Genomic DNA, 113,297 nt, shown 5'->3' with positions numbered 1-113,297 from the left:
GGACATGTTTACTGCCGGAGCGTTCGGCCTGCTGGCGGCGACAGCCCTTCCAGGCATCTATCTGCGGTTGACCGGCCATCTTGCATCTTCCTACGCCTTGTCGAGCCTGATGCTGGCTCTGCTGGTCGGCTGGCTGTGCCTGTGGACGGGCGGTGTCGATTCACCGGCCATTTTCTGGCTGGCGATTGTGCCGCTGGAAGCAGCACTTTCCGCCAGCCGTCGCACTGCCGTTCTGGCGGCGAGCATCAGCACCACGGTGTTTGCGGGTCTGCTAGCGCTGTCCGTCGCGGCCAGCCTGCCGCCTGCACATCTGCCAAGTCTCGATCCGTTTCTCGTGCGTATGATCGCTATCGTCGCAGCCATCTTCTATGCAGGCGCACTCGCCATGCGCACCCAGCTTGCCTATCAGCTTGCAGAAGACGCCGCCGACAGCGAAGAAGCCCGCTATCGCATGGTAGCCGACAATGCCAGCGACCTGATTACCCGCCACGCCATTGATGGCACCATCATATTTGCGACGCCTGCCAGCCGCCGCCTGCTTGACATCACGCCGGACAAGTTGCTGGGAACCCGCTTCAGCGACATGGCAAACGCCGACGAAGCGCACACCATGGCGGATGCATTTTCCTCAGCCTTGCGCCAGGGCGGCGAAGCAGGCTTCGAGTTTTCCGTTACCGCGCCCGATGGCAGCATACGTCACCTGGAAACCCGCGTGCGTGCCACCGGCACAGATGTGGACATCAGCGTTGTGGCTGTCACCCGCGAAATTACCGAACGCAAGCAGGCGCAGGCCGTCATGAGCGAGGCCCGCGACATGGCTGAATCAGCCAGCCGCACCAAGTCCGCGTTCTTACGCTCCATGAGCCATGAACTGCGCACACCGCTCAACAGCATCATCGGCTTTGCACAGGTCATCCGCGACCAGTCGTTTGGTCCCATAGGCAATGGCCGCTACAGCGATTATGCCGACATGATTGGCGACAGCGGCAAGACATTGCTGCGCATTGTCACCGACGTACTACGCATGTCCGAAATCGAAGCCGGTGCCGTCGAAATAGACGCCGAAGAAACCGCCATGTGGCCGGTGGCCGACGCTGCCATCCGCACACTGGCACCCCAGGCCAGGCGCGACCGTATCGTCGTGCAAAACCATGTGCCCGATGATCTGCCGCTGGCGATGGCCGATGCCCGCGCCGCCGGTCAGGCGCTGCAGAGCATTCTGGCCAACGCCATCCAGTATTCGCCCCTTGGCCAGAGCGTGGACGTGAGCGCTGGCGCAGACGACATCAGCGTGTGGCTGGATGTGACCGACAATGGTCCTGGTATTCCACCAAACGAAGTTGACCGGCTGATGCGCCCGTTTGAGCGCACCGGCGGCAGCCTTGAAGGCCGTCCGTCCGGTGCAGGCGTGGGCCTTGCCATTGCAAAGGCGCTGACCGAGTTGCAGCGCGGCGGCTTTTCCATCAAATCCGAACCGGGCCACGGCACACGCGTCCGTCTGGTATTTCCGCGCGCCCAGTCAATCGTCCGACGCACCGCCTGAAACGAGATGATGGCGTAGCGTTGGGCTCAGTCCTGCTGTGTCTTGCTCTGTGTAGCCAGCAAGTGCCAGTCTGCCGCCATGCACCCACGTCTGAGATCAGATCTGCGCGTCCAGGCCATGCTGCGCACTGCGACAGCGTCAGGCGTGTTCGCCACCGTTGTACAGCGCGGGCATGAAGTAGCCGGAGCCATTTTCGTCAAGGCCACATCAGGCTCCCAAGCAGTTCGCATTTATGCAGCAGCTCCGGGGCCGGGGATGGATGACGAGGGCCGCCCGCGCTGGACACATGCAACCAGCCAAAGCACCCAATCCGAAGCGGACGCCGACGCGTATCTGGCGCGCCGATCCGCCGCAGATCCGGACATCTGGATTATTGAAATGGAAACTGCTGACGCCACCCCTTACCTTGACGGCAGCGTGGCGACGGATGAACCACCACGCAGCAACCCGGAAATCGACAAGGCGTTCCGTCGCTAGGGCCGCATGAACGCAATGCCGTCACCGGCATCCATGTTCTCTGCCGCCGCCATCAACTCGCTGGCAATATCGTCCGGCTCGCGGTCCTGCCGGTAGAGTTTGATGACCTCATCAAACAGCACCCGCGCCACAGAATCGCGGGGAAACTTTGCAGCCTCTGCTTCGCTCAGGGCTGCCTGCACATGCTTTTCAACAATTTCACGCACGGTTGTCATGACGGTATCGCCTCCTGACGGTGGACATCCAAATATCGTTTCGGGGGCAGTTGTAGGCGGCACGACTGTGCAAGGCGATGATCGAGGTCAAATCCCACCGCCTACCCGGTATCAGGTGCTGATAGGGCGTCAGGCTTGGCAACCTTGTGACGCTGCTGCTTTCCGGGCTATCAGACGGAGCCATTTGCGGCACAGCAAACGTCCCAAAGACCCGCCAGAAACTTACCAATTGGTCAAATGACAACTATTCAGCAGCTTGCCATCGATTTCTGGATTCTCATGTCCAACGTGTGGACCGAGGGATTTCTGGGCATTGATTTTGGCCGCATCCTTATCGCGGCACTTATCTTCATCGGCTTTTACATTCTGCGTGGTCTGTTTGCGAAGATCGTCGTCGTGGCCCTGCACCGCTGGGCCCAACGCAGCGAGACGCAGTTCGATGACATGTTGATCAATGCCATTGCGCCGTCGCTCAAATTGCTGGTCGTCACGATGGGTGTTTTCGTGGCCGGTCAGTATCTGGCGCTTGAAGGTGTGGGTGCCACCATTCTGCTCAATGTCGAGCGCTCGATGGTTGTCATTGCCATTTTCTGGGCGCTCTACAACATCACCCAACCGTTAACGCTGGTGTTCAAACGCCTTGAGGCAGTGCTGACGCGCGAAATGGTGGACTGGTTGATTACCGCCACGCGTATCGGTGTTGTTCTGCTGGGTGTTGCGACGGTGTTGCAGGTCTGGGGTATCCAGGTTGCGCCGCTCATCGCGGGCCTTGGCCTGTTGGGCGTAGCGGTTGCGTTGGGCGCGCAGGATTTGTTCAAAAACCTGCTGGCAGGTCTTTCAATTCTGGTGGAAAAACGCTTCGGCGTCGGCGACTGGGTGAAAGTCAACGATGTGGTCGAGGGCACCGTTGAGCATATTGGCTTTCGGTCCACCCGCATCCGCCGCTTTGACAAGGCGCCGGTTTTTGTTCCCAACACGGAGTTTGCCGACGGAGCGGTCACCAATTTCTCGGCCATGAGCCACCGCCGCATTTACTGGAAAATCGGCGTTGAATACCGCACCACGAAAGCCCAGCTTCAAGAAATCCGCAACTGCATAGAAGGCTATCTGGTAAACACGGACGCCTTTGCCAAGCCCCCCGAAGTGCCGATGTTCGTGCGTATTGATGCGTTCAACGACAGCTCAATCGACATCATGATCTATTGTTTCACCCGTACAATCGTATGGGGCGAATGGTTGGAAGCCAAAGAGCAACTGGCCTACGCAATCAAGGATATTGTGGAAGATGCGGGCACGGGCTTCGCGTTCCCTTCAACGTCGCTCTATCTGGAAAGCCTGCCCGTTGGCACGCCTGAAATATTTACACCGCCTACGGATAAACTCACCGGATAGCGACTGGTGGCTAGCCCGTCTTGCGGTCTGCATGTGTGGTGTCTGTGAGGTCAGGCGCAGCGCCGCCAAAAACTGTTTTCCAGACACCAAGCAGCCGTTGTGCCTCGGTCTGGTCAATGCTCTCAAACCCGTTCAATAACGCAAAGGTTTGCTGCGTACCGCGTTCGCCTCTCGTGTCGGCGAGGTGGGCAAGCGATGCAAAACTGGACCGTGCAAACCCCGTTGCCTTGCACAGAACCGCAAGGGCATATCCGGTTGGTTCGTTCAAAATCATTTTGGCGGTTGCATGATCAACATCGGTCATGAGGTCAAGACACGCCAAAAACGCATCTTTTTCCCCATCGCGCATCAACCGCAGCAGTAAAGGTTCCGACAGTTCGTTGCGCGCTTCCTTTGTCCTGGCAAAAGCCAGGGCCTGCTCCGTCAAAGGTTCGTCACTGCCCACATCTCCTGGTGTTACAGCCGCCGGATCAGCTTCAAAGGCACAGCGCAATGCCTGCCATGCGAGCTTTGGCGGTACGGACCACAAGAGGCGTACGGCGACAGACGCTGGAAGCGGCTCGCGTTCCAGAATTGCACTGGCATGTGCAGCCGTTCTGCGGGCGAGGATGTCCAGCAACATGGCTTCATCCAGATGCGGGAAATGCGCAAGCAACGGTGCTGCAACAACGGCTTCGTCTTCAAGCAGTGTCTTGATGAGCAGGGGAGGCGCGTTTTCCATGCGGCAAAGCCGGGCTGAAAGGGCAGCCCTCGCATGAGCATCAACCCGCCCCGCCAGATCGGCCAGCAATGCACCAAACGCATCACGTTCGTGAGTGCTGCATGTATCAGCACCGGATGCATATAAGTCAGTCACACAGGTGAGCAGCGCCGCGCGGCCCTGCGGGGTTTTATCCCTCAGCAGGGAAGCAAGCTGACCCAGTCTGGTGGCGATTTCAGTCATTTAGTCTGCCGGATGCTCCATCAATCCAGGCGTGAGTGGCGCGGGTGTCACTCAGCCGTCTAAAGTCTGCTGCAAGTATTGCGCCTGAGCGTTAACGAATCGGTGTGCGGTGTTTCGTACCGCCTGCAAAACGGGCCATGGCGACAGATGGGTAATGTCTTTTTTGTTTTCTTGCGGCTTGGCCTCACAGCGTTTGGCGGCCCCGTTGCGCATATTGGCTTCTTCCGCGACGAGTTTGTGGCGCGCCGCAAATGGCTGAGCGATACGGCCTACGCTGACCTTGTGGCGCTGTGCCAGTTTCTGCCCGGCCCGGCCTCCAGCCAGGTTGGCCTTGCCATCGGGTTGATGCGCGCAGGCCCCGGTGGTGCGCTTGCCGCATGGCTTGGGTTTACGTTGCCCGCAGCCCTTTTGATGACCGCAGCCGCGCTGGCTCTGGTTCAGTTCAGCGCTGCATTGCCGCCGGGTTTGCTCGACGGCATCAAGGCTGTCGTTGTGGCGGTGGTTGCCCATGCGTTGCTCGGTATGGCGCGCTCGCTGACGCCTGATGTTCTGCGTGCCGCTCTGGCTGCTTCTGCTGTCGCGGTTGTCATTCTGGTTGGCGGGGTCTCAGGTCAGTTGCTGGCAATCGCGGGTGGTGCTGTTGCGGGCCTTTTGGTGCTGTCAAACGCAGCAACCACGCAAGACAACACAAGCGACTTTGCGCAACCTTTGTCCCGCTGGACGGGTGCCGTGTTGATCGGCATCAGTCTGGTGTTGCTGGTGCTGCTGCCGGTTCTGGCCGCGCAAAGCCCGTCATTGCCCCTGCAGATTGCCGATGGCTTCTATCGCTCCGGCGCGCTGGTGTTTGGCGGCGGTCATGTGGTGCTGCCGTTGCTGCAGGCTGAAACGGTTGCGCCCGGTCTTGTCAGCGCAACTGATTTTACCGCCGGATATGGCTTTGCGCAGGCTGTGCCGGGACCACTGTTTTCGTTCTCAGCTTTTCTTGGGGCTACCGCATCCATCGATCAGGGCACGGTGCCCGCGCTATCAATGGCAGCCCTTGCCCTGGTGATGATTTTCCTGCCCGGCGCATTGCTGGTGGCAGGAACCCTGCCGTTCTGGGCACATCTGCGCGTCAACGCAACAGCACGCGCCGCGCTGACAGGCATCAACGCGGCTGTCGTCGGCATTCTGGCCGCAGCGCTGTATGATCCCGTTGCCACAACAGCCATAAACGACGCGAGTGACATCGCGATTGCCGTGGCGGCCTTTGGCGCGCTCACATGGCTGCGCACTCCGGCATGGGCTGTGGTGCCGCTGGGCGCGCTGGCAGGTGTTGCCTGGGCGCTGACGACCTAGAACCAGCGTTAACCTTTGGTTCACCATAACGAGCGCAGGCTTTGCTTACGGTAAATTGAGCAGGAGCATGGTTATGGCATATGAGCCAGACGAAACCGGCCTGACTGACCCGGCGGCAACACCGGATGAGCCGAACACCAATGTCATAGAGTTCACGCCGTCAGGCGAACCAACGCCTGATCTGGCACAGGGGCACACAGCAACAATCCTGCATCTATCGCCGGACGCAGAACACGCTGACACGCCCAACGCCGGGGTGGTCGCCGCACCGCATCCCTAGGCTGAATGAGAGGGACGTCAGGCCGCCGCCTGTCTCAGTGTCGCGGCGTTAATGGCAAGCAGCAGCCTGTCAGCCATCATCTCAAGCTCGTCATCGCTCACGGTGAAGGCCGGCCCAAGACAGATCACATCTCGCACCTCGCCCGTGCCACCGGGGTAGAAGAACGCACCCTCCCGCAGGCCTGCCCCAACAACGGCATTGGTGATGCCCGCGTCCGGTGAAAACCTCTCCAGCGTGTCGCGGTCAGCCACAAGTTCAATGCCCCACAGCAACCCGCGCCCGCGTATTTCTGCTACGTGGGGGTGATTGGCAAGCCGGTCATCCAGCAATGCCTTCAGCTTGTCACCTTGTTCAGCGGCGCGCGCCACAAGATGATCGCGCTCAATGATTTCCAGCACTTTGTCGGCTGCGGCACACGCGCCGGGATGGCCACCATAGGTATAAAACATCAGGCTCTCGCCGCGCGCTGCCAGCGGCTCCACAACATTGTCCGTTGTGTAGATGCCAGCCAGCGGTGCGTAGCCACCTGTCAGGCCTTTACCGGCAAACATGATGTCCGGCTCAATCTCAAAGTGCTCGATGCCAAACCTGCGTCCGGTGCGGCCAAACCCGGTCATCACTTCGTCTATTATAAGCAGCACGCCGTATTGGCGGCAGATGCGTTGAACCTCAGGCCAATAGCGCGGGCCGGGCTGTAATGCGCCGCCCGACGATCCGGTGATGCTCTCAGCCATGAACGCTGCGACGGTATCGGGCCCTTCACTCACAATTGTATTTTCCAAAGCCTGTGCACACCGCAGGTCTTCATCCCGATGGTGTCGCCCCAACGGGCTGCGCAAACCATAAGGCGCGGGCACTTTGGGAAACTGCCCCGCATATTGCTCAAAGCCTTTTTGCCTCGCACGGTGCCCGCCGACGGCAAGCGTCAACGCCGTCGCGCCGTGATAAGAAGGTTCACGCCCGATGATTTTCCAGCGGCTGTCATTTCCCGTCGCAATATGATGCATACGCGCCAGCCGGATGGCAGCGTCTGCTGCTTCCGAGCCGCCGCTTGAAAGATGCACGCGGGTAAGGTTTTTTGGCAGCCAGCTTTGCCTTAGCCGCTCAATCAGGCGTTCGCGTTGAGGGGTGAGAAACGTCGGCACGATGTAGCCCGTTTCCGCCATGGCTGCAGCAGTTGCCTCTGCAACCTCTTTGCGTCCATGGCCAATGCTGGCGGCAATCGCGCCGCCTGCTGCATCAAGAATCCGTGTGCCGTCGGCAAGCTCAAGCCACACGCCATGCGCCCGCACCACGTCAATGATCCGGCTTGATGGCACGAACGGCCACAAATGAGATTTTGGATGGTCGGCCATATGGACAGTCTCTCTGCAAGGGGCCATATCACGGTAGCAGGCGGGTACGCCTGCGCATATGAAGGGTAAACGGACACTGCCACCATGAGAATAGCCGTTCTGGGAGCAGGCGTTGTCGGCGTCACTACGGCCTGGTATCTCGCCGAGCGTGGTCATGATGTGACCGTCATCGACCGCGCGACTGGCGTGGCGCTGGAAACCAGCTTTGCCAATGGCGGGCAGATTTCAGCAACCGGCAGTGCCCCGTGGGCTGCTCCCGGCGTGCCGTGGCAGGCGCTCAAGTGGCTGTTTCGGGCTGATGCGCCACTCAAATGGTCGCCGCGCGCCGACCTTGCCCAATGGAAATGGCTGATGGCGTTCGTCGGCCGCTGTACCGCGCGCGCACACAACGAAGGCGTTGCCCGCAACCTGGCGCTGGGCCGCCTGAGCCTTGCTGAACTGCAAAGCCTGCGTGCCCGGCTGGGTCTTGAATATCAGCAGCAGACCAAAGGCATTTTGAAGGTCGCGAAGTCGCGGGCTGACCTTGAAGAATTACGCGTCAAAGCTGAACAACTGCACGCCATGGGGGCCGATGCGCGGTTTGTCACAGCATCACAGTGCATTGAGATTGACCCGGCTCTTGAGCCAGCCGTTTCCGCAGGCGAGATCATCGGCGGCATCCATTTCGCCGCAGATGAAAGCGGCGATGCCCATGCGTTTACCCAGGCGCTGGCCGCCAAGGCACGCGAGACCGGCGTTACGTTTGCATTCGACACGACGGTCACCGGCATACAGACAGACGGCGCGCGTGCAACCGCTGTCAAGACATCTGGCCGCAGCATCCCATGTGACCATGTGGTGGTCTGTCTGGGCGTCGGCAGCGTTGCCATCATGCGGGCACTCGGCGTCAGCCTGCCGATCTACCCGATAAAAGGATACTCGGTGACGGTACCCGTGGCGGGCAGCAACCTGGCCCCGACCATCAGCCTGACCGACGAAGAACGCCGCGTGGTGATAACGCGGCTTGGGGACAGTGTGCGCGTTGCCGGCATGGCGGAACTCGCAGGCGATGATCTGCGCATCAACCCCAGGCGTGCCGCCGCCGTCCGCAAGGCACTGAACGATCTGTTCCCCACACTCGCCGATGCGCCCGATGCACAGGTCTGGACCGGGCTGCGGCCAATGACACCAGACGGTGGGCCGATCATCGGCAGGGCGGGCAAGTGGCAGAACATCAGCATAAACTCCGGACACGGAACATACGGCTGGACCATGGCATGTGGCAGTGCACGCGTTTTGGCGGATGAGATCGACCAAAAACCGGGAAAAATCGATTCCAGGGCATTTTCGCTGGGTCGCTTTGGCAGCTAACACCCTAAAGAACAAGAAAAAAACCCCGGATTCCCGGCACTTTTCAAGTTATATTGCAGCGCACAAAAAAAGTGCTTGCAAAGGCGAGGAGCCTTCTCATATATGTTGCATCGCACAAGACGAGTGGCGTCGCGGAGTTGATCCGCCTGACCCTCGTTGATGGATCCCCTGCGTATTGGGGGCGTGAAAAAATTGAAACCGGGGACAAGCAAGCGGCGCCCCTCCAACTGCCGCAACCCAAGGAGACTTGATATGGCTGCTGCCAAGAAGACTGCAAAGAAGACCACAACCCGTCGTCGCCCCGCTGCCAAGAAGGCCGCTGCAAAGAGCCCGATCCGGGTTGCTGCGCACACGGTCATCGACACTGTTGAAGCAAACGTCGTTGACGGTTTCAAAGCCTTCCGCGCAACGGTTGACGCCAAGGACCTTCAGTCTGCTGTAACCGCTCAGCGCAAGTATGCTGAAGCTGCTCTCAAGCGCACCCGTCAGGGCGCCGGCAAGGTTGGCGACATCGCCACGAAGGCCGTGAAGGAAGTCAGCCAGCCGATCGTCAAGCGCGTGCAGGAAGTTCGCGCCCGCGTTGAAACCAACGTCAACGAAGCTTTGGGCCGCGCTGCCTAACGCGCGCCTAAAACGCCTGATCAGGCTGAACGCCCGGCTGCTCCTCCCTGCAGCCGGGCGTTTTTTTATGTTCTGGGGATGGGGAGCGCGCATGTCGCAGGAATGACCCGGAACAACAACCCCGGAAAATGAGCAGTGCGGCGGCAGGGCAGGCTAACCCGCGTGGCGCTTCTGGAGCACGCTTTTGCGGCCATCACCCGTTGACTGGTACACCTCTGAGAAGCGGCTGTTGGCTTCGGCCCATGCTGCTTCGGTGATGCGCGCGTCACCATCCACCGCGTCATAGCCGCAGCGGGCAAGGTAGAACAGTTGGTCCACCAGCACGGCACCCCTGGCGCGCAGTTCGCCGGTGTAGCCGCCCCGGTCGCGGATCAGGCGACCGTATGAAAATCCGCGTCCGTCCTTGAACAGCGGAAAATCCACCTCGATCAGGCCGAAGCGGTCCAGGTCATCCATGATGGCGTCCGGGTTGTCGCTGCTTTCCAGCGCCACGCCGATGGGCTTGTTGCGCGTCAGCAGCGTGTCGCGCTCGGCCAGCCAGCGGCTCATGCTGATGAGGGCGTGGCAGTCTTCGGGCAGGTCCGCGTCATCGTCCACGCGCACCCACTGGTCATCACTGACTTCGACACCGTCTTTAAGCAGCGGCATAGAGTGTCTCCTTGAAGGGGTCGATGCCGATGCGGCGGTAAGTGTCGATGAACTTTTCACCATCCTTGCGGTGGCTGACATATGTCTCGACGATGGTCTCAATCGCCCAGACGATTTTGTCCTCGGTGAACGCCGGGCCGACAATATCGCCCACGGCAGCGTGTTCATCAGCCGCGCCGCCCAGCGACACCTGATAATTTTCCACGCCTTTCTTGTCCACACCCAGAATGCCGATATGGCCCACATGATGATGCCCGCAGGCATTGATGCAGCCTGAAATCTTGATCTTCAGTTCGCCAATGTCGTGTTCACGATCCAGATCGGCAAAACTTTCCGAAATCATCTGCCCGATGGAGATCGACCGCGCATTGGCCAGGTCGCAATAGTCCAGGCCGGGGCACACGATCATGTCGGAGATCAGGCCAATGTTCGGCGTCGCGCAGTCGATGGCGTCCAGCGCTTTCCACACCGCATACAGGTCAGACTTTTTGACGTCCGGCAGCACCAGATTTTGTTCGTGGGTCACGCGCACTTCGTCAAAGCTGTATTTTTCAGCGATGTCGGCAATCGTTTCCATCTGCACATCGCTCGCGTCGCCCGCTATGCCGCCAATCGGCTTGAGCGAAATATTGACGATGGCGTAGCCCGGCACCTTGTGGTCAGCCAGGTTGGTGCGCGCCCACTGGGCAAACGCCTTGTCCTCGGCGAGGGCTTTTTCGTAGGCCGCGTCGCTGTCATCCAGCGTGTCGTAGGCGGGCGGGGCGAAATAGGCACGGATGCGCTCAATTTCGCCGTCGGGCAGTTTCAGGTCGTCGCCCGCGCCGCCCCTCGCAAACTCCTCATGCACCTGGCGCGCAAACTCCTCCGCACCCAGAGCATGAACCAGTATCTTGATGCGGGCCTTGTACATGTTGTCGCGCCGCCCGTGCATGTTGTACACGCGCATGATCGCGTCCACGAAGTGCAGCAGGTCACGGGCGGGAATCTTTTTGCCCACGAGGCTCGCAATCATCGGCGTGCGGCCCTGTCCGCCGCCCGCATAAATATCAAACGCCGGCTGCCCGTCGTCACCCTCAACAATGATGATGCCGACGTCATGCACCTTGATGGCCGCCCTGTCATTGGCGTGCCCGGTGACGGCAATTTTGAACTTTCGCGGCAAAAATGTGTATTCGGGATGAAACGTTGACCACTGACGCAAAATCTCGGACCAGATGCGCGGGTCGTCAATTTCGCCTGCGGCCACGCCCGCATACTGGTCAGACGTGACATTGCGGATGCAGTTGCCCGATGTCTGGATGGCGTGCATCTCGACGCTGGCAAGGTCCGCCAAAATGTCCGGCACGTCTTTGAGCTTTGGCCAGTTGTATTGAATGTTCTGGCGCGTGGTGAAGTGCCCATAGCCCTTGTCATATTTGCGCGCGATGTGCCCCAGCATCCGCATCTGCGTGCCTGACAGCGTGCCGTAGGGAATGGCGACGCGCAGCATGTAGGCGTGCAGTTGCAGGTAAAGACCGTTCATCAGCCGCAGCGGCTTGAACTCATCCTCTGTCAGCTCGCCCGCAAGGCGCCGTTTCACCTGGCCCGTGAACTCGGTCACGCGCTCCTTAACAATGGTGTGGTCAAACTCGTCGTAGCGATACATGGCGTGTCTCTAACTCATTGCCCGCGTTTGGCGGGCGGGAACTTAGTGCCCGCGTTCGGCGGGCGTGTGTTTCAGGAAGCCTGCTTGCCCAGATCAAGCCGGACGGTTGGTCCCGCAGCGCGGATTTGCTCGCGCACGCTTATCGGGCTTGGCTTGCCGTCCTCTACGTCAATATCAAACAGATAGGGGTTCACAATAACCCGCCCCTCAACGGATTTGGCCGCGATGTCCATCAACGCAGCCCCCTGGTCCTTGCCGTCCGCGATCGCAGCGTCGGTCAGTGCCTCCGACCAGTCATCGGCAGCCGTCAGATATACCGGTTCGCCGTCCAGCAGCCGGTTGGCTGTAAGCGAGTGAAACCGGGCTTTTTTGTTGATGTGCTGGGCCATGTCTGTCCGGGTTGGGTTGATGTGGTCTGGTCAGGCAAACGTCTAAAGGGAACATGGGCAACGTGCAAATTGTCGTCAATCCCACTGTGAAAATATATGAACCACACAATTTGTGTGTATTAGAGTGCCGTACGGTCCTTTTGGGCACTGTCATGCCAGTTGCGCAGCAGCAGGTTTTCAAGCGCCGACAGCGCAAAAAACAGCGTAATGCCCAGCCCTGACAGCAAAACCAGAGCGGCAAACATCCGGTCGATCTGTAGCCGGTTGCCCGCCTCCAGAATGCGCCAGGCCAGTCCCGTGGAAGTGCCAGACCCCGCCACAAACTCGGCCACAACAGTGCCGATCAGCGCCAGCCCGGCCGAAATCTTCATCGCCGACAGCAAATAGGGCAGGGCGCTTGGCAGCCGCACGCCCCAGATGATCTGCCAGCGGCTGGCGCCATACAGCCGGAACAGATCCAGCAGATTGCGGTCAGCGGCCCGCAGCCCTGCGGTCATGTTGGCAAGCACCGGGAAAAATGCCGCGATAACCGCCAGAATGGTGACGGCCACTTCCGCATTATCAAGCCCGACCCAAATGAGAATAAGCGGCGCGATGGCGACAATCGGCGTGACCTGCAAAGCCACCGCGTAAGGGTAAAGCGCGCGGGCCACCAACCGGCTTTCGGTAAACGCAACGGCAAAGCCTGTGCCCACCACCAGCGCAATGACAAACGCAATCAGCGTGATGCGCAGCGTCACCCACAGCGAACCCATCAGCGAGCCAAACCCATCCACCAGCGCCGCCCCAATGGCGAACGGGCCCGGCAACACGAACTTGGGCACTTCCAGAAACGCGACCAGCATTTCCCATGCACATAAGAACGCCACCCCAAAGGCAAGCGGCACCGCCCAGCGCAACACCGGCCCATCCGCAGTCATGGCGTTGCTCCTTGTGGCTGGCCACTTGCGGCGCGCAGCTGCCGCGTTGTATCCGCAGCAATAGCTGCAAAGCGCGCGTCCGCCCGCCATGTGTCGCCGCGCTTCGGCGCAGCCTCAATGTGGGTATCTGCAACAAATGGCCCGGCCTTGCCCGGCATCACCAAAACGCGGGTCGAAAGATACGTCGCTTCATACACGCTGTGCGTCACATAAATGACCGTCCATTTATGTTCCGCCCACAGACGATTGAGATCATCGTTCAATCGCTCGCGGGTAATTTCGTCCAGCGCGGCAAACGGCTCGTCCATCAACAGCACACGCGGACGCAGCGACAGTGCCCGCGCAATGGAAACACGCATCCGCATACCGCCCGACAGCGCGCGGGGAAACGCGCCCGCCCGGTCAGCCAGCCCCACCAGCGCCAGCGCCTGCTCAACGTCCGGGGCGGCATCTTCCCGCGAGACACCCCGCAGTTTGTGCGGCAGCCACACATTGTCAAACACAGTGGCCCACGGCATCAGCGTGGCATCCTGAAATACATAGCCAAACAGATCAGGCTGCCCATCCGTCCATGTGATGGCCCCGCCGTCGGGTCTATCAAGCCCCGCGATCAGCCGCAGCAGCGTGCTCTTGCCGCAGCCCGACGGGCCGACAAGCGACACAAAGCTGCCCTCGGTAATATGTGCGTTGATGTTGGCAAGCGCCTGCGTGCCGTCAGCAAAGCGGCGTTCAACACTGTCGAGGGTAAGAAACGGAGCAGCCACGGGGTGTGTCAGTTCCCCATCGGACGCGATGTGCCGGGAACAGACATCGGCCCGCGATTGACGAACTCGCTGGTGAACGCTGCCCGCCAGTCCAGATCCGCCGGGTAAATGCCGTTGGCCGACATCACCTCAAAAAACTCCCGCCAGCGGTCTTCGGTCATCGCCCCAATGCCCAGCGTCTTGGCGTCGCCCCCTGCCGCAAGTTGGTAGCTCAACATCTTGTCGCGTGCCTGCGCCAACACGTCGGCAGTCATCTCCGGGTTGTCCGCCAGAATGAGCGCATTCGCCGGGGCCGGGTCGCCATACAAATAGTCGTACCAGCCCTCGATAGTGCCATCCACAAACGCCTGAATAACCTCCGGGCTTTCCTCTATCCACGCATTGGGTGCCATCACCATGGTGGCGTAACCGGGGTACCCATTGTCAGCCAGCAGATAAACCTGCGGTGCAACGCCAAGTTCCTTTTCGATCAGATACGGCTCTGACGTCACATAGCCCTGCTGAATGGCCTGCGGGTCCACCAGAAACGGTGCCAGATTATATGTGTATTTGCGGATCTGCCGGTCGCTGAAGTCGTACTTTGCCTTCAGCCACACCCAGAATGCGGTAATCGTGGCATCCGCAATCATGATCGGCTTGTCTTTCATGTCGGCAAGTGACGACACATCATCGCGCGGATGCGTAATCAGCACCTGCGGGTCTTTTTGAAAAACAGCCATCACCGCGCGCGCTGGCACGCCTGCTTCCACCATACGCAGCGGAATGAAACTGTTGGAGCCCATGCCAAAATCCACAGCACCGCCAGCCATGAGTTGCGGTACGTTCACACCGGGGCCGCCGGGAAGAATGGCCACTTCAAGGCCGCGCTTGGTATAAAACCCGTTGGCCAACGCCTGATAGAAGCCCCCGTGCTCCGCCTGCGCCTTCCAGTCTGTGGCAAAGGTGATGCGCTGCATCCCGTCGTCGGACACAGTCTCCTGCGGGCTCGCAAGCCAGATCCCTGCGGCAAGCAGGGCTATGGCAACAAGCCCTGTGCCGATCAGTCCAATCCGTCCCATGCGGTATTCCTCATGTGCAGCAATGTATCCGGCCAGACGTGTTCCCGGCCTGCAAAGCGAATGGTCTGCAGTGAAATCTAGCATGGTGAAGGCGTGCTGCCACCCGGCGATGTCGGGTTAGCTGTCGCGCTTAGCCGTCCAGCTCAAGTGTCTCGCAGGTGGCAGTACGACGGATCGGGTCCAGTGCCAGATAGCTGTCGCGGTCCGTCACCAGCATCCGTATCAGCACAATACCCCTGTTGCTGGGCGCAAACGACACCGGCACGCCACTATGGCTACTCACCTCGTCGTCTTCGCGGCGGATAAGCAGCTCAAATGTATCGCCGGGCACCTGCTGGTCGTTGACCACAAAAAAATTGTCGGTGTTGTGCGCAAACGCCGACACAGACCAATAGGTTTCGGGCACCTGTGCGCGCACCAGCAATGGCCCTTCGCTCATGTCGAACAGGCAGATGGAATAGGCAAGATCAGGGCTTGGGCGCACGACCGTGCGGGCCGATGCGTCCGGCGGCGGTGTATGCAGGACGCGGGTTTGCGCACCTGCATCCGCCATGCGCATCATTGCAAGCGACATGATGGTGGGCGGAACCATCAGTACCGTGACGATATGCACAATGATGGCACAGATAAACGCTGCGGCAAGCCAAAGCGGCCAGGTTCTCATGGCGCGGCCCCGTTTTGTGTGTCTTTTGCGTCAACGTCAGTCGCGGCATCGGTCGGGGCGGGGGCAACAGCGTCCGGCCCCGTATCCGGTTCTGCTTTCGGTTCTTGCCCCGGTTCTTGTTGTGACCCTGCATCCGGAGGAGCCGGAGACTCCGTGCCCTGCATGATGGTCGCTGCATCCGCTTTGCACGCAACACGTCTGATCTCCGGCAGGCTCACCCCCGCAGGGTCAGTCACAATCTGCGGTGACGGATTATACAGCCGCAGGGTCAGCGAAAAGAAGTCATCGCGCGTCACCGGCAACCAGTTGCGCTCCTGCTCCGTGGCCGACACGTTGATGCGCCATTTCGAGATCGGCGCGAAACGAATGCCTAAAGACGCCACGTTGTAGGAATATTTTTCCGCCGCGTTGCGCATCAGGAAACTGTCGCTGCCATAGGCGGTAATGCTCCACCAGCGCGCGGCGAAGTTGCGCCCCGTCACCTCGTAGTCACAGGCACCGGACAGAGCACGGCCCTCGTCGTCTTCGGAGGCGTTGAAATAAATGGCCTCGGACTTGTTAAGGGCAAGCAGCCCCGTCAGCGCAATTTGCGCGCGCATATAGGGGCCCGACGCCTCTGAGCCGATGGCGGTGGAGGTGTACCAGGCTCCGTTCCTGATGCCGGTCGTCTCCATTACGCCCAGAATGCTCCACCATGCCGAGCCCGCACCCACGACGACTGCGAACACGAGGACGCCAAGAAGCTTCAGCACTGTGGGAACGCGAAACATGGTGGTGTGACCCTGCGAGCGTAAGGCATGGACGGCGGATGACCAGATTTATGCATGCCAGGCGCGCTACTGGCCAGCGCTGCATTGTGCCACGGTTAACTCAGTCATTGCGGCTTCTGAACACGCTGCGATCCATGCCGCGCGACCGGCTGGTTGTTGCAACCTCTGCCGCCGTCGGTGCCAGGGGCGCCGCAGATGACAGCGCCGATGCAAGCCGGTTGAGATAGATCCGCAACGCCGCACCGGCTGGCCCTGCTTCGACAACAGGCACCTCGGCTTCCTCGGATTCATTCTCCTGTTGCGATGGGTGCGGCATGACCCAATAGCGCTTGTAGATGCTGCGCAACGGCTTGTCCTCATGCGCGTTGGTCATGAAGGAGGCCCAAATCTGAGCAGGCAGCGTACCGCCATAGACGCGACCCATCTCGGCATTGTTGTCGTTGCCCAGCCACACGCCCGCTACCAGATCAGCCGTGTATCCCACAAACAAGGCATCACGATTGTCGTTGGTGGTGCCGGTCTTGCCGGCCGCCTCACGCGCACCCAGCGTTGCCTTTCTGCCGGTACCGATAGTAATCACCCGCTTCAGCATTGCCGTCATGGTGCGTGCGTCTGCTGTGGTTGTCAGCTTCTCATACAGCGGCACGGGCTTGGCCGCGTCACCCTCTGCCACACGCTCGCGCCCGTTGTTGTCTTCACGGTAGGGCGGCGGCATGGCACCAATGACTTTGCGCGCGCGTTCATAAAGTATTTTTCCGTCCACCGTGCGGATGCGCGCAATGCCGAACGCCTGCGCTGCATAGCCGCCGTTTGCATAGGGCACATACGCACCCGTCAGTTCAAACAGCTTCGTGCCCATGGCTCCCAGCGCCAGTGAAGGGTGCGCAGGCATGGGCGTTGTGATGCCGGATGCACGGGCAAAATCCGCCACGGTCTCGAACCCCACCTTGTCGGCGACCCGCACCGCGATGGTGTTCACCGACCACGCCACTGCATTGCGCATCTGCATCCAGCCGCTGTATTGAAGGTTGGCGTTGAGTGGCCGCCAGCCATCAATCGTGATCGGCCGGTCCACCACACCGGAATAGGGCGTGTAGCCATTCTGCAGGGCTGCCATATACACCAGTGGCTTGAACGCGGATCCGGGCTGGCGCACGGCCTGGGTTGCCCGATTGAACTGGCTCTCCAGATAGTCACGCCCGCCGACCATGGCCTTGACGGCACCGGTATGATCAAGCGCCACCAGCGCGCCCTGATCTATCTGCGCCCCGCGCGGCAAGTCATCGAGCGTTGTGTTCAACGCCTCCTCACCCATGCGCTGCAGGTCAGGATCGATGGTCGTTTCCACCACAAGCTCGCGCGGCGGACCTTCAATCCACATGGGCAACCGCGAGAACACCCAATCGACAAAATATGCCGCCCGCATGTCCTGTGCGCGCTCCTGGCGGGCAATCACGGCGGGTGTGGCACGGGCCAGTTCTATGTCGGCCAGCGGCAACACACCCGTATCCTCCAGCTTGTCGAGCACAAGTGCCGCCCGTTCCAGTGCCAGATCAAGGTCGTTCACCGGCGAAAGTTGCGCAGGGGCTTTGGGCAGTCCGGCAATCAGCGCTGCCTCGGACAACGTCAGATCACGCACACTTTTTGAAAAATAAACCCGCGACGCCGCCTCAACGCCATACGCCCCCGCGCCCAGATAAATCCGGTTGAGATACAGCTCCAGTATCTGGTCCTTGCTCAGGCGCTGCTCCAGCCAGAACGCAAGTGCCGCCTCCTGCGCCTTGCGGCCAAAGTCGCGCGACGGATCAAGATAAAGGTTGCGGGCCAGTTGCTGGGTTATCGTGCTGCCGCCTTCCACAATGCGGTTGGCCGCAAAGTTGGCGCGTGCGGCACGCAAGATGCCCAGCACATCCACGCCCCAGTGCCGGTAGAACCGGCGGTCTTCCATCGCCAGAACCGCCTCCACCAGATAGGACGGCATCTCCGCCAGCGGCACGGTCTCTTCCTGCCGGTAGCCGCGATGCGCCAGATGCGCACCATTGCTGTCCAGAAACGTGACATTCACATCCCCGTTGGCAATGCTGGAGATCGACCACGGGTCAAACTTGGCCGGCAGCCCCATGGCCAGCGGCAACATCATGATGACCAGCAGCGTGGCGACAGACGAAATGACCATGGTGCGAAACCCGCCACCCAGCCGACCGCTGCGCCTGGCATCCGCCGCCAGTGCATCCGCCGTGCGCGTCGGGTCCGGGCGCACGGCAGCCGTGCTCAGTCGCCCGCCCGCGTCCCGCGCAGCGCTGTTTCCTGGCGGCCGGTCATTAGGCGGCCATTCGCCCATGTCCTGATTGCCCGTGTCTTGGTCGTTGATCCCCATCGCCCCCAAAAGCCCTTGCGCCCGTTCCCGGATCGGGCAACACCCCTGCCTGCAGCATCGCCAGTAGCGTAGAATGAATCCCCGCACCGGCAAAGAACATCGCCCAGTTGAGGTAAACCCATGAACGCCCGTTCATCCACGCCGCACCGCCCGTTCTGGGAGCACAAGGCCCTGTCCGAAATGACCACGGACGAATGGGAAAGCCTGTGCGACGGCTGCGCCCGCTGCTGCCTCATCAAACTGGAAGACGAAGACACCGGCGAGATCGAAACCACCAACGTTGTCTGCCAGCTGCTGGACCAGCAGCTGTGCCAATGCACAGATTACGCAAATCGTACAAAACGTGTCCCAACCTGCATCAAGCTCACACCCGGCAATGTCGCCGCCATCAAGTGGATGCCCACCTCCTGCGCCTATCGCCGTCTGGCCGAGGGCAGGGGGCTGGCAAGCTGGCACCCTTTGGTTTCAGGCGATCCGCAAAGCGTTCACGCTGCTGGAATCTCCGTTCAGGGAAAAGTCGTCAGCGAAAAAGGCATCCCCGAAGACGAGCTGGAAGACTACCTGGCCATATGGGAAGACGGCGACGAATAGAAAATGTTCGTAATACGTAAAATAGTTCTGGACACCGAACCGCTCTTTAGGTAGGATACATCCACGCTCAAGAATTGGGTCAGGGCAGCACGCCCCACCCACTACCGAGACCTTCAACTCATCATGACAACGGCCCAAAGGCCGGGCCCGGACTGGCCCGGCATTGAACATGCCTATCGGGACAGTGATCTCAGCGTGGCTGAGCTCACGGCCCTGTTCGGCATCACCCAAAACCGTCTTTACACGCGCGCGCGCCAGCAAGGCTGGCCACCGCGCAGGCCCCGATTGCCGGTGCGCCATGAAGTGTATGAGGCGGGGGCCAAGTCGGATGATTTGTCGGTTGCCATGCTGTCGCGCCTCAGTGGCGCACTCGCCAAGCACATCAACGAACTTGAACGCGCCGTCCAAAGCCCGGACCGCACTGACGATGACCGCGAGCGCGAAGCCAAGGTGCTGGGCGCGCTGGCGCAGGTGCTCGACAAGCTGATGGCGCTCGCCACGCGGCTGGACGACCGCAACCCCGCCAAAAAGGAAACCGCTGCTGACCATGACCGCATCGTTGCAGCGATCGCTGAGCGGGTGGCTCGCCTCGGCAACGACCGAACAGCAGACGCACTTCTTTCAAAGCCTCACGCCCAGGGAGGCTGAGGCGCTCTATTATGCCTGGAATGTCTGGGCGCGCGACGACCAGTTGCCCCCGCCGACTGCTAAAAGCACTACTGAAACCGATTGGACAACCTGGCTGGTGCTGGGCGGACGCGGTGCTGGCAAAACCCGCGCCGGCGCAGAATGGGTGCGGGCGCAGGCGCGCCAGCCCATCCGCATTGCACTGATCGGCGAAACCCTGGCAGACGTGCGCGATGTGATGGTGGAAGGCCCCTCCGGCCTCATCGCCGTGGCGCCGCCTGCCGACAGACCAAAATGGATTGCCTCCAAACGCCGGGTCGAGTGGCCGTCTGGCGCACAGGCGCTGGCGTTTTCGTCTGAAGACCCCGAAGCCCTGCGAGGCCATCAGGCCCACGCGGCGTGGGGCGACGAGTTCGCCAAATGGCGCCACATGGAAGAGACCTGGGACATGCTGCAGTTTGGGTTGCGGCTGGGCGAGATGCCGCGTCAGGTGGTCACCACGACGCCGCGACCGGTGCGCGCGCTTAAACGAATGCTCAACGATCCCGCAACCCGCGTCAGCCGGGCGGCGACACGCGCCAATGCGGCCAACCTCGCACCGGGCTTTTTATCCGCCATCGTGCGCCGCTATGAAGGCACCCGCCTTGGCCGCCAGGAACTGGACGCAGAACTGCTTGAAGACAACCCGCGCGCCTTGTGGCAGCGCGACCAAATTGAGAAGGCCCGCGTCACGACACCACCGTCCCTGCGCCGCGTCGTTGTAGCTGTGGACCCGCCGGCCACATCCAGTCCGCATGCGGATGAATGCGGCATCGTGGTTGCTGCGCGTGGTGATGATGGCGCGGCCTACATTTTGGCAGACCGCTCCATGGGAGCCCTCAGCCCCGCACGCTGGGCGCGCCGCGTTGCCGACGCTTACAACACGTTTGAAGCAGACCGCATTGTTGCCGAAGCCAATCAGGGTGGTGAAATGGTAGAGGCCGTGATCCGCCAGGTGGACCACAGCCTGCCCGTTCGCCTCGTCCGCGCCACCCGCGGCAAAGCTGTGCGCGCTGAACCCGTAGCGGCGCTCTACGAACAAGGCCGTGTGCATCACGTGGGAATGCTCGCCCGCCTCGAAGACCAGTTATGTGAGTTTGACCCATCGACACCGGCTCAATCCGGGTCGCCCGACAGGCTCGATGCTCTCGTCTGGGCACTGACTGACCTCATGCTTGGCCCGCAAGGTGCGGAGCCAAGCATCCGCCGCCTCTAAAAAAGTGCCGCTGTCACTCTGGCTTGACCAGAGGGTCTAAGCCCCTCCCGACCAGAAAGCCCCTATGCCCCTTTTTCCCTGGCCCACTCGCCGGGCGCACACCCGCGCGCCTGAAACAAAAGCCTCACGCGCAGGCTCTGTTGTTGCCCTGCATCTGCAGGGCCGCCCGCGCTGGACACCGCGCGATTATGCAGCGCTTGCCCGCGAGGGGCTGGAGAAAAACCCCATCGTCTATCGCGCGGTGCGCCGGATCGCTGAAAGCGCGGCCTCCGTGCCGTTGCTGATGTATCAGGGCACCGCCGAGCTGGAGAGCCACCCGCTGCTCGACCTGCTGGCGCGACCGAACCCCATGGAAGAAGGAAGCGACGTGCGCTGCGCTTTCTTTGCGCATTTGCAGTCTGCCGGTAACGCCTACATGGAGGTGGTGGACGTTGAAGGGACGCCGCGAGAGCTGTATGCCCTGCGCCCCGACCGCATGAAAGTCGTGCCCGGTCCGCAAGGCTGGCCGGAAGCCTATGAGTATGCATCAGGTGGTGAGACCGTGACTTTCGCGTTGCCCGACGCAGGCCCTATGGCCGGCCCCGTCCTGCACCTCAAGCTGTTTCACCCAACGGATGACCACTACGGTATGAGCCCGCTTGAGGCGGCTGCTTTCGCCATCGACATTCACAATTCAGCCGGTGCCTGGAACAAGGCACTGCTTGATAACGCCGCCCGCCCCTCCGGCGCGCTCGTGTATGCAGGCACCGAAGGTGCGGAGCACCTGACCGACGAACAGTTCACCCGTCTCAAGGATGAGTTGGAGCAGAACTATCAGGGAACGGACAATGCAGGTCGCCCGCTGCTGTTGGAAGGTGGGCTGGATTGGAAAGCAATGTCACTCAGCCCCAAGGACATGGATTTCATCGAGGCCAAAAACGTCGCCGCGCGCGAAATAGCCCTGGCCTTCGGCATCCCGCCCATGTTGCTGGGCATTCCCGGTGACAACACCTATGCCAACTACGCCGAAGCCAACCGCGCGTTCTGGCGCGAAACCGTGCTGCCACTGGTCGCCCGCTACTGCCACGCCATGACCACCTGGCTGGCGCCGCGCTACGGCAACAACCTGCGCGTCTGGTACGACCCCGACGCCCTTGATGCTTTGAGCGCTGACCGTGACGCGCTGTGGAGCCGGGTAAGTGCGGCTGATTTTCTGAGTGATGACGAAAAACGTGTCGCAGTGGGGTATGGCGATGCAGCCAGCAGGTAACACGGTAGACAACGGCCATTGGCATCTCGACAAGCGCGTACCGATTGCGCTCATAGCGGCCATGACGATTCAAACCGCCGGCGCACTCATCTGGGCCGGTGCCGCCATGCAGCGCATAGATTATATGGAGCGTGAGCTTATTGCGATCTCTGGCGTTGGCGAGCGCACCGCACGCCTGGAAGAGCAAATGCGTTATCTGCGTCAGTCAGTAGACCGCATCGAGACGAAGCTTGATCGTTTGAGCGACAATTAAACGTACCTGTTCCTTATACAGAGCAATATATGACCCGACCGCTTTTCACCAAGCGTGCCGTTGCGCCTTTGCGCGCGGGCGTATCCTCGTCTGCGTATTCCGCCAACACCCCTGACGGCCGTTTCGCAGGCTACGCATCGCTGTTCAGCGAGGCAGATGATCAGGGCGACATTGTATCTCCCGGCGCGTTTTCAGCAGCGCTTGCCCGCCGGGCCACGTCGCGCATTGCACTGTTGTATCAGCACGATATGGCCCGCCCGGTCGGCACCTGGATGTCACTGCGCGAAGATGAGCGCGGGCTTTGGGCAGAGGGTCAGCTCGCCATGCAAAGCGCTGCAGGCCACGAGGCCCACGCGTTGCTCAAGGCTGGTGCCCTTACCGGGCTCTCCATCGGCTTTCATGCCGTGCGCGCCACACGTCGTCCGGGGGGAGGGAGGGTGTTGCACGAAATTGACCTGTGGGAAATCTCACTTGTGACATTTCCCATGCTTGAGGCCGCCCGCGTGAGTCACGTCAAGGCTGCACCCCAAACAGCATTCTCGCAAATGCAATCAACTGCACTGGCCCGCGCCATGCGCCGCGCCAGTGCAGCCCTCGCGTCCCCCGATTTAACCGGCAAAGGAGCCACAGACGCATGACGCTTGAAACCAAGGCGGCCCACACCGCCTCCCCCCATACCCTTGAACACAAGGCCGACACCACGCCGCCCGGATCATCTGCCTGGGATCCGCAGTCGTCTGAATTGCGTGATGCGTTCGGCGAGTTTCTGTCTGCCTTCGAGCAGTTCAAGGATGCCAACGACGAGCGCCTCGGCCAGATTGAAAAGCGCATGTCGTCGGATGTTGTGACCGCCGACAAAGTCGAGCGCATCAACACCGCCATGGACGAGCAAAAGCGCCGTATGGATGACATGACGCTTAAGGCCCGCCGCCCAGGCCGCAATGGCATTGCAGCAGGTGCGTTGACCCACACAGCCCTTGAGCACAAGCGCGCCTGGGACGGTTATATGCGCAACGGCGATGCGTTTGATCTGCGTGCCCTTGAAGTGAAGGCCCTGTCGCGCCAGTCAGACCCTGACGGCGGCTATCTTGTGCCGACGGAAACCGAAAACGAGATCGGCCGCGTGCTGTCTGAAGCCTCGCCCATTCGTGCCATTGCGGATGTTCGTCAGGTGTCAGGCTCGTCATTGAAAAAGCCCATTGCCACCACCGGCGCCATTGCCGGCTGGGTTGGTGAGCAGGAAACCCGCCCGGAGACGGCAGCCCCCGTGTTGTCTGAAATGGAGTTCCCCACCATGGAACTCTACGCCATGCCCGCCGCCACCCAGTCATTGCTGGATGACAGCGCTGTCAACATCGAAGACTGGCTGGCCTCCGAAGTGCAGATCGCGTTTGCGGAGCAGGAAGGCACAGCCTTTGTCACCGGCGATGGCGTGCGCAAGCCGCGCGGTTTCCTCGCCTATGACAGTGTGGCCGATGAAACCTGGAGCTGGGGCAAACTTGGTTACATGCCGACAGGTGCCAACGGTGCCTTTGCAACGTCCAACCCCAACGATGCACTGGTTGATCTGGTCTATGCGCTCAAGTCCGGCTACCGCGCTAATGCGCACTGGGTGATGAACCGCAATACCCAGGGTGAAATCCGCAAGTTCAAGGATGGCGACGGCAACTATCTGTGGCAGCCGGGCCTGGCTGCCGGTCAGCCTGCAACGCTGCTTAACTTTGCCATCACCGAAGCCGAAGACATGCCGGACATTGCGTCCGACGCCAACGCCATTGCCTTTGGCGACTTCCGCCGCGGCTACCTGGTGGTGGACCGGCTGGGCGTGCGCACCCTGCGCGACCCCTACACCCGCAAGCCCTACGTGATGTTCTACACCACCAAACGTGTCGGCGGCGGCGTGCAGAACTTCGAGGCCATCAAGCTGCTGAAGTTTGCAGCCTCCTGATTTCATTTTCCTCACTGACAAACAGGACACCAACACACATGCGCGACCTGCATAATCAGGTGGCGGTGCGGCACACGCTTGTGCCCGCTACCGTCACCGGCGACACAACCGGAACAACGGTGGATCGACGTGGCTTTGAAAGCGTGGAACACGCCGTCATTGCCGGACAGTCCGCCGACACGTTGTCGGCCTCTGTCAAAATCGACATCAAACTTGAACACTCTCACGACACATCAACGTGGGAGAGTGTTGAAACGTCAGACGTCATCGGTGCCGAAATCGCCACTGGCGGTATCTTCGCCACCATTGACGACGCCACTGAAGACGAACGCGTCTATCGCGTCGGCTATATCGGTGGGCGACGGTACTCCCGCGTTGTGGCTGACCTGACGGGCATCCACGCCAACGGCACGCCGCTGGCCGCCATTGCCCTGCTGTCCCACGCACACGCCAGGCCTGCTTAGCGTCCACACCCTTTCAAAAAGGAGGCGGCGCAATGGCGCTCCTGTTTACCAACCGCACGACAAACGGCACCAGCGCCGCCACCCACTGGCATGGCGGCGAGGGTACATTCTTTGCTCATGGTACGTTTGACGGCGGCACTGTCGTTCTTGAAGCTAGCTTTGACAACGGCACCAACTGGATAATTGTTGGGCCGGACGCAACGTTTACTGCGCCCGGCGCCGGCAATTTTCGCATTGGGCTGTGCAAACTGCGCGTGTCGCTGTCGGGTGCAACATCACCTGACGTGACCGCCGGCATTTAGGGTCGGCAGCAGTGACCGCTCACCCAACCACGCACGCACCCGCCCGGCACGCCACCAGTCCTGTCAGTCAGCCGCTTGCGGCGCGGCGTCGTGCCTGGTGGCCAACAGATGCGGTTCTGGCGTTTGATTTCAGCGCTGGCCTCTACATGGCGGGCGGCACAGCATATGCGGGGTTTACATCTGTACCCGGCATAACGGTTGACCGCGCAACACCTGCCTGGGCTCTGACACCGTTTGACATTCCGGTGGCGGCAGGGCCTCACCAGCCGTTGATCGTGCCATTGCGTGGCCTCATCCATGAGCCCGCGCGCACACGGCTTAACCCCCAGGCCATTGCCGCCTCGACGTTCGGCATTGGCGCCAATTCAACGGTCGCACCGGTCACGACCACGCTGCCGGACGGCTCAACCGGTACGGCCTACCGCATTCAGTTTCCCGCGATAGGCAACACCTTTGCCAACCTCACGACGGCGCTTTCGTCTGGGACGCACAGCCACCAGATATGGGTGCGCGACAATAGCGCAGGTATCTCACAGCAGTTTGCATTGGGCGCGGGAACCTGGCCGCAGGTGTATATCGCCACGCAGCAGTGGAAACGGTTTGCCGTTACCCAGCAGGCAACCGGCATCTCGGCCACCATCAGCAACGGCTTCGACACATTCGCAACCGATGTTCTGGTCGTGTGGCCGGACGTGCAGGCGGGTGCGATTGGGTCTCCCATCCTTGCACCCGGCGCAACAGCCACACGCGACGCGGCCGTTATTGAATTGACGTCGGTGAGCTCTCTGCCGGGTCTCACATTGGATCATTCATTCACCGCAACATTTGAAGATGGCTCAACAACCACGCTCACAGCATCCGGCGCGACGTTGACAATACCCGTCGCCGCCCAGCCCTATCGCTCGATCATCGGATAATCATGACCCTGCAGATCATCACGCAGCCCCTTGTCGAGCCGGTAACGCTTGCAGAGGCCAAGACACTCCTGCGCGTTGAAACCAGCGACGAAGATGCGCTGCTCACAACGCTTATCACAACCGCGCGCATGACCGTTGAGGCCAATACCGGGCGATCACTGGTAACGCGTACCCATGAAGAGACACGCGACAGGTGGCCGGCGTCACGCAGCCTTGTGCTGCCTGCACCGCCATTGCAAGCCGTGCAGTCTGTGATGCTGCTTGATTCCGAAGGCGGCGAGAAACTGTGGTCAGCCAATAACTACACTGTTGAAACAGTCGGGCCTGCACCACGCATTGTGCTGAAACCCGGCGTCACATGGCCCGCAGTAACCCGCCCCGCAGGCGGTATCCGCATTCGCTTTACGGCGGGCTACGGCGATGCAGCAACGGATGTGCCGCCGCCGCTCGGCCATGCGGTGTTGTTGCTCGTTGCCCATTGGTATGAAAACCGCCTGCCTGTCGTCATCAACGCGGCTGCGGCACAGGTGCCCGGCACGGTCAATGCGCTGGTGGCCAATTACCGCCTGGCTAGGCTCTAGCCGATGACGTCCGCAAGACCCTCTCACCCCGGCCATCTGCGTCACCGGCTGGTGCTTGAACACCCGGTTTTTGCCGCTGATGGCGGCGGCGGCAGCCAACGTAGCTGGCAGGTGGTCACAAGTTTCTGGGGCGCGCTCGCCCCTTTGTCACCTCGCCATGACGTTGACGCGGAACAGCCCGGCAGCGCGGTGCACTTTCGTGTGACCTGTCGGTATCGCACCGATATCAGACCCGGCCAGCGCCTGCGGTCAGGGTCTGATGTGCTGACAATCGACGCGGCAATTGATCCTGACGGCCAAAGACGCTGGCTGGAAATCCTGTGCCGGGAACATCAAACATGATCCGTGCCCGCGTCACCATAAAAGGCGAGACCGAGCTGCGCCGCCAGCTTGTGCGGCGTGCCCGCAAAACAGCAAGCGCCCTTAAGACAGAGGTTGCCGCTACCGCACAGGCTGTGCGCAGCACGGCGCAAGCGCACCTTGATAATGCGGCGGTGCGACCCGTTTCGCAGTCAGGCCGGCTGGCACGGTCGCTGACAGTTGTGCTGTTGGCCAATGGTCTTGTCGTCCGTGTCGGAAGTTTTCTGTCGTATGGCGCGCACCTGGAGTTTGGCACGCGCCATATGCGCGCGATGCCGTGGCTTGCGCCAGCACTTGATGCCCATCGGCACGGTTTCAAACAAAAAGTGAGGGCCATCGTGGCGAAAGTCATGGGAGCACGACAATCATGAGCGGCACACAAAGCTGGGCGCTGCAAAAGGCGGTGTTCTCAGCACTGACGGGTGACGCGCTGCTGCTCGCATTGCTGGGCGGCGCACATATACACGACCGCGTGCCCGCGGATGCCACATTGCCCTACGTCACGCTTGGCGACGGCGTGTGGCGCGACTGGAGCACAAGCACCGAAACAGGTGCAATGCATGACATGCGCCTGCACATCTGGGTGCGCGACGGCGGGCGTCGGCGTGTGCGCGATATTTCCGATGCACTGCATGCATGCCTGCATGACCAAAGCCTGTCGCTTGAAAGCGGCGTGCTCATCAATCTGCGATTTACCCAGGCGCAGATCCTGACAGACCCCGACGGCGAAACCTGGCACGGCATTGTCAGCTTCCGAGCCGTCACCGACGCCACCTAGTTGTCCTTACACAACACCGGAGAAAACACATGAGTGCCCAAAAGGGGAAAGACCTGCTGTTGAAACTCGACAGCGACGGCGCGGGAACATTTGTGACAGTTGCAGGCCTGCGATCGCGCGCCCTGTCGTTCAATGCTCAGACAGTGGATATTACCAACACCGATTCATCCGGTGCCTGGCGTGAACTGCTGGGCGAAGCAGGCATCAAGGCGGCTGCATTGAGCGGAGCCGGCGTGTTCAAGGATGCGGCATCAGACGCCACTGTGCGCGAATTGTTTTTCGCCGGCACCATACGTGATTGGCAGGTGGTTGTTCCTGACTTTGGCACCGTCGAAGGCGCCTTCCAGATTACCGGACTGGATTATGCGGGCGAACACGACGGCGAGATGACCTATGAGCTGACGCTTGCATCCGCCGGTGCGCTTGCCTTCTCGGTTGCGAGCTAGGGCATGGCAAACCGACATCGCGGAGAAATCAGCGCCGTTCTCAACGGCGAGCTCCATACACTTGTGTTGACGCTGGGCGCTCTGGCGGAACTGGAAGATGCATTCGGCGGTGAAGATATTTTGTCCGTCGCTGAAAAACTTCGCTCCGGTCGGCTGAGTGCGCGCCAGTGCGTTGCCATCATCGGGGCCGGGTTGCGTGGGGCAGGGCAGCAGATTGCCGACGACGACGTGGCGCGCATGACCACCGACGGTGGGGTGACGGGTTTTGTCCGCATCATTTCAGAACTTCTGACAGCCACCTTCAAGCCACCAGTGCAACAGCCCGCTCCAACCGGTCCGGTAGCAGGGCCGGGAAAGTAATCAGCGCTGTCAGCTTTCCCTGGCAGCGCGTGATGCAGACAGGCTTGGGCCTGGTCGCCCTTCCGCCCACACAGTTTTGGGCCATGACGCCGAGTGAACTCGTGCGCGCACTTGATGGCGCGACGGCACCCGTCACGGCCCGGCCCGCCGCGCCCTCCCCCCTGGCGCGGCGGGATCTTTTACAGCTCATGGAGGCCTGTCCCGACCAATGAATGAGATCGACGGTATTACTGTTAAGATCGCCGCGGACACCTCAGATCTGGTGTCTGGCCTGAACGAGATAAGCGGCATCGCGCAGGATGTTGGCGATACGCTTGGCAGCTCGCTAACCTCAGCTCTTGAGCAGGCAATTGTCAGCGGTGAATCCCTGTCTGATGTCTTGCGCAATATCGCTTTGGAGTTGTCGCGGTCAGCGCTTTCCGCCGCCATGAACCCGCTGCAGGACGCGGCATCGTCAGCACTGGGCAACGTGTTTGGTGGTCTGTTTGGCGCGGCCAACGGGGCGGTCGTGGCAGGCGGCCGACCAACTGCTTTTGCGCGTGGCGGTGTGGTTTCAGGCCCCACGGCTTTTCCCATGCGCAACGGCACCGGCCTGATGGGTGAAGCAGGCCCCGAAGCCATCATGCCTCTGACACGCGGCGCAGACGGCAAACTTGGCGTTGCCTCACAAGGCGGCGCGCACCCCATATCCGTGACCGTGAACATCACAACGCCGGACGCGCAGTCATTCCGCAAATCAGAAGCACAGATTGCCGGCGTGATGAGCCGTGCCCTGTCACGCGCCAACCGCAACGCCTGAGGACAGAACATGGCCTTTCACGAAGTCCGGTTTCCCACAGCCATTGCGTTTGGGTCGTCCGGTGGCCCTGAACGCCGCACGGAAATTGTCGAGCTCGCCAGCGGCCACGAGGAACGCAACACACCCTGGTCGCAATCACGCCGTCGGTTCAACGCAGGCTTCGGTGTGCGGTCCCGCGATGATCTGCACGAGGCGATTGCGTTCTTTGAAGCCCGCAAGGGCCGCCTGCATGGCTTCCGCTTCAAGGATCACAGCGACTTCAAGTCCTGCGCGCCGCAACAGCAGACAAGCGCCACGGATCAGAGGCTGGGGCAGGGAGACGGCGTCACCGATACGTTCCAGCTATCAAAAACCTATCTCAGCGGCGGCGAGACTTACGTGCGCACGATTCTTAAACCTGTCGTCACATCTGTGCATGTCGCAGTGGAGGGGAACGAAAAAACGCAGGGCTCTGAGTTCACGGTCGATGCTGCAACCGGCCAGATCACATTTGCATTCCTGAGCATTCCTGCCGAGGGCGAAACAGTGACGGCCGGTTTTGAATTTGACGTTCCCGTTCGCTTCGACACGGACTATCTGGATATTCGCATCAGTGACTTTGTGGCGGGTGACATTCCTTCCATTCCAATCGTCGAGGTGCGGCTGTGAAATCTCTGTCACCTGAGTTTCAGGCCCACCTTGATGGGGGCACCACAACCCTGTGCCATTGCTGGAAGCTGACCCGCAACGACGACACAGCCTTTGGCTTCACGGACCACGATGCAGACATCATGTTTGGCGGTGTGGTGTTCGAAGCCGTAGCGGGCATGAGCGCCAGCGCCATAGAAAGCTCGTCCGGGCTGGCCGTTGATAATCTTGATGTGGTCGGCGCATTGTCGTCAGACAGATTGTCGGAAGCCGATTTGGCAGCCGGCTTGTTTGACGATGCCGATGTCGAGATCTGGCGCGTGAACTGGGCTGACCCTCAACAGCGCGTGTTGATGCGTAAGGGAAATCTGGGGGAGGTATCGCGCGGACGTTCAGCGTTCCGTGCTGAAATACGCGGCCTGGCACATAAGCTGAACCAGCCCACGGGCCGTATCTATCAGTTCACCTGTGATGCGGTGTTGGGGGACGCCCGCTGCGGCGTCGATCTCTCCGGCTCATCCTTTCGCGGTACCGGCACAGTTGCCGCTGTCATCGATGGTCGCACGGTTGATGTAACCGGCCTTGACGCGTTCACCAGCGACTGGTTCGCCCGCGGCCTGCTGATCTTTTCTTCCGGCAGTAATACAGACATTCCCCTTGAGGTGCGTGGCCACATTCGCAGTGCAACAAATGCCACAATCGAGCTTTGGCAGAGTCCGCCCCAGAGCATGAACGTAGGCGATGCGTTTGTGGTGACGGCGGGCTGCGACAAGACCTTCACAACTTGTCGCGCACGTTTTGCCAATGGCGTCAATTTTCGCGGCTCCCCGCTGATGCCTGGCAACGACTTCGTCACAAGTTATCCACGCCGCGGCGACGGCCACACCGGCGGTTCGCTGCAGTAAGGACATACGCCCATGACACCACCCAACGCCGCCCGGGTGCTGGCGATTGCCACCTCATGGCTCGGCACGCCCTATCATCATCAGGCCAGCCGCAAAGGGGCAGGCACGGATTGCCTTGGTCTCATCCGTGGCATCTATCGCGAACTGTATGGCAGTGAACCCGAAGTCCCGCCCGCCTATACAGCGGATTGGGCGGAGGCAACACGAACCGAAACCCTGCACGATGCCGCCGCGCGTCATCTGCAGCCGGTCCCGCTTGGTGATGCTGCGCCGGGCGACGTGCTGCTGTTTCGCATGACACCAACAGCCCCTGCCAAGCACGCGGGCATTCTGGCCGCCGGCGACACAATGATTCACGCGTATGCCGGCCGTGAAGTCTGCCGGACGAGCCTTGGCCGCTGGTGGCACGCACGCCTTGCATTCGCCTTTCGCTGGCCACCTCACACTCACATTTCATAGCGGGCCGTCATGGCATCTCTTCTGCTTTCAACTGCCGGGGCTGCGGCGGGCAGTGCGCTGCTGCCATCAGGCATCTCGTTTCTGGGCGCGTCACTTTCAGGTGCTGCGATCGGCGGAGCCATTGGCTCAGGTCTTGGCTCGCTCATTGACCAGCAGCTTTTTGCGCCCGCCGGTCAACACACGCTGCTCCAATCAAGCCGCGAAGGCCCGCGCATGTCAGACCTTCAGGTCATGGCATCAAGCGAAGGCGCAGCTATTCCCCGCGCCTATGGCCGGGTGCGACTGTCCGGTCAACTCATCTGGGCAACCGACTTTGAAGAACAGGTTGTGGAAACCGTTCACGAGGCAACAGCCACAGCGTCCGGCGGCGGAGGCGGCAAGGGCGGTGGTGGGGGAGGGGCGGAACCAGCACAACCACCACCCGCACAACCACAATTGAATATCGCTACTTTGCCAATTTCGCGCTTGGCCTCTGCGAAGGCCCGATTACCCGCATCGGCCGTATCTGGGCCGACGGCAAGCTGCTTAACCTGAGCGGTATCACCTACCGGGTGCATACCGGAAGCGAAACACAGGTCGCCGACCCGCTGCTGGAAGCGGTGGAGGGCGCAGGCCGTGTACCTGGCTTTCGCGGGCTTGCGTATGTTGTGTTCGAACGCATGGCCCTGGCCCCGTTCGGCAACCGCCTGCCGCAGCTTCAGGTGGAGGTGTTTCGCGCGCTTAACGATGTTGAGGCAAAGATCAAGGCCGTTACCATCATTCCCGGTGCTACCGAGTTTGGCTATGACCCCGGCCCCATCACCAAGACATTTCCCGGCGGTGGCTCACAACCCGTTAACACCAACAATGCATTGGGCGGCACGGATTGGCAGGTCGCAATCGACCAGCTTCAGGACACCTGCCCCAACCTTGCGCGTGCTGGTCTGGTAGTAACGTGGTTCGGGGATGATCTGCAGGCAGGCTCATGCACTGTACGTCCCAAAACCGAGCGTGCCGACACACTCACCACACCGTCATCATGGGCCGTCGCTGGGTTAACCCGCGCAACCGCATTGCCCGTCAGCACGGTTGAGAATCGCCCGGCCTTTGGCGGCACGCCGTCCGATGCAAGCGTTGTGTCAGCCCTCACAGACCTTGCCGCGCGTGGTATCGCCGTCACGTTTTTTCCGTTCATCATGATGGACATCGTGCCGGGCAACACGCTGGTTGATCCGTACACGGGCATTCAGGGCCAGTCCGCCTATCCGTGGCGCGGCCGCATCACTGTGTCGCCGGCACCCGGTGTCAGCGGTTCGCCGGATAAAACGTCTGCCGCGACAACTCAGATTGATGCTTTTTTCGGAACCGCGACCGTAGCAGACTTTCAGGTGTCCGGAACAACCGTGACCTACACCGGCCCTGAGGAATGGTCCTACCGGCGACAGGTGCTGCACTACGCACATTTGTGCAAGGCGGCAGGCGGTGTTTCAGCTTTTCTCATCGGTACGGAGTTGCGTGGTCTTACATGGTCGCGGGATAATCTTGGATACCCCGCAGTCTCCGCCCTTGTGCAGCTTGCCGCAGACGTACGCACCGTTCTGGGCAGCACCACGGACATTACCTACGCCGCCGATTGGTCAGAGTATTTTGGCCACCACCCGCAGGACGGATCCGGTGACGTGACGTTTCATCTGGACCCTTTGTGGGCCTCACCCAACATAGATGCCGTTGGCATTGACAACTACATGCCCCTGTCAGACTGGCGCAATGGCCAGTCCCATGCGGATGCGTTGGCAGGCGCTCCTGCAATTCATGACCTTGAGTACCTCAAAGGCAACATCGCGGGCGCTGAGGGATATGACTGGTTTTACGCAAGCGACGCGGACCGGCACACACAAACCCGCTCTCCGATCACCGATGGTGCTGCAGGCAAGCCATGGGTGTTTCGCTACAAGGATCTGGTCAACTGGTGGTCAAATGCGCACGTCAACCGTGTTGCGGGTGTTGAGAGCAGCAGTGCCACGGCATGGCAGCCAGCCTCAAAACCCATCTGGTTTACTGAAATCGGTTGCCCCGCTGTGGACCGTGGCACCAACCAGCCAAATGTTTTTTTCGACCCGAAGTCAGCAGAAAGCAAGCTGCCGCATTTCTCACGAGGGCAGCGCGATGATGTCATTCAGCGGCAATATCTGCTGGCCCACCATGCGCATTGGACGCCAGGTACGGAAGGGTTTGCGGACGCGAACAATCCCGTCTCTCCTGTATATGCCGGGCGCATGGTTGATCCCGACGCCATGCATGTATGGACCTGGGACGCACGGCCTTATCCCGCTTTTCCTCAAAACGCCCGCCTGTGGTCAGACGGCGCGAACTGGCGGCTTGGTCATTGGCTGACTGGTCGCCTGGGCGCTGTGCCGCTGGGCCGTCTGGTCGCACAACTGATGATCGAACAGGGATTTACAGCTTTATGATGTCAGCGGCTTGTCCGGCATTGTCGAAGGCTTTGTGATTGACCGCGCCATGGATGTGCGGGCAGCTCTTGGCCCTCTCATGCAGGCCTATTTTTTTGAGGCTGTCGAGAGTGAGGGCGTTATTCGGTTTGCCCATCGCGGCGCGCAGGTAAGCGCCCTTGTCGATGACAGCCACATGGCAGTGCCACAGGGCAGCGCTGCTTCGTCCGTGGAAATTACGCGGGCGCAGGAAACTGATCTGCCAACCACAAGCAAGCTGACCTACATAGAAGCAAATGCCGACTACAGGCAGGCGGCCATTGATGCGCGCCGTCATGTATCGCGGTCGGATCGCGTGACGGGAACAGCCCTGCCACTGGTGCTGCGTCACGAAGACGCCGTGCGTATTGCCGAAACCGGTCTGCAGGATGCCTGGGTTGCCCGTGAGCAGGCACGCTTTTCTTTGCCGCCATCCCAGCTTGCGCTTGATCCCGGCGATGTCATTCGCATTGATGCCAACGGGCGGGCCTATACCGTGCGCCTGCTTCGTCTCGCCGATGGTCTGTCGCGTGACGCTGACGCGGTTGCGACGGAGCCGGGCATATTCGGTGCATTGGCAGCACCTTCCCGCGACACCCTGCCTGTTACTCCTCCGGTATTCGGAGCGATTGATCTTGTGTTTCTTGATCTGCCTTTGCTGTGTGGTGACGAAGCACCCCATGCCCCGCAAATGGCAGCGCTCGCGTCTCCCTGGCCCGGCAGCGTCTCTGTCTATCGGTCTGCTGGTGATGATGGGTTTGTGCTGGATAGCGCCGTGTCTGCGCCCGCGGTCATGGGTGAAACTGAATGGGATCTGTATCCTGGCCCCTCCAACAGGTGGGATCGGGGTAATAAGGTCCGGGTACGGATGTTTAACGGTGAACTTGAAAGCGCCAGTGCGCTTGCTGTGCTTGGCGGCGCCAATGTCGCCGCCGTCGGCACACAGGCGCAGGGCTTTGAGGTCATTCAGTTCCAGACGGCAGAACTGGTCGCACCAGATACATATGACGTCTCATTGATGCTGCGCGGGCAGGCGGGCACTGAAATGCAAATCGCCAACCCACTTTCTGCGGGCAGCCGTTTTGTATTGCTGACAGGTGCCTTGCGCCAGGTAGGGCTATCGGCTGGCGAGCGTGGTTTTCCTTTCAACTGGCGCTACGGACCTTCCCCTCTCGACATGTCCTCGCCTTCATATACCACGCAGCAATCTTCGTTTGCAGGTGTCGGCCTGCGCCCCCTCAGCCCCGCCCATGTGCGCGCGACCCGCAGCGCAAATGGCGATGTGCAGGTTACGTGGAAGCGGCGCACGCGCATCAACGGTGACGCATGGGAGCAGCTTGATGTGCCGCTGGGCGAAGATGAAGAGCGCTATGAACTCGATGTGATCAACGGCGGGCTCGCCGTGCGCACATTGTCGTCGGTAACGCCAACCGCAGTTTATCCGCAGGCGGACCAGATAGCAGACTTCGGGGCAATGCCCGCTTCTCTCACCATCGACGTCTTCCAGATCAGCGCGAGCTTTGGCCGCGGCACACCACGAAGGATCACCCTTTATGTCTGAGACCACCAATCTGCAATTGCCCATGCTTGAGGCAGCTCAGGCGCAAAAACACGTCACGCTGAATGAATCCCTGCAGGCGTTAGACCTGCTGGTGCAGCTATCAGTAGCCGACCGCATGTCAGCCGCACCGCCCGCATCTCCTGCTGATGGCACGCGATATATTGTGCCCCAAGGCGCAACAGGGGCATGGGCCGGGCAAGACAACAAACTTGCAGCCTTTCAGGATGGCGTGTGGGTTTTCCACACCCCGCGCGATGGATGGCGCGCTTTTGTGGCAGCCGAAGGTCGAACGCTCACTTACGCGAATAGCCAATGGCGCGAACCTGAGATTATGGATGCCTTTGGCGCGGGCATGGTTGCCAGGGTCATTTCTGAAGAACACACGCTTGCCACAGCATCAGCCTCGGATACTGCGCTCGTTATTCCACAACAGTCCATTCTCATGGGCGTCACGTGCCTGGTGTCGCAGGAAATAACCGGTGCGACCGCATTTGATGTGGGTATTGCAGGCGATGTGCAACGCTTTGGAACCGGCATCGGGCCAGCACTCAATGCACAGCTTAACGCGGCCATGACGCCCACGCCCTATGCGGCCGACACGACAATCCGTTTTACGGCAACAGGCGGTCCGTTCACTGCCGGGGCCGTGCGCGTAGCGGCGCACGTCATTGAGTTGCGTATTCCCGACTTTATCTAGGAGCATTGAAATATGCTGTCTGCACTTCTGTCGTTTCTCGGTGGCCCTGTCGCCAGCATCATCGACAAAGCGGTTCCCGACAAAGAGATGGCCGCAAAGCTCAAGCATGAGCTTCAGATGGCGGCGCTCTCAAACGATACCGAGCTGACGCGCGCTGCCGGCGCCATCATCAAGGCTGAGGCACAAAGCGAGCATCCGCTGACGGCCCAGTGGCGACCGATACTGATGTTGTCGATCACCGCTATTTTGGTGAACAACTATTTGCTGGCTCCTTATGCCCAGCTTTTGTTTGGCGTTTCCGTGACGCTCGACCTGCCAGCGCCGATGTGGAACCTGCTGACTGTCGGCGTCGGCGGATATGTGATGGGACGCTCCGCCGAAAAGACCATGCAGCATTGGCGCGGCAGCAGCGGCGGGCCGCACTGAGGTATTGCCGTGCGAATACCGTCCGACCGGGCAGCTGACCGCCCCATACAAAACCGCCCAGCAATCTCACAGTGCATTTTTCATGCTGTTGAAATCAGATTGGTGTTGATGCGGCAGCAAAGGTTCATATAGGATTAAAATCCTAGAACGGATGGGCGGTCACTGCCACTACCGGGTTCGAGCAACAAAAAGGAAGCGGTTTTAGTGGTGTCGTCTGCCCCCTCCCATCTTGAAGCACCGACGATGTGTGAAATCCTTGCTGCGAGTTCTCTTGCGGTTCAAATGGCAGGCTGTGGCCCCGCGCTTGCTTTTGTTGCCATTGCACAGATGCTCCACAACCGTCGAAAAGCAGCCCTTGCTCACAAGCATACACTTGGGTCCGAACATCCAAGCTACGGCGACGGCAGTCTGGCTGGTGCGTGTGGCAGCACGCGCAAAAATCTGTCAGCGCACAGCAAGACTCTGTCCCGCGCGCACCTGCGTGCCATTGCAAGTGTGTGCCGCGTCGCAGCGGGGGAGGAGGCTGACCCCACATGCGGTGCTACCCTGTGCCACCGCCACGATGAGGCACCACCCTGGTCACAGCAGGCCATTGCAACAGCGCTTATTGGTGACCTCATTTTTTATGTGTCGGCCGAACAAGTCCAACGCTAGAAATTGCATTGTGTTTCGACACTTGGCTTTGCGTTTTCTTAAGGCACCATCTGCATACTGCAGATACTTCAATATTCTTTGTCATGGGTTCCTGTGTCGGGAGTGAAGTGTCTGAAGTAAAGGCCCGCATGTTTCGGGTCTGAGTGTGGAATGTGCCCAATGTCCAAGCGAATGATGTTTTTCCCGCCCAAGCGTCGCGGTCCCAGTGCGTCCACTGTGATGGCCGGGTTGATGCTGGCATCCATTACCGGTGTGGCCTTTGCCGCCGGGCTGCATGTCGGTGTGACATACAGCGTGCCCCACGATACGCCGCGGGCCATTGTGTCCGCAGCATCACTTGCGGGCAGCGACTAACCCCCCTTTTTTGATATTCCTAAAACGTGTTGATGGCCTGTTGACCGCAGCCCCGGCACCCCCCACCATCCGCCCGAAAATAAATCGGGAGGAAACGCGGATGAACCGCTGTGATGGAAAAATAGCGTTGGTAACCGGCGCTGCACGGGGGCTGGGTGCTGAAACGGCAAAGCGGCTGGCGCAGGCTGGCGCGACAGTTTTGCTAACGGACATCCTCGACGATCAGGGCCGTGCCACCGCAGACGCAATCGTGGATGCAGGCGGCACCGCCCATTACATGCACCACGATGTTACCTCCCCCGACGAGTGGCAGGCCGTGGTGGCAGAAGCCCAAAGCCGCTTTGGCGGCCTTGATGTGCTCGTCAATAATGCCGGCATCTATTTTAACCGACCCATCGCCGACATCAGTCTGGAAGACTGGCGCATGATGATGGCGATCAATGTTGATGGCGTTTTCCTTGGCTGTCAGGCTGCGCTGCCGCTGTTGCGCGAGCGGGCCGGCAAGTGGCGCGGTGGTGGCTCAATCATCAACCTGTCATCTGTTGCCGGGCTCATTGGAGCCGCCGGCGGTACGGCTTATCACGCCTCCAAGGGAGCGGTGCGCCTGTTAACCAAATCAGTGGCCCTCGAAGGTGCTGAGGGCGAAACCAAAGTGCGTGCAAACTCGGTGCACCCGGCGGTTATCGACACGAATATGGGCCGCGATCTTGTTAGCCAGTTTTCAACAAACCTTGGCGTATCCGACAATGAAGCAACCGAGATGGTGACAATGCTTCACCCACTTGGCAGGCTTGGCGTGCCTTCAGACGTTGCAAATGCCGTTGTGTTTCTCGCCAGCGAAGATGCAGCCTTCATGACCGGCGCCGAAGTCGTTGTTGATGGTGGCCTTACCGCGCGATGAACCTCGGCATAGCTGGCAAAACAGCCTTCGTCTCCGGCGCCCATCGTGGCACCGGAGCCATCATAGCGCATCACCTGGCACGTGAAGGCGCGCGGGTGTTTGTGCATGGCCCCGATGTGGGCGACGCCGACGAAACCGTGGCAACACTCAGGGCCGATGGACACGAGGCGATTGCTGCAGCCGGTGACCTGACAACAGACGCCGGGGCGCAGGCTGCGCTTGGCAAAGAGTGCGCTGTCGATATTCTGGTCAACAACTGGGGCGGTGTCGCGCCAGGCCGTTGGAGCAGCACCAAAACAGCAGACTGGCATTCAGACTACGAGCGCAACGTGCTGTCGATGGTCAGGCTATCGACCAGTGCTGCCGACAGCATGAAAAAATCCGGCTGGGGCAGAGTGGTCAATCTGGGCACATTGGGCACCGTCCAGCCACCCGCCCGCACCCCGCATTATTATGCCGCCAAGGCCGCTCTTTCCGCTGCGTCAGCCAGTCTTGCGCGCGAGTTGGGGCCGTATGGCATTACTGTCAATCTGGTGAGTCCCGGTCTTATTCGAACCGCCGAAGTAGAGGCGCATTTTCGTGCGCGGGCGCACCGAAAGGGGTGGGGCGACGACTGGGCCGAGATCGAGAAACGCGCCATGGATGAAATGGGCGGTGGCAACCCCTCAGGCCGCATGTCCACCCGTGAGGAAGTTGCAGCGGCGGTTGTTTTTCTGGCAAGCGATCCTGCTGGCCACATATCGGGCATCAATTTGCGTGTGGATGGTGGCGCCTCCGGCCTTGCGCTCTAACTTGCATCCCGGGATGTGGTTGGGCCAATGTCCCGCGGTCCTTCGTTTCGCTCATCTTATACGGCTTACCCATGCAGACATTTCGCTTTGACCCTTGTGATCTGCCCGACACCGCGCTGGCGTTGCGAAGCGACGTGCGCGCTTTTCTCGCGTCTGAACTTGACGGCTTCCCCGCGCGCAAACGCGCTGAGACGTGGATGGGGTGGGACGCAGATTTCAGCCGCAAACTTGGCGAGCGCGGCTGGATAGGCATGACATGGCCCAAGCAGTATGGCGGCCATGAAAGATCAGCTCTTGATCGTTACGTGGTGCTGGAAGAAATGTTGTCAGCGGGCGCGCCGGTTGCCGCTCACTGGATTGGTGACCGCCAGTCCGGTCCGTTGCTGTTGAACTATGGCACCGAGCAGCAACGCCAAAAATATCTTCCCAGTATCGCGCGAGGTGAAAGTTTTTTTTGCATCGGCATGAGTGAACCGGACTCAGGCTCAGACCTGGCCTCGGTGCGGACACGGGCTGAAAGCACTGGGGATGGCTGGGTCATCAACGGCACCAAGCTGTGGACTTCGGGTGCTCATCGCGCCCACGTGATGATTGCGCTGTTCAGAACAGCAACCGAAGAGGGCAATCGCCATGGCGGCCTGACCCAGTTTCTGGTTGATCTCGACACGCCGGGCATCACCATTCGCCCGATCAGGGATTTGTCCGGCAACGCACATTTTAATGAGGTGGTTTTTGAGGATGTGCTGGTGCCTGACACCCAGCGTGTCGGCGAAACACACGGCGCATGGAAACAGGTTACGGCAGAACTGGCCTACGAGCGCTCCGGCCCGGAACGCTATCTGTCCTGTTATCCGTTGATGGCCGAACTCGTGCAGGAAATGCACGGCAAAAGCGAGCATTCCTCGCGCGATGAAATAGAGATTGGCCGCGCTGTCGCAGAGCTTGCCACCCTGCGTCAGATGTCAGTCTCTGTTGCCGGTATGCTGGATGCGGGCCAGAATCCTGCGCTCGAAGCGTCCGTGGTAAAAGACCTGGGGGCTGTGCTTGAGCAGCGCATTCCCGGCCTTGCAACAGATCTGCTGGGACGCCCGTTTCATTTGGGCGCGGGCGGCATTGATGAAGCTGCGGCCTACCTTGTGCAAAACGCCCCCTCTTTTTCCTTGCGCGGCGGCACGCGGGAAATCCTCCGCGGCATCATCGCCCGCGGCCTTGGGTTGAGGTAGCGCCACGATGAACGAACTCCAAACCATGCTATCTGACACGGCAAACCGTCTGTTCACGGACCATTTGCAAAAGCCTGTCCGCGAAGCTGCTGAAGAAGGTCAATGGCCGCAACTGCTGTGGCAGGCGGTTGAGGAAAACGGTTTTGGCCACGTGCTGGTGAGCGAAGCGCGCGGTGGTGCGGGAGCAGGCTGGTCCGATGCCATGGTGTTGCTCAGGGCATGCGGAACCCACGCCGTGCCATTGCCACTTGCCGAAACAATCGTTGCCGCCTGGCTGTTGGACCAGGCAGGGCTTGATGTGCCCGAAGGCCCTTTGACATTTGCGCAGTCTGATTTGCAGCCCGACGGTGACAGTGTTGTGTGCACAGTCCCGTTGCAGGCTGTGCCTTTTGCAGCGCAGTGCAAACATGTTGTTGCCGTCAGCCCGCACAAGGATGGTGTACGTATCGCGCTTTTTGTTGATGGCAAATCGTCGAACGAAGTAACGACAATCGCCCGCGATCCTGTCGCCGATCTTACGTATAATGCGCCTGCCGTTTCGCACGGTATTGCGCAGTTGCCCGCTGATACCGTCCTGCAATTTGGTGCCGTGGTGCGCGCCGCGGGGATAGCCGGCGCTTTGCAGGCGGTTTTGCTGCAGGCTGTTCAATATGCCGGCGACCGCGTGCAGTTTGGTCGTCCAATTTCACAGTTCCAGGCCGTCCAGCATCAGCTTGCAGAACTAGCGTCACACGCGGCTTCCGTTGGTGTTGCAGTTGATGCCGCCGCCCGCGCAATCGAGGCAAACCCAAGGACAGCCGGTTTTGACATCGCAGTGGCAAAGGTGCGCGCAGCAGATGCTGCACAGATTGGCGCCTCTATTGCTCATCAGACCCACGGTGCCATTGGCTTTACCTATGAGCATGGTCTGCATTTTTGGACCCGCAGGCTATGGTCATGGGCACCGGAGTTTGGCGGCGCTGCCCATTGGGCGCAACGTCTTGGAAAGGAAGCCATAAAGGGCGGCGGAAAAGAGCTTTGGACAACAATCGCAGCGCGCTAGAACGTTGGCGATATTTATTCCGATATAAGCCAGCAAGGACGTCCCGATGAAAGTTTCCGAAGCACTCGATACCCGCCTGACATGCCGCGCCTTCAAAGACACGCCGGTGCCGCGCGAAACGATTGAGCGCCTTCTTGAGACAGCGAAACGGGCACCTTCAGGTGGCAACCTCCAGCCCTGGCATGTTTATGTTGTGGGCGGTCAAGAGCTTGCAGACTTCAAGAAAATCATCGCTGAGAAACTGCCGGACAATCCCTTTGGCGAGGGTACCGAGTATCAAATCTATCCCCCCTCCCTCAAAGAGCCCTACAAGGCCCGCCGCTTCAAGTGCGGTGAGGACATGTATGCGTCAATCGGTGTAACCCGGGAGGACAAAGCGGGCCGCCTGACCCAGTTTGCCAAGAACTTCGACTTTTTCGGCGCGCCCGTGGCGATGTTTTTCTCAATTGACCGCACCATGCAGGAAGGCCAGTGGTCGGATCTGGGCATGTTCATCCAGTCAATCATGTTGCTGGCCCGTGAATATGGCCTTGATACCTGCCCGCAGGAAGCGTGGGCGATCTGGTACAAGACCGTTGGCGAGTTCGTTGGGATTCCTGACGAGCAAATGCTTTTTTGTGGCCTTGGCCTTGGCTACCGCGACGAAGACGCGCCCATCAATTCGCTGCGGACAGACCGGGCACCACTGGAAGAATACGCCAGTTTCAAAGGGATTTAGCGCTCCCATGCACCTGCCGCTGCTGTTTGTGGAGGCCGTGCCATGCAGCTCTGCCCCTAGTCTGACAGCTACCAGTGGTCCATGTTCATGCCGGGTTCACGGATCAGACCTTAGAAATCTCCCCATGTGGACGAACAGTACATATCTCAGCACCGCAGCAGCGCGCAGCCTGGCCTTTGGCGTGGCCCTGCTCGTTGCGGTGGTCATCTTGGTGCACACGGCAGTGCCGGCCGCCGCCCAGGGGTCAGGCTTTTTGCCGCGTGACGAGTTCCGCGCGTCTGAGGGTTTTGAGTCCGGTACGTGGCGCAACGTTCAAAATGGTGACGTGTTGCCGCTCGAAACCGTACTGGGCATTGCCCGGCGCGAAATCGGCGGAGGAACACTTCTTGATGTGGACCTCAACAACCGCAGCGGCGTTTACCGCCTTGAGATGCTGCGCCCGGATGATTCGGTTGTGTATGTGTTCGTTGATGGCAGAAGCGGCCGCGTGATCCGCGTGCGCGGCTGAACAGGAGACGAGGAAAACCCATGCGTGTTTTGGTAGTTGAAGATGATGTTGATATTTCCCGCCAGCTTGTCGGCGTATTGACCGACGCGGGCTACGCGGTCGATGCCGCTGCCGACGGTGAGGAAGGTCACTTTCTGGGCGAAACCGAGCCCTATGACGCCATTCTTCTTGATCTGGGCCTGCCGGCCCTCGACGGTGTTACCGTGTTGGAGCGCTGGCGGCGGGCGGGCATAAAGACGCCCGTTCTTATTCTCACGGCGCGTGACCGTTGGAGCGATAAAGTGGCCGGCTTTGATGCTGGTGCCGACGACTACGTTGCCAAACCGTTTTACGTGGAAGAAGTGCTGGCCCGACTGCGCGCGCTCGTGCGCCGTGCTGCAGGCCACGCCACGTCAGATCTTGAATGTGGCCCGTTGCGGCTGGACACGCGGGCAGCGCGTGTCTCTATTGATGGCAACCCGATCAAACTGACAGCGCTTGAATACCGCCTGCTCGCCTACCTGATGATGCACAAGGGCCGGGTTGTGTCGCGCACCGAGCTGGTGGAGCATCTCTACGATCAGGATTTTGATCGTGATTCCAATACAATCGAGGTCTTTGTAGGCCGGGTCCGAAAGAAACTTGGTGTCAACATCATCCAAACCGTCAGGGGCCTCGGCTATTGCCTCGCTCAACCGGAAGATGCGGCCTGAGTCACTTGCCTTCAGGCTTGTGGCGGGCGCTGCAATCTGGAGCCTTGTTATCCTTGTCGGCGGCGGGCTGCTTCTGGCGGCGGCGTTCCGCGACAGTGTGGAACGCAGCTTTGACGCCCGCATGGATGTGCTGCTTGGCGGACTGATAGCAGACGCAGAAATATCTGACGATGGCCGCCTTGTCCTGCGCCGACGCTTCACACAGACACGTTTTGAGCGCCCTTTTTCCGGTCTTTACTGGCAGATCTCCGAAGCACAGTCCGGTGAAGTGTTGCTGCGGTCGCGGAGTATCTGGGACCAGCAGATTGCTGTTCCTGAAAGGGACGATAGACCCGGTGTTCGGCGGATCGAAACGCAGGGTCCTGAAAACCAGACACTTCGCGTGGTTGCCCGTGACGTCACGTTACCCGGCGGCAGCCGTGAGTTCACGTTTATGGTGGCGGGTGCTATCGATGAGATTGAGCGCGAAACGGAAACATTCAACGGAACAATCGCCGTTGCCGTTGGCGTATTGGTGATTGGGCTCATTGGCGCGATGTTAATTCAGGTGCGCTTTGGCCTCAGACCGTTGCGCAGCGTTGAAACCGGCCTCGCTGAAATACGCTCCGGCAGAGCAGAACGCCTGACCGGCGATTTTCCAACCGAGATTGCTCCGCTTGCAGGAGAAGTAAATAAGCTTCTCGATCACAACGCACAGATTGTCGAGCGCGCCCGCACCCACGTAGGCAATCTTGCCCATGCGCTTAAGACACCGCTGAGCATTCTCAACAACGAAGCGTCGGCCCGCGAGGTGCCCGGAGCACCACCTTTGGCGGAAACAGTGCGTCGTCAGACGGACCTCATGCGCCGCCAGGTTGACCACTATCTCATTCGCGCGCGTGCGGCAGCGGCAGGTAGTGTGCTGGGTGCGCGTGCGCCTGTGGCCGCAGTGGCGGACGACTTGGTTCGCACCCTCAAACGCATTCACCGTGACCGCACATACGATGTAACGGTGGTGTGTCCCGAGGGCATGGATTTTCGCGGTGAACGGCAGGATCTCGAAGAGCTTCTCGGAAATCTGCTCGACAATGCTTTTAAGTGGGCGGATCGGCGCATTTCGATCAAGGCCTCGTCGCGCGACAACCAGTTAGTGGTCATAGTCGAGGATGACGGGCCGGGTCTGACCGTTCAGGAGCGCGAACAGGTTTTGAAACGCGGTGCGCGACTGGACGAGACCGTCCCCGGCTCCGGTCTGGGCCTGTCGATTGTTGAAGATATTGCTGCTCTTTATGACGGGTCTTTTGTTTTGCACGCCTCGCAAATGGGCGGCGTAAAGGCCGAACTCATCCTGCCTTTGGCAGCATAAGCCCAAAACCTGATCCTTTTCCTGAATGCCAAATGAATATGTGGTTCAGGCCCGCCTCAACTCAATTTGATTAATTTGTGTTTATCGGACGGCGCGGGTTACCTCCTCTTGCCCCTCATGCCCCCAGTTTTTGGGGTCCGCGCCGCCCGTCACGCATTTGGCCTTGCAAAGAACAAGGTCCACATTGATGGGAAGGCTTACACGATGCGCATGTTGAAAATTGCTGCTGTGATAGCAGGCGCCCTTACACTGGGCGCGTGCCAGACGGCAGGCGGATATGGCTATGGGCCAAAGACCGTTGGTGGCGGCGTTGTCGGCGCTGTTGCCGGTGGCCTGCTTGGGTCGCAGTTCGGCTCCGGCTCCGGCCAGTTGATTGCTACAGGTGTTGGCACACTGCTTGGTGCAGCCGTGGGTGGCAGCGCGGGTCAATCGCTTGACCGCGCTGACGCACTGTATGCCGAACGCGCCTACTCGGACTCGTTCTACAGCCAGGGCCCTGTCCACTGGCGCAACCCGCAGACCGGCCACCACGGCCAGTTCAATTCCGGACCTGCAAATTATCAGGGCGGCCGTGAATGCCGCCGGGTTGAAAGCACGTTCTATGGCCCCCAGGGCCCCTACCGCGACTTTGCTACGGCCTGCCGAATGCCGGATGGAACCTGGCGCACCATTTAGGGCACCCACGCGCGCGTCAGGAACCGCGTACCAGCATTGGCAAGTCAAACGGGGAAGGGGGCAACCTCTTCCCCGTTTACGTTTTGCCGCCAGGTGAAGAAACCGAAACGGTGGAAACAGCGCGCTGTTCAGCAAGAGAATGAAGCGTCATTCCGGCGAGAGTCTGTGCACGCGCTTCAGTAAGCCGATCGAATAGCGGCGCGACGGCTCCGGCATCCTCGACAACCTGATCGGCATATGTTGAGGCAAGGTCAGCCTTTCCTTCAGCCCCCTGCCGCACAACATTCAACCACTCATGCAGGCTGATCTTGTCCAGCGGCTTGCCGGGCATCAGGCCCGGCAGTTCAGCGCCGGTTTCAACCAGCATTCCTTCCTGCAGCAAAAAATCCACCACACGCTCGACCGGCGGTAACGGCAGGCGCATGGCGCGCGCAAGGCGTTGGGCTGTCCATGGTGCATCGCCGCGTTCAAACGCTGTGGCAACGAGCATGCCGATCTCAAGACCCAGACGCTCGCGTGCATCGATGGAAAGCCGGTAGATTGCGCTGCGTGTGAGATAGGCAGGGTTTTGCTGATAGAATGCGATGCCTGCCCCGGCCAGCAAAATCAGCCAGCCCACATACATCCAGAACATGAAGACAACGAGCGACGCGAACGCTGAATAAATCACGGCGTAGCGCGCCGAGGTTACAACAAAAGAAGCAAATGCCCAGCCAGCAAGGTTCCATGCAATGCCCGCCACTACGGCGCCGGTAAGGGCTGCTGTCAGCCGCACGCGAGTATTGGGGATCATCATGTAGATGATGGTGAATGCTATAATCACTGCTGCGTAAGGCACCAGCCGTGACATCTCTGAAATGACTGTGCGCAATGCACCGCTGCCCACGCCATCAATTGCAGCAGCGCCGGCCACGCTTGCCATCAGCCCCATGGCAACCACGAGCAAAATTGGCCCGACCAGCAATACGCTCACAAAGTCTGAAAAACGCCGCGCCAATGGCCGCAGGCGGCGCACCTGCCAGATCTCATTGAACGCGGCTTCAACTTTTTGCAGCAGCGACACGCCGGTATAAATCAGCACTGCAAAACCGACAGACCCCAGCACGCCGATATTTACCTGCGCCACAAACTCCAGAACTGTCGTGCGGATCTCGACGCCCTGGTCGCCAAGAGGTGCAAGAAACTCCGTCAGAAAAACTTCCAGCTCCCGGTCAACGCCAAAGCCCTTGAGAACTGAAAACACAATCGCGAGTGCCGGGATAAGGGCAAGCAGGGTTGTGTAAACCAGGCTCATTGCGTGCAGGTTGAGCGTGCCGACCGAAAAATCGCGGATCAGAACACCGGCCACACGCAACACATGCTGCGCGACGCGCTGCCAGACTGGCGCACCATCCAGCCGCGCGTCCCATACAAAGACGCGCGTTGCATTGATCGGATCACTGAACTTCATCGGTCAATCATACCTTGCCTGCGTTGAATATCGCTGGGTGCCGCGTGAACAAACTCACATGTGCACTTCGTTAAGCAAACCCTAACACGCGCTTTCGGAAAGCCATTGTTAAGCATGCCTATGTATCAATTCTGGATATATGCCGCCAGAACAAGCGCTAACACCAGAAAAGGGCCTCGTGAGGGCCAGATAAAGGATCAGTTCGGCGTGGCCGAAAGCCGTACCATCAGGCAACTGAAAGAGGTGTTCACGCAGCTCTCCAGTGCCCAGACAAAGAAGCTGATTGACGCCATCGAGATGGACAGACTCGCGGGCGGTAAGCTTCCCCACGACCTCATTCTTGAGGCGTTGCGTCCGCGTATGCGCGAAGCAGAAGACCCGAAGTCAAAACGCGGCGGGGCACCTACGCCCGTGCGGCACTTATGTTGGCCTTTTGAGGAACTGCTGGTTACCAAGCGCCCCGGCCCCAAACATCGTGGCCGTGTTGCACGCACATCCATCATGCCCGTCTGGCAGTGGCTGGCCCAGGACCGCATCCCCGATACGCTGGAAGAAGTGTCCCAGCGGATAGTAGATCACACACTCGCCAAGGATTCCGCCGGCCTCAACGCCGCTATCGCAGTGCTTCACGCAAGCTGTGCACAAGCAATTCGCGAAGGCCTGGACGAGGCAAAGCCAGGGAGCAAAACCAAGCGCCTGTTGATAGAGCGTCTGGGTGGCGAGGAAGTGCTCGACGATGCACGCGAAATGGGGCTGCTGCTCGAAGTGGCACCTCGCCTGAGCGACTTCAAGCGCGGAATGCCCAAGAACGTTTCAGAACTTACCCCTGCTCTGGCCCGCGAGGTGCGCGAGCTTTTTGATGAACTGGCCGAAGCCCAGCCCGATGCTGCCCCCTACGCGGCCGTGATTGCCATGCGCCATATCGAGCAGCCATGGCAGATGTTCCGGATCGTCAAGGGCGTCGCGCACACAAACACAGACGTTCTTATCAGCCGCACGGACATTTCGATCGTCGGAGAGTTGTTGCTCCTCGACATGGAAGATGCTGTTGATTGCCTGGAAAATGTCGATCCTGCCGAGGCGCCTGACGAGGTGGCCGAACAGTTGAAACTCTTTACCCAGATTTCACGCGGCATTACCGAAGAGATTGGTGTTCGCCGTGATGGCGCGTGGGCAACCCGCCTCATGAGTGCGCGCGGTGCGGTCTCTGAAATAATCCGGGAACGGATGGATAGAGCACATACTAAAGTAGTCAAGGCCCTGCCAATGCGGTCAACGGGCCGTTTTGGGCGCGGGGGGCCAAGCCGCCCTGACTTGTCGCGCGAAATTGACCCGCAGGCTGTCGAGCGTGCAGTCAATACAATCCGCTTCCTTGAAAGCGCACGCCGGTACGCACAGGCGGGGTCATTTGTCGGCGCACTCAACGCGGCCGTCGCTGAAATCGACAAGTATCTTGACGACTTCGAACGCGGCATCGTTGACGAGTTGCGCAGTGACGATGCTGCCATCCGCGAACGCGGAGAGACCTATCTTGATGCTGTTGCGAGCCTGGTCGAGATTTTCCGCAACCCCGAAGAAGCAGCCTTGCTTCGCAAGCGCGGTATGCTTGCTAAAGACTCAGCAATCGCCTGAGTAACCGCGCACCTGGTTGCCCTTTAAGTCCGTGAATATCCAGCTACACTCCCGCTGACCTTGCATCATCGGGAAAGCAGCGCACATGGCCATCGCCTATGAAGGATACTCACAGCTCACATTCGATCGCCCGCATGAGCGGGTGCTGCGCGTTACCATAGATAACGAGGAGCGCCTGAACGCGCTCAACGCGGACGGGCACCGTGAACTGACCTATGTGTGGAACGAGATTGATCGCGACGACAGTGTGAATGCTGTCATTCTGCGCGGACGAGGGCGGGCGTTCTCAGCCGGCGGCGATTTCCAGATGATAGAGGATGTACTGGACGATTTCACGGCCCTTACAGGTCTATGGAAAGAAGCGCGTGACCTCGTTTACAACATCGCCAACTGCAACAAGCCCATTGTCTCCGCCATTACCGGCCCGTGCGTGGGTGCAGGCCTTGCCGCCGCGTTGCTTGCAGACATCTCAATTGCCACACCCAGTGCAAAGATCGTTGACGGGCACACGCGCCTTGGAGTGGCTGCCGGTGATCATTCCGTCCTGATCTGGCCACTGCTCTGCGGCATGGCCAAGGCCAAATACTATCTGATGCTGTGTGAGCCGATTGACGGTACCGAAGCAGAGCGTATCGGCCTTGTGTCAAAGCTGGTCGCTGAAGAAGACCTTGAGGCCACGTCAATAGACATTGCCACGAAGCTTGCCGAAGGCAGCCCCAGTGCCATGCGATTCACTAAATATGCGCTCAACAACGTGCTGCGCATGTTCGGTCCCGCCTTCGATGCTTCAACGGCGCTGGAGATGCTGGGTTTCACCGGCCCCGACCCACGCGAGTCTCTCAATGCACGCAAGGAGAAACGCCCCGCAAAGTTCAATCCGCACAGCCCGCTATAGGCTGCTGCTACTCGGCGTACTGGTCTGTAAATGCATCCACATAGGCAAACAGCCCCGGCGATCCGCCTGTTGCAATGAACACAACGGTTTCGTTACGGGTAAATGCACCTGACTGAATAAGTCCCAGCAAGCCTGCCATCGCCTTGCCGCTGTAAACGGGGTCAAGCAACAGACCTTCCGTGCGCGCCACCAGCCTTACGGCTGCCGCCATCTCCGGTGTGGTCTGGCCATAACCTTCACCCAGAAAACCGTTGTGCAGTGTGATCTGGTCTGTGGAGACGTGCGCCTGTGCAGCATCCGTTGCCAGTCTCATTGTGTCGGTTGCAAGCGCACTTACAGTTTCGCGTACTTTGTCGGCATCCGGGTTGAGCACACCAATGCCGTGCACGGACGTATCCGACAAAAAAAGCTGCGTACCTGCCACCAGTCCTGCATGGGTGCCCGCCGAGCCATTGGCGACAACCATATGGTCAATGCGCGTGCCCGCGTCAGATGCCTGTTGCTGCATCTCCCGCGCCGCGCGCACATAGCCAAGACATCCAAGCGCATTGGAACCACCAACCGGAACCACATAAGGCGTGCGTCCGGCTTGCGTAAGCTCGGTAAGAATACTGTCGAGCACCTCCCGGCCGTTAGCGGTGGCGGGGAAGACGCGCAGGTCGGCACCGAACAAGCCATCCAGCAGGATATTGCCGGATCGCATGTAGGCGGGCGTCTGGTTTGGCACCGTTTCAAACAACACGCCGACGCACCCCATCCCCAGCTTCGCAGCGCTGCCCGCCGTTTGCCGCACATGATTTGATTGCAGCGCGCCAGCCGTAACAACTGTATCAGCGCCCTTCGCCTGCGCATCGGCAAGCAGGTACTCAAGCTTCCTGATTTTGTTGCCGCCGCCCGCCGTCGCCCCAAGGTCTTCTCGTTTGACCAGAAGGTGAGGGCAGGGCGCACGTGTCGTTTCCAGCGCCGCCCGCAAACGCGGCATTTCCTGCAGGGGCGTTGGCGACCCGACAAGATCCACACGCGCAATACTGTCAAAATGGTCAGTCATGTGGGTAGCGCTCCTGAACGCTTGCTAAATGACACCTTCAGTACGCAGGTCTGCAATTTGCGCCGCGCTGTATCCAAGCCCGCCAAGCACTTCGTCGGTGTGTTCACCCAACAGGGGCGGACGTGTGCGAATGCCCACAGTGCTGTGTGACATGCGAACCGGAAACCCTGCTACCGGCGCATCTGCCGGCATACCCGGAAAAGCAACATCTTCCAGATAGCCGACAGCGGCAATGTGGTCGTCTTCCAGCACTTCCTGCGGTTTCATTACACGCCCCGCAGGAATGCGGGCGGCCGCGAGATCCGCCAGTGCCTGCTGCGTTGTTCGGTCGGCAGCCCATTGCGCGGTGCGCTCGCTCAGCAACCGGCCATTGTCGCCGCGCGCCAGATCATCCGCAAAGCGTGGGTCCGTAAGCCAGTGATCTTCTCCCATGAGTCTGGCCCACCGTTTGAACAACGGGTCACCGATGACCTGAACAAAAATCCAGCCATCTTTGGTGCGCACAGAGTCGGCCGGTCCGGCGTACTGACTACGATTGCCGCTCGCCACGCGGTTGGTGCCGCGTAGCTTTTGCTCGATGAGATGAAAGTTGAAATAGGTCAGTGCGGTTCCAAGGAGGGCACCTTCCACCATTTGTCCTTGTCCGGTTTTACCCCGGTCCATAAGCGCTGCCATGGTGCCAAGAGCAGCAAAGGACGCAGTGCCAAAATCGACCCACGCCGCATAGCTCTTGACCGGCTCCTCGCCGTTGCCCGACAGGTAAGCAGCGCCGCACATCGCCTGAAATACACCGTCAAACCCCGTCTTCTCGCTGTCAGGCCCGCCGCGCCCGAAGCCTGAAACAGTCGTGAGGATAATGTCGTCGCGGTGCTGACGAAGTGACGCGAGATCGAGGCCCATTCGGGTGAGCGTTGCCGGTGGAAGATTGGCCACAACAACGTCAGTGCTTGCCACGAGTTTGGCCACAACCTCGCGCCCGCGCGGATGCATCGGGTCCAGCGTGATGCATTTCTTGTTGCGGTTCATCTGCAAGAACATTGACCCTTCGCCGCCTTCGCCCGGTGCCGCGCCGGGCACGATTGGCTGCACATAGCGATCCTCACTGCCATCCCGGCGCTCAACCCGAATAACATCAGCACCCATGTCGCCCAGCAACGTGGCGCAAAACGGCCCGGCGATATACCGCCCGAAGTCCAGCACACGAACACCTGCAAGCGGACCGGAGTTAGAAGTTGTCATGGTATTTTTCTCGTCAGTTGTGTGGCTGTCTAACCGTCACGGCCGGGTCGGTAGACCCGTGTTGTCTGCTGATCCAGCGCGGCGCGGTCAAGCGGCATGATCTTGAACTTCTGTTCGGCAAACAACGGCGCCTGATCCGCGTAGTGGGGACTTGTTTCGTCGAGTGTTGCCGATCCGAACTGGTGAATACTCTCGCTCACAAGGGTGCCGTCCGGTGCCCAGTCCACGATGTAAATCATTGTGTCACCACCCTGCGCGACCAGGCGTCCATCCTCTTGGGGCAACCGTGCATAAACGGCCCGCAACAGGTCCGGCCCGCCACCAAGCGGCATATCAACGTTCCCGCGTCGCAGTCGATTGACCTCGCCCCACGGCACATCCAGCCGACCCCAGTGTTCTTTGAGGTGCGCAACAGCATCGCGCAGTGTCTGCATCGGGTCAGGTACCTCTTCGCCCTGTATCTGCGCCCATACGACCGGCTCACCGGCCAGAATGGCCACGGCCGCTTGCGTGTCGTCTGTGTCAGCTTCCATATCAAAGCGCGCAAGCATCTGCTGCACCGCCTGCATGTATGCGTCGCCTGAAAAATCAGCGGCCAGCCAAAGCTCAATCAAACGCGCAAGTTCACTGTCCTTGGAATAGGTCTTGTCAAACTTGTAAGTCTTGAACTCGTCTGCCGAAATAGCCTCATCGGGACGCAACAACTCCAACGCGCGATAGGCGCGATTGGTCATTTGCGTTTCGATGCCCATGCTGGCGGGAAAGTCTTCAGGCTTCAGGTCGTCGCTCTTGGCGGTGGCCTCAAAGGGCGTGTTATTGGCATCAATCACAAAGCCGCTCGGTGGGTTGATGACCTGCGGCAGGTCGTCAAAGGCGTGATACCCGGTCCAGATCAGATCCGACCTGTCGCCAGGCAGGTATTTCTGCCAGTCCCAGCCTTCAATGCGTTTAGGCATCTGCGCATTGTAGATATAGGCAATGTTACCTTGCCTGTCGGCATATATGTAGTTGATGCTGGGCAGAGCCATCAGCCGCATGGCATCCATCCATGCGTCAAAGTTCTGTGCCTTGTTCAAAGCATGATACTGCTGAAGCTGCCGGGTTTCGCCCATGCCCGCATAGCGCACGGCATATGTTCCATGTTCTGTCTCCAGAACTGGTCCGTGTTCGGAGTGTTTGACTTCGCGCTGCGCGTGCCACTGCAACGGCCCCAGAAGTTTTACTTTGATGGTGGCAGTCGAAACGTCCATGTCCCGCCATTCACCATCCAGCCGATACTGGTTTTTGTTCTCCGGGTTGATGTCCAGCACATAGACATCTGCAAGGTCCGGCTTATTCACCGTATTGGCCCATCCAAGATTGCGGTTGTGTCCATGCAGAATAACCGGCGCCCCGGGGAATACGCCGCCCGTCATATCCAGCCCCTCATTGCTCTTGAGGCGTGCCTCATACCAGGCGACCGGCCCGGCGAACGGCTGATGCGAATTTATCAGCAGCCGCGTATGCCCATCGGTCGAGCGTGACGGCGCGACAGCGAATGCGTTTGAGCCGGTGGGGTGTGTTGGTTCAGGCGTCCACAAAAAAGCGTTGTCAGGCCCAAGCGAAATGTCCTTTCCGCGTGTTTCGGCAAACAGCTCCTTGAAGACATTATCAAGGCCATAGAAGAACGGCGTCTTGAAAACAAAGCCTGCCACTATGTCTTCGCCGGTGACCGGCAGCACGCCGCCCCAAACTTCCTGCGGGTTTTCAGCCGCCCAAAGATTGGTGCCATGGGCATAGGCTTCGGCAATGGCCCGAATGTTGGCAGGCAGGTTTGGATAGCCCTCGCGGGTGGTTGGCCATACCCGCAGCAGATGCACCAGATAATCCGTTACCGCAGCGTCCATACCCCGATGGACTGCAAGGTCGCCGCGCGCTGCAACCAGCACTTCCTGCATGGTTGCCCAGTCGTCTTCCGATTGCGCATAGGCCAGCCCGAAGGCCACGTCAGCATCCGTCTCGCCAAATATATGCGGCACGCCATAGGCATCCCGCCTGATTTCCACATCGTAATTGTCCGCTTGCGCCTTGTAGGCATCAAGATTACCGGGTGATGACCCAAAATCGACGCGCAGACCCAAAATGACAAGCACGACGAGGGCAACGACAAACAGTGATGCGGCAATAAGGCTGCCGAGGCGAAGTCTGGACATGAGCGGTCACTTGTTTTTGGAGGAAACACAAAAGGCCGAACGGCCTGTGCGACCATAGCACCCGTGGCAGCAAAGGGGCATGGGTGCTAAATCCTAGGTTATTGTCCTGGTCGCCTGATAAACTGTGAAGCTCCCAATGCCTCCATCTCTTCTGTTCTGGATTGCCGCAGCACTCGTCGTCGCCGTTACCGCCTATCTGGTACTTGTGCCGCTGTGGCGCAGTGTTGCCCTGCGCAGCCGCGCCGACAGCGACGTGGCAGTCTATCGTGATCAGCTTGACGAACTTGAGCGTGATCTTGAGCGTGGCATGTTGCAGGAAGCCGAGGCAAATGCTGCCCGTACCGAGATTTCCCGTCGGCTGTTGGCGGCAGATGCTGCGCGGTCGTCAGAAACCAGTGCCACCCCTAAAGCAGCCGCGCAGTTCGCCGTCATTATGGTGGTCGCCCTGCCGCTGCTGGCAGTGCCGCTTTATCTTGTTTCCGGCACACCCGGTATGCCGTCGCAGCCTTTTGCCGAGCGCATCAACAAGGCGCCGGAAGACCAGACACTCGAAGAACTGGTGGCGCGGGTTGAAGAGCACCTGCGCACCAACCCCCGCGATGCTGAAGGCTGGCGTGTGGTCGCACCCATTTACGCCCGCATGGGCCGATTTGAAGACGCCGCCAGCGCGTTTGGTCGCCTGATTGATCTCGACGGCGCCACCGCTCAGCGCCTTGCAGACCTCGGCGAGGCAATGGTCTTTGCCGATGAAGGGCTGGTAGGGGACCGTGCCGCCATCGTTTTCAACGAGGCCCTGCGGATGGATGATCAAAACCCCCAGGCACGCTACTTCATGGGCCTTGCTTCCTTGCAGGAAGGTGACCGCGATGCCGCCCGTACCATCTGGCAAGGGCTGGCCGCGGATGCTGACCCGAACGCACCCTGGGCGCGTATGGTGGCCCAAAGCCTTGCAGCGCTTGATGCAGAACCAGCGCCCCAAACAGCACAGGACGCCATTGCCAATCTACCCGACGCTGAGCGCGCTGAGGCCATTGATGGAATGGTCGCCCGCCTTGATGCGCGTCTGGCGGAAGAGGGGGGGTCGGAGGCTGATTGGCTGCGTCTTATCCGTGCCCGTTTGGTGCTGGGCCAGCCGGAAGCGGCTGTAAAGGTGCTTGAGCGGGGCCTCGCTAACCTTGCAGACGATGAAAATGCGTCCGCCCGCCTTGCATTCGGCGCTCAGGAACTCGGCGTGACGGTGCCTGCCGGCAATAAATAGAAGTCGGCCAAGTCATGGGCGGGAAGTTATCCACGCCCACGATTGCGGTGTTAGATTCGGGAAACGGCGCATTTCGGCGTCTGCAATAGAGGTCATTCCCCCATGCCCGTGACACTGCTTCAAAAACATGCTGCTCAGGCCATCATCAACATTTTTGAAACCGGCACACCGCGCGGCGACTACGCGATGGTAACGCTGTTGCCCGGTGACAGCGGTCACCTCACCTATGGCCGTGCGCAAACCACCCTTGGCTCCGGCAATCTGCACCTGCTGGTCAAAGCCTATTGCGCCGCGCAAGATGCCGCATTCGCTGATGCACTGGAGCCCTTCCTGGGCCGACTGGAAGCAATTGATACATCGCTGGACAACGACCAATTGCTGCGCCCATTGCTGGCGCGCGCAGGCCACGACCCGGTGATGCAGGATACCCAGGATGCGTTCTTCGACCGGCTCTATTGGGTGCCCTCCACAATGGCGGCTCAACGGTTGGGGCTGGGTGATCCACTGGCGATGGCAGTCGTCTATGACAGCAAAGTACATGGCTCCTGGCCGCGGATTCGCGACCGGGTGATTGATGCCCATGGCCGGCCAGCGCAGATCGGTCTGCGCCGCTGGGTTGAATTGTATGTAGCCGCAAGGCGAGCCTGGCTTGGCGGGCATTCAAACCAGCTGCTGCGCCGCACGGTATATCGAATGGATGCGCTTGCTGGCCTCATGGATGCGGGCAACTGGTCACTGGCATTGCCATTTACTGTGCGCGGGCAGGTTGTTTCGGCGGACATTCTTGGCGGGCGCGATCTGCGCGTTACAGCCGAGGACCCCGCCCAGCGCGCCTTGAGGCTCACCACACCCCCTATGTTCGGGCCGGACGTCGAGGCGCTGCAGCGTGCTTTGGCCGAACGTGGGTGGGCCATCAATATTGACGGCGTTTTTGATGACGGCACCCGCCGCTGCGTCATTCAGTTTCAGGATGAAAATGGCCTTGTGGCAGACGGAATTGCAGGCCCTGTCACCTTCTCGGCCCTTGATCTGTCATAATCGCCGGAAACCCGTTCATTTCCCCACATATCCTGTGCGATCTTTTGGCAGTTGGGCGCAGGCGGCAGGGCGGGTATATCTTTGAGTGATATGACCGAAAATCCAAAGCCAGCACCCCACACGCGTACCCGCAGGCGCACCCGCACCAAAAAGTCGCATCGAGCAGCCTTCGTTGGTACTGCCGTTGTGGTTCTGGGCGCTGCCGTCATCCTTGCGCTGTTTGCCCTTGAAGACCGGGTAATGTTTTTCTACAGCCCCACAGACGTTGCCGAACGTGGCACCCCTGTTGGTGAGGACGCCCGCGTGGGCGGACTGGTGGTGGAGGGGAGTGTGCTCAAGGAAGGGTCAGCAACCGTCTTCGCCGTCACTGACCTCCAGCACAGCATCACCATTGCCTATGGCGGCATCCTCCCGGACCTGTTCCGCGAAGGGCAGGGCATAGTGGCTGAGGGCACATTTGCGCCCACCGGACGGTTTGAAGCCTCCCGTGTGCTCGCCAAGCACGACGAGAATTACATGCCGCCGGAAGTAGCTGATGCGCTCAAGGCATCTGGCCAATGGAAGAACGGACCTGCAGACCCATCATATGGAGATGCATCCTACGGAAATGAGGGTGGGTCATGATACCTGAGCTTGGTCACTTCGCGTTGGTGCTTGCGCTCGCCGTTGCCTGCGCTCAAACCGGGCTTGGACTATATGGTCCCGCGCTTGGCGATGTGCGCCTGATGCACATGACAACGCGCGCGGCACACATCCAGCTCGCGTTGCTGGCAGTGTCGTTCGGGGCTCTGACATATGCTTTTGTGACGTCTGACTTTTCCGTCATCAACGTTTATGAAAACAGCCATTCTGCCAAGCCGATGCTCTACAAGGTCACCGGCGTATGGGGGAACCATGAAGGTTCGATGCTGCTGTGGATTCTGATCCTCGCCATCTTCGGGGCCAGCGTTGCGGGCTTTGGTGCAAATCTTCCCGATAGTCTGAAAGCCCGCGTGCTGGGTGTGCAGGGCCTCATCGGGGCGGTGTTTGCGCTGTTCGTTGTGCTTGCGTCCAACCCGTTCGTTCGCCTGACCCCGGTGCCGATCAACGGCACAGACCTCAATCCGCTGTTGCAGGATCCCGGCCTCGCATTCCATCCGCCGTTCTTGTATGGCGGCTATGTGGGCCTGTCGGTGGCATTTTCTTTCGCCGCTGCGGCCCTCATTGAAGGGCGCGTTGATGCCGCCTGGGCGCGCTGGGTGCGCCCGTGGGCGCTGGCCGCATGGGCATCGCTCACGGTCGGCATCGCCCTTGGAAGCTGGTGGGCCTATTACGAACTGGGCTGGGGCGGCTACTGGTTCTGGGACCCGGTAGAGAACGCCTCCCTCATGCCGTGGCTGGCCGCGACTGCTTTGCTTCACTCTGCAATCGTCGTGGAGCGGCGCGGTGCGCTCAAGTCATGGACCGTGCTGCTGGCTATTCTGGCATTCTCGTTGTCGCTGCTTGGCACGTTCCTCGTGCGCTCCGGCGTACTCACGTCGGTCCATGCCTTTGCTGTGGACCCTGAGCGCGGCGTTTTCATTCTGGGTATTCTGATCTTCTTCATCGGTGGGGCGCTGGCGCTGTATGCGTGGCGCGCACCCAGCCTGAAACTTGGCGGACTGTTTGCGCCAATCAGCCGGGAGTCGGCACTGGTGGTCAACAATCTGTTGTTTACCGCAGCCACTGCAGCCGTGCTGATCGGTACGCTTTACCCGCTTGTGCTTGAAGGCATCACCGGGGCCAAAATCTCTGTCGGCCCACCTTTCTTCAACGCCACATTCATTCCCATTATCCTGCCCCTGCTACTGCTGGTGCCGTTCGGGCCGATGCTCGCCTGGAAACGGGCAGACGCTGTGGCAACTGCTCAGCGTTTGTATGCGGCCGCTATTGCAGCCCTCGTGGTTGGCCTGATCGCACTGTTTGTTGTGGAGGGTGCGCCCGTTCTGGCTGCCGTCGGCATGGCCATCGGCACATGGCTGATCGGCGGTGCGATTGTGGAACTCGCCGAGCGCATCAGGCTTGGTCGCATTCCCTTTGCGCAAAGTATGAACCGCCTTAAAGGCCTGCCACGTGCAGCATGGGGCACAGCGCTGGCTCACGCAGGCGTGGGCGTTCTGGTGTTTGGTGTCATCGGTGTTACCGCAGGCGCGCAGGAGCGCGTGGTGCTGATGACCGCAGGCGAAAAACTTGAGATCGGCCCCTATGAACTGACCTTTGAAGGCGTCACACCCGCGCCGGGCCCCAACTACGAAGCCGACCGGGGTCTTTTCACCGTGGCCCGCGGTGGTCGCGTTGTCGGCCAACTCACACCGGAGAAACGCTTCTACCCCGTGGCGCGTATGCCAACGACTGAAGCAGCCATCCGCACAACCATTCTGGATGACGTCTATGTAGTGCTCGGCGATCCGCAGCCTGGTATGACGCCGGCTGGCACGGAATGGATTGTGCGCGCCTACCACAACCCACTCCAGCCACTGGTTTGGGTTGGCTGCATTGTCATGGTTCTGGGTGGATGTTTGTCCTTGTCAGACAGACGCCTGCGCGTTGGCGCGCCGTCCAAACGCAACGATAAACAGCCGTCACCCGTAAAGACCGGGGCAACGGCATGATGCGTTCGTTTCTTGTAGCGTTCGTAACGCTTGCGCTGGTATTTCCTGCGCTGGCGTATGAACCCGGCGAGGTGCTGGAAGATCCAGCCCTTGAAGAGCGGGCCCGCGCGCTGAGCGCCGAACTGCGCTGCATGGTGTGTCAAAACCAGTCTATTGATGAATCGAATGCTCCACTCGCCAAGGACCTGCGTATTCTGGTGCGCGACCGGTTGGTTGCCGGAGACACCGACACCCAGGTGATTGACTATGTTGTGGCGCGCTACGGCGAGTATGTGCTGTTGCGCCCCCGCGTTGCACCACACACCTATGTCTTGTGGTTCGGGCCGTTCATCATCTTGTTATTGGCCGGTGCCCTTTCGCTTCGCTACGTTGTGCGCAAGCGGTCTGCCGAGGCAGGCGGCGAAGACACATCGCTGAGTACCGACGAACAGACACGCATCAATCAGCTGATGAATGAGGGCAGGCAAAACTAACGCTGCACTCCGCCGTGTCCAAAGCAATGCAGGAGGGGCGGATGTCTCAGAGAATTGAACGCGTTGAGTTTGAAGGCGGCCTTGGCGCAAAGTTGGCTGGACGTCTGGAATTGCCTTCAGGCAAACCACGTGCATTTGCGCTGTTTGCCCACTGCTTTACCTGCTCAAAGGATGTATTTGCTGCCTCTCGCATCGCCTCGCGCCTGTGTGCGCAGGGCATTGCCGTCCTGCGGTTTGATTTCACCGGGCTTGGCCAGTCTGACGGTGATTTCGCCAACACGGATTTTTCCTCCAACGTAGGCGATCTGGTGCGCGCGGCCAATTTTCTGCGCGACAAGTATGAGGCCCCCAAAATACTGATCGGCCACAGCCTTGGCGGCGCGGCCGTTCTGGCTGCTGCAGGCGATGTGCCTGAAGCAACAGCAGTTGCGACCATCGGCGCACCGGCGGATGCCGCCCACGTGGCGGATAACTTCGGTGCGCACGTTGAGACTATTGAAGCCGACGGTGAAGCAGAGGTTGAACTCGCAGGCCGCACCTTTCGCATCCGCAAATCATTTCTGGATGACATTCGCAGTCAGGAAATCACGCCGCGTATTGCGCAGCTCAAAAAGGCGCTGATTGTTTTTCATGCGCCGCGCGATGCAACCGTTGGCATTGAAAACGCCGAAAAAATATTTGTCTCCGCCCGCCACCCCAAAAGCTTTGTGTCGCTGGATGACGCCGACCACCTGCTGACCCAACGAACGGACGCAGCCTATGTTGCGGATGTGTTGTCAGCCTGGGCAACGCGCTACCTCGGCGAAGCGCCTGAAGACAACAAGCCCATCGTGCGTGCCGACCCTGACCGCGTGACAGTTGTTGAGACCCGCAACGGCAAGTTCCAGAACCAGGTGCTGGCGGGGCGACACATGCTCACGGCAGATGAGCCGGAAAACGTGGGCGGAATGGACACCGGCCCCACACCATATCAATTTCTCAATGCAGCTCTGGGCACCTGTACGGCCATGACCATGCGGCTTTATGCGGAGCGCAAGGCAATCCCCATGGAACGCGTTATCGTGCGCGTCGGCCACGACCGCATTCACATAGATGATTGCGAAGAATGCGCCGCGACCGACGGCGACACAAAGGGTCAGGTGGATGTGTTGCAGCGCGAAATTGAGATCCGTGGCGATCTGGATGATGCGCAGCGCAAAAAGCTGATGGAGATAGCCGACAAGTGCCCGGTCCACCGGACTCTTGAAAACAAGATGGTGATTCGCACGTCGCAAAAGACCTGAGCTGCTGGCAGGCCAGGTTCATTACCAAAATGTCATGCGCCCGCAAGAGATGCGTAAGGCTGGCAGGACGACACTCTAAGGTAATCCGGGATGTGGTGCCGAGTTAAAGTGATTCGGTTCCCGCTAAAAGGAGGCGACCCCCAAAGCATTTCATCACACCGGGTCGCTAAATCGCCGCGCCGGCGTTGTTTGTTTTTCGTGTTCCCCCACGAGTGACGCCGGTGCGGCCTTTTTCCCCTCTCATTTAAGCGTCACGTCATTCAGCCCCGCTTCATGGAGGCCTTGTTATCCCGGTGAGACCTGAGCCCCTGCGCCTCAACTCGTAATAGTTGGCGCGCAATGGAGCTGGGCATACACTGGAGATGAAAATGCAACAGCACTTGACGTCTGCCCCCGCGAACTGTGCCGGCACTGCTTTTCAGACAAATGGAGATGATGTGCGCGTTCTGGTGGTCGAAGATGATGTGGAAGCCGCAGCCTATATTGTGAAAGGCCTGCGCGAGAGCGGCCATGTGGTGGACCACGCAGCGGACGGCGATGACGGCCTGACGCTTGCCATGTCCGGCAAGTTTGATGTGCTGGTAATAGACCGCATGTTGCCTAAGCAGGACGGCCTGTCAGTCGTCGCGTCTCTGCGCGAAGAAGGTCAGACAACGCCGGTTCTTTTTCTCAGTGCACTGGGCGAAGTCGAAGATCGCGTCAGCGGCCTGCGGGCTGGCGGGGACGACTATCTCACCAAGCCGTTTGCTTTTGCTGAGTTACTGGCGCGCATCGAAGTTCTGGTGCGGCGCTCAAGCCCCGGCGAAGTGCAGACCCGCATGAAGGTCGGCGGGCTGGAAATGGAACTGCTGTCGCGCAAGGTGACCCGCGATGGCGAGGTCATTGATTTGCAGCCCCGCGAGTTCCGGCTGCTGGAATACCTGATGAAACATGCAGGCCAGGTGGTAACACGCACCATGCTGCTGGAGAATGTCTGGGAGTATCACTTTGATCCGCAGACCAACGTGATTGATGTGCACATTTCGCGCCTGCGTGCCAAAATCGACAAGAACTTTGAAGCGCCACTGCTCCACACCGTGCGTGGCGCGGGATACACCCTCCGTGCCCCGCAATAAGCTCCTCTCCACAACCACCTTCCGCATGGCGGTGGTGTATCTGGCGTTGTTCATGGCGTCGGCAAGCGCGTTGCTTGGCTATCTCTACTGGAACACCGCAGGCTTTCTGGCGCGCCAGACTGAAGCCACCGTGCAGGCTGAAACCGCAGCCCTGATTACCCAGCTCGAAGAAGGCGGCCGCGCTGCACTTGTGCACGCGACAATTACCAAGGCTCGCGACCCGCGCCAGAATCTGTTCTTGTTGCAGGACGCAAACGGCGAAAAACTGGGCGGCAATCTGGACGTCTGGCCTGACCAGACAACTGGTGTTGGGGGGTGGTTGAACTTTGAGTATGCCCGCCGCACAGCCGAAGGCGATATAGAGTTTCACGAAGCTCAGGCCGTAGCTACTGACCTGCCGGATGGCCTGCGGCTTCTCGTGGGTCAGGACATTGAAGAACGCCGCCGTCTCGAAGCCCAGATAACCAACGCGCTGGCGTGGGCCGTGGCTGCGATGATTGTGCTTGGCCTGGCCGGTGGCGCCATCATCAGCCGCAATGTTGTGGCGCGCATCGACGATATCAACCGCACCGCCAAGGACATTATGGGCGGCGAACTGTCCCGCCGCATTCCGGTAACGGGCGCCGGCGATGAAATCGATCAGCTCGCGGAAAATCTCAACGATATGCTGGACCAGATTGAGCGATTGATGCTCGGTATGCGTCAGGTCACAGACAACATCGCGCACGATTTGCGCAGCCCTCTCAACAGACTGCGAAACCGCCTCGAAGTCACGCTGATGAAGCCTGCCACGCAGGAGCAATATGCGGAAGCTCTTGAACGGTCTATTTCAGAGGCCGACGAGTTGCTGGGTACATTCAACGCGTTGCTGCTGATCGCTCGCGCCGAAGCAGGTGCCGCACGCGATGGGATGGACTGGGTTGACCTAAGCGCGCTCGTTCACGATGCCGCCGAGCTGTATGAGCCAGTGGCTGATGAGGCCGGGCTGGACCTCACGCTGGACATCGAACCCAACCTTGATTATCGCGGCCACCGGGAATTGTTGGCGCAGATGATTGCCAACCTTCTCGACAACGCAATCAAGCACGCCAGTGGCGATGCGGGCGGTCGCACAATCCACATGGCGCTGAAGGCGCGCGGAATGCTTGGCGCGGAAATTGTGGTGGCAGATAGCGGCCCCGGCATCGACACAGATGACCGCGAACGGGTGCTGGGCAGGTTCGTGCGTCTTGAACAAAGCCGCAATACGCCGGGCAGCGGGCTTGGGCTTAGTCTGGTGAACGCTGTTGCCCGCCTTCACGGCGGCGATGTGCGGTTGGAAGACAATCAGCCCGGCCTGCGCGCGGTTATCTCGCTCGCCCGCCGCGCGCGCCGCCGCCCGTCTGATCTTGCTGCCGAGTAAAGACAACTAAGAGCAATGGCTGCTAAGCGATCATCGTGCGCGCGACTTCATTTTTAACGCGGTTTTCTATGGCGCCAACACCGCTGATCTCAATGCGTACCACATCCCCATCTTTCAGGAACTGCGGCGGGTCCATTGCCACGCCCACGCCTTGAGGCGTGCCGGTAAAAATAAGATCACCCGGCTCCAGCGTGAATGCCGTTGTCAGATGCGCAATCTGGTCTGCAATCGAATGAATCATTTCACCCGTTGAGGCCCGCTGACGCACTTCGCCGTTGACGTATGTTGTGATCTGCAAGGCCTGCGGATCGTCAATTTCGTCAGCAGTCACAAGCCACGGGCCTGTGGGGCCGTGTGTATCAAAGCTCTTTCCCATCTGCATGGTGGGTGTGCGGCGCTGCCAGTCACGGACAGACACATCATTGCCGACCATGTATCCGGCAATAACCTCGTGAGCCTGTTTGGCAGGCACGTGGCGGCATTGTCGCCCGATCACCGCCACAAGCTCGCCTTCATAGTCCACCATGTCCGATGCAACAGGTTTGTCGATGATGCCATACGGCCCGGTGATGCAGGTGCGCTGCTTGTTGAACCATATCTGGTGAGGCGATACCTCGCGCCCGGTCTCCTCCACATGCGCTTTGTAGTTGAGCCCGATCGCCAGAATCTTGCCCGGTCGCGGTATCGGTGCCTGCAAGGCAACAGCGCTCATGGGCAGCGGGTCAGCGTCGCCTGCCTGTGCGGCAAGCCCTGCAAGCGCATCCGCACCGGCTTCCAGGATAGCGCGGATGGTGTCTCCGGCATTGCCCAAAGGGTGGACGACTGCATTCGTACCGGCATCTTCAACAATGCCAATGCCGGGCTTTCCATTCAGGGTGTATGCTGCAATCCGCATTGGTATGTCCTTTCAAGCGGCTGTATCATGCAATCAGAACCCATAGTCGAGCCACGCCCGCATATCGCCCGCATATCAGTGGAGATGCACCCCATGGAAATCCTGATTGGCCTTGTCGTCGTCGTCCTCATCGGCGGCTACGTCTGGTACGCGACACTGATTTCGCGCCGCAACCGCGCCCTTGAGGCACTGTCGTCAATCGATGTGCAACTGCGCAAGCGCCACGACCTTATTCCCAATGTGCTCAAAATTGCCCAGCGTTTCATGGAGCATGAAAAAGACCTTTTGACCGAAGTCACCAAACTGCGCGCCGATGCAATGGCTGACTATGACCCGACAAACCCGGAGGCTGTCAAAGGACACCTTGAGTCGGAGCGCAAACTGCAATCAGGCATGATCCGGTTGTTTGCAACCGCTGAAGCCTATCCCGAACTCCGCTCCGCCGAGACAATGATAAACGCGCAGGAAACCTATTCCGAGGTCGAGGGCCACATCTCCGCAGCGCGGCGATTCTACAATGCATCCGTTACGGACCTGAACAATTCAGTCCAGATTTTTCCCGGCAGTGTTATCGCCGGCATCGCAGGCGTTCAGCCAATGCCATTCTATGAAATTGAAGAAGCGGCCCGCGCCCCGGTCGATGCATCCGATTTCCTCAGGTAGCGATAAACAGAAATGCACGTGTAGCCGGGGGAAAACCTATGCCGCTTTCTGAGACCGAAGCGATGCATCCCCGGCTCGACGGGTTTGCCGCGTTCTATCGCCGCGACCTTGAGCCTTTTCTCCTGCAGCAGGAAATATTACGGGCGGCTGCTTATGCGCGTCTTAAGTCCGGCGCTTTTATTGCGATTCCGTTGATGATTGTCGGAGTCGCGGTTGTCGGGCTGATGGGCGGTTTTTCTGCTGGCTGGCTGGGATATGTGCCTGCGGGCATAGTTCTGCTCGCGGGCATCGGCTTTCTGGGGTATCGCACGGCGGCCGTGTATGAGGTGACGTCGCACGTCAAGCAGGAGTTGATGACCCGCATCTGCGACTTCCTGGGCTTTGTGTACACGGCGGAACCCTCAACAGCCGGGCTTCAGCAATTCAGGGCAACCGGCATTCTGCCCGACTATGACCGTGCCAATGCAGAAGATGAGATTGCGGGCACGCATGAGAGTGTGGCCTTCACACTCTATGAGGCCCACCTCGAAGACCGGCGGACCCGGCGCAGTAATGGCCGCACCGAGACCTATTACGTCACCGTTTTTCGCGGTGTTCTGGCTCGCTTTACCTTCCCCAAACGATTTGCGGGACGCACTGTATTGCTGCGCGACGGCGGCGTGATCGGTAATTTTTTTGCCGGCATCGGCAAGGGCGCAACGCGCGTAAAACTGGAAGACCCCAAGTTTGAAAAACAGTTTCAGGTTTTTTCAGACGATCAGGTGGAGGCGCGTTACCTGCTGACGCCAACCTTCATGGAGCGCACCCTGGCGTTGGCAGAGGCTCTGGAAGGAACGTTGCAGCTATCCTTTGACGACAACCGGTTGCTTATCTCGGTGAATGGTGGTGACGACCGGTTTGAGGGCGGCGGACTATTCGCCCGTGTGGATGATCCCCAGCAGGTTGCGAAAATGGTGGAAGAGATAGGCATCGTTTTCCAGATCATTGATGACCTGAAACTGACGCTCTCAACGCGGAGCTGAGCGCCTGCAAGCTGCAACTCAGCCGAATCGGTTTCGGCAACCCCCAGCCACATATCCGTGCGTCAAGTAGGTTTCGCGGCAACGGTTCAACCAAACCCTTTTCCTATAAGGGTTTGGTGATGGCTAATCCTTCAAAAGCGCTTGCGCCGCCACCAAATCAGCCATATCGACAAGGTATGTCGTTTCCCAAGTGAGTCGCAGATTGGTTTCAGTCAGCGCATGGCCGGGAGGCGCACCCCGAAGGGTTTGCTTTGGGGCACGGGTGGCCGGTGCCGTGTGGTGCCGCTGCATCATCAACCCGCGCACACCATGCGCGGCGTCACGTTTGAAAAGAGGCGACAGACCATGAGCAAGGCAGATTTTATCGAGAACGTCGCTGCCGCAGGCGACATGTCCAAGGCAGAAGCAAAGCGCGCCGTTGAACTCGTATTCGGCGAAATTGAAAATGGCCTCAAAGGCGCGAAGAAAGAAGGCAAGTACACGATCGGTACGTTCGGTACGTTCACCATCTCCAAGCGCGCCGCCCGCATGGGCCGTAACCCACAGACGGGTGAAGCCATCAAGATCAAAGCGTCCAAAGTGCTCCGCTTCAAGCCGGCAGCACAGTTGAAAGACGCCGCCGGCTGCTAGGAAGCCCGGTTACAAGCCTGGCAAAAACCATGAAAGCCCGTCAGCATCTGTGTTGGCGGGCTTTTTTGTGTTCGGCCCCGTTGTGTTTCGTGTCTGCTTTGGCATCCTTCAGGAATGCGTAAACTCTGGCGCCTCAGGCAAAACAAAATGAAATCAGCGGCCCGATCACTTCTGGCTCACGACGCACCGGCGATCAAACCCGCCGATGCAGCTCGCGCGCAGCGCACGCTTGAAGCGCTGTCCACAGCGGATACACCTTCAAAAGAACAGCTTCGCGCGCTTCTGGAACAGCCCGCAGCCCGCGCGTTGCTGGCGGCCGCAGCGGGCAATGCGCCTTACCTCGCAATGCTGATGCAGCGCGAAGCGGCATTCCTGCCAACACTGCTGTTTGAAGCTGCCACCGACGTGCGCGACCAGTTGCTTGCGGACTGCCACAACCAGATCATTGCAGCTACCGACATTGTGGGCGTTATGGAGGTTGCGCGTCTTGCCAAGCGCCGCATCGCGCTGCTTACAGCGCTCGCTGACCTGACAACAGCATGGCCGCTGCATGAAGTAACCAGCACGTTGAGCAAACTGGCAGACACGGTGATTGAGGCCAGTTGCTGCTGGTTGCTGAAACAGGCTGCGGCCAAAGGAAAAATCGAGCTGCGTGACCCTGAACATCCAACGCGCGGGTCCGGCCTCATCGTTCTGGCGATGGGTAAATATGGCGCATGTGAGCTCAACTATTCCAGCGACATAGATATCATCGTGTTTTTTGAGCCTGACGGTCTCACGTTCAACGGCGACACAAGCCCGTCAGAGTTTTTCGTGCGCCTCACCCGCGACCTGACCAGGATATTGGAGGAGCCGACCGGCGGTGGCTATGTATTCCGCACTGATTTGCGCCTGCGACCGGATGCAGGTGCAACAGCGATCGCCATCTCTGCTGCCGCCGCCGAAGTCTATTACGAAACCATGGGGCAGAACTGGGAGCGGGCCGCCATGATAAAGGCGCGTGAATGCGCGGGTGATCTTGAAGCCGGGCACAGGTTGCTGCAGATGCTGTCTCCCTTCGTCTGGCGACGGTATCTCGACTTCGCGGCAATTGAAGACATTCATTCGCTCAAGCGACAGATACATACCCATCGTGGTCATTCGGTCATTGCCGTGGAGGGCCACGACATCAAACTTGGCCGCGGTGGTATCCGTGAGATTGAGTTTTTTGTGCAGATTCAACAACTCATCGGTGGTGGCAAATTGCCAGAGCTGCGCGGTCGTGGCACCGTGCCGATGCTTCATGCGCTTGTTGACGAAGGCTGGATTGATGTGTCCGCGCGCGATGAGCTCATTCAGGCCTACACTTTTTTGCGCTGTCTCGAACACCGGCTGCAAATGGTGGATGACCAGCAAACCCATCGAATGCCAAAAACCAAGGGCGGTGTGCGCGATATTGCCTTGTTTATGGGGTACACAGACGAAACGGCCTTTCGGGAGTATTTCACAAAAACCCTGCAAACGGTTGAGGCACACTACGCGAGCCTGTTTGAGCGCGAGCCTGCTCTTTCCGAAGAGGCCGGGTCACTTGTGTTTACCGGCCCGGACCCTGATCCCGGCACGATAAAGACGCTCGCAGCTATGGGATTTGCCAGTCCAACATCCGTCATAGAAACTGTCCGCAAGTGGCACTTCGGGCGCATACAGGCCACCCGCGCAGCGCGATCGCGCGAATTGCTCACAAAGCTGACGCCGACATTGCTGCGTGCGCTTGCCACCGCAGATGAACCGGACAAGGCACTTGCCCGGTTTGATACATTTCTCACGGGTCAACCGGCGGGCGTGCAGTTTTTTTCACTTCTCTATCAAAATCCGGCACTGCTTGATTTATTGTCCGCCATCATGGGCTCAGCACCTATGTTGGCGCGGTATATGTCTGAGCACCCCAACGTGCTTGAGGCGGTTATCGCTGCCGACTTTCACGGTCCTTTGGCAGACCTGCATACACGCGGCGAAGAAGTGCGCGAAGCGCTGCGTTTCGCTGACGGTTTTGAACAGGCGCTGGACCTTGCCCGCATTTATGCCCGCGAGCATCTGTTCCAGATAGGTGTGCAGGTGCTGACTGGCACCGCGCCGGCGCGTGAGGCGGGCCCCGCCTATGCTGATCTGGCCACAGCATTGGTGCAGGGTCTGGTGCCCGTCGCCGCTCAGGATATTGCCCGTGCCCATGGCAGCCTGCCCGGCGGTGAAATGGCCGTTGTCGCTATGGGTAAACTGGGTGGCCGTGAAATGGCTGCCACGTCTGATCTTGATCTCATCGTGATTTACGAGTTTGAGAACGACGCTGCTGAATCTGATGGGGACCGACCTATTGACGGTGTGCGCTACTACACGCGCGTATGCCAGCGCCTTATCAGTGCCCTTACGGCTCCCACAGCGGAAGGACCGCTCTATGAGGTGGATATGCGCCTGCGACCGTCAGGCCATGCAGGCCCGCTGGCAACGCGGCTGCGCAGCTTTATTACCTATCACCGTGAGAGTGCATGGACGTGGGAGAAGATGGCACTTACCCGCGCCCGCGTGATTACCGGATCACCGGCCATGCAGCAGCGTGTGCGGTCCGCTATTGCGGATGCTCTGTGCACGCGCCACGACCCGTCACCTGATTTTACAGGAGAAGCAAAACGGATAGCGCAGGACGTGTCAGATATGCGCGAGCGGGTGTTCAAGGAGCTTGGCAGCGATGACCTTTGGGACATCAAGCATGGCCGCGGTGGTTTGGTCGACCTTGAGTTCATTGCGCAGGCGCTGCAACTCATTCATGCTCCCGACAATCCGGATCTGCTCGACAGCAACACCCATAACGCGCTGGAAAAACTGATGCAGGCAAAACTCATTGGCCAGGCAATGGGCACTGATCTTGCGGCCGCAGCCGACCGGTATCACAACCTGACGCAGATATTACGCATTGCTGTCAGCGGCGAGTTCAAGCCGGATACAGCATCCAGCACCCTCAAGGATCGTCTGGCACGCGCGGTGGATGCACCAAGTTTTGCCATCGTTGAGCGCGAACTGCGGGAGACCCAAAAGATGGTTAACGATGCTTTTGACAACCTGGTGCTGGCCTATACGCGCTGACTGATACGCAGTCTTGTGCAGGTGTTAGCCTTAACGGGTGGCATGGCTTGTCGAGGTGCCACACTGTGCGTATTTCGATTACTCGGATCATGCAGAATATAACGGGTGGATGCACCATCATCAAAGGTGATGAGGCTGGTGCAAAACCCTTCGCAGCGGCATGGAGCGGCACGCAAAGGCATGGAGCGGTACGACGCCATTATCATCGGTGCGGGCCACAACGGCCTGACGGCGGCTGCCTATCTGGCGCGGGCGGGGCTGAGTGTGCTCGTCACGGAGAAAAACGCCTATATTGGTGGCGCCGCCGTCAGCCGCGAAGTTGAACCCGGCTTTGTTTATTCAAGCTGCTCCTATGCGCTCAGCCTGCTGCGGCCTGAAATCATTCACGACCTTGATCTCACGCGTCACGGCCTTGCGGTCATTCCCTATGACGGATCCTTGACCCTTATTGGCGACGGACAATACCTCGCAGCATCAGGTCATCCTGAAATCATGCGACAGGAACTGTCCCGCCATTCACCGCACGATGCCGACGCCTATCAGCGCTACGCCCGCGATATGCGCCAACAGGCAGCCATCGCCCGCCCTTTGATGATGCAGGCACCACCGGACCCTGCGTCATTGTCCCCCGGTAAGATGCGCCAGATGCGGGCATTGCTGAAGGACATGACATCCAAGGGCGAGGAGGTGATGGCACAAACTGTCCGCTTCTGGACCATGTCCGCCTCAGACCTGCTGGATCGCTACTTTGTCTCCGATGTTGTGAAGGCGCACTTTGCTGCTTCTGCTGTTATTGGCACCGGGCTTGGTCCCATGTCGCCTGGCACAAGCTACATCATGCTGCATCACCGGGTGGGCGGGCTTGATGCAGCCACGGGAGCCTGGGGCTATGCGCGTGGAGGCATGGGCAGTGTGTCGCGCGCTCTGGCCGGGGCAGTGCGCGCATACGGTGGCGACATTCGCATTGCGGCGGGTGTTAGCGAAGTGCAGATCACCAAGGGCAGGGCAACAGGCGTGACACTGGAGGACGGAACGCAAATCAGCGCAGGCGTTGTGCTCTCCGGCCTTGAGTTAAAACGCTCGGTTTTATCCCTGCTTGATTGGAGCAGCCTGCCAAAAGGGTTTGCAGATCGGGTGTCAAAGTTCAAAACCCGTGGTTCATCCGCCAAACTCAACATAGCCCTGGAAGGTATGCCTGAATTTTCAGCCGTACCGGACGATTGTCCCGCGCTTGATGGCGATATCCGCATCTGTGGCACCATCAAAAACATGGAGCGGGCATACGACGACTGGAAAGAGCGCGTCATGCCGCGCACACCCTATATCGAAATGGTCATTCCCTCGCGGCTGGACCCGACGCTGGCCCCGCCCGGAAAACACGTGGCATCGGTATTCGTGCAGTATGTTCCCGACACGTTGATTGATGGTCCGTGGACGGAAAAAAAGCGCAAACAGTTTGAAACAACTGTTCTCGATCAGATTGAAGCGCAGGCTCCCGGCTTCCGCCAGAAGATACGCCATGTGGAGACACGCACACCTGCAGAGCTGGAAGCGGAGATAGGCCTAACAGATGGAAATATTTTCCACGGTGAACTGACCCTAGACCAGTTGCTGTTCAACCGTCCGCTGCCTGAACTGGCGCACTACCGCACACCCGTGCGGGGCTATTATCTGTGTGGCTCAAGTACGCACCCCGGTGGCGGCGTCATGGGTGCGCCGGGTGCAAATGCGGCCCGACAGGTGCTTTTGGACCTGAAAATCCGCCCCGTAAAAGGCCAAAGCAAACGGGGGGCCGCCTGATGGTTGCCACCAACCATTTTGATGTGGCGATTGTCGGCGGTGGGCACAATGGACTTGTCGCGGCTGCCTTGTTGGCAAGGGCTGGCAAGAGTGTTGTGCTGTGCGAAGCGCAGTCACAGTTTGGTGGGGCAGCCGCCACCACCACGTTGGCGCCGGGTATGCGGGTACCCAAATGCGCTCATCTGGTCGCAAGTCTGGACCCTGCACTCATCAGAAAGCTCAGACTCAAAAAACACGGCCTTGTTGTGCTTCAAAAAAATGTGGGTAGCGTCGCACTTGATGATGAGGGCCGCCACATTCCGTTGGGTGCGGATGCGAAAGCGCGCCATGAAGCAATATTCAGGTGGTCACGGCACGATGCAGACGCATGGCGCAGCTTTGACGCGCGGCTGAACCTGCTTACTGAAAGCGTGCGCCCCCTTATAGCCGGCAGCGCGCTGCCGCTGTCGCCTGAAAACCGCCGTGACAAGCTTAAATGGGTGGGGCATTATCTGGGCCTGAGGCGCAAAGGCAAAACGGCATTTCAGCATGTGATGCAGACACTGCCCTCCAACGCCGCTGATTTTCTCGATGATGCGTTTGAGACAGATCTTCTGAAAGGTGCTTTGTCACTTGAGGCGACCCTGGGCGGTCGCCATGGGCCGCGGGCACCCGGCACCATTTTCGCGTGGGCCTGGCAACGCGCACTACAAACCACACACCGCACCGGCACACTGCAGATTGCCGGTGGACCTGAAGCCTTGACGCAGGCAATAACCGCGTCCGCCCGCAGCTTTGGCGCGGACCTTAGATGCAAGTCCCCCGTCAGCGGCATCAAGATTGAAGGTGGCAGAGTTGCGGGCCTGGTGCTGAAAAACGGCGATGAGGTGACAGCGCCTGTTGTTCTGTCAACCATCAGTCCCAAAGCAACCATGCTGCACCTTGTTGGTGCGCGGCACCTGGATGCAGGGCTTGTGCGTGACATTTTGCAAATCAGAACCGGTGGTGCGTCGGCAAAGGTCAACCTTGCATTGGCGCGGCTTCCTGCTTTTCAAAAGACTCAGCCAAACCTGCTGGCATCACGTCTGTTGATTGCACCCTGTGTGAGCGATGTTGAACGTGCAGCCAACGCCCAAAAATACAATGAGTTGCCGGTACACCCGGTTTTGGAAGTAACGCTGCCAAGCATCCGCGACGAAAGCCTGGTGCCTGAGGGGCGTCATGTGCTGTCGGCAATTGTGCCGTTTATGCCATTTGACCTTGATGCCGGGTGGGACCGTGGCGGCGATCAACTGGTAACCCGTGTTGTCAAAATACTCGCTGACTACGCGCCTGATCTTCCTGATCTTGTGATGGCGGGAGAAGTGATGACACCGCCGGACATTCAGGACCATTGCGGCCTGGCCGGTGCTGATTGGCATCAGGGCGAACTCGCGCCTGACCAGTCAATGATGATGCGCCCTGTCCCGGGGCTGGCAGAAGGGCGTCACCCGATAGGCGGGCTGTTTCTGGGAGGTGCAGGCGCACATCCCGGCGGTGGTCTGACTGGGTTGCCGGGCATTCGCGCGGCTGAACAGATCACCCGCGCCGCGCGTTCTGGAGGGGGGCACCGATGACCGGATACTCCCAGCCACATCCCGGCAACTGGCATATGGCGGTGCGTCCCACACCACTTCACCCGCGCATGGCAGAGGCTAGCCGCACCAACCAGTGGTCCCAGCGTCTGGGCTGGACGGTGCCCGAAGTGATTGATACGCATGAGGCTGAGCACGCAACCCTGCGCACGCGGTGCACGCTTGCCGACCGCACACCCCTTGCAACCTATCGGTTCAACGGACCTGACACCGCAGCCTGTCTGAACCGGCTGGCGGGCGGTTGTGGCGGCAACGTGTCGGTTGGTGGTAGCCGCCATGTTGCCCTGTGCGACGATGGTGGCGCGCTCGTCGCAGATGGCATCGTGATGCGTCCCGACATAGCCACATGGTTGCTGACTTTGCCGGTGCGCGCTTTCGATTGGCTATCACTTGCCGTCGAGGGGTTTGAGTGTGCTGTTGAGGATGTATCGGATCAGATTGCAACGCTTGGTGTTGAAGGCCCTGCGTCCTGTGCCACATTGCTGTCCGCAGGGTTTGCCGGGCTGGAGGCGCTGCGCCCCGGTGCTTTGCGTATTCTGAAAATAGGTCAGGCGCAGGTTGTGGTTGCCCGGCGATCAGCAACTGCGGGCCTTGGCTATGAGCTGCGCATGGCTGTGGACGATGCCGTGTTCATTTTTGATCGGGTGCGGCGCGATGGAGCGTTCTGGCGTCCGCAACCTGTAGGGGAGGCCACGCTCCGGCTGGCACGGCTGGAGGCCGGTCTCATTCATGAAGGTGCGGAATACACCACTGCCCTCATCGCCGACCCGGATGCACGGCGGTCACCTTTAGAGCTCGGTCTTGGTGCATTGCTGGATCTGTCGGTGACACATTTCACCGGACACTCAGCTCTGACCGCACAACGTCAACACGGCCCGGAACGCGCGCTGATCGGTCTTGAGATTGAGGGCGACATACGTCCGCAAACAAATATGTTAATGGCCGACAATAAAACCGTCGGACGTCTGACCTCCGTTGAGTGGTCGCCAGCCTGCAAACGTATCATCGCACTTGCCGACATTGATGCGGGCGCATTGGGCAACGCCCGCGACCTGCAGGTTTTTGCACCCGGCGGACCGCTGCTCTCAGCCCGAATTGTACCCCGCCCTTTTTATCGCTGCGAAACCGCCCGACGCACCCCGCCTGATGCCCAGTAGTCCTCCTTTTCTGGCTCAGAATACCAAACCGGAAAAATCTGCGTTGCCGGCGACGGAAACATCATGCGCCTGCGTTTGATGGACTGAACGGCAACGACCAACGCCGTCAAGAGAGCCATCGGGTAATGCACATCTCCCCTGAGTGCCTCCCGGCTGGTCGGCATCCCTCAAAATGCTTCTTTTAGCGTTGGTCATCCGGTGTGGCGCATTAGCGTCCGGCGTCCACCCCCTTGGTGCCGGTAATGCGCCGCACCGGTATCGCTCACGGGCATGTGGGGCAAATACACACCCTTATTTTACCGAAGGACGACACAGATGATGAAGATTGCAGCAGTTACAGCCCTCACACTCACACTGGCCGGTGGTGTGGCTCTTGCGGCGGGCGGCCATGGTGGCGAGCGCTTCGCCCGCGCCGACACAGACAGCAATGGCGCCATTTCCAGAAGCGAAGCTCTGGCCATGAGCACCGCCCGGTTTGCCAAAATGGACAAGGACAATTCCGGTACCCTGACCCCCGACGAGCTTGGTCGCCATGGCGGCAAACACGCCGGCCATAAAAATGGCAAGCAAGATGTAAGCGACGAAGATCGGGCTGCGCGGATGGAGGCTCGTTTCGCGCGGATGGATGCCGACAGCAATGGCGCCATCACCATGGATGAAATGAAATCTGCCGCCCAAAAACGCGACGACACACGTGAAAGTCGTCGTGCCGAGCGTTTTGCCAGCCTTGACGCCAATGGCGACGGCACTGTGAGTGAGAGCGAGTTCACCACTGCAAGTGTGGATATGCTGTTTGCCCGTGCTGACGCCGACAGCAGCGGTGATATCACGCAGGAGGAAATGCGCGCTGCTCACAAGGCAATGCGCGATGCGCGAAAGGCAGACCGCACAAAATAACGCTGTATGAGAAACGCAAAAGTAGCACGGGTATCAGCATATTCTGTGGATACCCGTGCCATCTACACGATTGCAATGGCAGGAGTTTCGCAGGCACGATGGCAGCATCAGCCAAACGGCGGGCTGGAAATGACGCAAGGGGATCGCGTGGCAAAACGGCCAGGCATACAATTGGGCCGCAGCGCAAATACCGCCGCGAAGACCGCCGCCGAAGAGGACGCGGGTCTGGCATCCCGTATTGCCCGGGGAGAACCTGCGGCCATCCGCGAAGCGACCGAGCAGTTTTTGCCAATGGTTTACGCCGTCGCACGGCGCATGTTGCGAAACGACAGTGACGCGGATGACGTGGCGCAGGAGACATTCCTGAGGGTTTGGAAAAACGCAGGTCGCTGGAGTCCAAAAGGTGCCAGGCTGAGCACATGGGTCACGCGCATCGCGATCAACCTTTGCTACGATCGGCTGCGCAAGGTCAGCCGGGGCCAGGTAACCCCGCTCGAAGATGCGCCGGAACTGGCTGACGATGCTCCGCGCGCCGACACGGCGCTGGCGACGCGCGAAAATGCCGGTGTGCTTGAACAGGCAGTTGCGTCGCTTCCTGAGCGTCAACGCGCCGCCATTGTGCTGGTCCATTACGAAGAGATGAGCAACATCGAGGCCGCAAAAGCCATGGAGATAAGTGTGGATGCGCTTGAATCGTTACTGGCGCGTGGTCGTCGCGGGCTGAAACAGAGTCTGATGGCTCAAAAAGATGATCTTTTAGGAGAGGTGTCATGACCCCAGACCGTGTGCGCAGCATAATCGATGCCTATGGTGCCAATCCCAAAAGATGGCCACAGCATGAGCGGTATGCGGCACTGGCGCTGATACAGCATGACACGTTGCTTGCAGCATATCGCGACGAAGCAGCACAACTTGATGCGCTGATGACAGCCAACCGGCCGACGGTATCTGCGGCTTTGTTGAACGCTGTCTTGGCCGCAGCACCTTCACCCAGATCGCAAAATGCAGTTTCAAAATCACGGCCTTTTGCGTCACATATACTAGGCACTGCACGCGCGCTGTGGCCCGAACTGCCTTTGTGGCAACCTGCGGTAGGGTTGGCAGCATCGTTGGCAATCGGCATTTTCGTGGGTGCGGCAGGTATCATGCCTGCGTCAGATACAACCACACAAACTGAGCTGGCAGCGCTGCTGTCGGATGAAGACGCTGCATCGCTGATCCTGTATGGCGTAAGCGGTGATTTTGAGGACTGGGCATATGATGGATAGTTCTTCAGCCTCACCGCGCCGACGGTGGGTTGCCGTGGCGCTGTTTGCTTCAATCGCGCTTAATCTGTTTTTCGCAGGCTTGCTGGTTGGGCGGCCGATGTTTGGCGGTCCCGACCACGCGCGTGGCGCTGGCGGTCCTCCCGCCACTAATATGATGCCCAGCCCGCGCATGTTCATTTCCATCCTTGGGCCGCAAGAGGGCCGCAAAGTATTGCGGGAACTGCGAAGTGAAGTCCCCGACTTGCGCCAGAAGTTCAAAGCCATCCGGGTTCAGCATACGGCTGTTGTGGAAGCCATGCGGGCGGAGCCTTACGATCCGCAGGCGCTGGCAAATGCCTTTGAGGCCGTTCGTGACGCCCATGTTGATCTTACATCATCAATCCAGACGCCGCTGACGCGTATGCTCGCAAATCTCTCACCAGAACAGCGCGATAAGTTTGCAGACGCTTTTATGAACATGCGTGGACCAGGCGGTCGACAAAGGGATGGCGTTCCAGGCGGCCATGGCCCGGAGCGCGCGGGCGAACAACGTTAGCCTGTAGCGGAAGGCTTGGAGGTGCTCGTGCCGTTTTGTGAAACCGGCAGCGTAATGGTCACCTGAGTGCCCACACCTGGTTCGCTTTCAATTGTCAGCGTCCCCCCATGCAACTCGATCAGCGACCGCGACAGCGCAAGACCAAGCCCGGTGCCTTCATGGGTCTTGGCGTGCTGGCTTTCGACCTGCTCGAACGGACGGCCCAGTTTTTCAATATCATCCGCATCAATACCAATGCCGGTATCACTGATGCGCAGGGCAACAAACTGATTGTCAGTCGTTGTTTCGGCATCAACTCTGACATTGCCACCCGCAGGTGTGAACTTGATGCCGTTTGTCAGAAGGTTAAGCAGCACCTGTTTGACCGCGCGCCTGTCGGCATTGATGAGCGGCAGGTCTTTGGGCTCAGACACTAAATTGATCTGCGCCTCGCCGGCCCGCCCGGACACAATACGCAGGGTCTCAAAAATTGTCTCCGACACGTCAAGCGGGGCGGTTTCCAAAGTCCACTTGCCCGCCTCGATCTTTGACATATCCAGAATATCATTGATGACATCCAGCAGATGCTGGCCGCTGGCGTTTATGTCGGTCGCGTACTCGCCATATTTGTCAGCACCAAGGGGGCCAAACATCTGCTTACGCATGATCTCTGAAAATCCGATGATCGCGTTGAGCGGTGTGCGCAGTTCGTGGCTCATATTCGCCAGAAACTCTGACTTGGACCTGCTTGCCGCTTCGGCCTTGGTTTTGGCCCCGGCATATTTCTCCGCAAGCTGAACAAGCTGGCTTGCCTGTGACTGCAGTTTGCGGCGTGACGCCTCTAGGTCGGACACGGTTTGTGTCAGCGTATCCTGCTTGCGTACCAGTTCGGCTTCCTGATGCTTGAGGGCTGTTATGTCAGTTCCGACCGAAACAATGCCGCCATCGCGCATACGGCGCTCGCTGAGATGAAGCCAGCGGCCGCCGGGAAGTTTGACTTCGAGATGCTCCGGGTTCGTTGCATCTGCCATGCGGCCCGGCAGCAGCAACTCACCCTCTGCTGACCGCAGGCCCAGATCGCGCGCTGTGACACCGGCAGGAACCGTGTCTTTCTTGATGCCATGAAAAGCACGGAACTTGTCATTGGCCAGCACCAATCGGCCCTTGGCATCCCACAGTGAAAATGCTTCCGAAATGCTTTCAACGGCATCTCTTAGCCGCGTGTTGGCAGTCCGCTCGCGGGCTTCGGCCATTTTTTGTTCGGTGATGTCTATGGCAATTCCGACCAGCCGCTCGGAGCGGGCCGTCAGCCCACGCCACACCTGCCCCTTGGCGCGCACCCACACCCAGTCACCGGACGAATGACGCAGGCGAAAGGTCGTGTCATAGCCAAGCGTGCCGCGCCGCACGCTGTCTTCGACTTCCTGTAGAATATGCCGATCATCGGGGTGGACAAAGGCCATGACCTGATCGGGTTTCAGGCGCGCCGCACGCGGTTTTTCGCCAAGCAGGGCAAACATCGGGGCGGACCAGTAAAGCCTCCCGGCAGCCAGGTCCCAGTCCCAGATGCCGCAGCGGGCACCGGCGAACGCAAGCTCAAACCGTTGCTCACTGTCCTTGAGAGCAATGTCGGCCGCAGACTTGCGCTCAATCTGCCGTACCAGACCACCCCCCAGAATGCTGATAAAGAAAGATGCTCCCGCCATCAGCACCAGATGAAAGGGCAGGGTCGCATACCAGTCAGACAACGCCGCGCGTACGGGGAGGGAGACGGCAACCTGTTGAGTGCTGTTGGAGATAACCGCGCGGCTTTCAATAACGCCGGTCGCGTCTTGCGGCTGTGCCGTGCCCGCCGCCTCAAGGGTAACACTCATGCCCGGCCGCAAATCAAGCCGCTGTATGCGCTGCGCCAAAGCCTGACGGTCAAGCGCTGCCAAAGCAGCGTCACCCGCCAACGCTTGTGCCAGCGTGGAAACATGATGTTCGGCCTGCGCAAGTCCGGCGCGATAATCTGTACGCAACTGCCATGCGGCAATGCCGTTGAACGCGACAATAACGATGCCGGAAAACACCAGCGCCCAGATGCGCGCACGGGCTTCGTCACCTATTGTGCGTTTTGGAGTGGGTGCAACGCGGTCCGGTGAGGCTGCAACGACGTTCATCGCACCTCCGAAACGCTTCCACAGACTGTCCCCTGTAGCGGCAGTGCTGCCCCGCGCCGTCGCTGGTCCCGTCAAACGCACATCACTCATCGCTTGTAAGCTCCCCTCGCGTGCGGGCCGTTTGCGGCCTGCGCAGACCCGAAAGGTCCGCCCCATGATGCGAATCGTTCATGATGATTCGCATACTGAGTCCACGTGTCCACACGGGTTCAGCGACGCGCGTTAACTTTTCGTTAAGCAGATGAAATGTGTTGCCTTGCAGACTCACGATTCGCGATTCGCGAACACAACGCCCATGTCGCGACCGCACAGGACTCGCGATCAGCCATCACGCAATCATGCGTGTGGCAATCTCATACGTGTCTTCTGACAGTTTTGCGCCCGACAACAAATCAGCAACAGCCCGCCGGGCAGCTTCACGGCGCGGTGCATCATAGATACGCCAGCTTTTCAGCGTGCCCAGAAGACGCGCGGCAACCTGTGGGTTGATCGCATCCAGGTCAGCGACGATGCCGGTCACAAAACGGTAGCCAGACCCGTCCGCCGCGTGGAACCGAACCGGGTTCGACCCCGCAAAAACTCCTACCAGCGCCCGCACCGTATTGGGCCGGCGCAGTGAAAAAGCCTCATGCTGTGCGAGTGTTTCAACAGCGGATAGCGTGTCGGCGCGCGATGACATGGCCTGCAGCGAAAACCATTTGTCCAGCAGCAGTGGATCCCCGACGGCGCGCTCGAAGAACAGATCAAAGGCCATCTGGCGTTCGGGCCGCTGCATGTGGGTAAGTGTGGCCAGCGCTGCTTCGGTGTCGGTCATGTTGTTGGCGGCGGAAAACTGCGTTGCCGCCAGCCGTGCGGCGTTTTCATTCGCAAGGCCTGCATATAGCCGCAGACAGGCATTTTTGAGCGCGCGGCGCCCGGCCTGCTCCGCATCAGGGCTATATGCCGCGTTGGACTGTAGCTGGCTATAACGATCCAGCAGCAAATCGCCCAACTGGTCGGCGACGGCAGCCTGCAAGTGGGCGCGGGCGGCATGAATGGCATCTGCATTTACGTCTGCCCCGATGTGCTGGGCCAGTTCCGCTTCGCCTGGCAGGTCCAGCATCATGGCAGCAAAAGCCGGTTCAAGCGTGTCGTCGAGCAGCACATGACGCAGCGCATCCGCATAGCGTGTGCCACGGCGGGCTTTCCCGCCAGAACTAAGGGCTCGTGTGATCCCTACAAGCAATTCGCGCGCATAGGTCTGCCCTGCTTCCCACCGTGCGCACGGATCTGCATCATGCGCCATGCGAAACAGCCAATCTTGCTCATTGCCGTTGGTTATGAGCTTTACCGGTGCGGAAAAACCGCGCAGCAGCGACACCACCGGCGGCGATGTCACCTTGTCGAAAATATAGGTCTGTTCGGTGCCGGTCAGTTCAATCACCGCTGTTGTGCCGGCTTGTTGCGTGCCGTCCACCACCAGTTCAATGTCGTTCCCGTCCCGATCAATCAGCCCGACAGCCAACGGAATATGTAAGGGGGCCTTGGTGGACTGACCCGGCGTTGGCGTGGTTGATTGTGCAACGGTCAGGGCATATCGCTCATCAAGCGGCGAGTAACGTCCGGATACAACAAGCTCTGGTGTGCCCGCCTGGTCGTACCAGCGCTTGAACTGCGACAGATCACGTCCTGATGCTGCAGCCATTGCGGTGAGAAAATCCTCGACCGTTGCCGCCCGCCCGTCATTGTCAGCAAAATACAGATCCATGCCTGCCCTGAAGGCTTCATCGCCGATCAATGCTTTCAGCATACGGACGACTTCGGCACCTTTTTCATAAACCGTTGCCGTATAAAAATTGTTGATCTCGATGTAGCTGGCGGGTCGAACCGGGTGTGAAAGCGGTCCTGCATCTTCAGGAAACTGATGTGCCCGCAGGGTTTTGACGTCAGCAATGCGCTTCACCGGGCGCGACCGCATGTCGCTTGAAAACTCCTGATCGCGAAAAACCGTCAGACCTTCCTTGAGGCAGAGCTGAAACCAGTCGCGACAGGTGACACGATTGCCACTCCAGTTGTGGAAATATTCATGCGCGATGATCGCTTCCACATTGGCAAAGTCTGCATCGGTTGCCGTATCGGGCCGAACCAGAATGTATTTGTCGTTGAATATGTTGAGGCCCTTGTTCTCCATCGCCCCCATGTTGAAGTCCGAGACGGCAACGATGTTGAAAACATCAAGGTCGTATTCACGGCCATACACTTCCTCGTCCCAGGCCATGGAGCGTTTAAGTGCGTCCATCGCGTAGGCTGTGCGGTCGGCCTTGCCATGCTCGACATAAATGCCAAGGCCAACCTCGCGTCCTGACATGGTGGTAAAGCGATCCGCCACGTGAGCAAGGTTTCCTGCCACCATGGCAAACAGATAGGAGGGCTTGGGGTGCGGGTCATGCCACACTGCAAAGTGACAGCCGTCGGGCAGGGTGTCTTGCTCAACTAGATTGCCATTCGCCAGCAGAACAGGACAGTCCTGGGCATCCGCTTCGAGGCGCACCGTGTAGGGGGCCAGCACATCCGGTCGGTCGGGAAAATATGTGATCCGCCGAAATCCTTCAGCCTCACACTGGGTGCAGTAGATGCCGTTTGAACGGTAAAGGCCCGTAAGTGACGTGTTGGCTTGCGGGTCGCACTCTGTTTGGATCACCAGCGTGTGCGCTTTGGCAGATACGTCGTTCAGCGTCAGCGATGTGTCTGTGAGTGTATAGGCAGATGCGTCAAGCACCGCACCATCCAGCGCGACTGAAACCAGTGTCATGCGTTCACCATCCAGCGTGATGGTGGTCGGCGGGACGGCGGCATCCGGATTGGGTGCAATCGTGAGTGTCGCATCAACCCGTGTCGCGGTAGGTGCGAGCCGGACATCAAGGGTAACGGTTTCAACCAGCCATGAAGGCTGGGTGTAGTCTTTTAGATAAACGGGGGCGGGCGGCGCTGCGGGGGGCGTGCGCTGGGATAAAGCAGTCAACAGAGTTCCAGTACGAAGATGCGCGAAATCGGGTGCGTACTATAGGCAAACGCCGGGCGGAAAAAAGGGGGCCAGGCGCCGATATCCAGCGTGTGGCCATTGACAACTCACGCTGTCGCGGCGGTTTTCTTTTTCAGAACGGATTCCGGGTCCTGCTCAACAGCCTGCAGGGTTTGCTTGGCGTCCTGAATGAGGCTCATCAGCTCATTGGAGATGTTTTCCGGCTGATCTTCAGCATATCCCACAAGCTCGCGCGTCAACCGATAAAGACGGGTGCTGCCCGCAATAAGCCGGGCCTGAAACTCGACCCGCTCGGGGTACAAATCGTATTCCGAGCCCGGCACCCGCCAGCCGCCCCAATCATTGTCACCTGTGACAACAATTGGATAGGTGCCGGGATGGGGATGATGGCTGCATTCTTCGGGCTGTTGCCATTTGTTCTTGCCGCGCATGACGCGCCAGTTCTCACCATCGTAGCCGGAAACTTCCTGCTGATTGGCCTCACATGCGAGCTCTTCCGCGCCAAAGTCGCGACCAAGCCCCACATCATAAAAAATGCGGATAGGCTCTTCCAGGTCTTTTGCCCATTGCGGCAGTACGCGTTCAATCTGCGCCCATGTTCCTACCGGTTTGACATAGACCCGCTGGTTCTTGTGGAACTGCGCTTTCGCCATGGTACTCGCTCCGCTTCGCCGCGTTTCGACAAACTCCAAGCCAAGTGAAACATGGCACAACCGCAGTTAAGGCTGCCTTAAGCACATCATGCAAATTGACCCGGCAAGGACGGCAGTCCGCAGGTCTATTCGCCCGGCGTGCGGCGGATGTCCGGTGGTTTTGGCGCGGCGTCACCAAGGCCAGGCACAGCTTGTTGTATCCAGGCAATGCCCCGGCTCACGCCATGCCGCGCATCTGCCATAAGAGTGTAGGCAACGGGCACCACCACAAGCGTCAGCGCGGTGGAGGAGGTAAGTCCGCCAATCACCAAAAAGCCCATGCCGTTTCGGAACTCGGCCCCCTGGCTTACTGACATGGCAACCGGGATCATGCCGCAGATTGTGGAAAGAGCCGTCATCAAAACCGGCCTCAGCCGCACAGGACCTGCTTCACGCATGGCATCTCGCGCCGACATGCCGCTTTCATGTGCCTGGTTGGCGTAGTCAATCAGCAAAATGCCGTTTTTCATCACCAGCCCCATCAGCGCCAATAGGCCGATCTGGGCAAACATTGTCATGGTTTCACCGGCCAGCCAGATGGCAATGAATGCTCCCACAAACGAAAGCGGCGCCGTCAGCATGATAATCATCGGCTGGGTGAAGCTGTTAAACTGGCTCGCCAAAATCATGTAAAGCGCGACCAGCGCCAGCATGAAAGCAAACGCAATCGCCTGGCCCGTCTCCTTCATGCGCTGAGCACGGCCCTGGGCACTCACGGTGTAGCCATCAGGTACACGTGCCTGCGCAATGATGCGCTCAAACTCGTCTGTTGCCGTACCCATGGCGACGCCGGGGCCGGTATTGGCAAAGATAGAAATCTTGCGCGCCCGGTTCTCGCGGTCAATCTGTGCAGGCCCTGCCTCGATGTTGAACGTCGCCAGATTGGCCAGATCAATCAACTCGCTGTCAGAAGCGCGCACCTGAATAAGCTCAAGCTGATGCAACTCGTGACGCTGGTCCTCTTCAAGCCGCACCCTCACATCATAGCGCTGGCCAAGTTCTTCAAACGTGGCCACGTCAACACCACCCACAAGTGCCCGCACAGTATCAGCCAAAGTACGAACAGGCACCGATAGGTCAGCCGCCCGAACCCGGTCAATAATCACCTGAACTTCCGGCTTGCCTTCCTCGAACGAGGTTTTGATATCGCGGAAGATTCCTGCCTCACGCATACCTGCTGAAATAAGGTCAGTACGCTGACGAAGAACATCCAGGTCAGGGCCGGACATGGAGTATTCAAGTTCAAAATTGGTGAACCCTCCGCCGGAAATCCACGGTACGTCCGTGAGTGAAATATGCGTCGCTTCCGGTGCTGCGCGCTGCATGGCGGCACGCGCCGCATCCATGATGGGAATGAATCCCACGTCGCGGTCTGCTTTAGGCGTGAGCGCGATATAGAATGATGCCTGGTTCACCTGTTCACGGCTGTCGCCACCGACTGTAAAAAATACAGAGCGGACGTGCTCAACCTTTGCGATCGCCCCTGCAGTGCGGCTTGCCACTTCGCGTGTCTGCTCAACACCTGCGCCAAACGGCAATTCAAGCTGGCCAAGAAACTCTGAGCGGTCTGCGCGGGTATCAAAGGCGGAAGGTACCAGTCCGGCGACAAAAACGCCCAGCACCATGGCGCCACCGGCTGCTACCACAACGATCCAGCGCCGTGCCAGTGCGAGGTCAAGCAACCGGCCATAGGCGTTTTCGAGTTTCACGTAGGCATCGTCAAAAAACTGACCGATGCGTCCAAGGCCACCGTCTTCGTTTTTCTTGAGGAACCGCGAACACAACATGGGTGTCAGGGTCAGCGAACAGGTGAGCGACACCACAACCGAAAACACGATTGCCAGCCCATACTGAAAGAAAAAGCGTCCTACAATGCCATCCATAAAGGCGATGGGAACAAAAACAGCGGCGATAGACAGTGTGCCGGATAAAACCGCCAGCCCCACTTTTTGCACGCCAAGGGACGCCGCCTGCATTGGTGGATGGCCTTCTTCAAGCTGGCGATGGATGCTTTCGAGAATAACAATCGCGTCATCCACCAGCAGACCCACCGCAACCGACAGCGCCATCAGCGTCATCATGTTGAGCGTGAAATCCATTACGTAAAACGCAAAGAATGTGGAGATAAGAGCGGTCGGCATTGCCACCGCCACAATGGCCGTGGCGCGCACAGACAACAGAAATGCGAGCGTAATCATCACAACAAGAATGACGCCAAGAGTGATATCGCCGAACACGTCGTTGACGGAGTCCTCGATGAACTTGGATGTGTCGCGCGCGGCCAGCATTCGCACACCTTCGGGTGCGCTCATGCGTATCTCATCAAGCTCTGCGCGAATGGCCTGCGCCACCTCAACGGTGTTGCGCCCGGACTGTCGCCGCACCTCAAGACTGACGCCAGGCTGCCCGTCCAACTCCGCATAGGAGCGCAGGTCAGCCAGACCATCCTCCACCCGCGCTACATCACGCACACGGGTCGGGCCGGTTTCACGGAAGGCAACAACAATATCGCCAAATCCGGCGATAGTGGTCACTTCGCCCTTGGTCTTGACCGAGAACTCGGACCGCAACCCTTCGGTGTCCAGCCTGCCGCCGGGTATTTCCGCGTGCTCGCGGCGCACAGCGTCGATCACGTCTTGTGCTGTCACGCCATAGGCGCGCAGCCGAACAGCATCAAGCCAGATCCGCACTTCGCGGTCGCGGCCGCCCACAAGCGTGATGGAACCAACACCGGGCACCCGTTGCAGGCGCTCCTTCACCACGCGGTCCGCGTATCGTGTGATGTCGCGCACCGGCATGTCACCGGAAATCATCACCGACATGATCGGCTGTGCATCCGGGTCTACTTTTTGCACAATGGGCTGCTCTGCATCGCGCGGCAGATCGTGGACGGCCAGCGCAACTTTGTCGCGTACGTCCTGGGCTTTGACATCCACGTTTTCGTCGAGACCAAACTCAATGTTGACGGCGCTGTGCCCTTCAGAGCTGATCGACCGCAGGCTCTCAATGCCCGAAATCGTGTTGACCTGCTCTTCCACAAGGTCGGTCACTTCGGTTTCGATGGTTTCCGGCGCCGCGCCCTCCAGCAGCGTGGTGACGGACACGTAGGGAAATTCGACGCGCGGAAACAGATCAACACCCACGCGGCCAAGCGATATCCAGCCCAGCGTCACAAGAGCCGCGACAAGCATCACGGCAAAAACCGGGCGACGAATGGAGACGTCAGAAATCCACATGAGGAGAACCCTTGTTAAGCAGGTATGTCGCTTGCGGCGAGCGTGTCAGCCTCACTGGCGTCACGGATAATGACCGGGTCGCCGTCCACCAATGTGCGCAGGCCGGGGCCGGACAGCACCGTGTCACCTTCCTCAAGGCCGGAGAGGATTGTCACGCGCTCTGCATCAAGTTGTGTCGTTTCAACGGAACGCCGCTGCGCAACACCGTTTTGTTCAACAAACACATATTGTTGCTCGTCGTAGCCCAGCACCGTGCCACGCGGCAGCGCCAGAACCGTTTGAGCAGGTGGATAAATCAGCGCCCGCGCAAACGACCCGGGCTTGATGCGGTAGTCTTCATTTTCAATGCCGATACGCACTTCAATGGTGCGTTTGACCGGGTCGATAAAATCATTGATGCGATGAACCTCGCTCTCAAACTCGTCATTCAGCCCGTCAACAATCACTTTTGCCCGCGTGCCGACAGCAAACTTCGAAAGATGCACTTCGGGCACCTGCACGATGGCGGCAACAATGTGGATTTCCATGATCTGCACGACGCCCGAAGGCCCCATCATGCCGCCGCCGCCCATGCGCGTGGCCATGAAATGGCCCTCATGCACGTTGCGCGCAGTAATCACGCCTGCGTAGGGTGCCGTCACAACGGCGTCCACAAGTGCCTGCCTGGCCTGTCCGAGTTTGGCCTCCGCGATGCCAAGGCGCGCCTGCGCTGATTCATGTGCCGCCCGTGATTTGTCGAGTGCACCGGCTGACGCATTGCCGCGCTTGTGCAATTTGGCAATGCGGTTGTAGTCGCGGCTTGCTTCGGTGGCCGTGGCGCTGGCGAGTTTCAATTCGTTTTCCAGCTCCTGCTCCTTGAACTTGAGGTCAATGTCGCGGGTGCGAAACAGCGGCTCGTCTTTTTCAACGCGCTGGCCAACGCGCACATATATTTCTTCAATGATGCCATCCACCCGCGGCCCAAGGTCTGTGCTTTGCAACGGTGCAATGGTGCCGGTGCCGATAATCGGCTGCTCAATCGTCACGGACTGCACAACGGCCGACGCCATCTGAGTGGGGTCGGGCGTTGCCGTTTCACCTGATGCAGTGTCAGACCCGTCTCCACACGCTGTGAGTGCGCCAAGAAAAACGCCGGACAAAATGGCCGCGGCAAGCGGGAGGGAGAATGCTGATCGTGTCATTGCAAAGCTGTGTCCTGAGATGCGTATCGAAGGAAAAAGGAGCCACATTCAATTTTTGTATTTACGCATAATGTATGCGCGGATACAATATGCGTATGTCAGTGTCTCAGGCAAAAAAACCATTGGTACAATCCGCTAAGAGCGAGCTTGCTCTTGAGCGCGACTTCGCGTGGGCGGTCTATGATGTGCAGCGACTGATTGGTCGCGTGTTTGACCGGCGGATGCGTGAACTGGGCCTTACTCAGGCGCAGGGGCGGGTGCTGGCCGCCTTAAAACGTACCGACGGCCTGACACAGACCGAGATTGCCGACACTTTGGATATGGAGCGCGCGCCGCTTGGCAAGCTGGTGGACCGTCTGGAAGAGGCGGGTTTTGTAAGGCGCGCCCTCGATAGCGAAGATCGCCGTGTGCGCCGCGTGTTTTTGACGCCGAAGTTCGAGACCGTCGCCGTTGAAATGGAAAACCTTGGCGAGAGTATTTTTGGCAGGGCTCTGGAAGGCGTCTCACGCTCGGTTTTGCAGCTCACCACAGACACGCTGACGCGCATTAAAAGCAACCTGATGGCCCATGAGGCCAATCGGCTGGAGTAGTTGCCGCTACGCGCCCGTGCCTGCTCATCTGCGCGCAATAAAGGCTGACGCTACGTCAAATGCGGACCCAGCCTTTTTCGGCTTAAATTCACCTTTACCCGGACTTGCCGCGCGCTAGTTTTTGCCTCAGAAAACAAGGGCTAAGATTTTGAGTTGCGTGCTGTCGGGCCAGTCTCGTGCAGATGGCAAACTGAAGTTTGGAAACTAATTTGAGCATTGCGATCGCTCAACCTGCATGGGCCTCGTGCAGGATAGAGACGAACGAGACGATGCCGGACATGCGCCCGCATGACGTGCGCAATTCAGGGTGTAAGGAAACCAGACCATGAATTTCGATTTCTCCGACGACCAGAAAATGCTGAAAGATCAGGCGGCAAAGTTTCTGGGCGACAAGTGCAAGCCCGAAAACGTGCGCAGGATTCTCGAAAGCGATGAGCCCTACGACAAGGCGCTGTGGAAGGGCCTGGCCGATATGGGCTTTCTCGGCACAACCATTCCCGAGGCCTATGGTGGGCTTGGCCTCGGCTACCTTGAACTGTGTGTGATCGCTGAAGAGCTGGGCCGTGCCTGCGCCCCCGTACCGCTGTCATCGTCCGTGTATCTGGCATCAGAAGCCATCAATCGTTTCGGTTCTGAAGAGCAAAAACAGGCATGGCTGCCGAAGGTGGCATCCGGTGACGCTATTGGTTGTTTTGCATTTGCGGAAGGTGTGCAGGCCCCCAACGGCCGCACGATTTCAACCACCTTGTCTGGCGGCAAACTATCAGGCACCAAGCTGCCTGTCGCCGACGGCGATGTAGCTGACTTTGCCGTTGTTGTGGTGAAAACGGGTTCAGGCACAAGCGAGGGTGATTTGTCGCTTGCGCTGGTTGACCTCACGGGCGCTGGCATCAAGCGCGAGAGTGTCTCGACCATCGACCCCACCCGCAGCCACGCGACCATCACCTTTGATGGTGCCGCCGCTGAACTCGTTGGCAAGGAAGGTGACGGCTGGGCCAACACGCAGGAAGTCATGAACTGCGCCGCCGTGCTCATTGCCTTTGAACAATTGGGCGGCACACAGGCCGCTCTTGAAATGGCCAAGGACTATGCGCTGGAGCGGTATGCATTCGGGCGCCAAATCGGCTCCTATCAGGCCATCAAGCACAAGCTCGCCGATATGTATGTGAAGCTCGAACTGGCCCGTGGTCATTGCTACTACGGTGCCTGGGCGCTTTCCACCAATTCGCCGGAGCTGCCGCTTGCCGCTGCCGGTGCGCGCGTTGCAGCCACCGAGGCCTATCGCTTTGCGGCGCAGGAAAACATCCAGACCCATGGTGGCATTGGCTACACGTGGGAAGCCAACACCCAGTTTTACTATCGCCGGTCAAAGCTGCTCGGCCTCGCCCTTGGTGCGCCCGGTCAGTGGAAAGAACGCATCGTGCGGCAGCTTGAACAGCGCAACGCCGCTTAACACCCATTCACGACATCTGAAAAACCTGGAGGTCCAAAATGGATTTCGACGATACCCCGCAAGAAGCCGCTTTCCGCAAAGAGTGCTACGACTGGCTGTCGGCCAATGCGCGCCTCAAATCAGCGTCCGGTGAGAATGCACGCAACCGTGGTTCCATGTCTGACGATGAACTCGTCAAGCGCGCCAAAGAGTGGCAGGCCAAAAAAGCTGCAGCCGGATACGCCCAGATCACATGGCCCAAAGAGTGGGGCGGCCGTGGCGGCACGCCCATCGAGTCGGTGATTTACTCACAGGAAGAAGCAAAGTTCTCCGTCCCCGGCGGCGTCTTTGAAATCGGTCTTGGCATGTGTGTGCCAACCGTCATGACCTATGCCGACGCCGAGACGTCCAAACGCTTTGTGGGTCCGGCGCTGCGTGGCGAGGAAATCTGGTGTCAGTTGTTCTCGGAACCTGCTGCCGGTTCTGACGTGGCTGGTATCCGCACCAAAGCTGAAAAAGATGGCGACGAATGGGTCATCAACGGCCAGAAGGTGTGGACGTCAGGGGCGCAGTTCTCTGACTTTGGCATCATCATCACCCGCACAGACCCCAACGTGCCCAAGCACAAGGGCCTGACCATGTTCTGGCTCGACATGAAGTCACCGGGTGTTGAAGTGCGCCCCATCAAACAGATGTCCGGCGATTCAGGCTTCAACGAAGTGTTCTTCACCGACGTGCGCGTGAAAGACAGTCAGCGTCTTGGCGAAGTGGGGCAGGGATGGAAATCCGCCATCACCACGCTGATGAATGAGCGTCTCGCTGTTGGCGGTGGTGCCGGCGCCGGCGACTTTGGCGAACTTCTGGCGCTTGCCCGCTCAACCGAGATGGAAGACGGTGCCGCCATTTCCCAGTCGTCCGTCCGTGAAAAAATCGCCGACTGGTACGTGGAAAGTCAGGGCCTCAAGCTCAACCGTTTCCGCACAATCACTGCGCTGTCAAAGGGCACGGCACCCGGCCCCGAAGCCTCAATCGGCAAGATTGTCTCCGCGCCGAAGATGCAGGATCTGGCGGCCTTCGCCATGGACCTCGAAGACATGGGCGGCATTATCACCGACCGTGACATCGCCCCGCTCAACGGTGGGTTCCAGGCACAGTGGTTTGGCGCGGCGGGTTACCGCATCGCCGGTGGTACCGACGAAATCCTGCGCAACATCGTGGCAGAGCGTGTGCTCGGTCTGCCGCAGGACGTGCGCGTGGACAAGGATGCAGCGTTCAACGAATTGCCTAAAGGCAAGTAGCGCACCATCCAGGTGAGAGTATGAAGCGGCCCGGAGACATGTCTTCGGGCCGTTTTTATTGGTCGCTTAAAGCGGCAGCACTTCCACGATGCTGCCTGCTTTCATGGCAGGCGCATCCGGCAACCGGCGGATCAGCACATTGGCCTGCGCGAATGCTGCAAGGTGTGACGAGTCCTGCTTGGCCATTGCCCGAACTGGTCCCGCAACACCGTCACGCTGCCCGCGCAGATAGGTTTCGCGGTCGCCGTTGGCGTCAATGTCTTCAGCCAGCACGGCCTGTTCAAAACCAAGCGCCAGCGCTTGCGGCTGGCCAAGCAAGGTGCGCAGCGCAGGCACAAGAAACAGCCGTGCGGTTACCATGGCGGATACAGGATTGCCCGGCAGGCCGAGCACAGGCAGGTCATCAAGTTTACCGAACCACGCAGGCTTGCCCGGCTTGACGCGCACTTTTTCAAACACAAGTCTGCCGCCTTCCTCCGTAAACACATGCCGTAGGTGGTCGTGGTCTCCCACCGATGCGCCGCCGATGGTGACTAGTAGATCGGCGCCCTCTGCCGACGCCAATGCCTCCCGCACGTCTTCAGGGTCATCACGCGCAATGCCAAGCGACAAAGGCTGGCCGCCGATTGAAAACACAAGCGCAGAAAGTCCCGGTGTGCCGGAATTGAAAATCTGATCTTCTTCAGGCGTTTCACCCGGTTGCACCAGTTCGTCGCCGGTGGAAAGCAGTGCAACACGCGGCCGACGCATCACGGGGATGTCGCCCACACCTGCCGCCGCTGCCAACGATACCTTTGCAGGGCTCAGCACTGTGCCCTTTTCAAGCAGACGTTCGTCCATCTGGTAGTCAGACCCCGCAGCACGCACATGGCGACCGGGGCTTGCAGCAATGTCCGTATGAACCATGCCATTTTCAACACGTACATTTTCCTGGATCACAACCTGATCCGCACCGTCGGGCAGGCGCGCGCCGGTTGAAATACGTACAGCTTCACCTGAGCTGATGGGGGCATTTGAACTTTGCCCAGCACGCGATGCACCTGCCAGCGTCAACGGTCCGGCACCAAGGTCAACAGACCTCACCGCATATCCATCCATTGCGGATACAGCGCTTGGCGGCTGGTTGCGGTTGGCAATAATATCGCGCGCCAGCGTCCGCCCGAAGGCCCGCGCCGCCGACACGGTTTCATCACCCAGGGGCGATAGGGCACCGGCAATCTGCGCGCGTGCCTCCTCAACTGAAATCATCCGAAGAACTGAAATGTTACCGCTCGCCCAACCGTGGAATCATCTCGATCAGATTACACGGCTTGTGCGTGTGATCGAACTCAGCCTTCAGTACCTTCTCCCACCCGTCACGCACAGCGCCGCTTGAACCTGGCAGAGCAAACAAAAATGTTTCGCCCGCGATGCCCGCCGTGGCGCGCGACTGTAATGTGGAGACGCCGACGCTTGCATAGCTGACCATGTGGAACACAACGGAGAAGCCTTCAATCTCCTTGTCGTAAAAGGAGTGAAACACTTCCGGCGTAATGTCGCGCCCTGTAAGCCCGGTGCCGCCCGTCGAGATGACGGCGTTGATTGCAGGGTCGTCGATCCACTGCCGCAGCTTTGCAGCGATCGCATCGCGCTCATCCTTGACGATCGCACGATCAACGACCGTGTGACCGGCAGCGCTGATTTCATCCGTCAGATAAGCACCGGATGTATCCGTGGTTTCGTCGCGGGTGTCAGAAATGGTCAGCACGGCAAAACCGACTGAGGTCGGGGCGGCAGCAGGGGCGGTGGATGTCACGCTATGGCTCGTTTGTGTGAGGGCAAGGGGTGCAAGCTTACGGCACCATCTGCAAAAGCGCGAGCATCAGCGTTTTTTGTCTGGCCCGCCCGCCCGCCGTTCCATATCGCGCAGAATAAGGTTGGCGTTGCGGATGTTGGCCTTGAACGCAATATCAAACAGGTCGCCGAGCACCGGCACGGCCCCCACTGCTGTGTCAACAATGGTGTTCACAGCCATCGCAGCGATTGTCCTTTTGCGGACTTTGGCGCGCACGGCTTCCGAATAAATATAACCCGCAAGCAAAAAACCGATGGCGTCCCCGATGCCGGGGATAATGCCCAGCAGGCCATCAACCCCCAGCCGCACCTGCGTGCCTGGCAGGCTGAATTGCGCATCCAGAAGCCGGGCAAGCTTCTCAACCCGTTCGGCAATCGCCTGTTCTTCGCCGGTAAACGTTCCGGGCGGGTAAATATCCTGTTCGGGAATATGGTCCGGTTGCGTCATGGCCCTGCTGTTTTCGGTTTAAACGTCCCCGTAGTCAGCCATAAGCATAAGGCGGAAATGTGCTGGCCACCTATGCCCAACTGCCGGTATTGAGGGGGGCATGATACCGCCGCTGCCAAACAGTGCGTCGCCGCATCGCTTCTCTGTCGCCCCCATGATGGAGTGGACGGATAGGCATTGCCGCGCGTTCCACCGCTGCATGACGACGCACGCCCGCCTCTATACGGAGATGGTCACGGCCGCCGCCGTCATCAATGGTGACCGCAAACGGCTGCTTGGTTTCTCACCGGTGGAACACCCCGTGGCTCTGCAGATCGGCGGGTCAGATCCGGCCGAACTCGCGCAGGCCGCAAAAATCGGCGCGGATTTTGGTTACGACGAAATCAACCTCAATGTCGGCTGCCCCTCCGACCGGGTACAGTCCGGCAGCTTTGGGGCCTGCCTCATGCGGGAGCCTGATCTGGTGGCACGGGGCGTGGCGGCCATGAAGGCGCAGGTGGACGTGCCCGTCACAGTCAAATGCCGCATCGGTGTGGACAATCAGGTGCCCGCTGACATACTGCCCCGCTTTGCGCAGATGATGCGCAACGCAGGCGCTGACGCCCTCATTGTTCATGCCCGCATGGCATGGCTTGATGGGTTGTCACCAAAACAAAACCGCGACGTGCCGCCGCTGGACTACCCTTTGGTCCATGCGCTCAAGAAACAACACCCTGATTGGACGATCAGCATTAATGGCGGTGTACAGAGCATTGACCAAGCTCTGGCTCACCTGACCCATATGGACGGCGTAATGATGGGCCGCACAGCCTACAACGAACCATTTGTGCTGGCGGATGTGGACGCCCGCGTGTTTGGAGCACCGCCCGCATACCGCACACCGCATCAGGTGCTTGACGCTTTCATGCCCTACATGGAGCGCGAGTTGGCAAACGGCACGCGGCTCAATTCCATGGCGCGCCATGTCGTCGGCCTGTTTCATGGGGTGCCGGGCGCACGGGCATTCCGGCGGCACCTGTCGGAGAACATGCACCGTGATGGCGCTGACCTTGAAGTCATCCGCGAGGCCATGCAAAGGGTTGCGCCCTCAGGCAACGACATGAAAGAGCGTGCGCCCGCGCCCGCCGCGGTGTAAGTACCGCCACCATGGATATTGCCGCAATCGACCTTTCCGTCCTTTTCATTTTCGTTGCAGCCCTTGCCGGAGCCGGCGTGCTGGCGGGCCTCGTCGCGGGTCTGTTCGGCGTTGGCGGCGGCATCGTCATTGTGCCGGTGCTGTTTTACGTCTTTACGGCTTTTGAAATACCCGACGACGTGAAAATGCATGTGGCTGTGGGCACGTCGCTTGCCACCATCATCGTTACGTCTGTCCGCTCATTGCGGGCGCACATGAAATCCGGCGTTGTGGATACAGCGCTGCTCAAGAGCTGGATATTGCCGGTTGTCGCTGGTGTCGTAACCGGCACCGCCGTCGCTGACATGATCGATGGTCGGTCTTTGACAATTGTCTTTGGGGCAATCGCGCTGCTGGTGGCGGCCAACATGGCGTTTGCCAAGTCAAGCTGGAAGCTGGCGGACGACATGCCACAGCGTCCGGGCAGTGACGCCATAGGCGCCGTCATCGGATTTTTGTCCACGCTCATGGGCATCGGCGGCGGCACGTTCGGCAACACAGTGATGACGCTGTATGGTCGCACTATTCATCAGGCCGTGGCGACGAGCGCCGGACTGGGCTTGATCATCGCCGTGCCCGGCGCGCTTGGTTTCATCGCCAGCGGCTGGGGCGAAGCGGGCACACCACCGTTCTCCGTTGGTTATGTCAATCTGCTGGCGTTTGCCTGTATCGTTCCTGCCACCATTTTGATGGCCCCGGTCGGCGCGAGGCTGGCCCACAAGTTGCCGCAGCAAACCCTCAAGCGGGGTTTTGCGGCGTTTCTTGCGCTGGTGGCCATCCGGATGCTGTACGGCGTGCTGGCAGGCTAAGCCCCGATCACAGCCCACGCACCGGACGATGACGCAATCAGCTTGTCGCCGACATGAAAATCACCGGTGGTAAACACAACCCGGCGACCCTTCTTGCGCAGGACAGCACGCCCCGTCACCCAGTCGCCTTCACGGGCCCCGGCAATAAACTCCGTATTCAGATAAATTGTCGCTATCGGGACGCCGCCTGTGGCGTGGTACACCACGGAGCCGAGCAGCGTGTCTGCAAGCGTTGACAGCATGCCGCCATGCAACATGCCGTAAGGGTTGCAGTGGCGCTTCTCCACGAGCACGCCATACACCTGCTCACCGTCTGCTTGATGCGGCGGCTTGTAGATCGGCCCGGCCAGCTTCTCAAAGGTGTCGTAGTCAAACGTGTGGATTGGGGTCCAGCCGCTAGGAACCTTCGCCATGGTCACAGCTTCTGATCGTAGTCGCCAACGTCAGGGTACTGCGACAGCACGCCGTCAATTTCCTCGAACATCGCCCGCATGTTGGCCTCAGACGCAGGGCTTTCCACCACCACCACAAGCCCCGGCTTGTTGGAAGACGCGCGCACCAACCCCCACGTGCCGTCTTCAAGCGTCAGGCGGACGCCATTGACGGTCACAAGATCACGGATTTTCTGGCCCATTACAGGCGTGCCTTTGGCGTGCAGGTTTGTGTAATGCGCCACCACCTTGTCCACCACGCCATATTTCAGGTCATCCGGGCAATGCGGCGACATGGTGGGCGAGCCCCATGTCTTGGGCAGATCATTCTTGAGGTCGGCCATGCTTTTGTCCGGCGCGCGGTCCAGCATGTCGAGAATGGCAAGTGCCGCGACACACCCGTCGTCATAGCCGCGCCCGATGGGCGTATTGAAAAAATAGTGGCCGGATTTTTCAAATCCCACCAGCGCTCCAAGCTCATGGCTGCGGCGCTTGATGTAGGAATGGCCGGTTTTCCAGTAGTCCGTTGTGGCTCCAAGCTGTTGCAATACAGGGTCTGTCAGAAACAGGCCGGTTGATTTGACGTCCACCACAAACTTTGCATTCGGGTGCTGCTTTGCCAGGTCACGCGCCAGCATGACCCCCACCTTGTCGGCAAAAATCTCTTCGCCTGTGTTGTCCACAACGCCGCACCGGTCGCCATCGCCGTCAAAGGCAAGGCCCACATCAGCCTTGTGTTCCAGCACGGCGTCGCGCAGGGCGTGAAGCATATGCATGTCTTCCGGGTTCGGATTGTAACGCGGAAATGTGTAATCAAGCTCGCAATCCAGCGGAATGATCTCGGCACCTGTCGCCTTCAGCACATCAGGCATGAAGGCACCTGCCGTACCGTTGCCGCAGGCAGCAACGACTTTAAGTTTGCGACCAAGCTTGGGCCGGTCTGTGAGATCAGCGATGTAGCGGTCGCGCATATCCGCCACATAGGCATAGCCACCGCCATCGCGTGCCAGGCCCTTGCCTTCCAGTACGATGGCCTTCAGGCGCGTCATCTCGTCGGGCCCGAATGTCAGCGGGCGGTTCGCACCCATCTTGACGCCGGTCCAGCCGTTTTCGTTGTGGCTCGCCGTCACCATGGCGACACACGGCACATCCAGCGCAAATTGTGAGAAGTAAGCGACCGGCGACAGCGCAAGGCCAATGTCATGGACTTTGACACCTGCCGTCATCAGCCCGGTAATCAGCGCCTGTTTGATGCTGGTGGAATACGACCGGTAGTCATGCCCCACGGCAATTTCAGGTTTGACGCCAAGCTCGTGAATGAGCGTGCCCAGACCCATGCCCAGCGCCTGTATGCCAAGGAGGTTGATTTCTTTTTCAAACAGCCACCGCGCGTCATATTCGCGAAAGCCCTGCGGGGCCACCAGCGGGGTGTTTTCGTAGGCCAGCGAATTGGGGATGATATCGGCACGCGGCGTTGGCAGGGTCACGGGAAAAACAGCCTCCGGCAGGTGGGGAACTACAGTCAGTTGGCCCCGTGATTAGCACGCCGAAGCGACAGTTTCACCTGTGCGTTTGCCACGGCTATTGCCGCAGTATCAGCCTGTCACCATCCAGTTGGACCGAGCGCAGTTCGCGCAGAAACGACATGCCGAGCAACGATTGCGATAATCCGTCACCGCGTGTGACCGAGGCATCGACGTTGCGCACGGAAATTGACCCGACGCGGATTTCATCAAGCACCACCCGCGCGCCTTGCACCGTACCGTTGGCGGTCGAATATGTACGTGTAAACCGAAGCTGCGCCGGATCTATGCCGAGCCGCCGCGCGTCCGACGCGCTGAGCGCCACGTCGCTGGCTCCGGTATCCACCATGAACCGCACATTGGTGCCGTTGACCAGTGCTTGCGCATAGAAGTGCCCGTCCTGGCCGGCCCGCAATGATATTGAACCGTCGCCACGCTCTATTGGCGTCGCGGGCCATATTTCCCCGGCCATGCGGGAACTGATAGTCACAAACTCGTAGCGGAACGAATATCCGGCGACCAGCACGATCCCAATGGCGATCCAGGTAAAGGCGTGGCGCAGGGCAAGGCTGGTGTGGTCACGCCAGCCCGCCAAAAGTGACGAGCCGACGAGCACCAACAACAAAACCAGATAGACCAGCCGCATCTGGTTGTCTTGTACGGCCAGGGTGCCGGGGCTCTGGAATGTCAAAATCACCACGAGCGCACTCAGTCCAAAGCCGACAAGCGCGATCAGCGCCCAGTTGTTTCTAAACATTTCCGGCCTCGTGCGAGTGGTAAGTACTGGCAATGTGCCTGTATTTATGGCCCATATGGCCTTGAGACATATAGGAAAAACGCTGGTCGATGTCCGGTGCCTCTTGTGGGGTGAGTGGGAGTATTTATCTATTCCCAAGTGTGGTACAATTTTAATCACACAAAAATAGTGGAAATAATATCGTTTCGCTGATGACTGACAAACCTACCCAGCTTCGACCTGCCGCCGGTGTTTTGCCGGGCGAAATGCGTGCGCGCTTCGGCCTGCCTGCGTTTGATGCGGGATGGGTATGGCTGGCAGGCGCGGGGCCGGGCGATCCGGGCCTGCTGACCCTTCACGCGGTCCACGGCCTGGCGGAAGCCGATGCGGTTGTTTACGACGCACTGGTGGACGACCGCATTCTGGCGCTTGCCAAACCAACTGCGCAGCTTGTGTTTGCAGGCAAGCGCGGCGGCAAGCCCAGCCCCAAACAGCGCGATATTTCAGACCGCTTGATTGAACTCGCCCGCGACGGCAAGCGCGTGCTGCGCCTCAAGGGCGGTGACCCCTTCGTGTTTGGTCGTGGCGGCGAAGAAGCGTTGGCGCTGGTGGCCGCCAAAATACCCTTCCGGGTGATTCCCGGCGTTACGGCAGGCACCGGGGGTCTTGCCTATGCGGGTATCCCGGTCACCCATCGCGACACCAATCAGGCCGTGACCTTTATCACCGGCCATAGTGCCGCCGGTGAGGTGCCGGACGGGCTGGACTGGCACGCCATCGGCAAAGGGTCGCCGGTCATTGTGCTGTATATGGCGATGAAACATCTGGGCATAATTGCAAGCCGCTTCATCGAGGCTGGCCGCGACGCAGCAGAGCCTGTGGCCGTTGTCAGCAATGCATCTACACCGCAACAGCGCGTGCTGGAAACAACGCTTGGCGCTGCTGCGGCAGACGTTGCGGCGGCGCAGGTGGAGGCACCGGCCATCATCTGTATCGGCGAAGTTGTGAAGCTGCGTCAGGGTCTGGACTGGCTTGGCGCGCTGACGCAAGGCCGAACGCTGGATCCTGACCCTCTGGGCACGGATCATCTGGTGAACCCTGCTTTTAAAGACGCGGTATCCTAGACACTCAGCAACACCGCCAGCGCCATCAGCGCCCATACTTCGGCGGATTGCTGAAGCGCCAGCGGCATGGGCAATGTCTGGGCGTCTATCTCGCGGGCCAGAATGCGCGGGGCAAGCCATGCGCCCGCTGTTGCACCAGCCGCTGCAACGACACCGGCAATTAACCCCAGCGCTGCGGCGGTGACCACCAGCGCAAAAATAATTGCTGTTGCCGGTGCGCCCAGCTCGCGGCCATTTCCTTCGTCCATTTCCGCTTCGGTTATCTGCGTGCCGTCCGGCGGCATGATAACGACGTTGGAGCCACGGTCGTCGTCGTCGTCGTCGTCCTCAGATTGTTGCGCATCGGGCTCCAGCAAAAGAGCGGCCGCATGAGACAGGGCACCGGCTGCGACAAGCGCCAGTACAACCATGTGTGGTCCGCCGCCAGGCGTTGCTGCATTTCCAAGTACATAGAGGCTTGAGATTTTCAGCATGGTCGCGACCATCAACGGCGCTGCCGCGCGGCTGCCGCGATCATCCATATGGCCACCTACAAGAATGAGCGCAGCAACCGCCAGTACAGCATTGACAGCAAGCGGCAGCCCAACATCGTGAGCTGCAAAAAACACGCCTCCCGCGGCAAGGCCCACAAACGCCCCCACCATCGGGTAAGCCCGCCTGACACGCGGTAAGAGTGCCACATCCGCCGCCGGTGCTGGCAGCGGCAAACGTGTGAGCGTGCAGGCAGCAGCATGAAAATCCTGTCCCCAGGCGCGCAGGGTCCAGCCGTCATCCGCGTTTGTATCAGGCTCGGTCATTCACTCATCCAATGATCGGCTTTGTTGTTTTGAGGTCTCTTGCCGACAGAATTGTAAGTTATGTGACGTAATCGCATCACACAAAACGTAGCGTCATGGCCACCCTATCGGCAGCGATGCGCGGGAGCCACATTATGACGCCCGCGTCAGTTTTCTTGAAACATGAGCGCTGCGGGCTAATATCCCGCCAACACTGAATCGAGTTTGGTCAAATTGACTTGGCTGCCGGGTGCAATGGGCATCCTTTTTTCGCCGGGCGATATGGATCGCATAGGTGAAACCGGCACCGTGGAGGGATTGAGATGGATATTGAGTTTAGCCCCGAAGACCTGGCATTCCGCGACGAGGTACGTCAGTTCATTGCGGAAAATTACCCCGCCGAGCTTCGCAAGAAGAAGAACCGGCAGGAAATGGGCAAGGAGGACATCCTCGCCTGGCACAAGATCCTCTACAAAAAAGGCTGGGTCGCTCCCCATTGGCCCAAGGAATATGGCGGCACCGAATGGAATGTGACGCAGCGCTACATCTGGGGCGAGGAAAGCGCACGCGCTGAGACATCGCCGCTGCTGCCGTTCGGCCTCGCCATGGTGGGCCCGGTGATTTTCAACTACGGCAACGACGAGCAGAAGGCCAAGTTCCTGCCGCGCATCCTGTCCGGCGAAGACTGGTGGTGTCAGGGCTATTCCGAGCCCGGCTCCGGCTCAGACCTCGCCAGCCTGCGCACCCGCGCCGTCAGGGAAGGCGATGAATACGTCGTCAATGGCTCCAAGACCTGGACAACCCTTGCCCAGCACGCCGACTGGATGTTCTGCCTCGTGCGCACCGACACCGAAGTGAAGGCGCAGGAAGGCATTTCGTTCCTGCTCATCGACATGAAGACGCCGGGCATCACCGTACGCCCGATCATCACCATTGATGGCGGCCACGAAGTGAACGAAGTGTTCCTTGAAGACGTGCGCGTGCCGGTTGAAAACCTCATTGGTGAGGAAAACAAAGGCTGGACCTACGCCAAGTTCCTGCTCGGCAATGAGCGCTCGGGCATTGCCGGGGTGGCCCGCTCCAAGAAGGCCATCGAGCGCCTCAAGACCATTGCCGGTGCTGAAACCATCGACGGCGAGCCGCTCATCAAGACCGACAGTTTCAAGCGCAAGATTGCCGAACTTGAAATTGACCTGACCTCGCTTGAGTTCACCGAGTTGCGCACGCTGGCGCAGGAGAGCAAGGGCAAGGGCCCCGGTCCTGAAAGCTCGATCCTCAAGATCAAGGGCACCGAAATCCAGCAACGCATTACCGAACTCACCGTGGAAGCTGTGGGCAATTACGCCTATCCATTTGCAGCACCCAACGGCGAAGGCTCAAACGAACTGCCCGGCCCCGACTATGCGCTGGGGGCATCACAGGCCTATTTCAACATGCGCAAGACGTCGATTTATGGCGGCTCCAACGAGATTCAGCGCAACATCATTGCGAAAGCAGTGCTGGGGCTCTAATCACGTGGGTGAACGCTGTTTGGCTTAAGGGCGCGGCTGGGCTAAATGTCTGGCCGCGTCCAACGCCGGACACAGAAAAACGCTTTTTCATTTGGATCATGAGGCTGCACAAAGCAGCCCGCTTAAAACACCTGTAAACAGGAAGGACGCCGAAGCGATGGATTTTTCCTTCTCCGAAGAGCAAACCCTGCTGCGCAACTCCGTGGAGCGGTTCGTTCAGGACAAATACGACTTTGACACCCGCCAGAAAATCGTCGCCAGCGACGAAGGCTGGAGCCGCGACAACTGGCAGCAGATGGCTGAGCTTGGCCTGCTTGCAGCGCCTTTCTCCGAAGAGCAGGGCGGCCTTGGCGGCGGCCCCATCGACGTGATGGTGCTGATGGAAGAGTTCGGCAAGGGCCTTGTGGTTGAGCCGTTCATCCCGACAGTGGTGCAGGCAGGTGGCTTCCTGCGTCGCGGCACGCCCGCCCAGATTGAAGAGCATGTGCCCGGCATCATCGGTGGCGAAACCGTGTGGGCATTCGCCTATGCCGAGCCGCAGGGCCGCTACAACCTGGCCGACCTTGTGACCACCGCCAAAAAGGACGGCGACGGCTATGTCATCAACGGCAACAAGGCCGTGGTGCTTGGCGCGCCATGGGCCGACAAGCTGATTGTGACGGCCCGCACCTCCGGCGGTCAGCGCGATGCCAAGGGCGTGACGGTGTTCATCGTCGACAAGTCAGCGGCCGGCGTCTCCACCCGCGACTATCCGACGGTGGATGGCGCACGCGCCTCTGAAATCTCCTTCGAGAATGTGAAGGTCGGCGCGGACGCCGTGATCGGTGAGGTTGATAACGGCCTCGCTCTCGTTGAGCAGATCAGCGACGAAAGCATTGGCGCGCTGGCAGCAGAAGCCTGTGGCTGCATGAAGATGCTGGTGGACGACACTGTTGAGTACTGCAAGACCCGCAAGCAGTTTGGTGTGCCCATCGGCAAGTTCCAGGTGCTGCAGCACCGCATGGTGGACATGTTCATGAATCATGAGCAGTCAGTTTCCATCAGCTACATGGTGAACCTGAAACTCGACGAAGACGATGTTGAGCGAAAGAAGGCTGCGTCTGCCGCCAAAGTGCAGATCGGTAAAGCCGGGCGCTTTGTCGGCCAGCAGGCTGTGCAGCTACACGGCGGCATGGGCATGACCGATGAACTGCGTGTCGGCCATTACTTCAAGCGCCTGACCATGATCGACACCCAGCTTGGCAACGTCGATTATCACCTCAAGCGCTACGCCGACGCTGCCTAACGGCGTACAGCAGACCAAACACAAGGCAGACCAAACACAAGAACGGCCGCTCCTAAGTCGGAGCGGCCGTTTTTTGTTGTGCATCTGGCGGCCTTCACCGGATCAGGCAATAGTCCGCAACGGTGCCAGTTCATTGATGATCAGCCGCGCACGGGGCAGGGTGACGGTAGCCCGCGTCCCTCTGCCAACGGCGCTTTCAAGCGTGATTTCGCCCCCATGGGCCTGTACAAGCCCGCTGACGATGGCCAGCCCAAGGCCGGTGCCCCGTTCGCCGGTGCGCGACCGCGAGTTGCCCTGGGTGAAGGCATCCATGACCTTCGCCAGTTCATCCGCATCCATGCCGCAGCCGGTATCATCCACACCGAACCGGATGGTTCCGGTTTCAGTGATATTGGCAAACAGGGTGATCTGCCCGCCTGTATCAGTGAACTTGAGCGCGTTGGACGCAAGGTTGAGCCACAACTGCCGCACCGCCCGGTTGTCCGCCAGAATACGCGGCGCGTGCTTTGGCATATCCGCCCGCAGCTTGATGCCGCGATTGGTGGCTGAAATCTCGATCATGCGCAGGCATTCCTGGGCGATCTCGCCAAGGTCAACAGGCTCTTCGTCAAGCTCAAGGCGCCCCGCCTCGATGCGGGCCAGATCAAGAATGTCGTCAATCAGCGACAGCAGATGACGGCCACTGCCATGAATATCATCCGCATACTGCTTGTAGTTGTCATGACCAAGCGCGCCGAATGTTTCAGCCCGCATGACATCTGAAAAGCCAATGATGGCGTTGAGAGGCGTACGTAGCTCATGACTGATGCTGGCGAGAAAGGCAGACTTGGTCTGGCTTGCTTCCTCGGCCCTGGAGCGTTCTTCCTCGGCAACAACCTTTTCTGTCTCCAGCTTGTGGATAAGCGCGTCTTTTTCATCGCGCAGTGCCAGCATGGCCGTTGACGTGCGGTTGATGCCTTTGCCCATCATCAGCAAAAAGTACGTATACAGCGCGGCCACAGCGCCGACGGACATCAGCATCGGGTCGCCGGTTGAAAGCGGACGCAAGACCAGAGCGGCTGCGGGCACGAACAGCGACGAATAGAGCAGGGGCAGATAAATGGATGAATGCCCGATCGCCATCGCCAGATGCGCCGCCATAACACCCAGCAAGAATGCATTGTTCAACACATCTCCCGGCACCCAGAACCAGATAACCATCGAGGCCCAAACGGCTTCTGAAATGGTGTTGAGCACGGCCACACGCCGCGCCCACTGGTCAAACTGCGTTTGTGTCGCCTTGGCCGGGTTGAAGCGTTTGCACGTAAAATAGAAGGCCAGGTAGCTGCTTACCGCCGCCAGCGCCCAGACCAGAGCAGCCCAGGGGGGTGCCCAGAACATCAAAATGCCCGCCACACCGCACATCAGCATCGGCACCATATAGGCTGTCGGCGACATATTCTGGACGAAGTAGCCCAGTTGAGAACGCTCAGCCTGGCGGCATGATATATCTGCAGGCGGGATCACGGGTGCGGGCTCCATCGCATATGTGCAAACAATGCTGCAGGCGCGGTGTCCACAGCACGTTGAACAGCATGGCCCAAAATGTGTTAACAACCGCTTCGTCCAACGGGCAGGCGGGTCATGTTTTTCAATCCCCACCGGCCCGCCAATAGTTAAGGAACGTAAAGCAATGTCTGCCGATCCGCTGCTGCTTGAAATTGATGGCCACGTCGCAACTCTCACCATCAACCGTCCCGATGCGCGCAATGCGCTGGGCGAGCCGGAAGACGGCCCGGCCTTTGCCGCCGCTGCAGAGCAGATCAACGCAAATATTGATATTCGCGCGGTCATTCTGACCGGCGCAGGCAAGGCGTTTTCAGCGGGCGGCAACATCAAGGCCATGAATCAGAAAGCCGGCAGCTTTGGCGGGCCGGGCGTGGATATTGCACGCGGCTATTACACCGGCATTCACCGCATCGTGAAGTCGTTGTGGTCGCTGGAAGTGCCGATGATCGCCGCCGTCAACGGACCGGCCATTGGCCTTGGCAATGATGTGGCGTGCCTTGCAGACACCCGCATTGCCTCCGACAAAGCCATTTTCGGCGCGACCTTTCTCAAGATCGGTCTTGTGCCCGGCGATGGCGGATCATGGCTGCTGCCACGCGTTATCGGAACAGCACGCGCTGCCGAATTGTTTTTCACCGGCGACGTGATTGACGCTGAAACGGCCTGCCAGTGGGGCCTCGTCAGCCGCGTTGTGCCGCACGATACGTTGATGGCAGAGGCCCGCGCGCTGGCCGACAAAATGGCAGGTCAGCCGCCTCACGTGTTGCGCATGACCAAGCGCCTGATGCGCCAGGGCATGACCACAACGTTCGACCAGATCATGGACATGTCAGCCAATATGCAGGCGCTGGCCCATCATACGGAAGACCACGCGGAGGCGGTGTCTGCCTTCATTGAAAAGCGGACGCCCACCTATAAGGGCCGTTAAGCCCGCACAGGTAATTGCCCAACGGGCCGCAACCCCATAAAGTCCGCAACGAATTGCATTTTTGACAATCAGAAAAACATAAACGGGAGAACTATCATGGCCGCAGTTGGCATCGTCGCTACCCTCATCATTCAGGCCGGCAAGGAAGCCGAGTTTGAAGCCGTCTTCAAGGATCTGCGCGCGCAGGTGCTGGCCAATGAAAAAGGCTGCGAAATGTATGACGTGTATCGCTCGAAGGCAGACGCCTCCACCTACGTCATCATGGAACGCTACCAGGATGCAGACGCGCTTAAGGCGCATGGCGAATCTGCACACTTCAAGGCAGCAGGACCAAAGCTGGGCGCTGTTCTGGGTGGTGCGCCAGTGCTCGACTATCTCGACCCCGTTGAGTGAGGCGCCGCCGTTTCAAGGGTAAAGCCCATGTCAGGTAACGCGATTGTTGGCGGCATTGTCCGCATCCCCGTTCAGCCGGGAAAAGAAAAAGACTTTGAAGAGGTTTTCATGGCAATGCGCGCGCACGTACTTGCCAGGGAGCCCGGCTGCAATATGTACGACTTGTACAAGGCCCGATCGCAGGATGGCAAAACGGCAGCAACCTATGTCGTCATGGAGCAGTGGGCGGACCAGGCGGCGCTCGATAAGCACCGCGAGGAGCCTCACATGAAAGCGGGACTGCCAAAACTTGCACCCCTCGTTGCGGGCACGCCGGACTCACAGTTTTTCAACTTCATCAGTTAATCAGCACACGGATCGGGAGCCACACATGGATCTCAGTTTTTCAGCCGAAGACAATGCGTTTCGGGAAGAAGTGCGGGCATTCATCGCAGAAGCCTTCACCGACGATCTGCGCCGCAAGATGGCCCGCACGAAGAACGGCTATCTCGACAAGGAAGATCATATTACGTGGCAAAAGCGCCTGCACGCCAAGGGCTGGGCAGCAACCCACTGGCCCGAAGAACATGGCGGCCCCGGCTTCACGCCAAGTCAGCATTATATTTTTGACTGCGAAATGTCAGCCGCTGGTGTGCCGCTGACAGTGCCGTTCGGCATTCGCATGGTGGCGCCGGTCATCATGAAGTTTGGCTCTGAAGAGCAGAAACAAAAGTATCTGCCGGATATTCTGGCCAGCAATGTGTGGTGGTGTCAGGGGTATTCAGAGCCGGGATCAGGTTCCGATCTGGCTTCGCTTCAAATGAAGGCCGAAGACAAGGGCGATCACTATCTGTGCAACGGCTCCAAAATCTGGACGACGCAGGCGCAGCACGCCGACATGATTTTTTGCCTGGTGCGCACCAAGAAGATGGAAAAGCGCCAGGACGGCATCTCGTTCCTGCTGATCGACATGCATAGCCCCGGCGTCAAGGTCGAGCCGCTGGTGACGCTGGATGGCCCCGCCGAAGGCAAGCAGGAAATCAATCAGGTGTTTTTCGAGGACGTGAAAGTGCCCAAGGAAAACCTGATAGGTGAGGAAAACAAAGGCTGGACCTACGCCAAATATCTGCTGGAGTTCGAGCGCGGCAACGCCTATGCGCCCGGTCTCATGCGGTCGCTTGGCAAGGTGCGTAAAATTGCAGGTGATACCAGTGTTGGTGAAAGCCAGCTTGCCGATCAGCCGCATTTCAAGGCCAAGATCAACGACATCGAAACTCAGGTTCGCGCAATGGAATATACCGAGTTGCGCATTTTCTCGGCCATGTCCAACGGCCAGAACCCGGGCCCTGAATCATCCATGCTCAAATGCCGCGGCACTGAGTTGCAGCAGGCTATTTCCGAGTTGGCACTGGAAGGCATCGGCTATTACAGCATGCCGTTTGTGAAGGACACATTTGCCCTGCAAAACGAGCATGTGGTGGGTCCGGACTATTCGCCACCTGTCGCTCCCTACTATTTCAGCCTGCGTAAAGCCTCGATCTATGCGGGTTCCAATGAGATTCAGCGCAATATCATGGCCAAGGCTGTACTTGGTCTTTAAGGCCCTTTAGCATTTCGTTTACGATATCAAGCCGGGGCGCTGTCTGCGTCCCGGCTTTTTTCGTCCGTAGCCGCATCAATTTTTAACCCGTTTTGGCGCACTGTGCCCGTCATGAAACGCTGGCACGACATTCGCCGGGTCCTGTGGGGCCGGCCGCGCACCCGCGCTGAACTGGACGAGGCGATTGCCGGCGTCGAGAATTATCTCGATGTTCACCGCCTCGATCTGCTCAGTACGGGCCTGTTTGCGGCCCTGCTGGCGCTCGCGTTTGCGTCAGTTGGCCTGTATGCGCAAGCGATCGGCTGGGTCAGCAGTGTCTTTCTGGCCGAGATCGTTTTCGCCATCATTCGCCTGCGTATGACCTACGAACGCACCTCGGCACGCAATGTGACCACCCGCCTCGCAACGCTTCAGGCAGCATCTTTTTTCACGCTGTGTGTTTGGTCGTTCGGCCTGCTGTTTGGAATCGGTACGGGCGATCCAGTCTGCACAATGCTCGTGCTGCTTGCGTGGGCCGGCTCATTGATGGTTGTCACCAACCAGAACGGTACTATTCCGCGCATCGCGATCACCAGCGGCATGGTGCCTGCATCGCTCATAGTGGTAGTGCCGACGGTTTACGCACAAACGCCCGCCGACATGGCACTGGCAGGTTTGTGCATTGTGCTGGTTATCCTGATTGCGCGAAACACCATGGCCAATCTGCGTCTGAACCGAACGGTGTTTGAAGTGCAGGCCGACAAGGACGAACTCATTGGCGAGTTGGAAATAGCCCGTCAGGCCGCCGAAGCCGACCGGCGTCGTGCGGACCAGGCAAACCGCGCCAAGACCGAATTTCTGGCCATGATGAGCCATGAAATCCGTACACCAATGAATGGTATGCTGGGCATGGCCCAGATGCTGCTGCGCGGTGATCTGTCTGAGGAGCAGCACAGCTATGCGCAGACCATCGTCAGTTCCGGCGACAGCCTGCTGGCATTGCTCAACGATACGCTCGACCTGTCGCGCATCGAGTCGGGCCGTATGTCGCTGGACGCCGACGAAGAAAGCCCGCGCCGTATTCTTGAAGGCCTCGAAGCGCTGTGGGGCCCGCGGGCGCGCGACGAGGGGCTCGAGTTCTCTGTCACGGTTGACACCAACGTGCCCGCCCGTGCGCAACTTGACAGCCGCAAGGTGCAGCAGCTCCTGTCAAACCTGATCGGCAATGCCGTGAAGTTCACTTCCACCGGTTCTGTGGCGGTCACCGCCAGCGCACCTGAAGATGGCATGTTGCGCTTTGATGTAACGGACACCGGCCCTGGAATTCCGGAAGAAGCGCACAAACGCATCTTTGACAAGTTCACCCAGGCAGACGCCTCAACCACCCGCCGGTTTGGCGGCTCCGGTCTGGGCCTCACCATCTGCAGGGAGTTTGTGGAACTGATGGGCGGGACGATAAGTCTACGGAGCGCGGAGGGCGCGGGTGCGACATTTGCGGTCACAATCCCCTGTCGGTTCTTCGAGGCTGCACCAGCCCCTGAGGAAGCACCTCTGCCACTCACTGCCGATGATTTGATGGCAGCATCGGATACCATGCTGCGGGTGCTGGTGGCAGATGACCACCCCATCAACCAGAAGCTGATGCGCGCGTTCCTTGATCGCTTCGGCTACACCTGTGAAATCGTCGAGAACGGCCAGCAGGCTGTTGACGCTGTGGCCTATGGCACGTTCGACGTGGTGCTGATGGATGTACAAATGCCGGTGATGGATGGCGTGGCTGCCACCGCTGAAATCCGCAAACTGCCAGGCCACCGGGCGCAGATCCCGGTTCTGGCCATTACTGCCAATGCCATGGCGGGCCAACGCGAGGCCTATCTGAGCCAGGGCTTTGACGGATATGTGTCCAAGCCCATAGATACCGATGTGCTTCGGGCTGAAATTGAGCGCGTGACCAAGAGTGGTCATGAAACGAAAACAGCCGCAAGCGCCTGATGGCACCTGCGGCTGCGTCGTAGCGGCTGATAACGCCAGGCTTACTTGCCTGACGCCTTTTCAAAGAACTTGCCGGTCTGCTCGCCACCCATGAAGAACGGCCTGGCATTTGAAAAATCAGTGATCTTGTCCCAGTTCTCCAGAACCTGCTCTGCCGTCAGCCCGTCGCGGCCAACGAAAACGCCATCCGCTTCCACAACCTGCGCTGCGGCAAATACGCCGGCACCTGCACACAGGATTGTACCTGTCGGCGCATCGTCACTCACCAGAACCATCACGCCCGGTGACACAAACTCAGGCTTGAGCATCGCTTCGGCTTCAGGCGGCATCAGGTTTTCAGTCATTCGCGTAAACGCCACCGGGGCCAGCGTGTTGACCTTGATGTTGTCTTTCTGGCCTTCGATCTTGAGCGTGTTCATAAGCCCCGCAAGCCCCAGCTTGGCAGCCCCATAGTTGGCCTGCCCAAAATTGCCGTACAGCCCTGATGACGATGACGTCATCATGATGCGGCCATACTGCTGCTCTTTCATGATCGGCCACACGGCCTTGGTGGCTTTGGCGGAGCCACCCAGATGAACATCCACCACAAGGTCCCAGTCTTTCTGGTCCATCTTGGCAAAGCTCTTGTCGCGCAGAATGCCGGCATTGTTGATGAGGATGTCGATACGGCCAAACGTATCAACCGTCTGCTTGACGAGGTTCGCCACGCCTGCGTCATCGGTCACGCTTGAGCCGTTGGAAATGGCCTCGGCCCCCAGCGCCTTGATTTCTTCCACAACCTTGTCGGCGGCTTCCGATGATCCGCCTGACCCGTCAACCGAGCCGCCCAGATCGTTGACCACAACCTTGGCCCCCCGGCGCGCCAGCTCAAGCGCGTGGCAGCGGCCAAGACCGCCGCCTGCGCCGGTTACAATTGCGACCTTACCTTCAAACGAAATGGTCATGGCGAAACAAGTCCTCTTGATTGGTGATGAAACCGGGGCGGCGGATACATTCCGCAACGGCCCGAAAATGCTGGGAAGGGTTTTGCATCCCTGCGTTTGTCCGGTCAAGCTGGCGTAATGACCGAGTCGCGCGCCCACTGCCCGCGCCACACCCCGAAACGAGGCCTGACGGATGATTTTACTGGCCCTGCAAAGCCTTTTCGGCCTCGCGGTCTTCGTTGCCCTTGCGTGGGCGTTGAGCGAAAACCGCCGTCTGTTTGCCTCGAAAATGGTGGCGGCAGGCCTCGCGGCGCAAATCATCATCGCCATTGCGTTCCTGCAGGTGCCGTTCATGCGCAGTGCCATGCTTGCTCTCAACGGCGTGGTGGATGCGCTGATGCAGGCCACGCGGGCGGGAACATCCTTCGTGTTTGGCTATCTGGGCGGCGGCCCGACCCCGTTTCAAACCACCAATCCGGCAGCAGGTTTCAGCCTTGCGTTCCAGTCGCTTCCCATTGTGCTGGTCATTTCAGCGCTTGCGGCCCTGCTGTGGCACTGGCGGGTGCTGCCACTGCTGGTGGGCGCGCTGTCTGCAGCGCTTAAACGCACGCTCAATATCGGCGGCGCGCTGGGGCTGGCTTCTGGTGCCAACGTGTTCATGGGCATGGTGGAAGCACCGATTCTCATCCGCCCTTATCTGGCGCGCCTCACCCGCTCTGAACTTTTCGCGCTGATGTCTGTGGGCCTGGCCACGGTGGCTGGCACAGTGCTGGTGCTCTATGCCAGCCTCATCGGCGGCCAGATTGACGGCGCGCTGGGGCACATAATCACCGCGTCAATTATTTCGCTGCCCGCAGCGCTCATCATCGCGCGCATCATGGTGCCCGAAACCCAATCCAGCACGGCCGTCAGCGACGATGTGCCCGCCCTTGAATATCGCAGCAGCGTGGACGCGCTGGTGCAGGGCACCGCCAACGGCCTGCAACTGCTGCTGTCGATCGTCGCCATGCTGATTGTCGCGGTCGCGCTGGTGGCGCTGGTGGATATTCTGCTCGGCGCTGTGCCTGATGTCGCGGGCACGCCCCTCACGCTGCAGCGCGTGTTTGGCTGGCTGTTTGCGCCCATCGTGTGGTGCATGGGCGTGCCGTGGTCAGAAGCAGGCACTGCTGGCACGTTGATGGGCACCAAGACTGTGCTGAACGAGTTTCTGGCTTATCTCGCACTTGCCGGGCTTGAACCGGGCACATTGTCAGAGCGCTCGACCCTCATCATGGTCTATGCCCTGTGCGGCTTCGCCAATCCCGGCTCTGTCGGCATCATGATCGGCGGGCTTACTGCATTGGTGCCTGAGCGCCGCGATGAGATCATCAGCCTCGCGGGCAAGGCGCTGGTGGCAGGCACGCTGGCCACCTGCATGACCGGCGCAGTTGTGGGTATTGTCGGCCAAAATGTTGGCTAGGCTGCCTTTTGCAGCGCGAACGCATCCGCCAGCAGTTCATATGACCTCACACGGTCGGCGTGGTCATAAGTGATGGTCACAATGGCGAACTCTGCCACGTCATGCTCGGCGGCCATCGTCAACAACTGGTCTCGCACTTTGTCAGGTGTGCCGGTTAGGCCGCGCGCCTCAATGCCTGCGATCACCGCTCTTTCTTCGTCCGTGTACGGATAAGACAGTGCGTCTTCAGTGGATGGGAAGGGCGCGTGGCGCCCCTGCATCAGCCCCAGGACCCACAGGTTGCGGCTGGCGGAGATACGCCGCGCGGCTTCATCCGTTTCAGCAACCATCACCGATACGCCCATGGCGGCGTGGGGTGCCTTGAGCGTGCGGGACGGTCTGAAATGCTGACGATAAGTGGACAGCGCCTGCACCGCCGAGTCCGGGTTGATGAAGTGGGCATAGCAGTAGCTGAGGCCAAACAGCGCCGCGTGCATGGCCCCGTCGCCGCCGGAACCCAGCATCCACATTTCAGGCACGCCGGGGCCGGTGGGGCTGGCGTGAATACCCTTGTAAGGGTGGTTGGCCGGAAAACCGCCCTTGTCACCCTCAAGCCCGGTGGCATCCTCCAGAAACTGCGTCAGCAATTCCACCTGCTGTGGAAACACCTCCGGCGGATAAGCCTTGGGGCCGGGCATCAGGGCGGCCGTCGTGCGCGGTTCAGCACCCGCCGCACGCCCAAGCCCCAGATCAATCCGTCCGGGGTACAACGCTTCGAGCAGACGAAATGTCTCAGCCACTTTGAGCGGCGAATAATGCGGCATCATCACGCCACCTGAACCAATGCGCATATGCGAGGTTTCAGCCGCCAGCCGCGCGATCAGCACTTCAGGTGCCGACCCTGCAAACGATTTGGTGTTGTGATGTTCCGCCACCCAGTAGCGCTGATAGCCAAGCTGCTCGCACCGTTTGGCCAGATCAATTGTTTCGCCAAGTGCCTGCGCGGCAGTACCACCGGCGCGAATGGGCGACTGGTCAAGAACCGACAGGCGGGGCAGGGTCATATTCGTATCCTCAGGCGCGCTTTTTAAACTTCTTCACAATGCCGCTGAAACTCAGCAGCGTTGTATCATCGGCTTTAACCAGCCCGCGCACAAACACCATGCTGCCGGTTGAGCGCACAACATCGCCGCTGGCATACACAAGGCCCGACGGTGGACCGGCTGCCACGAACTCACCATTGAGAGAGATAGTCACACCGCCCGCCTCATCAAGCTCATTGAGCGCAATGGTGAACAGCGCGTAGTCGGCAAACGTCATCAACATGCCACCATGAATGGCGTTGCCGCCGTTGAGGTGTTTTGGTTCCACCTTGAAGGCAGACACCACCCCGTCAGCCGTGCGCTTGTAGAAAAACGGCCCGGCCATATTTTCAAAAGGCTCGTCGCCGGGCCAGTGCTCCCAACCCGCAAGTTCAGGTGGTGGCTTGATGGCCATGATAAGTGTCTCCGGAATAATTTTTCAGGATGACCCTACACAACGTCTGCGCCCGCCGCATCTTCTCTCGCGTGGATGATGCATGTCTTTGACGCGCCACAAGCCGTGCGGCTAGTCTCGCGCACCGGAAAACAGTTTTTACCCAGCAAGGCCCGCTCCATGTCACTTGATGCCGAAACCCGCCAGCAACTGATTGATTCGCTTTCCCGCTTCGTACGTCAGCGCCTGCGCCCGCTCGAAGATCAGGTTGCGGAAAATGATGCCGTGCCCGACGAGATTGTGCAGGAAATGCGCGAGCTTGGCCTGTTTGGCCTCGCCATCCCCGAAGAGCACGGCGGCCTTGGCCTGTCGATGGAGGACGAGTGCCTGGCCATGTTCGAGATGGGCCGCACGTCGCCCGCCTTTCGATCCGTGTTCGGCACGAATGTGGGCATCGGCAGTCAGGGCATTGTGATGTTCGGCAGTGACGAGCAAAAGCGCGAGTGGTTGCCGGGTCTGGCGTCCGGCGAGATCATCGCCAGCTTTGCGCTGACAGAACCCGAAGCAGGCTCAGACGCAGCCTCCGTCCGCACCACAGCCATTCGGGACGGCGATGACTATGTCATCAACGGCACCAAGCGCTACATCACCAACGCCAACAAGGCGGATATTTTCACCCTGATGGCACGCACCGACCCGGGCGTGAAGGGCGCGCGCGGCGTCTCGTCCTTCATTGTGCCGTCTGACCTGCCTGGCATCACGCTGGGAAAACCTGAAAAGAAAATGGGCCAGCAGGGAGCGCATATCTGCGACATCAGCTTC

113 protein-coding genes (2 of these 113 cut by a window edge) are annotated in these 113,297 nt (G+C 59.5%); 80 read left to right on the top strand and 33 right to left on the bottom strand.

Annotated features, from left to right (window positions below):
* A protein-coding gene (locus RIB87_RS09575) for a PAS domain-containing sensor histidine kinase (RefSeq protein WP_350145958.1) crosses the window boundary here: on the top strand, window positions 1-1,543 show its 3' portion. Its footprint begins 149 nt before the window's first position; 1,543 of the gene's 1,692 nt are visible here — the last part of the coding sequence; its start codon lies beyond the left edge, outside the window; it ends in the stop codon at window positions 1,541-1,543.
* A gap of 78 nt (window positions 1,544-1,621) precedes the next feature.
* Window positions 1,622-2,020 carry a DUF1491 family protein gene (locus RIB87_RS09570; protein ID WP_350145956.1) on the top strand — a complete coding sequence of 133 codons (399 nt, stop codon included), beginning with the start codon at window positions 1,622-1,624 and terminating at the stop codon, window positions 2,018-2,020.
* Here the strand turns inward: RIB87_RS09570 and RIB87_RS09565 are convergent.
* Window positions 2,017-2,235 carry a macro domain-containing protein gene (locus RIB87_RS09565; RefSeq protein WP_350145954.1) on the bottom strand — a complete coding sequence of 73 codons (219 nt, stop codon included), beginning with the start codon at window positions 2,233-2,235 and terminating at the stop codon, window positions 2,017-2,019. The genes RIB87_RS09570 and RIB87_RS09565 overlap by 4 nt on opposite strands.
* Window positions 2,236-2,472: 237 nt before the next feature.
* On the opposite strand from RIB87_RS09565, the gene RIB87_RS09560 reads away from it, so the two are divergent.
* Window positions 2,473-3,627: a mechanosensitive ion channel family protein gene (locus tag RIB87_RS09560; protein ID WP_350145952.1), complete on the top strand. Its 1,155-nt coding sequence runs from the start codon at window positions 2,473-2,475 to the stop codon at window positions 3,625-3,627.
* 10 nt (window positions 3,628-3,637) lie between these two features.
* On the opposite strand, the gene RIB87_RS09555 is transcribed toward RIB87_RS09560, so the two are convergent.
* Entirely contained in the window at window positions 3,638-4,570 is a 933-nt protein-coding gene (locus tag RIB87_RS09555; protein ID WP_350145950.1) for a DUF2336 domain-containing protein, read from the bottom strand.
* Window positions 4,571-4,717: 147 nt separating this feature from the next.
* Here RIB87_RS09555 and chrA point away from each other — a divergent pair, with 147 nt between their 5' ends.
* Window positions 4,718-5,908, top strand: coding sequence for a chromate efflux transporter (chrA, locus tag RIB87_RS09550; RefSeq protein WP_350145948.1), 1,191 nt, complete (start codon window positions 4,718-4,720; stop codon window positions 5,906-5,908).
* 73 nt (window positions 5,909-5,981) lie between these two features.
* The gene (locus tag RIB87_RS09545) at window positions 5,982-6,188 is read left to right on the top strand and encodes a hypothetical protein (RefSeq protein WP_350145946.1); all 207 of its coding nucleotides are present in this window, start codon (window positions 5,982-5,984) and stop codon (window positions 6,186-6,188) included.
* Between the two features lie 17 nt (window positions 6,189-6,205).
* On the opposite strand, the gene RIB87_RS09540 is transcribed toward RIB87_RS09545, so the two are convergent.
* On the bottom strand, window positions 6,206-7,543 hold the full coding sequence (locus RIB87_RS09540; RefSeq protein WP_350145944.1) for an aminotransferase family protein: 1,338 nt from the start codon (window positions 7,541-7,543) through the stop codon (window positions 6,206-6,208).
* Between the two features lie 84 nt (window positions 7,544-7,627).
* Between RIB87_RS09540 and RIB87_RS09535 the strand changes: the two genes are divergently transcribed.
* Window positions 7,628-8,893, top strand: a complete 1,266-nt coding sequence (locus RIB87_RS09535; RefSeq protein WP_350145942.1) for a D-amino acid dehydrogenase — start codon at window positions 7,628-7,630, stop codon at window positions 8,891-8,893.
* 252 nt (window positions 8,894-9,145) lie between these two features.
* Window positions 9,146-9,514 carry a phasin family protein gene (locus RIB87_RS09530; protein WP_350145940.1) on the top strand — a complete coding sequence of 123 codons (369 nt, stop codon included), beginning with the start codon at window positions 9,146-9,148 and terminating at the stop codon, window positions 9,512-9,514.
* 153 nt (window positions 9,515-9,667) lie between these two features.
* On the opposite strand, the gene RIB87_RS09525 is transcribed toward RIB87_RS09530, so the two are convergent.
* The 9 genes from RIB87_RS09525 to RIB87_RS09485 form a co-directional block, all read right to left on the bottom strand.
* Window positions 9,668-10,162, bottom strand: a complete 495-nt coding sequence (locus RIB87_RS09525) for a DUF934 domain-containing protein (protein WP_350145938.1) — start codon at window positions 10,160-10,162, stop codon at window positions 9,668-9,670.
* A complete protein-coding gene (locus RIB87_RS09520) occupies window positions 10,149-11,807 on the bottom strand; it encodes a nitrite/sulfite reductase (protein ID WP_350145936.1) in 1,659 nt (552 codons plus the stop codon). The genes RIB87_RS09525 and RIB87_RS09520 overlap by 14 nt, the downstream gene beginning before the upstream one ends.
* 71 nt (window positions 11,808-11,878) lie before the next feature.
* Window positions 11,879-12,196, bottom strand: coding sequence for a DUF2849 domain-containing protein (locus RIB87_RS09515; protein ID WP_350145933.1), 318 nt, complete (start codon window positions 12,194-12,196; stop codon window positions 11,879-11,881).
* A gap of 119 nt (window positions 12,197-12,315) precedes the next feature.
* The gene (locus RIB87_RS09510) at window positions 12,316-13,116 is read right to left on the bottom strand and encodes an ABC transporter permease (RefSeq protein ID WP_350145931.1); all 801 of its coding nucleotides are present in this window, start codon (window positions 13,114-13,116) and stop codon (window positions 12,316-12,318) included.
* The gene (locus tag RIB87_RS09505; protein ID WP_350145929.1) at window positions 13,113-13,880 is read right to left on the bottom strand and encodes an ABC transporter ATP-binding protein; all 768 of its coding nucleotides are present in this window, start codon (window positions 13,878-13,880) and stop codon (window positions 13,113-13,115) included. The genes RIB87_RS09510 and RIB87_RS09505 overlap by 4 nt, the downstream gene beginning before the upstream one ends.
* A gap of 8 nt (window positions 13,881-13,888) precedes the next feature.
* Window positions 13,889-14,938, bottom strand: coding sequence for an ABC transporter substrate-binding protein (locus RIB87_RS09500; protein ID WP_350145927.1), 1,050 nt, complete (start codon window positions 14,936-14,938; stop codon window positions 13,889-13,891).
* A gap of 130 nt (window positions 14,939-15,068) precedes the next feature.
* The gene (locus RIB87_RS09495) at window positions 15,069-15,602 is read right to left on the bottom strand and encodes a DUF1254 domain-containing protein (protein ID WP_350145925.1); all 534 of its coding nucleotides are present in this window, start codon (window positions 15,600-15,602) and stop codon (window positions 15,069-15,071) included.
* Window positions 15,599-16,372, bottom strand: coding sequence for a DUF1214 domain-containing protein (locus RIB87_RS09490; RefSeq protein ID WP_350145923.1), 774 nt, complete (start codon window positions 16,370-16,372; stop codon window positions 15,599-15,601). Before RIB87_RS09490 ends, RIB87_RS09495 begins: the two co-directional genes overlap by 4 nt.
* Before the next feature lie 100 nt (window positions 16,373-16,472).
* Window positions 16,473-18,749: a transglycosylase domain-containing protein gene (locus RIB87_RS09485; protein WP_350145921.1), complete on the bottom strand. Its 2,277-nt coding sequence runs from the start codon at window positions 18,747-18,749 to the stop codon at window positions 16,473-16,475.
* 120 nt (window positions 18,750-18,869) lie between these two features.
* Between RIB87_RS09485 and RIB87_RS09480 the strand changes: the two genes are divergently transcribed.
* From RIB87_RS09480 to RIB87_RS09300, 37 genes are all read left to right on the top strand, one after another.
* Window positions 18,870-19,340 (top strand): YcgN family cysteine cluster protein, encoded by a 471-nt coding sequence (locus RIB87_RS09480; protein WP_350145919.1) that lies wholly within the window; start codon window positions 18,870-18,872, stop codon window positions 19,338-19,340.
* 123 nt (window positions 19,341-19,463) lie between these two features.
* A complete protein-coding gene (locus RIB87_RS09475; RefSeq protein WP_350145917.1) occupies window positions 19,464-19,988 on the top strand; it encodes a hypothetical protein in 525 nt (174 codons plus the stop codon).
* Window positions 19,888-21,222, top strand: a complete 1,335-nt coding sequence (locus RIB87_RS09470; RefSeq protein WP_350145915.1) for a DNA-packaging protein — start codon at window positions 19,888-19,890, stop codon at window positions 21,220-21,222. The genes RIB87_RS09475 and RIB87_RS09470 overlap by 101 nt, the downstream gene beginning before the upstream one ends.
* A gap of 64 nt (window positions 21,223-21,286) precedes the next feature.
* Entirely contained in the window at window positions 21,287-22,471 is a 1,185-nt protein-coding gene (locus RIB87_RS09465) for a phage portal protein (RefSeq protein WP_350145913.1), read from the top strand.
* Complete coding sequence (locus RIB87_RS09460; RefSeq protein ID WP_350145911.1) at window positions 22,449-22,724, top strand: hypothetical protein; 276 nt, start codon at window positions 22,449-22,451, stop codon at window positions 22,722-22,724. Before RIB87_RS09465 ends, RIB87_RS09460 begins: the two co-directional genes overlap by 23 nt.
* 29 nt (window positions 22,725-22,753) lie before the next feature.
* Complete coding sequence (locus RIB87_RS09455; protein ID WP_350145909.1) at window positions 22,754-23,362, top strand: HK97 family phage prohead protease; 609 nt, start codon at window positions 22,754-22,756, stop codon at window positions 23,360-23,362.
* Window positions 23,359-24,672: a phage major capsid protein gene (locus RIB87_RS09450; RefSeq protein WP_350145907.1), complete on the top strand. Its 1,314-nt coding sequence runs from the start codon at window positions 23,359-23,361 to the stop codon at window positions 24,670-24,672. The genes RIB87_RS09455 and RIB87_RS09450 overlap by 4 nt, the downstream gene beginning before the upstream one ends.
* A 38-nt stretch (window positions 24,673-24,710) precedes the next feature.
* Complete coding sequence (locus RIB87_RS09445) at window positions 24,711-25,136, top strand: hypothetical protein (protein ID WP_350145905.1); 426 nt, start codon at window positions 24,711-24,713, stop codon at window positions 25,134-25,136.
* 32 nt (window positions 25,137-25,168) lie between these two features.
* On the top strand, window positions 25,169-25,438 hold the full coding sequence (locus RIB87_RS09440) for a hypothetical protein (RefSeq protein WP_350145903.1): 270 nt from the start codon (window positions 25,169-25,171) through the stop codon (window positions 25,436-25,438).
* Window positions 25,439-25,449: 11 nt separating this feature from the next.
* Window positions 25,450-26,355, top strand: coding sequence for a hypothetical protein (locus RIB87_RS09435; protein WP_350145901.1), 906 nt, complete (start codon window positions 25,450-25,452; stop codon window positions 26,353-26,355).
* A 2-nt stretch (window positions 26,356-26,357) separates the two neighbouring features.
* The gene (locus RIB87_RS09430; protein WP_350145899.1) at window positions 26,358-26,936 is read left to right on the top strand and encodes a head-tail connector protein; all 579 of its coding nucleotides are present in this window, start codon (window positions 26,358-26,360) and stop codon (window positions 26,934-26,936) included.
* A 3-nt stretch (window positions 26,937-26,939) separates the two neighbouring features.
* Window positions 26,940-27,278, top strand: a complete 339-nt coding sequence (locus tag RIB87_RS09425; protein ID WP_350145897.1) for a phage head closure protein — start codon at window positions 26,940-26,942, stop codon at window positions 27,276-27,278.
* Window positions 27,275-27,667, top strand: a complete 393-nt coding sequence (locus RIB87_RS09420) for an HK97 gp10 family phage protein (RefSeq protein WP_350145895.1) — start codon at window positions 27,275-27,277, stop codon at window positions 27,665-27,667. Before RIB87_RS09425 ends, RIB87_RS09420 begins: the two co-directional genes overlap by 4 nt.
* Window positions 27,664-28,074, top strand: a complete 411-nt coding sequence (locus tag RIB87_RS09415) for a DUF3168 domain-containing protein (protein WP_350145893.1) — start codon at window positions 27,664-27,666, stop codon at window positions 28,072-28,074. Before RIB87_RS09420 ends, RIB87_RS09415 begins: the two co-directional genes overlap by 4 nt.
* A gap of 29 nt (window positions 28,075-28,103) precedes the next feature.
* Entirely contained in the window at window positions 28,104-28,520 is a 417-nt protein-coding gene (locus RIB87_RS09410) for a phage major tail protein, TP901-1 family (protein WP_350145891.1), read from the top strand.
* A 3-nt stretch (window positions 28,521-28,523) separates the two neighbouring features.
* Window positions 28,524-28,880, top strand: a complete 357-nt coding sequence (locus RIB87_RS09405; protein WP_350145889.1) for a gene transfer agent family protein — start codon at window positions 28,524-28,526, stop codon at window positions 28,878-28,880.
* A 32-nt stretch (window positions 28,881-28,912) separates the two neighbouring features.
* Window positions 28,913-29,092, top strand: coding sequence for a phage tail assembly chaperone (locus RIB87_RS09400; protein WP_350145887.1), 180 nt, complete (start codon window positions 28,913-28,915; stop codon window positions 29,090-29,092).
* Window positions 29,089-29,679, top strand: a complete 591-nt coding sequence (locus RIB87_RS09395; RefSeq protein WP_350145885.1) for a phage tail tape measure protein — start codon at window positions 29,089-29,091, stop codon at window positions 29,677-29,679. The genes RIB87_RS09400 and RIB87_RS09395 overlap by 4 nt, the downstream gene beginning before the upstream one ends.
* A 9-nt stretch (window positions 29,680-29,688) precedes the next feature.
* Window positions 29,689-30,327, top strand: a complete 639-nt coding sequence (locus RIB87_RS09390; protein ID WP_350145883.1) for a phage distal tail protein, Rcc01695 family — start codon at window positions 29,689-29,691, stop codon at window positions 30,325-30,327.
* Entirely contained in the window at window positions 30,324-31,211 is an 888-nt protein-coding gene (locus RIB87_RS09385) for a phage/gene transfer agent baseplate hub protein (protein ID WP_350145881.1), read from the top strand. The genes RIB87_RS09390 and RIB87_RS09385 overlap by 4 nt, the downstream gene beginning before the upstream one ends.
* Before the next feature lie 12 nt (window positions 31,212-31,223).
* Window positions 31,224-31,670, top strand: a complete 447-nt coding sequence (locus RIB87_RS09380) for an NlpC/P60 family protein (RefSeq protein ID WP_350145879.1) — start codon at window positions 31,224-31,226, stop codon at window positions 31,668-31,670.
* Window positions 31,671-31,679: 9 nt separating this feature from the next.
* Window positions 31,680-32,204, top strand: coding sequence for a hypothetical protein (locus RIB87_RS09375; RefSeq protein WP_350145877.1), 525 nt, complete (start codon window positions 31,680-31,682; stop codon window positions 32,202-32,204).
* Complete coding sequence (locus RIB87_RS09370; RefSeq protein WP_502943240.1) at window positions 32,105-34,120, top strand: baseplate multidomain protein megatron; 2,016 nt, start codon at window positions 32,105-32,107, stop codon at window positions 34,118-34,120. Before RIB87_RS09375 ends, RIB87_RS09370 begins: the two co-directional genes overlap by 100 nt.
* Before the next feature lie 10 nt (window positions 34,121-34,130).
* Window positions 34,131-35,699 carry a phage tail protein gene (locus RIB87_RS09365; protein WP_350145873.1) on the top strand — a complete coding sequence of 523 codons (1,569 nt, stop codon included), beginning with the start codon at window positions 34,131-34,133 and terminating at the stop codon, window positions 35,697-35,699.
* Window positions 35,692-36,396 carry a DUF2793 domain-containing protein gene (locus RIB87_RS09360; protein ID WP_350145870.1) on the top strand — a complete coding sequence of 235 codons (705 nt, stop codon included), beginning with the start codon at window positions 35,692-35,694 and terminating at the stop codon, window positions 36,394-36,396. Before RIB87_RS09365 ends, RIB87_RS09360 begins: the two co-directional genes overlap by 8 nt.
* Before the next feature lie 12 nt (window positions 36,397-36,408).
* The gene (locus RIB87_RS09355) at window positions 36,409-36,822 is read left to right on the top strand and encodes a 3TM-type holin (protein WP_350145868.1); all 414 of its coding nucleotides are present in this window, start codon (window positions 36,409-36,411) and stop codon (window positions 36,820-36,822) included.
* A gap of 207 nt (window positions 36,823-37,029) precedes the next feature.
* Entirely contained in the window at window positions 37,030-37,476 is a 447-nt protein-coding gene (locus RIB87_RS09350) for a hypothetical protein (RefSeq protein ID WP_350145866.1), read from the top strand.
* A gap of 159 nt (window positions 37,477-37,635) precedes the next feature.
* Window positions 37,636-37,830, top strand: coding sequence for a hypothetical protein (locus RIB87_RS09345; protein ID WP_350145864.1), 195 nt, complete (start codon window positions 37,636-37,638; stop codon window positions 37,828-37,830).
* 100 nt (window positions 37,831-37,930) lie between these two features.
* Window positions 37,931-38,731, top strand: a complete 801-nt coding sequence (locus tag RIB87_RS09340; protein WP_350145862.1) for an SDR family NAD(P)-dependent oxidoreductase — start codon at window positions 37,931-37,933, stop codon at window positions 38,729-38,731.
* On the top strand, window positions 38,728-39,522 hold the full coding sequence (locus RIB87_RS09335) for an SDR family NAD(P)-dependent oxidoreductase (RefSeq protein WP_350145860.1): 795 nt from the start codon (window positions 38,728-38,730) through the stop codon (window positions 39,520-39,522). Before RIB87_RS09340 ends, RIB87_RS09335 begins: the two co-directional genes overlap by 4 nt.
* Before the next feature lie 71 nt (window positions 39,523-39,593).
* Window positions 39,594-40,745, top strand: a complete 1,152-nt coding sequence (locus RIB87_RS09330; RefSeq protein WP_350145858.1) for an acyl-CoA dehydrogenase family protein — start codon at window positions 39,594-39,596, stop codon at window positions 40,743-40,745.
* A gap of 7 nt (window positions 40,746-40,752) precedes the next feature.
* Window positions 40,753-41,787 (top strand): acyl-CoA dehydrogenase family protein, encoded by a 1,035-nt coding sequence (locus tag RIB87_RS09325; RefSeq protein WP_350145856.1) that lies wholly within the window; start codon window positions 40,753-40,755, stop codon window positions 41,785-41,787.
* A 46-nt stretch (window positions 41,788-41,833) separates the two neighbouring features.
* Window positions 41,834-42,505, top strand: a complete 672-nt coding sequence (locus tag RIB87_RS09320; RefSeq protein WP_350145854.1) for a nitroreductase — start codon at window positions 41,834-41,836, stop codon at window positions 42,503-42,505.
* A gap of 124 nt (window positions 42,506-42,629) precedes the next feature.
* Window positions 42,630-43,013 (top strand): PepSY domain-containing protein, encoded by a 384-nt coding sequence (locus tag RIB87_RS09315; RefSeq protein ID WP_350145852.1) that lies wholly within the window; start codon window positions 42,630-42,632, stop codon window positions 43,011-43,013.
* A gap of 20 nt (window positions 43,014-43,033) precedes the next feature.
* The gene (locus RIB87_RS09310; RefSeq protein ID WP_350145850.1) at window positions 43,034-43,705 is read left to right on the top strand and encodes a response regulator transcription factor; all 672 of its coding nucleotides are present in this window, start codon (window positions 43,034-43,036) and stop codon (window positions 43,703-43,705) included.
* Window positions 43,638-45,050, top strand: coding sequence for an ATP-binding protein (locus RIB87_RS09305; protein WP_350145848.1), 1,413 nt, complete (start codon window positions 43,638-43,640; stop codon window positions 45,048-45,050). The genes RIB87_RS09310 and RIB87_RS09305 overlap by 68 nt, the downstream gene beginning before the upstream one ends.
* A gap of 204 nt (window positions 45,051-45,254) precedes the next feature.
* On the top strand, window positions 45,255-45,725 hold the full coding sequence (locus RIB87_RS09300) for an RT0821/Lpp0805 family surface protein (RefSeq protein WP_350145846.1): 471 nt from the start codon (window positions 45,255-45,257) through the stop codon (window positions 45,723-45,725).
* 76 nt (window positions 45,726-45,801) lie between these two features.
* Here the strand turns inward: RIB87_RS09300 and RIB87_RS09295 are convergent, their stop codons facing one another.
* A complete protein-coding gene (locus RIB87_RS09295) occupies window positions 45,802-47,175 on the bottom strand; it encodes a YihY/virulence factor BrkB family protein (RefSeq protein WP_350145844.1) in 1,374 nt (457 codons plus the stop codon).
* Window positions 47,176-47,382: 207 nt separating this feature from the next.
* Here RIB87_RS09295 and RIB87_RS09290 point away from each other — a divergent pair, with 207 nt between their 5' ends.
* A complete protein-coding gene (locus tag RIB87_RS09290) occupies window positions 47,383-48,807 on the top strand; it encodes a hypothetical protein (RefSeq protein WP_350145842.1) in 1,425 nt (474 codons plus the stop codon).
* An 85-nt stretch (window positions 48,808-48,892) separates the two neighbouring features.
* Window positions 48,893-49,702 carry an enoyl-CoA hydratase/isomerase family protein gene (locus tag RIB87_RS09285; protein ID WP_350145840.1) on the top strand — a complete coding sequence of 270 codons (810 nt, stop codon included), beginning with the start codon at window positions 48,893-48,895 and terminating at the stop codon, window positions 49,700-49,702.
* A 7-nt stretch (window positions 49,703-49,709) separates the two neighbouring features.
* Here RIB87_RS09285 and RIB87_RS09280 read toward each other — a convergent pair whose 3' ends face one another.
* The 3 genes from RIB87_RS09280 to RIB87_RS09270 are packed head-to-tail and all read right to left on the bottom strand — an operon-like array spanning window position 49,710 to window position 54,181.
* Window positions 49,710-50,750 (bottom strand): D-cysteine desulfhydrase family protein, encoded by a 1,041-nt coding sequence (locus RIB87_RS09280; RefSeq protein WP_350145838.1) that lies wholly within the window; start codon window positions 50,748-50,750, stop codon window positions 49,710-49,712.
* A 24-nt stretch (window positions 50,751-50,774) separates the two neighbouring features.
* Complete coding sequence (locus RIB87_RS09275; protein WP_350145835.1) at window positions 50,775-51,989, bottom strand: CaiB/BaiF CoA transferase family protein; 1,215 nt, start codon at window positions 51,987-51,989, stop codon at window positions 50,775-50,777.
* A gap of 29 nt (window positions 51,990-52,018) precedes the next feature.
* On the bottom strand, window positions 52,019-54,181 hold the full coding sequence (locus RIB87_RS09270; RefSeq protein ID WP_350145833.1) for an acylase: 2,163 nt from the start codon (window positions 54,179-54,181) through the stop codon (window positions 52,019-52,021).
* A 136-nt stretch (window positions 54,182-54,317) separates the two neighbouring features.
* Here RIB87_RS09270 and ccmI point away from each other — a divergent pair, with 136 nt between their 5' ends.
* From ccmI to RIB87_RS09230, 8 genes are all read left to right on the top strand, one after another.
* Window positions 54,318-55,439 (top strand): c-type cytochrome biogenesis protein CcmI, encoded by a 1,122-nt coding sequence (gene ccmI / locus RIB87_RS09265; protein ID WP_350145831.1) that lies wholly within the window; start codon window positions 54,318-54,320, stop codon window positions 55,437-55,439.
* 102 nt (window positions 55,440-55,541) lie between these two features.
* A complete protein-coding gene (locus tag RIB87_RS09260) occupies window positions 55,542-56,477 on the top strand; it encodes a peptidoglycan-binding protein (protein ID WP_350145829.1) in 936 nt (311 codons plus the stop codon).
* Window positions 56,478-56,567: 90 nt separating this feature from the next.
* A complete protein-coding gene (ccmE, locus tag RIB87_RS09255; protein ID WP_350146565.1) occupies window positions 56,568-57,101 on the top strand; it encodes a cytochrome c maturation protein CcmE in 534 nt (177 codons plus the stop codon).
* Window positions 57,098-59,107 carry a heme lyase CcmF/NrfE family subunit gene (locus RIB87_RS09250; RefSeq protein WP_350145827.1) on the top strand — a complete coding sequence of 670 codons (2,010 nt, stop codon included), beginning with the start codon at window positions 57,098-57,100 and terminating at the stop codon, window positions 59,105-59,107. The genes ccmE and RIB87_RS09250 overlap by 4 nt, the downstream gene beginning before the upstream one ends.
* Window positions 59,104-59,580 carry a cytochrome c-type biogenesis protein gene (locus RIB87_RS09245; protein WP_350145825.1) on the top strand — a complete coding sequence of 159 codons (477 nt, stop codon included), beginning with the start codon at window positions 59,104-59,106 and terminating at the stop codon, window positions 59,578-59,580. Before RIB87_RS09250 ends, RIB87_RS09245 begins: the two co-directional genes overlap by 4 nt.
* 41 nt (window positions 59,581-59,621) lie before the next feature.
* Complete coding sequence (locus tag RIB87_RS09240; protein ID WP_350145823.1) at window positions 59,622-60,863, top strand: bifunctional alpha/beta hydrolase/OsmC family protein; 1,242 nt, start codon at window positions 59,622-59,624, stop codon at window positions 60,861-60,863.
* A gap of 437 nt (window positions 60,864-61,300) precedes the next feature.
* Window positions 61,301-61,978, top strand: a complete 678-nt coding sequence (locus tag RIB87_RS09235; RefSeq protein ID WP_350146563.1) for a winged helix-turn-helix domain-containing protein — start codon at window positions 61,301-61,303, stop codon at window positions 61,976-61,978.
* Window positions 61,965-63,380 (top strand): sensor histidine kinase, encoded by a 1,416-nt coding sequence (locus RIB87_RS09230; RefSeq protein WP_350145821.1) that lies wholly within the window; start codon window positions 61,965-61,967, stop codon window positions 63,378-63,380. Before RIB87_RS09235 ends, RIB87_RS09230 begins: the two co-directional genes overlap by 14 nt.
* 22 nt (window positions 63,381-63,402) lie before the next feature.
* Here RIB87_RS09230 and RIB87_RS09225 read toward each other — a convergent pair whose 3' ends face one another.
* Window positions 63,403-64,275 (bottom strand): fumarylacetoacetate hydrolase family protein, encoded by an 873-nt coding sequence (locus RIB87_RS09225; RefSeq protein ID WP_350145819.1) that lies wholly within the window; start codon window positions 64,273-64,275, stop codon window positions 63,403-63,405.
* A 27-nt stretch (window positions 64,276-64,302) separates the two neighbouring features.
* Here RIB87_RS09225 and RIB87_RS09220 point away from each other — a divergent pair, with 27 nt between their 5' ends.
* The 11 genes from RIB87_RS09220 (at window position 64,303) to RIB87_RS09170 (ending at window position 76,977) form a co-directional block, all read left to right on the top strand.
* Complete coding sequence (locus tag RIB87_RS09220) at window positions 64,303-64,938, top strand: LemA family protein (protein WP_350145817.1); 636 nt, start codon at window positions 64,303-64,305, stop codon at window positions 64,936-64,938.
* A gap of 38 nt (window positions 64,939-64,976) precedes the next feature.
* Window positions 64,977-65,960: a DUF3137 domain-containing protein gene (locus tag RIB87_RS09215; protein WP_350145815.1), complete on the top strand. Its 984-nt coding sequence runs from the start codon at window positions 64,977-64,979 to the stop codon at window positions 65,958-65,960.
* Window positions 65,961-66,305: 345 nt separating this feature from the next.
* On the top strand, window positions 66,306-66,590 hold the full coding sequence (locus tag RIB87_RS09210) for an HU family DNA-binding protein (protein ID WP_350145813.1): 285 nt from the start codon (window positions 66,306-66,308) through the stop codon (window positions 66,588-66,590).
* 147 nt (window positions 66,591-66,737) lie between these two features.
* Entirely contained in the window at window positions 66,738-69,707 is a 2,970-nt protein-coding gene (locus tag RIB87_RS09205; RefSeq protein ID WP_350145811.1) for a bifunctional [glutamine synthetase] adenylyltransferase/[glutamine synthetase]-adenylyl-L-tyrosine phosphorylase, read from the top strand.
* Window positions 69,708-69,887: 180 nt separating this feature from the next.
* The gene (locus RIB87_RS09200; RefSeq protein WP_350145809.1) at window positions 69,888-71,507 is read left to right on the top strand and encodes a phytoene desaturase family protein; all 1,620 of its coding nucleotides are present in this window, start codon (window positions 69,888-69,890) and stop codon (window positions 71,505-71,507) included.
* Window positions 71,507-73,102, top strand: a complete 1,596-nt coding sequence (locus RIB87_RS09195; protein WP_350145807.1) for a phytoene desaturase family protein — start codon at window positions 71,507-71,509, stop codon at window positions 73,100-73,102. Before RIB87_RS09200 ends, RIB87_RS09195 begins: the two co-directional genes overlap by 1 nt.
* Window positions 73,099-74,277 (top strand): glycine cleavage T C-terminal barrel domain-containing protein, encoded by a 1,179-nt coding sequence (locus RIB87_RS09190; RefSeq protein ID WP_350145805.1) that lies wholly within the window; start codon window positions 73,099-73,101, stop codon window positions 74,275-74,277. Before RIB87_RS09195 ends, RIB87_RS09190 begins: the two co-directional genes overlap by 4 nt.
* Window positions 74,278-74,592: 315 nt before the next feature.
* Window positions 74,593-75,174 carry an EF-hand domain-containing protein gene (locus RIB87_RS09185; protein ID WP_350145803.1) on the top strand — a complete coding sequence of 194 codons (582 nt, stop codon included), beginning with the start codon at window positions 74,593-74,595 and terminating at the stop codon, window positions 75,172-75,174.
* Between the two features lie 147 nt (window positions 75,175-75,321).
* Entirely contained in the window at window positions 75,322-75,948 is a 627-nt protein-coding gene (locus RIB87_RS09180; protein ID WP_350145801.1) for an RNA polymerase sigma factor, read from the top strand.
* Window positions 75,945-76,442 carry a hypothetical protein gene (locus tag RIB87_RS09175; RefSeq protein WP_350145799.1) on the top strand — a complete coding sequence of 166 codons (498 nt, stop codon included), beginning with the start codon at window positions 75,945-75,947 and terminating at the stop codon, window positions 76,440-76,442. Before RIB87_RS09180 ends, RIB87_RS09175 begins: the two co-directional genes overlap by 4 nt.
* On the top strand, window positions 76,432-76,977 hold the full coding sequence (locus RIB87_RS09170; RefSeq protein ID WP_350145797.1) for a periplasmic heavy metal sensor: 546 nt from the start codon (window positions 76,432-76,434) through the stop codon (window positions 76,975-76,977). Before RIB87_RS09175 ends, RIB87_RS09170 begins: the two co-directional genes overlap by 11 nt.
* Here RIB87_RS09170 and RIB87_RS09165 read toward each other — a convergent pair.
* The 5 genes from RIB87_RS09165 to RIB87_RS09145 all read right to left on the bottom strand — a co-directional run bounded on the left by RIB87_RS09165 (window position 76,974) and on the right by RIB87_RS09145 (window position 87,249).
* A complete protein-coding gene (locus RIB87_RS09165) occupies window positions 76,974-79,118 on the bottom strand; it encodes a PAS domain-containing sensor histidine kinase (protein WP_350145795.1) in 2,145 nt (714 codons plus the stop codon). The two genes, RIB87_RS09170 and RIB87_RS09165, sit on opposite strands and share 4 nt — an antisense overlap.
* Before the next feature lie 328 nt (window positions 79,119-79,446).
* On the bottom strand, window positions 79,447-82,119 hold the full coding sequence (gene pepN / locus RIB87_RS09160; protein WP_350145793.1) for an aminopeptidase N: 2,673 nt from the start codon (window positions 82,117-82,119) through the stop codon (window positions 79,447-79,449).
* 107 nt (window positions 82,120-82,226) lie between these two features.
* Window positions 82,227-82,793: a hypothetical protein gene (locus tag RIB87_RS09155; RefSeq protein ID WP_350145791.1), complete on the bottom strand. Its 567-nt coding sequence runs from the start codon at window positions 82,791-82,793 to the stop codon at window positions 82,227-82,229.
* Window positions 82,794-82,918: 125 nt separating this feature from the next.
* On the bottom strand, window positions 82,919-86,068 hold the full coding sequence (locus RIB87_RS09150; protein WP_350145788.1) for an efflux RND transporter permease subunit: 3,150 nt from the start codon (window positions 86,066-86,068) through the stop codon (window positions 82,919-82,921).
* Window positions 86,069-86,082: 14 nt separating this feature from the next.
* The gene (locus tag RIB87_RS09145; RefSeq protein ID WP_350145786.1) at window positions 86,083-87,249 is read right to left on the bottom strand and encodes an efflux RND transporter periplasmic adaptor subunit; all 1,167 of its coding nucleotides are present in this window, start codon (window positions 87,247-87,249) and stop codon (window positions 86,083-86,085) included.
* Window positions 87,250-87,371: 122 nt separating this feature from the next.
* On the opposite strand from RIB87_RS09145, the gene RIB87_RS09140 reads away from it, so the two are divergent.
* The 3 genes from RIB87_RS09140 to RIB87_RS09130 all read left to right on the top strand — a co-directional run bounded on the left by RIB87_RS09140 (window position 87,372) and on the right by RIB87_RS09130 (window position 90,569).
* Entirely contained in the window at window positions 87,372-87,839 is a 468-nt protein-coding gene (locus tag RIB87_RS09140) for a MarR family winged helix-turn-helix transcriptional regulator (protein ID WP_350145784.1), read from the top strand.
* 325 nt (window positions 87,840-88,164) lie between these two features.
* Window positions 88,165-89,292 carry an acyl-CoA dehydrogenase family protein gene (locus RIB87_RS09135; protein WP_350145782.1) on the top strand — a complete coding sequence of 376 codons (1,128 nt, stop codon included), beginning with the start codon at window positions 88,165-88,167 and terminating at the stop codon, window positions 89,290-89,292.
* Window positions 89,293-89,330: 38 nt separating this feature from the next.
* A complete protein-coding gene (locus RIB87_RS09130) occupies window positions 89,331-90,569 on the top strand; it encodes an acyl-CoA dehydrogenase family protein (protein WP_350145780.1) in 1,239 nt (412 codons plus the stop codon).
* 66 nt (window positions 90,570-90,635) lie between these two features.
* On the opposite strand, the gene RIB87_RS09125 is transcribed toward RIB87_RS09130, so the two are convergent.
* From RIB87_RS09125 to RIB87_RS09115, 3 genes are all read right to left on the bottom strand, one after another.
* Window positions 90,636-91,817, bottom strand: a complete 1,182-nt coding sequence (locus RIB87_RS09125) for a molybdopterin molybdotransferase MoeA (RefSeq protein ID WP_350145778.1) — start codon at window positions 91,815-91,817, stop codon at window positions 90,636-90,638.
* Between the two features lie 16 nt (window positions 91,818-91,833).
* Window positions 91,834-92,364, bottom strand: a complete 531-nt coding sequence (gene moaB / locus RIB87_RS09120) for a molybdenum cofactor biosynthesis protein B (RefSeq protein ID WP_350145776.1) — start codon at window positions 92,362-92,364, stop codon at window positions 91,834-91,836.
* A 66-nt stretch (window positions 92,365-92,430) separates the two neighbouring features.
* Window positions 92,431-92,850 (bottom strand): DUF4112 domain-containing protein, encoded by a 420-nt coding sequence (locus RIB87_RS09115; RefSeq protein ID WP_350145774.1) that lies wholly within the window; start codon window positions 92,848-92,850, stop codon window positions 92,431-92,433.
* 100 nt (window positions 92,851-92,950) lie between these two features.
* On the opposite strand from RIB87_RS09115, the gene dusA reads away from it, so the two are divergent.
* Window positions 92,951-93,985 carry a tRNA dihydrouridine(20/20a) synthase DusA gene (gene dusA, locus RIB87_RS09110; RefSeq protein WP_350145772.1) on the top strand — a complete coding sequence of 345 codons (1,035 nt, stop codon included), beginning with the start codon at window positions 92,951-92,953 and terminating at the stop codon, window positions 93,983-93,985.
* A gap of 11 nt (window positions 93,986-93,996) precedes the next feature.
* Window positions 93,997-94,833: a sulfite exporter TauE/SafE family protein gene (locus tag RIB87_RS09105; protein WP_350145770.1), complete on the top strand. Its 837-nt coding sequence runs from the start codon at window positions 93,997-93,999 to the stop codon at window positions 94,831-94,833.
* On the opposite strand, the gene RIB87_RS09100 is transcribed toward RIB87_RS09105, so the two are convergent.
* The 3 genes from RIB87_RS09100 to RIB87_RS09090 form a co-directional block, all read right to left on the bottom strand.
* Window positions 94,830-95,246: a PaaI family thioesterase gene (locus tag RIB87_RS09100; RefSeq protein WP_350145768.1), complete on the bottom strand. Its 417-nt coding sequence runs from the start codon at window positions 95,244-95,246 to the stop codon at window positions 94,830-94,832. The two genes, RIB87_RS09105 and RIB87_RS09100, sit on opposite strands and share 4 nt — an antisense overlap.
* 2 nt (window positions 95,247-95,248) lie before the next feature.
* Window positions 95,249-96,751, bottom strand: a complete 1,503-nt coding sequence (locus tag RIB87_RS09095) for a phosphomannomutase/phosphoglucomutase (RefSeq protein WP_502943233.1) — start codon at window positions 96,749-96,751, stop codon at window positions 95,249-95,251.
* A 94-nt stretch (window positions 96,752-96,845) separates the two neighbouring features.
* Window positions 96,846-97,544 carry a retropepsin-like aspartic protease family protein gene (locus RIB87_RS09090; protein WP_350145766.1) on the bottom strand — a complete coding sequence of 233 codons (699 nt, stop codon included), beginning with the start codon at window positions 97,542-97,544 and terminating at the stop codon, window positions 96,846-96,848.
* A 245-nt stretch (window positions 97,545-97,789) separates the two neighbouring features.
* On the opposite strand from RIB87_RS09090, the gene cobA reads away from it, so the two are divergent.
* Window positions 97,790-98,647: a uroporphyrinogen-III C-methyltransferase gene (gene cobA / locus RIB87_RS09085; protein ID WP_350146559.1), complete on the top strand. Its 858-nt coding sequence runs from the start codon at window positions 97,790-97,792 to the stop codon at window positions 98,645-98,647.
* Here cobA and RIB87_RS09080 read toward each other — a convergent pair.
* Window positions 98,644-99,444, bottom strand: coding sequence for an adenosylcobinamide-GDP ribazoletransferase (locus RIB87_RS09080; protein ID WP_350145764.1), 801 nt, complete (start codon window positions 99,442-99,444; stop codon window positions 98,644-98,646). The genes cobA and RIB87_RS09080 overlap by 4 nt on opposite strands.
* 302 nt (window positions 99,445-99,746) lie before the next feature.
* Here RIB87_RS09080 and RIB87_RS09075 point away from each other — a divergent pair, with 302 nt between their 5' ends.
* Together RIB87_RS09075 and RIB87_RS09070 are read left to right on the top strand one after the other, a co-directional pair.
* Window positions 99,747-100,934 carry an acyl-CoA dehydrogenase family protein gene (locus RIB87_RS09075; protein WP_350145762.1) on the top strand — a complete coding sequence of 396 codons (1,188 nt, stop codon included), beginning with the start codon at window positions 99,747-99,749 and terminating at the stop codon, window positions 100,932-100,934.
* A 157-nt stretch (window positions 100,935-101,091) separates the two neighbouring features.
* Window positions 101,092-102,219 (top strand): acyl-CoA dehydrogenase family protein, encoded by a 1,128-nt coding sequence (locus RIB87_RS09070; protein ID WP_350145760.1) that lies wholly within the window; start codon window positions 101,092-101,094, stop codon window positions 102,217-102,219.
* A 102-nt stretch (window positions 102,220-102,321) separates the two neighbouring features.
* Here the strand turns inward: RIB87_RS09070 and RIB87_RS09065 are convergent, their stop codons facing one another.
* Window positions 102,322-103,725 carry a sensor histidine kinase gene (locus RIB87_RS09065; protein ID WP_350145758.1) on the bottom strand — a complete coding sequence of 468 codons (1,404 nt, stop codon included), beginning with the start codon at window positions 103,723-103,725 and terminating at the stop codon, window positions 102,322-102,324.
* A 166-nt stretch (window positions 103,726-103,891) separates the two neighbouring features.
* Here RIB87_RS09065 and RIB87_RS09060 point away from each other — a divergent pair, with 166 nt between their 5' ends.
* From RIB87_RS09060 to RIB87_RS09040, 5 genes are all read left to right on the top strand, one after another.
* Window positions 103,892-104,695, top strand: a complete 804-nt coding sequence (locus tag RIB87_RS09060) for a crotonase/enoyl-CoA hydratase family protein (protein ID WP_350145756.1) — start codon at window positions 103,892-103,894, stop codon at window positions 104,693-104,695.
* 96 nt (window positions 104,696-104,791) lie between these two features.
* Complete coding sequence (locus tag RIB87_RS09055; RefSeq protein ID WP_350145754.1) at window positions 104,792-105,088, top strand: putative quinol monooxygenase; 297 nt, start codon at window positions 104,792-104,794, stop codon at window positions 105,086-105,088.
* A gap of 27 nt (window positions 105,089-105,115) precedes the next feature.
* Window positions 105,116-105,433, top strand: a complete 318-nt coding sequence (locus tag RIB87_RS09050; protein ID WP_350145752.1) for a putative quinol monooxygenase — start codon at window positions 105,116-105,118, stop codon at window positions 105,431-105,433.
* Between the two features lie 25 nt (window positions 105,434-105,458).
* The gene (locus tag RIB87_RS09045) at window positions 105,459-106,667 is read left to right on the top strand and encodes an acyl-CoA dehydrogenase family protein (protein WP_350145750.1); all 1,209 of its coding nucleotides are present in this window, start codon (window positions 105,459-105,461) and stop codon (window positions 106,665-106,667) included.
* A gap of 111 nt (window positions 106,668-106,778) precedes the next feature.
* The gene (locus RIB87_RS09040; RefSeq protein ID WP_350145748.1) at window positions 106,779-108,638 is read left to right on the top strand and encodes an ATP-binding protein; all 1,860 of its coding nucleotides are present in this window, start codon (window positions 106,779-106,781) and stop codon (window positions 108,636-108,638) included.
* 41 nt (window positions 108,639-108,679) lie between these two features.
* On the opposite strand, the gene RIB87_RS09035 is transcribed toward RIB87_RS09040, so the two are convergent.
* A complete protein-coding gene (locus RIB87_RS09035) occupies window positions 108,680-109,582 on the bottom strand; it encodes an SDR family NAD(P)-dependent oxidoreductase (protein WP_350145746.1) in 903 nt (300 codons plus the stop codon).
* 172 nt (window positions 109,583-109,754) lie between these two features.
* Between RIB87_RS09035 and RIB87_RS09030 the strand changes: the two genes are divergently transcribed.
* Entirely contained in the window at window positions 109,755-111,020 is a 1,266-nt protein-coding gene (locus RIB87_RS09030; protein WP_350145744.1) for a NupC/NupG family nucleoside CNT transporter, read from the top strand.
* Here the strand turns inward: RIB87_RS09030 and RIB87_RS09025 are convergent.
* Window positions 111,017-112,063 carry an LLM class flavin-dependent oxidoreductase gene (locus RIB87_RS09025; RefSeq protein ID WP_350145742.1) on the bottom strand — a complete coding sequence of 349 codons (1,047 nt, stop codon included), beginning with the start codon at window positions 112,061-112,063 and terminating at the stop codon, window positions 111,017-111,019. The genes RIB87_RS09030 and RIB87_RS09025 overlap by 4 nt on opposite strands.
* Window positions 112,064-112,073: 10 nt before the next feature.
* A complete protein-coding gene (locus RIB87_RS09020) occupies window positions 112,074-112,496 on the bottom strand; it encodes a PaaI family thioesterase (RefSeq protein WP_350145740.1) in 423 nt (140 codons plus the stop codon).
* Window positions 112,497-112,655: 159 nt separating this feature from the next.
* Here RIB87_RS09020 and RIB87_RS09015 point away from each other — a divergent pair, with 159 nt between their 5' ends.
* Window positions 112,656-113,297, top strand: the 5' portion of a protein-coding gene (locus tag RIB87_RS09015; RefSeq protein ID WP_350145738.1) for an acyl-CoA dehydrogenase family protein. Its footprint extends 507 nt past the window's final position; the window shows 642 of its 1,149 coding nt (coding positions 1-642); it begins with the start codon at window positions 112,656-112,658; its stop codon lies off the right edge, out of view.

Origin of the sequence: Pyruvatibacter sp., assembly GCF_040219635.1 — a bacterium.
In the GTDB taxonomy this organism is placed as follows: Bacteria; Pseudomonadota; Alphaproteobacteria; order CGMCC-115125; family CGMCC-115125; genus Pyruvatibacter.
This window is presented reverse-complemented; position numbering and strand designations above follow the sequence as displayed.

Excerpts from the sequence above, each read along its gene's own strand:
- RIB87_RS09570 (WP_350145956.1), top strand. The coding sequence starts at position 1,622 with ATGCACCCACGTCTGAGATCAGATCTGCGCGTCCAGGCCATGCTGCGC.
- RIB87_RS09565 (WP_350145954.1), bottom strand. The coding sequence starts at position 2,235 with ATGACAACCGTGCGTGAAATTGTTGAAAAGCATGTGCAGGCAGCCCTG.
- RIB87_RS09560 (WP_350145952.1), top strand. The coding sequence starts at position 2,473 with ATGACAACTATTCAGCAGCTTGCCATCGATTTCTGGATTCTCATGTCC.
- RIB87_RS09555 (WP_350145950.1), bottom strand. The coding sequence starts at position 4,570 with ATGACTGAAATCGCCACCAGACTGGGTCAGCTTGCTTCCCTGCTGAGG.
- chrA (WP_350145948.1), top strand. The coding sequence starts at position 4,718 with ATGGGTAATGTCTTTTTTGTTTTCTTGCGGCTTGGCCTCACAGCGTTT.
- RIB87_RS09545 (WP_350145946.1), top strand. The coding sequence starts at position 5,982 with ATGGCATATGAGCCAGACGAAACCGGCCTGACTGACCCGGCGGCAACA.
- RIB87_RS09540 (WP_350145944.1), bottom strand. The coding sequence starts at position 7,543 with ATGGCCGACCATCCAAAATCTCATTTGTGGCCGTTCGTGCCATCAAGC.
- RIB87_RS09535 (WP_350145942.1), top strand. The coding sequence starts at position 7,628 with ATGAGAATAGCCGTTCTGGGAGCAGGCGTTGTCGGCGTCACTACGGCC.
- RIB87_RS09530 (WP_350145940.1), top strand. The coding sequence starts at position 9,146 with ATGGCTGCTGCCAAGAAGACTGCAAAGAAGACCACAACCCGTCGTCGC.
- RIB87_RS09525 (WP_350145938.1), bottom strand. The coding sequence starts at position 10,162 with ATGCCGCTGCTTAAAGACGGTGTCGAAGTCAGTGATGACCAGTGGGTG.
- RIB87_RS09520 (WP_350145936.1), bottom strand. The coding sequence starts at position 11,807 with ATGTATCGCTACGACGAGTTTGACCACACCATTGTTAAGGAGCGCGTG.
- RIB87_RS09515 (WP_350145933.1), bottom strand. The coding sequence starts at position 12,196 with ATGGCCCAGCACATCAACAAAAAAGCCCGGTTTCACTCGCTTACAGCC.
- RIB87_RS09510 (WP_350145931.1), bottom strand. The coding sequence starts at position 13,116 with ATGACTGCGGATGGGCCGGTGTTGCGCTGGGCGGTGCCGCTTGCCTTT.
- RIB87_RS09500 (WP_350145927.1), bottom strand. The coding sequence starts at position 14,938 with ATGGGACGGATTGGACTGATCGGCACAGGGCTTGTTGCCATAGCCCTG.
- RIB87_RS09495 (WP_350145925.1), bottom strand. The coding sequence starts at position 15,602 with ATGAGAACCTGGCCGCTTTGGCTTGCCGCAGCGTTTATCTGTGCCATC.
- RIB87_RS09490 (WP_350145923.1), bottom strand. The coding sequence starts at position 16,372 with ATGTTTCGCGTTCCCACAGTGCTGAAGCTTCTTGGCGTCCTCGTGTTC.
- RIB87_RS09485 (WP_350145921.1), bottom strand. The coding sequence starts at position 18,749 with ATGGGGATCAACGACCAAGACACGGGCAATCAGGACATGGGCGAATGG.
- RIB87_RS09480 (WP_350145919.1), top strand. The coding sequence starts at position 18,870 with ATGAACGCCCGTTCATCCACGCCGCACCGCCCGTTCTGGGAGCACAAG.
- RIB87_RS09475 (WP_350145917.1), top strand. The coding sequence starts at position 19,464 with ATGACAACGGCCCAAAGGCCGGGCCCGGACTGGCCCGGCATTGAACAT.
- RIB87_RS09470 (WP_350145915.1), top strand. The coding sequence starts at position 19,888 with ATGACCGCATCGTTGCAGCGATCGCTGAGCGGGTGGCTCGCCTCGGCA.
- RIB87_RS09465 (WP_350145913.1), top strand. The coding sequence starts at position 21,287 with ATGCCCCTTTTTCCCTGGCCCACTCGCCGGGCGCACACCCGCGCGCCT.
- RIB87_RS09460 (WP_350145911.1), top strand. The coding sequence starts at position 22,449 with ATGGCGATGCAGCCAGCAGGTAACACGGTAGACAACGGCCATTGGCAT.
- RIB87_RS09455 (WP_350145909.1), top strand. The coding sequence starts at position 22,754 with ATGACCCGACCGCTTTTCACCAAGCGTGCCGTTGCGCCTTTGCGCGCG.
- RIB87_RS09450 (WP_350145907.1), top strand. The coding sequence starts at position 23,359 with ATGACGCTTGAAACCAAGGCGGCCCACACCGCCTCCCCCCATACCCTT.
- RIB87_RS09445 (WP_350145905.1), top strand. The coding sequence starts at position 24,711 with ATGCGCGACCTGCATAATCAGGTGGCGGTGCGGCACACGCTTGTGCCC.
- RIB87_RS09440 (WP_350145903.1), top strand. The coding sequence starts at position 25,169 with ATGGCGCTCCTGTTTACCAACCGCACGACAAACGGCACCAGCGCCGCC.
- RIB87_RS09430 (WP_350145899.1), top strand. The coding sequence starts at position 26,358 with ATGACCCTGCAGATCATCACGCAGCCCCTTGTCGAGCCGGTAACGCTT.
- RIB87_RS09425 (WP_350145897.1), top strand. The coding sequence starts at position 26,940 with ATGACGTCCGCAAGACCCTCTCACCCCGGCCATCTGCGTCACCGGCTG.
- RIB87_RS09420 (WP_350145895.1), top strand. The coding sequence starts at position 27,275 with ATGATCCGTGCCCGCGTCACCATAAAAGGCGAGACCGAGCTGCGCCGC.
- RIB87_RS09415 (WP_350145893.1), top strand. The coding sequence starts at position 27,664 with ATGAGCGGCACACAAAGCTGGGCGCTGCAAAAGGCGGTGTTCTCAGCA.
- RIB87_RS09410 (WP_350145891.1), top strand. The coding sequence starts at position 28,104 with ATGAGTGCCCAAAAGGGGAAAGACCTGCTGTTGAAACTCGACAGCGAC.
- RIB87_RS09405 (WP_350145889.1), top strand. The coding sequence starts at position 28,524 with ATGGCAAACCGACATCGCGGAGAAATCAGCGCCGTTCTCAACGGCGAG.
- RIB87_RS09400 (WP_350145887.1), top strand. The coding sequence starts at position 28,913 with ATGCAGACAGGCTTGGGCCTGGTCGCCCTTCCGCCCACACAGTTTTGG.
- RIB87_RS09395 (WP_350145885.1), top strand. The coding sequence starts at position 29,089 with ATGAATGAGATCGACGGTATTACTGTTAAGATCGCCGCGGACACCTCA.
- RIB87_RS09390 (WP_350145883.1), top strand. The coding sequence starts at position 29,689 with ATGGCCTTTCACGAAGTCCGGTTTCCCACAGCCATTGCGTTTGGGTCG.
- RIB87_RS09380 (WP_350145879.1), top strand. The coding sequence starts at position 31,224 with ATGACACCACCCAACGCCGCCCGGGTGCTGGCGATTGCCACCTCATGG.
- RIB87_RS09375 (WP_350145877.1), top strand. The coding sequence starts at position 31,680 with ATGGCATCTCTTCTGCTTTCAACTGCCGGGGCTGCGGCGGGCAGTGCG.
- RIB87_RS09360 (WP_350145870.1), top strand. The coding sequence starts at position 35,692 with ATGTCTGAGACCACCAATCTGCAATTGCCCATGCTTGAGGCAGCTCAG.
- RIB87_RS09355 (WP_350145868.1), top strand. The coding sequence starts at position 36,409 with ATGCTGTCTGCACTTCTGTCGTTTCTCGGTGGCCCTGTCGCCAGCATC.
- RIB87_RS09345 (WP_350145864.1), top strand. The coding sequence starts at position 37,636 with ATGTCCAAGCGAATGATGTTTTTCCCGCCCAAGCGTCGCGGTCCCAGT.
- RIB87_RS09340 (WP_350145862.1), top strand. The coding sequence starts at position 37,931 with ATGAACCGCTGTGATGGAAAAATAGCGTTGGTAACCGGCGCTGCACGG.
- RIB87_RS09335 (WP_350145860.1), top strand. The coding sequence starts at position 38,728 with ATGAACCTCGGCATAGCTGGCAAAACAGCCTTCGTCTCCGGCGCCCAT.
- RIB87_RS09330 (WP_350145858.1), top strand. The coding sequence starts at position 39,594 with ATGCAGACATTTCGCTTTGACCCTTGTGATCTGCCCGACACCGCGCTG.
- RIB87_RS09325 (WP_350145856.1), top strand. The coding sequence starts at position 40,753 with ATGAACGAACTCCAAACCATGCTATCTGACACGGCAAACCGTCTGTTC.
- RIB87_RS09320 (WP_350145854.1), top strand. The coding sequence starts at position 41,834 with ATGAAAGTTTCCGAAGCACTCGATACCCGCCTGACATGCCGCGCCTTC.
- RIB87_RS09315 (WP_350145852.1), top strand. The coding sequence starts at position 42,630 with ATGTGGACGAACAGTACATATCTCAGCACCGCAGCAGCGCGCAGCCTG.
- RIB87_RS09310 (WP_350145850.1), top strand. The coding sequence starts at position 43,034 with ATGCGTGTTTTGGTAGTTGAAGATGATGTTGATATTTCCCGCCAGCTT.
- RIB87_RS09300 (WP_350145846.1), top strand. The coding sequence starts at position 45,255 with ATGCGCATGTTGAAAATTGCTGCTGTGATAGCAGGCGCCCTTACACTG.
- RIB87_RS09295 (WP_350145844.1), bottom strand. The coding sequence starts at position 47,175 with ATGAAGTTCAGTGATCCGATCAATGCAACGCGCGTCTTTGTATGGGAC.
- RIB87_RS09285 (WP_350145840.1), top strand. The coding sequence starts at position 48,893 with ATGGCCATCGCCTATGAAGGATACTCACAGCTCACATTCGATCGCCCG.
- RIB87_RS09280 (WP_350145838.1), bottom strand. The coding sequence starts at position 50,750 with ATGACTGACCATTTTGACAGTATTGCGCGTGTGGATCTTGTCGGGTCG.
- RIB87_RS09275 (WP_350145835.1), bottom strand. The coding sequence starts at position 51,989 with ATGACAACTTCTAACTCCGGTCCGCTTGCAGGTGTTCGTGTGCTGGAC.
- RIB87_RS09270 (WP_350145833.1), bottom strand. The coding sequence starts at position 54,181 with ATGTCCAGACTTCGCCTCGGCAGCCTTATTGCCGCATCACTGTTTGTC.
- ccmI (WP_350145831.1), top strand. The coding sequence starts at position 54,318 with ATGCCTCCATCTCTTCTGTTCTGGATTGCCGCAGCACTCGTCGTCGCC.
- RIB87_RS09260 (WP_350145829.1), top strand. The coding sequence starts at position 55,542 with ATGCCCGTGACACTGCTTCAAAAACATGCTGCTCAGGCCATCATCAAC.
- ccmE (WP_350146565.1), top strand. The coding sequence starts at position 56,568 with ATGACCGAAAATCCAAAGCCAGCACCCCACACGCGTACCCGCAGGCGC.
- RIB87_RS09250 (WP_350145827.1), top strand. The coding sequence starts at position 57,098 with ATGATACCTGAGCTTGGTCACTTCGCGTTGGTGCTTGCGCTCGCCGTT.
- RIB87_RS09245 (WP_350145825.1), top strand. The coding sequence starts at position 59,104 with ATGATGCGTTCGTTTCTTGTAGCGTTCGTAACGCTTGCGCTGGTATTT.
- RIB87_RS09240 (WP_350145823.1), top strand. The coding sequence starts at position 59,622 with ATGTCTCAGAGAATTGAACGCGTTGAGTTTGAAGGCGGCCTTGGCGCA.
- RIB87_RS09225 (WP_350145819.1), bottom strand. The coding sequence starts at position 64,275 with ATGCGGATTGCAGCATACACCCTGAATGGAAAGCCCGGCATTGGCATT.
- RIB87_RS09220 (WP_350145817.1), top strand. The coding sequence starts at position 64,303 with ATGCAATCAGAACCCATAGTCGAGCCACGCCCGCATATCGCCCGCATA.
- RIB87_RS09215 (WP_350145815.1), top strand. The coding sequence starts at position 64,977 with ATGCCGCTTTCTGAGACCGAAGCGATGCATCCCCGGCTCGACGGGTTT.
- RIB87_RS09210 (WP_350145813.1), top strand. The coding sequence starts at position 66,306 with ATGAGCAAGGCAGATTTTATCGAGAACGTCGCTGCCGCAGGCGACATG.
- RIB87_RS09205 (WP_350145811.1), top strand. The coding sequence starts at position 66,738 with ATGAAATCAGCGGCCCGATCACTTCTGGCTCACGACGCACCGGCGATC.
- RIB87_RS09200 (WP_350145809.1), top strand. The coding sequence starts at position 69,888 with ATGGAGCGGTACGACGCCATTATCATCGGTGCGGGCCACAACGGCCTG.
- RIB87_RS09195 (WP_350145807.1), top strand. The coding sequence starts at position 71,507 with ATGGTTGCCACCAACCATTTTGATGTGGCGATTGTCGGCGGTGGGCAC.
- RIB87_RS09190 (WP_350145805.1), top strand. The coding sequence starts at position 73,099 with ATGACCGGATACTCCCAGCCACATCCCGGCAACTGGCATATGGCGGTG.
- RIB87_RS09185 (WP_350145803.1), top strand. The coding sequence starts at position 74,593 with ATGATGAAGATTGCAGCAGTTACAGCCCTCACACTCACACTGGCCGGT.
- RIB87_RS09175 (WP_350145799.1), top strand. The coding sequence starts at position 75,945 with ATGACCCCAGACCGTGTGCGCAGCATAATCGATGCCTATGGTGCCAAT.
- RIB87_RS09170 (WP_350145797.1), top strand. The coding sequence starts at position 76,432 with ATGATGGATAGTTCTTCAGCCTCACCGCGCCGACGGTGGGTTGCCGTG.
- RIB87_RS09165 (WP_350145795.1), bottom strand. The coding sequence starts at position 79,118 with ATGAACGTCGTTGCAGCCTCACCGGACCGCGTTGCACCCACTCCAAAA.
- RIB87_RS09155 (WP_350145791.1), bottom strand. The coding sequence starts at position 82,793 with ATGGCGAAAGCGCAGTTCCACAAGAACCAGCGGGTCTATGTCAAACCG.
- RIB87_RS09150 (WP_350145788.1), bottom strand. The coding sequence starts at position 86,068 with ATGTGGATTTCTGACGTCTCCATTCGTCGCCCGGTTTTTGCCGTGATG.
- RIB87_RS09145 (WP_350145786.1), bottom strand. The coding sequence starts at position 87,249 with ATGACACGATCAGCATTCTCCCTCCCGCTTGCCGCGGCCATTTTGTCC.
- RIB87_RS09135 (WP_350145782.1), top strand. The coding sequence starts at position 88,165 with ATGAATTTCGATTTCTCCGACGACCAGAAAATGCTGAAAGATCAGGCG.
- RIB87_RS09130 (WP_350145780.1), top strand. The coding sequence starts at position 89,331 with ATGGATTTCGACGATACCCCGCAAGAAGCCGCTTTCCGCAAAGAGTGC.
- RIB87_RS09125 (WP_350145778.1), bottom strand. The coding sequence starts at position 91,817 with ATGATTTCAGTTGAGGAGGCACGCGCGCAGATTGCCGGTGCCCTATCG.
- RIB87_RS09115 (WP_350145774.1), bottom strand. The coding sequence starts at position 92,850 with ATGACGCAACCGGACCATATTCCCGAACAGGATATTTACCCGCCCGGA.
- dusA (WP_350145772.1), top strand. The coding sequence starts at position 92,951 with ATGATACCGCCGCTGCCAAACAGTGCGTCGCCGCATCGCTTCTCTGTC.
- RIB87_RS09105 (WP_350145770.1), top strand. The coding sequence starts at position 93,997 with ATGGATATTGCCGCAATCGACCTTTCCGTCCTTTTCATTTTCGTTGCA.
- RIB87_RS09100 (WP_350145768.1), bottom strand. The coding sequence starts at position 95,246 with ATGGCGAAGGTTCCTAGCGGCTGGACCCCAATCCACACGTTTGACTAC.
- RIB87_RS09090 (WP_350145766.1), bottom strand. The coding sequence starts at position 97,544 with ATGTTTAGAAACAACTGGGCGCTGATCGCGCTTGTCGGCTTTGGACTG.
- cobA (WP_350146559.1), top strand. The coding sequence starts at position 97,790 with ATGCGTGCGCGCTTCGGCCTGCCTGCGTTTGATGCGGGATGGGTATGG.
- RIB87_RS09080 (WP_350145764.1), bottom strand. The coding sequence starts at position 99,444 with ATGACCGAGCCTGATACAAACGCGGATGACGGCTGGACCCTGCGCGCC.
- RIB87_RS09075 (WP_350145762.1), top strand. The coding sequence starts at position 99,747 with ATGGATATTGAGTTTAGCCCCGAAGACCTGGCATTCCGCGACGAGGTA.
- RIB87_RS09070 (WP_350145760.1), top strand. The coding sequence starts at position 101,092 with ATGGATTTTTCCTTCTCCGAAGAGCAAACCCTGCTGCGCAACTCCGTG.
- RIB87_RS09060 (WP_350145756.1), top strand. The coding sequence starts at position 103,892 with ATGTCTGCCGATCCGCTGCTGCTTGAAATTGATGGCCACGTCGCAACT.
- RIB87_RS09055 (WP_350145754.1), top strand. The coding sequence starts at position 104,792 with ATGGCCGCAGTTGGCATCGTCGCTACCCTCATCATTCAGGCCGGCAAG.
- RIB87_RS09050 (WP_350145752.1), top strand. The coding sequence starts at position 105,116 with ATGTCAGGTAACGCGATTGTTGGCGGCATTGTCCGCATCCCCGTTCAG.
- RIB87_RS09045 (WP_350145750.1), top strand. The coding sequence starts at position 105,459 with ATGGATCTCAGTTTTTCAGCCGAAGACAATGCGTTTCGGGAAGAAGTG.
- RIB87_RS09040 (WP_350145748.1), top strand. The coding sequence starts at position 106,779 with ATGAAACGCTGGCACGACATTCGCCGGGTCCTGTGGGGCCGGCCGCGC.
- RIB87_RS09035 (WP_350145746.1), bottom strand. The coding sequence starts at position 109,582 with ATGACCATTTCGTTTGAAGGTAAGGTCGCAATTGTAACCGGCGCAGGC.
- RIB87_RS09030 (WP_350145744.1), top strand. The coding sequence starts at position 109,755 with ATGATTTTACTGGCCCTGCAAAGCCTTTTCGGCCTCGCGGTCTTCGTT.
- RIB87_RS09025 (WP_350145742.1), bottom strand. The coding sequence starts at position 112,063 with ATGACCCTGCCCCGCCTGTCGGTTCTTGACCAGTCGCCCATTCGCGCC.
- RIB87_RS09020 (WP_350145740.1), bottom strand. The coding sequence starts at position 112,496 with ATGGCCATCAAGCCACCACCTGAACTTGCGGGTTGGGAGCACTGGCCC.